Origin of the sequence: Allomuricauda ruestringensis DSM 13258, from assembly GCF_000224085.1 — a bacterium.
Taxonomy (GTDB): domain Bacteria; phylum Bacteroidota; class Bacteroidia; order Flavobacteriales; family Flavobacteriaceae; genus Flagellimonas; species Flagellimonas ruestringensis.
The window spans coordinates 2530172-2645514 of record NC_015945.1; the positions used below are offsets into that span (position 1 = coordinate 2530172).

At 41.5% G+C, this 115343-nt stretch carries 89 protein-coding genes (2 of these 89 running past the window's edge); 47 read left to right on the top strand and 42 right to left on the bottom strand.

The features are described 5' to 3' along the window. The 11 genes from MURRU_RS11395 to MURRU_RS17400 all read left to right on the top strand — a co-directional run. On the top strand, nucleotides 1-841 hold the 3' portion of the coding sequence (locus MURRU_RS11395; RefSeq protein WP_014033619.1) for an MlaD family protein. Its footprint begins 146 nt before the window's first position; 841 of the gene's 987 nt are visible here — the last part of the coding sequence; the start codon falls outside the window, past its left edge; its stop codon occupies nucleotides 839-841. Further along, nucleotides 842-2167 carry a 4Fe-4S dicluster domain-containing protein gene (locus MURRU_RS11400; RefSeq protein ID WP_014033620.1) on the top strand — a complete coding sequence of 442 codons (1326 nt, stop codon included), beginning with the start codon at nucleotides 842-844 and terminating at the stop codon, nucleotides 2165-2167. It begins immediately after the preceding gene. A 10-nt stretch (nucleotides 2168-2177) separates the two neighbouring features. After that, the gene (locus MURRU_RS11405) at nucleotides 2178-2969 is read left to right on the top strand and encodes a (Fe-S)-binding protein (protein ID WP_014033621.1); all 792 of its coding nucleotides are present in this window, start codon (nucleotides 2178-2180) and stop codon (nucleotides 2967-2969) included. 57 nt (nucleotides 2970-3026) lie between these two features. Continuing rightward, a complete protein-coding gene (locus tag MURRU_RS11410) occupies nucleotides 3027-3509 on the top strand; it encodes a hypothetical protein (RefSeq protein WP_014033622.1) in 483 nt (160 codons plus the stop codon). A gap of 199 nt (nucleotides 3510-3708) precedes the next feature. Continuing rightward, complete coding sequence (locus tag MURRU_RS11415) at nucleotides 3709-6621, top strand: glycoside hydrolase family 3 N-terminal domain-containing protein (RefSeq protein ID WP_014033623.1); 2913 nt, start codon at nucleotides 3709-3711, stop codon at nucleotides 6619-6621. Between the two features lie 29 nt (nucleotides 6622-6650). After that, nucleotides 6651-7793 carry an N-acetyl-alpha-D-glucosaminyl L-malate synthase BshA gene (bshA, locus tag MURRU_RS11420; protein WP_014033624.1) on the top strand — a complete coding sequence of 381 codons (1143 nt, stop codon included), beginning with the start codon at nucleotides 6651-6653 and terminating at the stop codon, nucleotides 7791-7793. A gap of 35 nt (nucleotides 7794-7828) precedes the next feature. Next, a complete protein-coding gene (locus MURRU_RS11425) occupies nucleotides 7829-8257 on the top strand; it encodes a hypothetical protein (RefSeq protein WP_187289843.1) in 429 nt (142 codons plus the stop codon). A 116-nt stretch (nucleotides 8258-8373) separates the two neighbouring features. Then, a complete protein-coding gene (locus tag MURRU_RS11430) occupies nucleotides 8374-9555 on the top strand; it encodes an OmpA family protein (protein WP_148261505.1) in 1182 nt (393 codons plus the stop codon). Between the two features lie 63 nt (nucleotides 9556-9618). Then, a complete protein-coding gene (locus MURRU_RS11435; RefSeq protein WP_014033627.1) occupies nucleotides 9619-10065 on the top strand; it encodes an RrF2 family transcriptional regulator in 447 nt (148 codons plus the stop codon). A 262-nt stretch (nucleotides 10066-10327) separates the two neighbouring features. Next, nucleotides 10328-15118 (top strand): PKD domain-containing protein, encoded by a 4791-nt coding sequence (locus MURRU_RS11440; RefSeq protein WP_014033628.1) that lies wholly within the window; start codon nucleotides 10328-10330, stop codon nucleotides 15116-15118. Between the two features lie 15 nt (nucleotides 15119-15133). Further along, on the top strand, nucleotides 15134-16810 hold the full coding sequence (locus tag MURRU_RS17400) for a hypothetical protein (protein WP_014033629.1): 1677 nt from the start codon (nucleotides 15134-15136) through the stop codon (nucleotides 16808-16810). Between the two features lie 220 nt (nucleotides 16811-17030). On the opposite strand, the gene MURRU_RS11450 is transcribed toward MURRU_RS17400, so the two are convergent. The 15 genes from MURRU_RS11450 to MURRU_RS11520 form a co-directional block, all read right to left on the bottom strand. Continuing rightward, nucleotides 17031-17438 carry a c-type cytochrome gene (locus tag MURRU_RS11450; protein ID WP_014033630.1) on the bottom strand — a complete coding sequence of 136 codons (408 nt, stop codon included), beginning with the start codon at nucleotides 17436-17438 and terminating at the stop codon, nucleotides 17031-17033. A gap of 88 nt (nucleotides 17439-17526) precedes the next feature. Beyond that, entirely contained in the window at nucleotides 17527-18396 is an 870-nt protein-coding gene (locus tag MURRU_RS11455; RefSeq protein ID WP_014033631.1) for a DUF5777 family beta-barrel protein, read from the bottom strand. A gap of 2 nt (nucleotides 18397-18398) precedes the next feature. Beyond that, nucleotides 18399-18782 carry a c-type cytochrome gene (locus MURRU_RS11460; protein ID WP_014033632.1) on the bottom strand — a complete coding sequence of 128 codons (384 nt, stop codon included), beginning with the start codon at nucleotides 18780-18782 and terminating at the stop codon, nucleotides 18399-18401. A gap of 196 nt (nucleotides 18783-18978) precedes the next feature. Further along, nucleotides 18979-20130 carry a glycosyltransferase gene (locus MURRU_RS11465; RefSeq protein ID WP_014033633.1) on the bottom strand — a complete coding sequence of 384 codons (1152 nt, stop codon included), beginning with the start codon at nucleotides 20128-20130 and terminating at the stop codon, nucleotides 18979-18981. A 77-nt stretch (nucleotides 20131-20207) separates the two neighbouring features. Next, the gene (locus MURRU_RS11470) at nucleotides 20208-21278 is read right to left on the bottom strand and encodes a sugar-transfer associated ATP-grasp domain-containing protein (RefSeq protein WP_014033634.1); all 1071 of its coding nucleotides are present in this window, start codon (nucleotides 21276-21278) and stop codon (nucleotides 20208-20210) included. Between the two features lie 100 nt (nucleotides 21279-21378). Then, the gene (locus tag MURRU_RS11475; RefSeq protein WP_014033635.1) at nucleotides 21379-22308 is read right to left on the bottom strand and encodes an ATP-grasp fold amidoligase family protein; all 930 of its coding nucleotides are present in this window, start codon (nucleotides 22306-22308) and stop codon (nucleotides 21379-21381) included. A gap of 63 nt (nucleotides 22309-22371) precedes the next feature. Further along, nucleotides 22372-23490: a glycosyltransferase gene (locus tag MURRU_RS11480; protein WP_014033636.1), complete on the bottom strand. Its 1119-nt coding sequence runs from the start codon at nucleotides 23488-23490 to the stop codon at nucleotides 22372-22374. A gap of 95 nt (nucleotides 23491-23585) precedes the next feature. Beyond that, nucleotides 23586-24947, bottom strand: a complete 1362-nt coding sequence (murJ, locus tag MURRU_RS11485) for a murein biosynthesis integral membrane protein MurJ (RefSeq protein WP_014033637.1) — start codon at nucleotides 24945-24947, stop codon at nucleotides 23586-23588. A gap of 8 nt (nucleotides 24948-24955) precedes the next feature. Then, entirely contained in the window at nucleotides 24956-25933 is a 978-nt protein-coding gene (locus MURRU_RS11490) for an O-antigen ligase family protein (protein ID WP_187289845.1), read from the bottom strand. A gap of 212 nt (nucleotides 25934-26145) precedes the next feature. After that, on the bottom strand, nucleotides 26146-27216 hold the full coding sequence (locus tag MURRU_RS11495) for a glycosyltransferase family 4 protein (protein WP_014033639.1): 1071 nt from the start codon (nucleotides 27214-27216) through the stop codon (nucleotides 26146-26148). A 2-nt stretch (nucleotides 27217-27218) separates the two neighbouring features. After that, nucleotides 27219-28166 carry an ATP-grasp fold amidoligase family protein gene (locus MURRU_RS11500; protein ID WP_014033640.1) on the bottom strand — a complete coding sequence of 316 codons (948 nt, stop codon included), beginning with the start codon at nucleotides 28164-28166 and terminating at the stop codon, nucleotides 27219-27221. 126 nt (nucleotides 28167-28292) lie between these two features. Beyond that, nucleotides 28293-30041: a pectate lyase family protein gene (locus MURRU_RS11505; RefSeq protein WP_014033641.1), complete on the bottom strand. Its 1749-nt coding sequence runs from the start codon at nucleotides 30039-30041 to the stop codon at nucleotides 28293-28295. Nucleotides 30042-30949: 908 nt separating this feature from the next. Beyond that, nucleotides 30950-31975 (bottom strand): NAD-dependent epimerase, encoded by a 1026-nt coding sequence (locus MURRU_RS11510; RefSeq protein ID WP_014033642.1) that lies wholly within the window; start codon nucleotides 31973-31975, stop codon nucleotides 30950-30952. Nucleotides 31976-32008: 33 nt separating this feature from the next. Further along, complete coding sequence (locus MURRU_RS11515) at nucleotides 32009-33121, bottom strand: glycosyltransferase family 4 protein (protein ID WP_014033643.1); 1113 nt, start codon at nucleotides 33119-33121, stop codon at nucleotides 32009-32011. Nucleotides 33122-33205: 84 nt separating this feature from the next. Further along, nucleotides 33206-34609: a nucleotide sugar dehydrogenase gene (locus MURRU_RS11520; protein WP_014033644.1), complete on the bottom strand. Its 1404-nt coding sequence runs from the start codon at nucleotides 34607-34609 to the stop codon at nucleotides 33206-33208. A 529-nt stretch (nucleotides 34610-35138) separates the two neighbouring features. On the opposite strand from MURRU_RS11520, the gene MURRU_RS11525 reads away from it, so the two are divergent. The 4 genes from MURRU_RS11525 (at nucleotide 35139) to MURRU_RS11540 (ending at nucleotide 48905) form a co-directional block, all read left to right on the top strand. Continuing rightward, a complete protein-coding gene (locus tag MURRU_RS11525; protein WP_014033645.1) occupies nucleotides 35139-35912 on the top strand; it encodes a polysaccharide biosynthesis/export family protein in 774 nt (257 codons plus the stop codon). 30 nt (nucleotides 35913-35942) lie between these two features. Continuing rightward, nucleotides 35943-38330: a GumC family protein gene (locus tag MURRU_RS11530; protein WP_014033646.1), complete on the top strand. Its 2388-nt coding sequence runs from the start codon at nucleotides 35943-35945 to the stop codon at nucleotides 38328-38330. An 81-nt stretch (nucleotides 38331-38411) separates the two neighbouring features. Continuing rightward, complete coding sequence (locus MURRU_RS11535; protein WP_014033647.1) at nucleotides 38412-39275, top strand: beta-1,6-N-acetylglucosaminyltransferase; 864 nt, start codon at nucleotides 38412-38414, stop codon at nucleotides 39273-39275. A gap of 384 nt (nucleotides 39276-39659) precedes the next feature. After that, nucleotides 39660-48905: a PKD domain-containing protein gene (locus tag MURRU_RS11540; RefSeq protein ID WP_148261506.1), complete on the top strand. Its 9246-nt coding sequence runs from the start codon at nucleotides 39660-39662 to the stop codon at nucleotides 48903-48905. 337 nt (nucleotides 48906-49242) lie between these two features. Here the strand turns inward: MURRU_RS11540 and MURRU_RS11545 are convergent, their stop codons facing one another. Next, entirely contained in the window at nucleotides 49243-50613 is a 1371-nt protein-coding gene (locus MURRU_RS11545) for an exopolysaccharide biosynthesis polyprenyl glycosylphosphotransferase (protein WP_014033649.1), read from the bottom strand. Nucleotides 50614-50813: 200 nt separating this feature from the next. Here MURRU_RS11545 and MURRU_RS11550 point away from each other — a divergent pair, with 200 nt between their 5' ends. Together MURRU_RS11550 and MURRU_RS11555 are read left to right on the top strand one after the other, a co-directional pair. Next, nucleotides 50814-51716, top strand: a complete 903-nt coding sequence (locus MURRU_RS11550) for a hypothetical protein (RefSeq protein WP_014033650.1) — start codon at nucleotides 50814-50816, stop codon at nucleotides 51714-51716. A gap of 453 nt (nucleotides 51717-52169) precedes the next feature. Further along, nucleotides 52170-59468, top strand: coding sequence for a PKD domain-containing protein (locus MURRU_RS11555; protein ID WP_187289846.1), 7299 nt, complete (start codon nucleotides 52170-52172; stop codon nucleotides 59466-59468). Nucleotides 59469-59734: 266 nt separating this feature from the next. Here the strand turns inward: MURRU_RS11555 and MURRU_RS11560 are convergent, their stop codons facing one another. After that, entirely contained in the window at nucleotides 59735-60478 is a 744-nt protein-coding gene (locus MURRU_RS11560) for a tyrosine-protein phosphatase (protein ID WP_014033652.1), read from the bottom strand. 261 nt (nucleotides 60479-60739) lie between these two features. Between MURRU_RS11560 and MURRU_RS11565 the strand changes: the two genes are divergently transcribed. From MURRU_RS11565 to MURRU_RS11595, 6 genes are all read left to right on the top strand, one after another. Beyond that, complete coding sequence (locus MURRU_RS11565; RefSeq protein ID WP_014033653.1) at nucleotides 60740-62011, top strand: sensor histidine kinase; 1272 nt, start codon at nucleotides 60740-60742, stop codon at nucleotides 62009-62011. A gap of 1 nt (nucleotide 62012) precedes the next feature. Beyond that, nucleotides 62013-62705, top strand: coding sequence for a response regulator transcription factor (locus tag MURRU_RS11570; protein ID WP_245545035.1), 693 nt, complete (start codon nucleotides 62013-62015; stop codon nucleotides 62703-62705). A gap of 364 nt (nucleotides 62706-63069) precedes the next feature. Continuing rightward, complete coding sequence (locus tag MURRU_RS11580; protein WP_014033655.1) at nucleotides 63070-63834, top strand: hypothetical protein; 765 nt, start codon at nucleotides 63070-63072, stop codon at nucleotides 63832-63834. An 84-nt stretch (nucleotides 63835-63918) separates the two neighbouring features. Further along, on the top strand, nucleotides 63919-66474 hold the full coding sequence (locus MURRU_RS11585) for a M1 family metallopeptidase (RefSeq protein WP_014033656.1): 2556 nt from the start codon (nucleotides 63919-63921) through the stop codon (nucleotides 66472-66474). Nucleotides 66475-66621: 147 nt separating this feature from the next. Then, entirely contained in the window at nucleotides 66622-67302 is a 681-nt protein-coding gene (locus MURRU_RS11590; protein ID WP_014033657.1) for a DUF6799 domain-containing protein, read from the top strand. Between the two features lie 68 nt (nucleotides 67303-67370). After that, nucleotides 67371-68279: a hypothetical protein gene (locus MURRU_RS11595; RefSeq protein WP_014033658.1), complete on the top strand. Its 909-nt coding sequence runs from the start codon at nucleotides 67371-67373 to the stop codon at nucleotides 68277-68279. 52 nt (nucleotides 68280-68331) lie between these two features. On the opposite strand, the gene MURRU_RS17805 is transcribed toward MURRU_RS11595, so the two are convergent. Further along, complete coding sequence (locus tag MURRU_RS17805) at nucleotides 68332-68625, bottom strand: acetolactate decarboxylase (RefSeq protein ID WP_148261507.1); 294 nt, start codon at nucleotides 68623-68625, stop codon at nucleotides 68332-68334. A gap of 75 nt (nucleotides 68626-68700) precedes the next feature. After that, nucleotides 68701-69075, bottom strand: a complete 375-nt coding sequence (locus MURRU_RS11605; protein ID WP_014033659.1) for a Fur family transcriptional regulator — start codon at nucleotides 69073-69075, stop codon at nucleotides 68701-68703. Between the two features lie 79 nt (nucleotides 69076-69154). Between MURRU_RS11605 and MURRU_RS11610 the strand changes: the two genes are divergently transcribed. Then, on the top strand, nucleotides 69155-70063 hold the full coding sequence (locus MURRU_RS11610; protein ID WP_014033660.1) for an NAD(P)/FAD-dependent oxidoreductase: 909 nt from the start codon (nucleotides 69155-69157) through the stop codon (nucleotides 70061-70063). Nucleotides 70064-70072: 9 nt separating this feature from the next. After that, nucleotides 70073-70459, top strand: coding sequence for a MerC domain-containing protein (locus tag MURRU_RS11615; RefSeq protein WP_014033661.1), 387 nt, complete (start codon nucleotides 70073-70075; stop codon nucleotides 70457-70459). Nucleotides 70460-70562: 103 nt separating this feature from the next. Here MURRU_RS11615 and MURRU_RS11620 read toward each other — a convergent pair whose 3' ends face one another. From MURRU_RS11620 to MURRU_RS11650, 7 genes are all read right to left on the bottom strand, one after another. Beyond that, complete coding sequence (locus MURRU_RS11620; protein ID WP_014033662.1) at nucleotides 70563-71024, bottom strand: hypothetical protein; 462 nt, start codon at nucleotides 71022-71024, stop codon at nucleotides 70563-70565. A 71-nt stretch (nucleotides 71025-71095) separates the two neighbouring features. Then, entirely contained in the window at nucleotides 71096-71572 is a 477-nt protein-coding gene (locus MURRU_RS11625; RefSeq protein ID WP_148261508.1) for a hypothetical protein, read from the bottom strand. A 32-nt stretch (nucleotides 71573-71604) separates the two neighbouring features. Beyond that, nucleotides 71605-72681, bottom strand: coding sequence for a serine protease (locus MURRU_RS11630; protein WP_014033664.1), 1077 nt, complete (start codon nucleotides 72679-72681; stop codon nucleotides 71605-71607). A gap of 17 nt (nucleotides 72682-72698) precedes the next feature. After that, a complete protein-coding gene (locus tag MURRU_RS11635; protein WP_014033665.1) occupies nucleotides 72699-73871 on the bottom strand; it encodes a type III secretion system chaperone family protein in 1173 nt (390 codons plus the stop codon). Nucleotides 73872-74040: 169 nt separating this feature from the next. Continuing rightward, a complete protein-coding gene (locus tag MURRU_RS11640; RefSeq protein WP_014033666.1) occupies nucleotides 74041-75108 on the bottom strand; it encodes an LD-carboxypeptidase in 1068 nt (355 codons plus the stop codon). A 136-nt stretch (nucleotides 75109-75244) separates the two neighbouring features. Next, nucleotides 75245-76564: a carboxypeptidase-like regulatory domain-containing protein gene (locus MURRU_RS11645; RefSeq protein WP_014033667.1), complete on the bottom strand. Its 1320-nt coding sequence runs from the start codon at nucleotides 76562-76564 to the stop codon at nucleotides 75245-75247. Between the two features lie 114 nt (nucleotides 76565-76678). Continuing rightward, entirely contained in the window at nucleotides 76679-79126 is a 2448-nt protein-coding gene (locus MURRU_RS11650) for a M14 family metallopeptidase (RefSeq protein ID WP_014033668.1), read from the bottom strand. Nucleotides 79127-79285: 159 nt separating this feature from the next. Between MURRU_RS11650 and bshC the strand changes: the two genes are divergently transcribed. After that, the gene (bshC, locus tag MURRU_RS11655) at nucleotides 79286-80890 is read left to right on the top strand and encodes a bacillithiol biosynthesis cysteine-adding enzyme BshC (RefSeq protein ID WP_014033669.1); all 1605 of its coding nucleotides are present in this window, start codon (nucleotides 79286-79288) and stop codon (nucleotides 80888-80890) included. A gap of 220 nt (nucleotides 80891-81110) precedes the next feature. Here the strand turns inward: bshC and pgmB are convergent, their stop codons facing one another. Continuing rightward, the gene (gene pgmB, locus MURRU_RS11660; RefSeq protein WP_014033670.1) at nucleotides 81111-81770 is read right to left on the bottom strand and encodes a beta-phosphoglucomutase; all 660 of its coding nucleotides are present in this window, start codon (nucleotides 81768-81770) and stop codon (nucleotides 81111-81113) included. A gap of 207 nt (nucleotides 81771-81977) precedes the next feature. Here pgmB and guaA point away from each other — a divergent pair, with 207 nt between their 5' ends. The 5 genes from guaA to MURRU_RS11685 all read left to right on the top strand — a co-directional run bounded on the left by guaA (nucleotide 81978) and on the right by MURRU_RS11685 (nucleotide 86908). After that, nucleotides 81978-83510, top strand: a complete 1533-nt coding sequence (gene guaA / locus MURRU_RS11665; protein ID WP_014033671.1) for a glutamine-hydrolyzing GMP synthase — start codon at nucleotides 81978-81980, stop codon at nucleotides 83508-83510. Further along, the gene (locus MURRU_RS11670; RefSeq protein ID WP_014033672.1) at nucleotides 83507-85693 is read left to right on the top strand and encodes a LysM peptidoglycan-binding domain-containing protein; all 2187 of its coding nucleotides are present in this window, start codon (nucleotides 83507-83509) and stop codon (nucleotides 85691-85693) included. Before guaA ends, MURRU_RS11670 begins: the two co-directional genes overlap by 4 nt. Further along, nucleotides 85671-86075 carry an OsmC family protein gene (locus tag MURRU_RS11675; RefSeq protein WP_014033673.1) on the top strand — a complete coding sequence of 135 codons (405 nt, stop codon included), beginning with the start codon at nucleotides 85671-85673 and terminating at the stop codon, nucleotides 86073-86075. The genes MURRU_RS11670 and MURRU_RS11675 overlap by 23 nt, the downstream gene beginning before the upstream one ends. Beyond that, on the top strand, nucleotides 86063-86596 hold the full coding sequence (locus MURRU_RS11680; protein WP_014033674.1) for a DUF922 domain-containing protein: 534 nt from the start codon (nucleotides 86063-86065) through the stop codon (nucleotides 86594-86596). Before MURRU_RS11675 ends, MURRU_RS11680 begins: the two co-directional genes overlap by 13 nt. A 117-nt stretch (nucleotides 86597-86713) precedes the next feature. Beyond that, nucleotides 86714-86908 carry a hypothetical protein gene (locus MURRU_RS11685; protein WP_014033675.1) on the top strand — a complete coding sequence of 65 codons (195 nt, stop codon included), beginning with the start codon at nucleotides 86714-86716 and terminating at the stop codon, nucleotides 86906-86908. A 50-nt stretch (nucleotides 86909-86958) separates the two neighbouring features. Here MURRU_RS11685 and MURRU_RS11690 read toward each other — a convergent pair whose 3' ends face one another. Both MURRU_RS11690 and MURRU_RS11695 read right to left on the bottom strand, forming a co-directional pair. Beyond that, nucleotides 86959-87444, bottom strand: a complete 486-nt coding sequence (locus tag MURRU_RS11690; RefSeq protein ID WP_014033676.1) for a hypothetical protein — start codon at nucleotides 87442-87444, stop codon at nucleotides 86959-86961. Continuing rightward, nucleotides 87441-88304 (bottom strand): hydroxypyruvate isomerase family protein, encoded by an 864-nt coding sequence (locus MURRU_RS11695; protein ID WP_014033677.1) that lies wholly within the window; start codon nucleotides 88302-88304, stop codon nucleotides 87441-87443. The genes MURRU_RS11690 and MURRU_RS11695 overlap by 4 nt, the downstream gene beginning before the upstream one ends. A gap of 43 nt (nucleotides 88305-88347) precedes the next feature. Between MURRU_RS11695 and MURRU_RS11700 the strand changes: the two genes are divergently transcribed. The 3 genes from MURRU_RS11700 to yidC all read left to right on the top strand — a co-directional run bounded on the left by MURRU_RS11700 (nucleotide 88348) and on the right by yidC (nucleotide 92209). Then, nucleotides 88348-88590 (top strand): DUF3820 family protein, encoded by a 243-nt coding sequence (locus tag MURRU_RS11700; protein ID WP_014033678.1) that lies wholly within the window; start codon nucleotides 88348-88350, stop codon nucleotides 88588-88590. Between the two features lie 49 nt (nucleotides 88591-88639). After that, nucleotides 88640-90274, top strand: coding sequence for a CTP synthase (locus tag MURRU_RS11705; RefSeq protein WP_014033679.1), 1635 nt, complete (start codon nucleotides 88640-88642; stop codon nucleotides 90272-90274). Between the two features lie 66 nt (nucleotides 90275-90340). After that, complete coding sequence (yidC, locus tag MURRU_RS11710) at nucleotides 90341-92209, top strand: membrane protein insertase YidC (RefSeq protein WP_014033680.1); 1869 nt, start codon at nucleotides 90341-90343, stop codon at nucleotides 92207-92209. A 275-nt stretch (nucleotides 92210-92484) separates the two neighbouring features. Here yidC and MURRU_RS11720 read toward each other — a convergent pair whose 3' ends face one another. Continuing rightward, nucleotides 92485-94353, bottom strand: a complete 1869-nt coding sequence (locus tag MURRU_RS11720) for a fasciclin domain-containing protein (protein ID WP_014033681.1) — start codon at nucleotides 94351-94353, stop codon at nucleotides 92485-92487. A 202-nt stretch (nucleotides 94354-94555) separates the two neighbouring features. Between MURRU_RS11720 and mnmA the strand changes: the two genes are divergently transcribed. The 3 genes from mnmA to MURRU_RS11735 are packed head-to-tail and all read left to right on the top strand — an operon-like array spanning nucleotide 94556 to nucleotide 97265. Beyond that, nucleotides 94556-95746, top strand: a complete 1191-nt coding sequence (gene mnmA / locus MURRU_RS11725) for a tRNA 2-thiouridine(34) synthase MnmA (protein WP_014033682.1) — start codon at nucleotides 94556-94558, stop codon at nucleotides 95744-95746. Nucleotides 95747-95800: 54 nt separating this feature from the next. Then, the gene (locus tag MURRU_RS11730; protein WP_014033683.1) at nucleotides 95801-96742 is read left to right on the top strand and encodes an NAD(P)H-dependent flavin oxidoreductase; all 942 of its coding nucleotides are present in this window, start codon (nucleotides 95801-95803) and stop codon (nucleotides 96740-96742) included. A gap of 49 nt (nucleotides 96743-96791) precedes the next feature. Next, on the top strand, nucleotides 96792-97265 hold the full coding sequence (locus MURRU_RS11735; protein ID WP_014033684.1) for a YfiM family lipoprotein: 474 nt from the start codon (nucleotides 96792-96794) through the stop codon (nucleotides 97263-97265). 47 nt (nucleotides 97266-97312) lie between these two features. Here MURRU_RS11735 and MURRU_RS11740 read toward each other — a convergent pair whose 3' ends face one another. Genes MURRU_RS11740 through MURRU_RS11765 form a run of 6 tightly spaced genes read right to left on the bottom strand, consistent with a single transcriptional unit; the run spans nucleotide 97313 to nucleotide 103407 of the window. Continuing rightward, nucleotides 97313-98644, bottom strand: coding sequence for a DUF58 domain-containing protein (locus MURRU_RS11740; RefSeq protein WP_014033685.1), 1332 nt, complete (start codon nucleotides 98642-98644; stop codon nucleotides 97313-97315). 2 nt (nucleotides 98645-98646) lie between these two features. Continuing rightward, nucleotides 98647-99630, bottom strand: coding sequence for an AAA family ATPase (locus MURRU_RS11745; protein WP_014033686.1), 984 nt, complete (start codon nucleotides 99628-99630; stop codon nucleotides 98647-98649). Further along, nucleotides 99620-100834 carry a DUF4350 domain-containing protein gene (locus MURRU_RS11750; RefSeq protein ID WP_014033687.1) on the bottom strand — a complete coding sequence of 405 codons (1215 nt, stop codon included), beginning with the start codon at nucleotides 100832-100834 and terminating at the stop codon, nucleotides 99620-99622. Before MURRU_RS11750 ends, MURRU_RS11745 begins: the two co-directional genes overlap by 11 nt. Next, nucleotides 100827-101558: a DUF4129 domain-containing protein gene (locus MURRU_RS11755; protein ID WP_014033688.1), complete on the bottom strand. Its 732-nt coding sequence runs from the start codon at nucleotides 101556-101558 to the stop codon at nucleotides 100827-100829. Before MURRU_RS11755 ends, MURRU_RS11750 begins: the two co-directional genes overlap by 8 nt. Beyond that, nucleotides 101559-102452: a hypothetical protein gene (locus tag MURRU_RS11760; protein WP_014033689.1), complete on the bottom strand. Its 894-nt coding sequence runs from the start codon at nucleotides 102450-102452 to the stop codon at nucleotides 101559-101561. Then, nucleotides 102436-103407: a stage II sporulation protein M gene (locus MURRU_RS11765; RefSeq protein ID WP_014033690.1), complete on the bottom strand. Its 972-nt coding sequence runs from the start codon at nucleotides 103405-103407 to the stop codon at nucleotides 102436-102438. Before MURRU_RS11765 ends, MURRU_RS11760 begins: the two co-directional genes overlap by 17 nt. Before the next feature lie 35 nt (nucleotides 103408-103442). Here MURRU_RS11765 and MURRU_RS11770 point away from each other — a divergent pair, with 35 nt between their 5' ends. The 4 genes from MURRU_RS11770 to MURRU_RS11785 all read left to right on the top strand — a co-directional run bounded on the left by MURRU_RS11770 (nucleotide 103443) and on the right by MURRU_RS11785 (nucleotide 106586). After that, nucleotides 103443-104159 carry an RDD family protein gene (locus MURRU_RS11770; RefSeq protein WP_014033691.1) on the top strand — a complete coding sequence of 239 codons (717 nt, stop codon included), beginning with the start codon at nucleotides 103443-103445 and terminating at the stop codon, nucleotides 104157-104159. 2 nt (nucleotides 104160-104161) lie between these two features. After that, nucleotides 104162-104776, top strand: a complete 615-nt coding sequence (locus MURRU_RS11775; RefSeq protein ID WP_014033692.1) for a trimeric intracellular cation channel family protein — start codon at nucleotides 104162-104164, stop codon at nucleotides 104774-104776. Nucleotides 104777-104931: 155 nt separating this feature from the next. Beyond that, nucleotides 104932-106077 carry a hypothetical protein gene (locus MURRU_RS11780; RefSeq protein ID WP_014033693.1) on the top strand — a complete coding sequence of 382 codons (1146 nt, stop codon included), beginning with the start codon at nucleotides 104932-104934 and terminating at the stop codon, nucleotides 106075-106077. Nucleotides 106078-106094: 17 nt separating this feature from the next. Then, nucleotides 106095-106586 carry a hypothetical protein gene (locus tag MURRU_RS11785; protein WP_014033694.1) on the top strand — a complete coding sequence of 164 codons (492 nt, stop codon included), beginning with the start codon at nucleotides 106095-106097 and terminating at the stop codon, nucleotides 106584-106586. Here MURRU_RS11785 and MURRU_RS11790 read toward each other — a convergent pair. Together MURRU_RS11790 and MURRU_RS11795 are read right to left on the bottom strand one after the other, a co-directional pair. Then, nucleotides 106554-107273 (bottom strand): dienelactone hydrolase family protein, encoded by a 720-nt coding sequence (locus tag MURRU_RS11790; protein WP_014033695.1) that lies wholly within the window; start codon nucleotides 107271-107273, stop codon nucleotides 106554-106556. The two genes, MURRU_RS11785 and MURRU_RS11790, sit on opposite strands and share 33 nt — an antisense overlap. A 54-nt stretch (nucleotides 107274-107327) precedes the next feature. Continuing rightward, entirely contained in the window at nucleotides 107328-108044 is a 717-nt protein-coding gene (locus MURRU_RS11795; protein WP_014033696.1) for a peptidylprolyl isomerase, read from the bottom strand. A 4-nt stretch (nucleotides 108045-108048) separates the two neighbouring features. Here MURRU_RS11795 and MURRU_RS11800 point away from each other — a divergent pair, with 4 nt between their 5' ends. Together MURRU_RS11800 and MURRU_RS11805 are read left to right on the top strand one after the other, a co-directional pair. Further along, nucleotides 108049-108687 carry an NUDIX hydrolase gene (locus MURRU_RS11800; RefSeq protein WP_014033697.1) on the top strand — a complete coding sequence of 213 codons (639 nt, stop codon included), beginning with the start codon at nucleotides 108049-108051 and terminating at the stop codon, nucleotides 108685-108687. Between the two features lie 40 nt (nucleotides 108688-108727). Further along, nucleotides 108728-109549, top strand: coding sequence for a lysophospholipid acyltransferase family protein (locus MURRU_RS11805; RefSeq protein WP_014033698.1), 822 nt, complete (start codon nucleotides 108728-108730; stop codon nucleotides 109547-109549). Here MURRU_RS11805 and MURRU_RS11810 read toward each other — a convergent pair. The 3 genes from MURRU_RS11810 to MURRU_RS11820 form a co-directional block, all read right to left on the bottom strand. Beyond that, nucleotides 109546-110190, bottom strand: a complete 645-nt coding sequence (locus MURRU_RS11810; RefSeq protein WP_014033699.1) for a hypothetical protein — start codon at nucleotides 110188-110190, stop codon at nucleotides 109546-109548. The two genes, MURRU_RS11805 and MURRU_RS11810, sit on opposite strands and share 4 nt — an antisense overlap. Nucleotides 110191-110192: 2 nt before the next feature. After that, the gene (locus MURRU_RS11815) at nucleotides 110193-110687 is read right to left on the bottom strand and encodes an RNA polymerase sigma factor (protein ID WP_014033700.1); all 495 of its coding nucleotides are present in this window, start codon (nucleotides 110685-110687) and stop codon (nucleotides 110193-110195) included. A 73-nt stretch (nucleotides 110688-110760) separates the two neighbouring features. Further along, on the bottom strand, nucleotides 110761-112188 hold the full coding sequence (locus tag MURRU_RS11820; protein WP_014033701.1) for an amidohydrolase: 1428 nt from the start codon (nucleotides 112186-112188) through the stop codon (nucleotides 110761-110763). 101 nt (nucleotides 112189-112289) lie between these two features. Here MURRU_RS11820 and MURRU_RS11825 point away from each other — a divergent pair, with 101 nt between their 5' ends. The 3 genes from MURRU_RS11825 to MURRU_RS11835 all read left to right on the top strand — a co-directional run bounded on the left by MURRU_RS11825 (nucleotide 112290) and on the right by MURRU_RS11835 (nucleotide 114207). Then, nucleotides 112290-113597, top strand: a complete 1308-nt coding sequence (locus tag MURRU_RS11825) for an NAD(P)/FAD-dependent oxidoreductase (RefSeq protein WP_041801494.1) — start codon at nucleotides 112290-112292, stop codon at nucleotides 113595-113597. Between the two features lie 95 nt (nucleotides 113598-113692). Beyond that, the gene (locus MURRU_RS11830) at nucleotides 113693-113944 is read left to right on the top strand and encodes a hypothetical protein (protein WP_014033703.1); all 252 of its coding nucleotides are present in this window, start codon (nucleotides 113693-113695) and stop codon (nucleotides 113942-113944) included. 41 nt (nucleotides 113945-113985) lie between these two features. Further along, on the top strand, nucleotides 113986-114207 hold the full coding sequence (locus MURRU_RS11835; RefSeq protein WP_014033704.1) for a hypothetical protein: 222 nt from the start codon (nucleotides 113986-113988) through the stop codon (nucleotides 114205-114207). A gap of 6 nt (nucleotides 114208-114213) precedes the next feature. On the opposite strand, the gene xerD is transcribed toward MURRU_RS11835, so the two are convergent. Next, nucleotides 114214-115110, bottom strand: a complete 897-nt coding sequence (xerD, locus tag MURRU_RS11840) for a site-specific tyrosine recombinase XerD (RefSeq protein WP_041801496.1) — start codon at nucleotides 115108-115110, stop codon at nucleotides 114214-114216. A 228-nt stretch (nucleotides 115111-115338) separates the two neighbouring features. Between xerD and MURRU_RS11845 the strand changes: the two genes are divergently transcribed. Further along, nucleotides 115339-115343 carry the 5' end (the start) of a hypothetical protein gene (locus MURRU_RS11845; protein WP_014033706.1) on the top strand. It continues 520 nt past the right edge of the window, so the window shows 5 of its 525 coding nt (coding positions 1-5); its start codon is at nucleotides 115339-115341; its stop codon lies beyond the right edge, outside the window.

Below are 115343 nucleotides of genomic sequence, written 5' to 3' on the forward strand. Positions count from 1 at the left end.
GCAGCCCGGGACCCAGGTTTCCATTAACGGATACAATGTGGGCAATGTTACCAGTATTAATTTTAAGGACAGTTCCGGTAAATTGTTGGTGACTTTATCGATCAACAATGAATTTGAATTTTCCAAAAACAGTATTGCGGAACTTTTTGATACAGGAATTATCGGGGGAAAAGGCGTTCAAATTGTACCTGTATTCGATAAGGCCCCGTACGCGAAATCGGGCGATACCCTGCAATCAAAGATAAAACCCGGCATCACTGAATTGGTACAGCAAAAATTGACCCCATTGCAGATGAAGGTGGAAGGAGCGGTGTCCAACGCCGATTCCTTATTAATGAATGTGAACCAGATACTGGATGATCCCACCAAAAAACAGCTGCAAGAAACCATAGTCTCATTAAATCAACTGGTAAAATCCTTTAAGGGAAGCGCGGATAATCTGAACACTTTGCTGGACAACAATAAAATGCAGTTGGATAGTTCCTTGAAAAATGTAAGTCATATCACTTCCAATTTTTCAAAACTGTCCGATTCTTTGGTAAACTCCGATCTTGGCGGAACCCTTACCGAGTTCAAGACTACCGTGGAAAAACTCAACGACATATTGGCCAAAATAGAAAGGGGCGAGGGATCTTTGGGCAAATTGCACCAAGACGATGCGCTCTATAACAATTTGGCCGATGCATCAAGGGAGTTGGATCTATTGTTGCAGGATTTTAGGCTAAATCCCAAGCGCTATGTCAATGTTTCCGTATTTGGTAAAAAACAAAAAGAGTACACGCTCCCCGAGAACGATCCCGCAGAACAGCAGGATTCTACGGGACTAAAAGAAAATCAATAAATGGAATATCTGCCCAATATAGTATTCGCCATAGCCCTAATTCTAGGTATTGGGTTCTTTGCCCGCAACGTTAAAAAGTTGTCCAGAAACATCAAACTCGGAAAAGATGTGGATGTGAGCGACAACAAATCCCAACGATGGAAAAATATGGCAAAAATAGCCCTAGGGCAGACCAAAATGGTGGTAAGGCCCATTGCTGGATTAATGCACATCATCGTTTACGTGGGCTTTGTTATCATCAATATCGAGGTGCTGGAGATTATCCTAGATGGGCTTTTAGGGACACACAGGTTGTTTTCCCCACTGGGTTCCTTTTACAATTTTTTAATCGGGTCTTTTGAAATATTGGCCCTATTGGTGATCGTGGCCGTAGTGGTTTTCTGGATCAGAAGGAATATCATCAGAATACAGCGTTTTATAAAACCCGAAATGAAAGGTTGGCCCAAAACCGATGGGAACATGATTCTCTACATCGAGTTTGTATTGATGATCCTGTTCCTTACCATGAACGCTACGGATTTTCAGTTGCAACAGATAGGGGCGGAACACTACGTGCAGGCAGGGTTCTTTCCCGTGAGCCAGTTTATTGTTCCTTTGTTGGAAGGTCTTTCCGAGTCCTCTTTGATTTTTGTGGAACGAACAGCATGGTGGTTGCATATTTTGGGCATATTGGCTTTTTTGAATTATCTCTATTACTCAAAACATTTGCATATCCTTTTGGCCTTCCCGAATACCTATTACGGAAAATTAAAGCCACAGGGACAGTTCAATAATTTGGAATCCGTCACCAAAGAGGTAAAATTGATGATGGATCCCGATGCAGATCCCTATACCGCACCTGCGGAAGATGATGCGGCCGAACCCGAGAAATTCGGAGCCTCCGATGTCATGGACTTGAATTGGGTGCAACTGCTCAACGCCTATACCTGTACCGAATGTGGACGATGTACCTCGGAATGTCCGGCCAATCAGACAGGAAAAAAGCTATCCCCCCGAAAAATTATGATGGATACCCGAGACCGTTTGGAAGAAGTGGGCAATAATATAGATGCAAACCAAGGCCAATTTATTCCCGATGGCAAACAATTGTTGGGAGATTATATCAGTCACGAAGAATTATGGGCATGTACCACTTGCAACGCATGCGTAGAAGCCTGCCCGGTAAGTATAGATCCATTATCCATAATTGTAGAAATGCGCAGGTATTTGGTCATGGAGCAATCGGCCGCACCAACGGAGTTGAACAACATGATGTCCAACATAGAAAACAACGGAGCCCCTTGGCCCTACAATCAAATGGACCGATTAAACTGGGTAAACGAATAAATCTAGTACTATGAGCGAGCAATTGAAGGTTAAGACCATGCAGCAGTTTATGGCAGAAGGCAAACAGCCGGAAATATTGTTTTGGGTAGGTTCTGCAGGTAGTTACGATGATCGTGCCAAAAAGATATCGAGGGCCTTTGTGAAGTTGTTGAACAAGGCCAATGTGGATTTTGCCGTTTTGGGCACCGAGGAAAGTTCCACGGGCGATGTGGCAAAAAGAGCAGGCAACGAATTTTTGTTCCAAATGCAGGCCATGATGAACATAGAATTACTGAATGGCTACGAAATAAAGCGAATAGTAACCTGCGACCCACATTCTTTTAACACCTTAAAAAACGAATACCCAAGTTTAGGCGGTACTTATGATGTTGTTCACCATACACAATATCTTAAAGAACTTATCGATGACGGACGTTTGACCATTTCGGGGGACGGATACAAGGGAAAACGCATTACTTTTCATGATCCCTGTTATTTGGGCAGGGCCAATTCCGTTTTTGATGCACCAAGGGAATTGCTCACCAAGACCAGTGCTGAATTGGTAGAAATGAAACGACACAAGAAAACCGCCCTTTGCTGTGGGGCAGGAGGTGCCCAAATGTTCAAGGAGCCCGAAAAAGGGGATATGGACATTAACGTATTACGTACCAAGGATGCTTTGGAAACCAACCCCAATATTATAGCAACAGCTTGCCCATATTGCAACACCATGATGACGGATGGGATAAAAGCACACGAAAAAGAAGACAGTATCACCGTTTTGGACGTAGCCGAATTACTGGCCAACGCCCAAAATTTGTAAGAATATGATTGTCCCCTTAAGGGACTACAGAAGTGTTCCTCGAAAAAAAACAAAAAAATGCTAGTAGATTTTAATGAATTGCCAGACCACTCCAGAGTTTGGATCTATCAATCCAATAGGAGTTTTACAGAAGAAGAACTGAAAGAATTGGAAGGGAGCTTAACAGCTTTCCTAAAGGAATGGACCGCCCATGGCAGTAATTTACATGCAGGGTTCGAGATAAAGTATAAGCGATTTATCGTAATCGGATTGGACCAGACCAATGTAAGTGCATCAGGTTGCTCCATTGATGCCTCTGTGCACTTTATCCAGAATTTGGAGCAGCAATATAATGTAGAATTGCTGGACAGGATGAACGTATCCTTCAAACAAGGTGAATACATTGCCTACAAGCCGCTAAAAGATTTCAAGAAAATGGCCAAGGCCAAATCGGTTTCCCCGAACACCATTGTTTTCAACAACTTGGTGGCCACAAAACAAGAATATTTAGAAAATTGGGAAGTCCCTGCCAGTGAAAGCTGGCACTCTAGATTTGTATAGGTTTGGTTTTCAAACAACAACAATTCTCGATACCTGCCTTTGCCGACGAACAGGCTATATTGCTTTTCGGGATTTTATTCGAACCGAGAATTACAACAACTAAAGAGCTATACTCTTAAATTATCTTAAATCTTATGCTTTCCTCGATGAAATGCAATATTTTTATTGCCAATAAGTTCAGGTCTTAGACAAGATTTTTATGCGGATAAATTTCCACCTTCCCCTTTTTCTACTGTTATGTTTACAAGCTATCGGGCAGATTAATCCCTTGGCTGCCAAAGACTCCGTGGCCCAAATGGCATGGGTGGAGAACCACTACGCAAACATGGCGCTTGAAGAACGGATAGGACAGTTGTTTATGGTGAGCGTTGCATCAAACCAAAGTAAATCCGCAACGGATAGGGTAAAGAACCTTGTCGAATCCGAAGGTATTGGAGGAGTCATCTTTTTGGTGGGAGGACCTGTCCAACAAGCACAATTGGCCAACGTATACCAGGCAGCATCCAAAGTGCCATTGCTCATTGGTTCCGATGCCGAATGGGGTATGGCCATGCGTTTGGACTCAACCTACGCTTTTCCGTGGAACATGACCCTGGGGGCGATCCAGGATAGTACCATCGTGGAAAAGGTGGGCCATCAAATTGGAAAACACGCCAAACGTCTTGGGGTGCACATTAATTTTGCCCCAGACTTGGATGTGAACAATAATCCGAAAAACCCTATCATAGGTAACCGTTCTTTTGGCGAAGATCCTAAAAATGTGGCAGAAAAAGGAAGGGCCTTTGTTCGGGGCATGGAAAAAGCAGGCGTACTCACCAGCGGTAAGCATTTTCCCGGACATGGCGACACCGCTACCGATTCACACAAATCCTTGCCCATTATCAACTCATCTTTGGAGCGATTGGATTCCATTGAACTGTATCCTTTCAAAGAAGTAATGAAAGCTGGATTGAGCTCTACCATGGTGGCCCATTTGGATGTGCCCAGTTTGGAATCTCGGGAAGGGCACCCATCAACACTTTCCAAAAGTATAGTGACGGGCGTATTGCAAAACCAATTGGGATTTAAAGGTTTGGTCATCACCGATGCCTTGAACATGAAGGCAGTTTCGGACTTTGCCCCCGAAGGAGAGGTGGAATTGGAGGCCTTTTTGGCAGGGAATGATTTATTGTTGATGCCAGAAAACGTGCTCAAAGCCAAAGAAACCTTCATAAAGGCGTATAACGATGGTGTGGTCACGGAGGAAAGATTGGCCAAGTCTGTCAAAAAAATATTGATGGCCAAATACAAGGCTGGTCTGTACAATTATCAGCCTGTAAATTTGGAAAACCTCCTTGAGGATTTGAACGGAATTGAAAACGATGTGGTTTACGAAGAGGCTATGGAAGGTGCCATTACAGTTGCCAAGAACAATTTTTCGTTGATGCCCATCAAAAAACTGGACAATAAAAAAATTGCATACGTGCATTTTGGTGATGCTTCCGGGGCCACTTTTCACGCAGCATTGAACAAATATTACAAAGTAACCCATATCAAGGCCAAGGATATTGCTCAATATAAAAAGGAACTGGTGAAGTATAATTTGGTCATAATCGGTTTCCATAAAGATAATTCGAGTCCTTGGAAAGGCTATAAATTTTCCAAAAACGAACTTTTTTGGCTGGAGGAAATATCCCGTTTGCGGACCAGCAATACCATTTTAGCCCTGTTCGCTAGGCCATACGCCCTGTTGGATGTCCTGAACTTTGATACCGTGGACGGGGTAGTGGTGGGCTATCAGAATAGTAAAATTGCACAGAAAAAGGTGGCCGAAGTTATTTTTGGTGCTATTGGGGCATCAGGAAAGCTGCCCGTATCTGCCCATGATGAGTTTCCGGTTGGTACAGGTGTTGAGGTAAACCCCATACAACGCTTGGGGTATAGCATTCCAGAACGGGTGGGGATGAGTTCGGAGATGCTTGCCGAGGTGGACACGTTGGTTCAGCATGGATTGGATTCCTTGATGTTTCCAGGGGCGCAGGTGCTGATTGCCAGAAGGGGGAAAGTAATCTATAACAAGAATTTTGGGAAGCCCACCTATAACTCCACAAATGAGGTTGCCGAAGAATCCATATACGATCTGGCTTCTTTGACGAAGATTCTCTCCACCTTGCCCATGATCATGAAAATGGAAGAAGAGGGGGAGATTGCCCTGAACGATACATTCGGGGACCTGATTCCCGAATATGCCGATACGGAGTTAAAAGAGGTATCCGTCCTCAAAGCCTTATCCCACTATGGGCGATTGCCTTCCTGGATTGCCTTTTACTTGGATACCTTGAACAAGGACCGAAAACCATCATCGGAATTTTACAGGCAAAACCCATCAGAGGCTTTTCCGTACAAAGTTGCCGAGCATTTGTATTTGACTAGATCTTATAAAGATTCCATCTATAGCAGGATTGGGAGACAAAGCCTTAAATCGAACAGGTACCGGTATAGCGATGTGGGCTATTATGTGTTCAAAGAGTATATTGAGGACACCTACAACAAACCTATCAATGAATTGGTCGATGAGTTTCTGTACAAGCCCATGGGGCTGCAACGAACCACCTTTAATCCCTTAAAAAAATTTTCAAAAGAGGAGATAGTTCCGTCCGAAGAGGACGACTATTACAGATATCAGACGGTGCAGGGCTATGTGCACGATATGGGAGCGGCCATGCTGGGCGGTGTAGGAGGCCATGCAGGACTGTTTAGCACAGCCAATGAGGTAGCGAAGATCATGCAAATGTACTTACAGGGCGGTTACTACGGTGGGGAACGGTTTTTTAATTCGCGTACGGTGAAGCGGTTCAATACCTGCTATTTCTGTAACAAAGATGTAAGGCGGGGCGTTGGTTTTGATAAACCCCAGTTAGAAGAAAAAGGTCCTACCTGTGGTTGTGTGTCCAGACAGAGCTTTGGCCATAGCGGATTTACGGGAACCTATACCTGGGCCGACCCTGAAGAGGAAATTGTCTATGTTTTTCTGTCCAACAGGACCTACCCGTCTGCGACGAATACATTATTGATCAAATCTGGATTGCGGACACGTATTCAGCAGGCCATTTATGATTCCATTATTAATTAGGTAATGAATAATTGCCTTAGATTTGTTGTATGAAAATAGCGATTGTGTGTTACCCAACCTTTGGCGGTAGTGGCGTTGTTGCCACAGAATTGGGTATAGCCCTGGCAGAAAGGGGCCATGAGATACATTTTATCACTTACCGTCAACCCGTGCGTTTGGAGCTTTTGGGAAACAACATTCATTTTCACGAGGTACATGTGCCGGAATATCCATTGTTCCACTACCAACCTTATGAGCTGGCACTTTCCAGTAAGTTGGTGGATACCATCAAGCTTCACGATATTGAACTGCTGCATGTGCATTATGCCATCCCACATGCCTATGCGGGCTATATGGCCAAAAAGATGCTCCAGGAATACGGAATCTTTATTCCGATGATCACCACCTTGCACGGAACCGATATTACCTTGGTGGGCAAACATCCCTTTTATAAACCAGCGGTTACCTTCAGCATCAATAAATCGGATGTGGTGACCTCGGTTTCCGAGGCCTTGAAAAAGGAAACCTTAAAGCTTTTTGATATTGAAAAGGATATTGAGGTAATTCCCAACTTTATTGAAACCACCAAGTACAAGAACAATTATACGGATTGCCAACGTACCATGATGGCAAAGGAAGATGAACGGATCATTACCCACATCAGTAATTTTAGAAAGGTTAAGCGCATCCCCGACGTCATTAAAATATTCCATCGAATCCAAAAAACAATGCCTGCAAAACTTATTATGGTGGGCGAAGGGCCTGAAAAGGAAAGGGCGGAAGATTTATGTGATTCTTTGGGTCTGAAAGACAAAGTGTTGTTCTTGGGCAATAGCAATGAAATTGATCGGATTCTTTGTTTTTCCGATTTGTTCCTGTTGCCTTCGGAAACGGAAAGCTTTGGTTTGGCGGCCTTGGAGGCCATGATCAACAAGGTAGCTGTAATTTCCAGCAACACAGGGGGCATTCCCGAAGTAAATATTGACGGGGTATCCGGTTATTTGGCCGATGTAGGCGATGTGGAGACCATGGCAGCACGGGCCATAGAGATCTTAAAGGATGACGATACTTTGGAAAAGTTCAAGGAAAACGCATTCAATGTGGCATCAAAATTTGATATAGTACATGTACTGCCTTTGTATGAAGACCTTTACGAAAAAGCCTTTAAATCACGCTTTAAAAACACCTTTTAGCCATCAGATATATATTCTTCATAGCATTGATCTGTTTGCTCTCCTGCAAAGCGCAAAAAGAGGGGCGTTCCCCTGTGGGTGAAGAAATAGAAGGCATGGTTTTGATAGACCATCATAATTTTATCAACATAGATGCATTTGAAGCACAGGTGATAAGGGATGCAAAATCGTTGCGAAAATTTTATGTGGAAATAAACAAAACCCGTAAACCTGGCCTTCCTGTTCCTGTTGTAGATTTTTCCCAAGAGTTGGTGATTTTGGTCTGTTTGGGCGAGCAGAAAGGAGATAAGGCCCCCGTATTATCCAAATTGAAGGAGACCGACGAGGAAATTTCGATGGTCCTGGAGCTTGTCGAGGTGGAAAAAGATGGGGACATGACGGTTCAGGCCATTAATTTCCCTTTTTATCTCTACAAAATGCCATTGGTCGATAAAACCATCACTTTCCAAAGGATTGACCATTAGGACTTTTAAAATATATTTTGCTTCTCATCGAAAATAAGCGCACTTTGAAGTGCAAAGTTTCTTTTTTTAAAGGCTTGCTATAGCTTTGATGGCGATAAACCTCAAATCGAGTAAAAATGAATACTTCAAAACCTTTGACCATGCTGGTCGTGGCTCTTTTTTCTTTTGCCTTGACCTATGCCCAAGACGTAGAATTGACCAAAAAGGATAGTATCGTACAAAGCTATTGGCTTGTATCGTTGGGAACCAATGTGGTAGATGACTCCGGAGATGAATTTGGAAAACTTTTTGACTTAAGCGATGCTTGGAACATGGTACCTTACCCCTCTAGGCTTAGTTTTGGCCGTTATTTTAAAAATGGTCTTGGCTTGGAAGCCATAGGTTCTTACAATAAGTATAAGGAAGGAAAAATTGTGGACAACAATATTAATCCAGAAGATGTGGATTATTGGGGGCTTGATTTTAGGGTAAGCTACGATTTGAACATGATTTTGGGGCAGACCGGTTTTTTTGATCCATACGTAGGAATTGGTGCAGGTTATACCGATGCCAATAATCAGGGTAGGGGTACATATAATGCTGTATTGGGTTTTAGGACGTGGCTCTCTGACCATTGGGGCTTGGATTTTAACTCCACAGGTAAATGGGCCATGGATTCAGAAAAGGCTACCAACCACATACAGCACGCCCTTGGAGTGGCCTATAGGTTTAATGTAGAAAAAGGACTTTCCCGCAAAGGGGAGGAGAAATTGGCCTTATTGCAAGAAATGGAAAAAGAGCAGCAAAGGGTTCAGGATTCCATTGCCAAAGCCGAAGAAGAGGCCAGATTGTTGGCCGAACGACTTCAAAAGGAAAAAGAGGCCGCTGAACTTGCTGCGGCGGAAAAGGCAAAAAGGGAAGCAGAAGAAGCCAGGAGAGATGCACTGCAGACCAAGATAAACGATTTGGGGAATGTGTACTTTAAGCTTAACTCTTCGTATTTAACTGCTAAAGACAAAGCGCTGTTGGATCAGTTGGTCGCCATTATGGAAGATGAGCCCAATTTGATCATAAGGGTAACGGCACATACCGATTCCAGAGGAACAGAAAAGTACAATCAATGGCTTTCGGAACGAAGGGCGGAACGAACTGTGGATTATGTGACCTCAAAAGGTATTTCAATGGATAGAATCAGTCACGAAGCCTTTGGCGAAACCCAATTGGTGAATGAATGTGAGGATGGGGTGCGTTGTACTGAGGATAAACATGCTAAGAACCGTAGGTCGGATTTTGAGATAGTTGAATTCCAATTAAATTAAATATCCTTTGTTTTGTTGATGGGGTGTCGATTTCCAGTTATCCTTAATTAATTATATTGTCGTATGCTTACTAATGGTTGTAAATATGCAATAAGGGCTGTAATCTACTTGGTAATGTATGCCGATGTCAACAATAAAATAGGGGCCAAAGTAATTGCAGAAGACCTGCAAGTATCACAACCTTTTTTAGCCAAATTACTTAAGGAGTTGTCCGGTAAGGGGGTAATATTGTCAAACAAAGGCCCTGGCGGAGGATACTTTTTAAGTGAGGAGAATAAAGAAAACACGCTTTGGGATATAATCTCCTGTATATCGGATGGGAATAAATTTGATGAGTGCTTTCTTGGTCTTGTTAAATGTAACAATGATAACCCCTGTCCTTTGCATTATGCCGTTGTTCCTTTTAAAAAGAAAATATTATCGGATTTTCAACAGAAAACCATTCATGCCGTTGTTGAAGAGGTAAAACAAAACGGTACCGCTATTACTTTAAGAAACCTCGATATGTAAGGTAGCCCCAAAAAGAACTCTTTTTTCCACATTAGTTTTTCTACTTGTACAAGATACTTTTGGTCAATAGCATAGCCACATCGTATTGAAACCATTTTTTTATCCAACAAAATAAAATACTAAATAGTCTTTTATCGGTATTTGGACTCAATTTAACGATTATCCCCGCGCTGTTTAATTGATGCTCAAGGGTTGGATTATCTTTGTTAAAAGATATTTAAACGGTTTCTTTTCTTAAAGTGCTAACTCTTTTCTATTGGTTATGAATACTGGTTACCCCAACATTTTTAAAGCCCTTGCCGCTGCTTCTATTTTTATGTTGTCCGTACTTTGTTTTAACAACCTTCATGCACAGATTGATTTTAATAAAAGCGACTTGAACTTTAATGGAAATGAAAGTGTTTCAGGTGTTACTTCTTTAATGTATGGCCCAGACGGCCGACTGTATGTTTTAGAATATTATTGGGGAGGTAGTGCTGCTGGAACCATAAAAATACTAACCGTTCAAAGAAATAGTGCCAGTGATTATGTAGTTACGGATGTCGAAACATTAACAAGCGTTTTGAATATTGTCAATCATAATGATGACGGTACGGTAAACAATTCAGTTAAGCAAAGGGAGGCCACTGGTTTAACAGTTGCCGGTACAGCCGAGACCCCGATAATTTATGTTACTTCCAGTGATTTCCGGATGGGCGCTGGGTATTCTGGGGGTGATATTAATCTTGACACTAACTCTGGTGTTATAACAAGGTTATCGTGGAACGGAAGTTCTTGGGATGTTGTGGACCTTGTCAGAGGGTTGCCAAGATCTGAAGAAAACCATGCCACTAACGGTTTGGAGTTTATAACTATTAATGGAACAGAATACCTTATTGTTGCGCAAGGTGGACATACCAATGCAGGTGCTCCTTCCAATAACTTCACTTTTATCTGCGAGTTTGCCTTGTCGGGAGCAGTTTTAGCTGTTGATCTCGATATGCTCAATGATATGCCAATAAAAATCGATAGCAATGGAAGACAATACATTTATGATTTGCCGACTATGGATGACCCCACACGCTCCAATATGAATGGAATAACCGATCCAGATGCTCCCGGATACAACGGAATTGATATTAATGACCCTTTTGGTGGTAATGACGGATTAAACATGGCAATCGTAGAAGTGGGAGGTCCTGTTCAGATAATGTCGCCAGGGTTTCGTAACCCCTACGATTTGGTCGTTACCGAGAGCAAAGCACTTTACGTTTCCGACAATGGTGCAAACGGAGATTGGGGGGGATTGCCCATTAACGAAGGAGGAGGTTCGGTAATCAATGATTATGACTCTTCGGAACCTGGGAGTACCACATTCGTAGATGGTGAAAAAGTTGATAATGATGATCATTTACAGTTAGTGACCATCAATTTAGATACTTATACTTTTGGTAGTTATTATTCCGGTCACCCAAATCCTATAAGGGCAAACCCCAATGGTGCCGGTCTTTTTACGGCACCGGAACAGTTTGGGACTACAGGGGCGGTATTTAGAACCCAAAAATACGATCCCGATGGTTCAACCCCTGGGTCTACTACTAATCCAAATATAGCACTGCCGGCCAACTGGCCTCCAGTTTCAACCGCCAACAGCATTGAGGGGGATTGGAGAGGCCCTGGGACAGCAAATCCTGATGGTCCCGACGACAATAACATTACCACATGGGATGTAAATACCAATGGATTGGATGAATATACAGCATCCAATTTCAATGGCGCCATGAAAGGCAATTTACTGGCCGGGGATAATCACGGGGTCATCAAAAGGGTAGAATTGAATCCTGATGGGTCCTTGTTGCAGCTTACAGAGCCATTTCTTACAGGTATTGGGGGAGATGCTTTGGGAATTACATGTAATAGTGATACAGATTATTTTCCAGGTACCATTTGGGCGGGAACACTTAATGGCAACATTGTTGTTTTTGAACCCCAAGATTATGGTACTACCTGCATTACCATGGGTTCTCCAGAATTCGATGCTTCTGCTGACTACGATAATGATGGTTATACAAATCAGGATGAAATAGACAATGGAACCGATTATTGCGATGTATTGTCCAAGCCCCAAGACTTTGATGCATCTGTGGGTGGAAACTTGGTTTCGGATTTAAACGACGACGACGATGACGCTGACGGTATTTCCGATGCAAATGATCCATTTCAACTGGGAAATCCCAATTCTTCAGGAAGTGATGCATTTGTATTTCCTGTTTACAATGATTTTTATAATACCCAAGGTTTAGGTGGTATCTCCAACCTAGGCTTAACAGGTTTGATGAACAACGGAGATAATGGTCCAAATTGGTTGGACTGGATAGATAAAACTGATGCGGGCCCCAATCCAAATGATATACTGGACGGGAACACGGGTACTTTGGTACTGCAAATGAATGAAGGAACCGCATTCGGAACGACCAATACCCAGGAAAAAGGATATCAATATGGGATTCAGGTAAATCAAAGTAGTACAATTTTTTCGGTAGTGGGAAAAATGATCGATTTAAATTCTTCTTTGGGCATCTACGGAAATACCAGTGCTATCGGTGGTGAAATTGGCTTTTTTATTGGCGATGGTACCCAAAGCAATTATATTAAAATGGTACTCAAGAGCGATGGGATAACAATATTGCAGGAAGTCGATGATGTACCTGAAGCTCCTATCAACATCCCTATAGCTGTGGAGGACAGACCTAATGCTGATATCAACTTTTATTTTGTTATCGACCCTTCCAGTGGACAAGTAGATCTTGAGTTTGTGGTTGATGGGGGCAACAGGACTCTAGCGACCACTCTAACTGCCAAAGGAAATATCCTTAATGCATTACAAAATTCCAATATGGACTTGGCTGTTGGTTTAATCGGAACATCCAACACACCTGGGGTGGAACTGGAGGGCACATGGGATTTTCTCAATGTATATGAAGAGGGGGGAGGGTATTCCTTGAGAATTAATGCAGGCGGACCACAGCTCGTATATGACGGAAAATTATTTTCTGCAGATCAATTTTATAATAGCGGGTCGGAATATAGTAATTCGAGTGCTCAAGTAGACGAACTTTATCAGACCGAACGATTTGCCAGCCTTAATGCCTTTAATTACAACATATCGTTGGAAAATGGTGAATACACCGTAATTCTTCATTTTGCCGAAATATACTTTGGTGCTACAGGGGGAGATTCTAACGGAGGTATTGGAGATAGAATTTTCAATGTTGAAATAGAGAATGCGTTGGTTTTAGATCACTATGATATTGCGGCAGATGTAGGGTCGGAAATATCTGTTGCCAAACCTTTCGACATTACCGTTGCCGATGGTGAGTTGAATTTGGATTTTCTGGTGCCAGCGGCTGGAGGTGCCAACAAGCCCAAAATTTCCGCAATCGAAATTCTTGGGAGCGCCAGCGTAAACAATCCACCCGTGGCCGTGGCCAGTGCATCTCCCGAAACAGGAAACATTCCTTTGGAAGTTAATTTTATCGGGAGCAATTCCATCGATGATAAACAAGTGGTAGGCTATTTATGGAATTTCCAAGATGGAACACCGTTATCTTCCCAGGCAAATCCTACCCATACTTTTACGGAAGAGGGAATATATGCCGTTGAATTGACTGTTGAGGACGAAGAGGAACTTTTCGATACAACTATAGTGACCATTGAGGTTGTTGACCCACCGAACGAAGCTCCGATTGCAGTTGCAGATGCATCTCCCGTCAGTGGGAATGCTCCCTTGGAAGTTGCTTTTACGGGCAGCAATTCCTCTGATGATAATATTGTCGCTTATTCTTGGAATTTTAAAGATGGTTCCCCTATTTCCACAGCGACCAATCCAGTACATACTTTCATAATACCAAACACATATATTGTTGAGTTGACTGTAGAAGATGCAGAAGGGTTAACGGATACATCCACAGTAACCATAGAGGTGGCCCCACCGACCAATGATCCTCCTACAGCTATAGTTGCCGCTAATCCAGTTCAGGGAGAAGCCCCACTTCTAGTTATTTTTAATGGTAGCGGTTCCAATGATGATACTGGAATAATAGCATATCTCTGGGATTTTAAGGATGGGACAACTTCTACAGAGGTTAATCCTAAAAAAACATTTGAAGAACCTGGAACCTACCATGTAGTACTACAAGTAATCGATGAAGGAGGTTTAACAGACGTAGATGTGATTGCCATTACAGTAAGTATCCCCTCAAATAATCCACCAGTAGCAGTTGCCAATGCTTCGGGGAGTATTGGCACAGTTCCATTAAGTGTTTCTTTTACCGGAGAAAATTCAACCGATGATAAAGGCGTGGTGAGTTATTCTTGGAATTTTAATGATGGTAGTGAAATATCTCCTCTCCAAAATCCAAGTCACACCTTCGAAGTAGCTGGAACCTATGAGGTTGAATTGACAGTTTCTGATCAAGAAGGATTAACCGATACTACTTCTTTATTTATTCTTGTAACCCCGAAGCCCAATGAGCCTCCAGTGGCTGTAATTAAATCAATACCCAATCGGGGAGAGGTTCCCTTGGAAGTTAGTTTTGATGGGACCGGTTCAAACGATGATAAGGAAATAGTAAGGTATCTATGGGATTTTAAGGATGCAAATGTCCAATCAACAGAGGTCGTTACCTCACATACTTTTACCGAGGTTGGAAGCTATGATGTGACCCTTACCGTATTTGATGATGAAAACCTAAACAATACAAAATCCATTTCAATTGTTGTAGTGGAAGAAACTGCCTCAGATGAAATAACCGGAAGAATAATAGTCAACCCGGCAAAGGATATGGCTAGAATTCAAATCGTGGACCATAGCGACTCAAACCGCTCCGTGGTTCGGATTTATTTGCACGATTCAAGCGGTAAGATGTTAGGTTTATATGACCCTGCTGAAATATTTGCCCATGGTATATATGAGATCCCCATTTTAACCTTAAGCGAGGGGGGTGCCTATTTTATTGGTTTTGAAATGGACAACAACGAGAAACTGGTGTTAAAGTTGATTGTTAAGAAATAGAAAAATATCCAAACGATGAAGAAGGATAGTTTTAGTACACAATTTTGCTTGACGCGTGTTCTGCAAGTAAACAAAAAGTTTCAAATAGGGATATGTGTTTTGTTTGTGGCTTTTATAGGATGTACAGACGACCGATTGCCTGAAACCACTGGTTTTGATGTAGATTCTGATGGCGATGGCATTTGGGACGAAGAAGAAATCCAAAACGGTACCGATAAGAACAACCCTTGTGACCCCATTCAGGATTTTGATTATACCGTCTATGATGAGCTGAATTTGATTTGGTCCAATAGTGATTGCGATAATGATGGTATTAGTAATGCCGAGGAACTTGTAAGTGAAACAAATCCTTATATGGATGAGACCCTTGATTCTGACGGAGATGGTATACCGGATTTTGAAGAGTTGAAGAACGGGACAGATCGATATAGTGCATGTGATCCGTTTCAAAATGCCGAATATTCGGGATACTTGGCGGAAAATGCAATATGGTCCTCCTCGGATTGTGATCATGATGGGATTTCCAATGGTAAAGAATTAGCCAATAGTACCAATCCTTATTTAGATGAGATCGGAGGAATCGATACCGACGGAGATGGGATCAAGGACGAGAGGGAGGTATTGGATGGCACCAATTTAAACGATCCTTGTGACCCTATTCATAGTGATGGTTATACCGGGTACGACTCGGATAACGAAATATGGGTTAATAGCGACTGCGATGATGATGGGATAAACAACGGGGATGAATTGTCGCAGGCCACAGACCCTTATTTGGACAATAGGGTTTATGCGGTACCGGAATTTCTCTCTACTTTATCCGGATTACAGATTTTTCAAGGACCCCTTTCAAATTTGGAACCGGTTGAAACCTCTTACGAGTATAACTTAAGTACAACTGTTTTTACCGATTACTCTTATCAGCTCAGAACCATTTCCGTACCAAAATCGAAACAAATGGTATATAATGGTTCAGGATTACTTCAGTTTCCCGATAACACCGTCCTTTCCATGACATTCTTTTACCCAAATGATGAACGGAATCCATCGCTTGGAAAGAAAATAATAGAAACAAGAGTACTCATCAAAACCAATGGAATTTGGAGCGCAGGTAATTACATTTGGAACAATGCACAAACCGAAGCTTATCTTGATGAAGGAACACATACCGTTCCAGTGGCTTGGGTAGATAAACAGGGTAACAATAGAACCGTTAATTACAAGGTTCCCCCGACCAACCTGTGTATTCAATGCCATGGCAACAATAGTGTACTTCGCCCCATTGGAATTAAGACAAGGGCTTTGAATTTTGAACATAATGGCATAAATCAAATAGCGTATTTTGTGGGCGAAGGACTTCTTTATGGAGCCCCAGATATCTCTCAAATTGAAGTTTTACCGGATTGGACCGACACATCAATATTTTTAGAGGATAGGGCCAGGGCCTATCTGGATGTGAACTGTGCACATTGCCATCAACCTGGTGGTTCGTATACCGTTAATTATGGCGGAGAATTTGATTTTAGTTACGAGACTTCGTTTCAAAACAGTAAAATCAATGACGTGAAAACGGCCATCATTACGCGTATGAACACCCAAATACCTGGTTATTTTATGCCTCTATTGGGCACAACGGTGATTCATACAGAAGGTGTAGAACTTATAGAAGCCTATATAGATACCCTTGATTGATGATTAATGGGAAAGCCTTAACCGATAGAAATTCATGCATTAAAATAGATTGCCTAAAACGCCGATTTCGTTAACCTGAACTTACCAGCCTGCCGGACGCGCAGGATTCAGGTTCTCATAACAATTTGTTTATTAGAATAACGCATTACAATACTTTTTTTAGACTGCCCCTTTTTATTTGAAAAGTTTAGGGGATGATTGAGGAATTATGGATTAAACATCACAGGTTTTTTACATATTTGACCAGCATCCAAAAATCTTCATCGCTTTGTATTACTTTCTCAAAACTGGGCATATCCTTTCTCCCTTTCGATATTTTGTAATAAATACTGCCATCGGTTTGGTCTTTAAAGGAAGCAGCGGTAAAATCTGCCACAGGGGTATTCAATAGCTTTCCAGCAGACCCGTCTCCCTGTCCTTTTTTACCATGGCACATTTTGCAATATTTGGAGTAGACCATACGTCCAATGCTATCCTCATCCTCATAATCGGCAAAAGGGTTTTTCATATTTTGGTACTCTTCTGGAACTATCCACGTTTCTTGTTGCTCAAAACCAGTAGTTTTCATCGATAGTATGGCTAATCCTCCTATAAGAATTGGGATAACTAAAAAGGCTCTTTTTTTCATGGGGTTGTGTTTATTTTCTAAGATCTAAGAAGTTTTAAAAACAACTATCGGCTCAGAATGTATGGATTTTAAATCCATAGAGGTTTATTTATAGCCGATAGGCTCTGGTAATATTGAATCCAAAAAGAATGTCTCCATTAAAAAAATTATTTTGGTTGAACATAGTATCCTGTTGCGGCACAATTCCACTGTAATTGCCTATAAATATTTGAAATGCATGACCGGCGGTTGAGAACTCGACACCAATGGCAAGTCCTGGTTCAGGGTCGGTATTGAACTCTACACTATTCAAATGATGGGTAAACGGCAGGTTGGCATCAATTAAAATAGAAGTTTGCAGGCTTATTTTATACCTGCCACCAATTCCAACTGCAATTTTATCATTCCTGTTTTTTATATCCACCAAGTTATAATGCGAAACACTTGGGGCCAACTGAAGTGATAAGTTTGGACCAAACCGTTTAGTGATTATGAGCTGATTAAAAAATGAAAATCTATCTTGATCGCTGGTAAAATTTTCCTTGGGCCTGGCGTCAACAGTAAAATTTCCATAATAAGAAACACTTACGGGTATACTATTGGATCGGGTTTGTTTAAAAATGCCGGCTTTAAGACTAAAATCTTGCAGACGGTTAAATCTTGTTGTTCCAAAGCCAATGGTAAATCTATCGCTCACTGCAAATGTGGCACCCAGTCTAATGTTTGATGGGGCCCAAATACCGAACAAATCATTTCCCCCGGTATTGATAAGCCCAAAACGGTGCTTAATTTGAATCTCCAATGTTTTTTTGGGGAAAAGAACATTCGAGGGGTTGTTGATAATAAATGAGCTTTCAAATGCTGAACGTGCTGGTCTTTCGGCAAGGGAATCCCTTTTTGTGATTTGGGAGATGATCGATTGTGACATAAAAAGCACAAACAACGGGACCATACTATATTTTAAACTTATTGTTCCCATATTTAATTGTTTAATGCTCCTTGCTCTATCCAATTTTTAATTAATGTTATCTGGGAATCCGGCAGACTTCCAGTTGGTGGCATAACACTGGGGTTGCCAATAAGCCTTTGGTATAGTAAACTTCCGTCCAGGTCGTTGGCAATAATATAATTTTCGTTTATGAGGGTTGGATAAGAGTTTCCTTCACTCAAATCGGGATTTGGAACCAGGGCAGGATGGCAAACGGTACAGTTTGCATCAAATATAGGCTGGACATCTGCTGCAAATGAGACTTCTGTTTTAGAGAGCACTTCTTCCTCAGGGTGGTCGTAATAACAACTTTGAAAAGAAATGAATAGCAGAAGGACCGTTAACCTTTGAATGGGACTTCTATATTTTTTTATCATCAACTAATGTATGTATCTGGTTATGCACACAAAGCCATGGTAATGACTCGGGCAATTACGCTGCGACCTCATGAAAACCCAATAATATCCGAAGATTAAAGTTGATGTTATTTTAACTTTTATTTTATGATTTTTATCATTTTTTAAACCAAAGATGGTTCAGTCAGGTACTTCCAAAGAAGTGGGCGGAAGGAGGTTAACTTAGTAGAATGTTTTTATAGGCCTCCAATATAGGTTCTCGCCTAAAATCTTGAATACGTTGTAAAAGCTTGGGCTTACATGCCTTCAAAAATTCGGGATGTTGCAACACATAATCCAAGGCCTTTTGCATGCAGGCTACATTGTTTACCGGAGTTAGAATACCGTAGTCGGTAAACATTATATCATCGGTTTTGGCCTGTTTCAGCTCCATCATTTCGTCGGGACCCGATTTGCAATTGGTACTCACAATGGGCAAGCCACAACACATGGCTTCCATAAGCACGTTGGGGAATCCTTCGTTTAAAGAACCGAACAAAAAGAAATCGGCAGCCTTTAAATATTGGAACGGATTGCTTTCAAAGCCCATCAAAAACACTTGTTCTTCCAAGCCAAGGTGTTTGATCTTGGACTCCAGTTGCAATCTAAGTTCACCTTCGCCAAAAATGTAGAGGCGTAGGTTTTTGAAAGGGACTACGGCCTCCAACAAAAAACCGTGGTTTTTTTCAGGAACCAATCGGCCTATACTAACGGTGTTGACATAATTTGCATCGAAAAAACCTTCCAATTTTTCAATTTTGTTGATTTTGTCAATATCGATGGGGTTGTATATGGTTTGGGTCCGTTCTTTGGAAACACCAAAATTATCGACCAAATCCTGGGCACTGGCCTTGGCATTGCTTACTACCAAATCTGCTTTACGGTATAGGCGTTTCACCAAAAAATTATTGATCCGTGCTTGAAGGTCGTTCCCGCCGTATTGCATGCTCGGAAAGTTGCGCTCACTGATCATGAGCTTGTAGGGATGTCCAGTGAACCACCGCGCCATAATATTCACATAGCAGGGGCGTGTTAAAAGGCTGAAGGAATGGGTAATGTTTTCCCTTTTTAAAAAACGGGCATATTTATACGCCAACCAAGGCAGTTTCAATAATTTTAGAATACCGGATTCGTTTTTTTGTGATTTGGCCAAATAATGAATGGGAACTTCTTCGGGAACAGGGTAAGCCAGTTCTTCCTCGGTTAGTACCAAAACCACGGAGAGCCCTTTTTTTACCAAATAGGGGAGCAGGTAGGAAGTTACGCGTTCGGCACCGCCACCGGCCAAGGAGTTGATGAAGATTGCTATTTTTTTTGGAGATTTTTCCATTCAGAATTTTAGGGGTAGTACCGAACTATTTTACCTATTAGGTGAAAATTATTTTTTTATTTCTATAAACTTTAATTTTATTTCTTGGATAGCTTGAGTATTTCATCAAAATAGTCACCAAAAAGAGGCCCATTGGTGATTTGGTGACCATTGATACCTTGTCCAAAGGTATTGTATTCAATGATTTTTACTTCAGAATTTTCATTCACCATAATATCCCATGATACTATTTTAAAGTAGGGTAGTTTTGTGTGCAGACTTTTAACTGTTTCAATAATTTTATTGTACTCAGGAATTGTAAAACCTTCAAAAACAATCTCGGTTTCGCTTTGGATTGATTTTTTGCCATATTTATCTATCCCAAATCTTTTAAGGTCACCATTTTCGTTGATTCCACAGACGACTCCTCCCAAAGTAAAATTATCTGTAAAGACCCCTGTCTTACCAATGCGAATTATTCCTGAAAGAATTACCGTTTCAAAGGGACGCAAGTAGGACAGAATTCGTATGGTATTTATAGAAGTTGGGTTTAACTCGGCCAATTTGGGCGACTGTTTTAGTACTTCCTGAATGGTGAAATCATTAGAATACTCTAAGAAAATGGAATTAACAAGTTCCCCCCTGTCTTTTGAGATACTCAAATCTATTTTTTTCACACCGTCACCGCCATAAGTTGCCATTGAAGGTTTGATTACAAATTCATCAAGTTGTGCGCAATATTTCATGGCGTTTTCTTTCGATGCGGGCTCACCATTGATATAATAAAAGCCATTACAATTTTTAACCCATGTTTTTGGAGTTATTTCCGGTTTTAAGAATTTTTCTATTGAGTTTTTGTCCTCCCAAGCCCGATATAGGCCAGTTTTATTCAAAGCAGGCTCTATATAGCAGTAAAAGAGTGATTCAGGAATGAAATCTATACATGTTTTGGAGTACAGATTGCCAAAAAATCTATGCCATTTAACAGAAATATTCTTAAAGCCATATTGTGCGTACCTGGTTTTAATTTCTTTTTTGGTTTTATTATCCAAATATGGTGGTTTGGTATCTCTAATAAGCTTAAGGATTTTCTTGTTATAACCATATTGGAGCCGTTTAACCCTCAAATAGGAATTGAATTTATGATAAAACCTTTCAGTGAAATTCATGGATATGATTTAAGTGAAAATTGAAATGTTATTAGGGTTGGTTACAAATAAAATGAGGGTTTACGAAATATAATAGTTTATAAGGTACTTTCTATTCTAATTATTTTTCTTTTTTAAAAGCATCTTTAATATTTAACATATTACCAAGCATATAATCGTAAGATTCTGGGATAAATTTACCGAAACCAGAATCTGAATGAAAGGTCAGTTCGCCAAAGAAAATGGAATCGTCTATGCTATAGAAGTCCACTCTAACATAGGTAAAATCTTTGGCTATTTTTTCTGCCAGTTCCTTCATTTTGGAATAATTGGAAGGTTTGGGAACCTCATCTCCGTTTTCATAGATCCATTTACAGGGAATTTTTTTCCAATCCACATCATACAAGTTTCTTTTATGTTCCGTATGTCTGTCCAGATCTACTTGGGTAAATACTAACTTTCCGTTAAAACAATGTAGTTTGTAATCGTCAGGAATGTTGCCTTTGGTATCGGTCAGCAACTTTTCCACCACTATCCTTGGTTCTATATCTTTATATTGCCATTCTCGGGTACTGTAATAATGATTTTCCCGTAAAAGTTTTGCCAAAACCTTTCTTTTTGCTTTCCAATCTATGTTGCTTTTATCCTTAACGATGATGCCTCCAGAACTATTGTGGTTTGTTTTGATGATTACGGGGTAATCTGGAAGGTTTTCAGCTGTAATGTCCTTGGGATTCTTGGTATGTAAAACTAGGGGGATCAGATAGGCTTCGCCAATGGTGTCTTTTATGTACTCCCGTACTTTATATTTATCTGCGGCAATGGGCAATAAAGGATGACGCTCGTAAATTTTAAGAAAATTGATTTTTTCATTTAGTGTAAGTGGGTTTTCCAAATCCAGTTCACGCCCCATGCTGGAACGGAATTTACGCTTGACCAATGTTTTGTCGGGGATTAATTGCAAGACATATTCATATAATAAAAAGAAGGGGTGCAATATAAAATAGCCAAGACTGGTGTTGAGGTATAAATGTCGGATTTTTTGTTTCATAAACCTTGGTTTTAGCTGGTTGGTATAATGTGTGCCGAATGGGTTGATAGGTTACTTCTTATTTTACTTTTTCTTGCTTGTAATTGATTTAAAGAAATTTTCGTAATCCGAAATAATCTTTTGCGAACCGAATTTTTTTACGACATGACTTGATACCTGACTGGGGGGGGAATTTTCAAGTTGCTTGATCAAAAGATTAAGTTTTTCAACAAAATCGGTATCATTCTTTACCAAATACCCATTTTCACCATTAATAATAATTTCATTCATCCCACCAGGAGCTTCATATACTATGGCGGGAGTGCCTATCCCTAAACTTTCAATCAAAGCGTTGGGAAAACCTTCAAAAAAAGAGCCCTGTAAATAAATATGGCTGTTGGCCATATGTTGGTACACTTCTTTGCTAATGGGAATATGCTTAATTTTATCCATGATATTGTAGGAGTTGGCTACCTTAAAAATACGTTCCTTTTCGGCTCCATCACCAATAATTGTATAAGTAAAGGGAACCTTTAGTTTAGATAGCCCTTTGATGATTCTTTCATACCCCTTTTGTTTGCTCAATCTTCCAACCGTTATTAACTGTAATGATGTATTATCGGGATTGCTTTCTTTTGTTTTGATTTCCTCTGAAACTGGGTTATTGATGGTTATGATATTCTTGTTAGCATATTTTTCCATCTGAATCATGTCTTTTTTCATATCCTCTGACTGGCAGATAAAATAGTTGATACGATTGTGTGCTAAATCTGATATTTTGGAATCAAGAAAGCTAAAAACCCCTTTGTTTTTAGTGTTACTTTTATTCCGCTTTTTAAACGAATCCCTAACACTTAGAACAATTGTTTCTCGTGCTACACATATTGTACGAGGATAAAAATAAGCTACTAGGCCGACAATGTAATTAACATGGGTAAGTGAGCTGAAAGCAATGTGAGGCTTGTGCTTGAAAAATAATTTTAGTATATCGAAAAAGGCGTTTTTCGCATTTGGATGGTTGAGATAAACTACTTCTACTCCTTCTGTAGGATATATGGTATCCTCTTTAAAGCCAATAACAACTAGTTTGACATCGAATTTTTTTTGATTCAAGTTTTTGGCAATAAAGAGCATAACCCTTTCTGCTCCACCCGCGATTAGACTCGGAATAAATATTAGGATTTTTAGTTTTTTACTACTCATGTGTTAGTTGAGGTATATGTTTTTAACGGACTTATCACTATTGTATTATTGATTTTATGTTTTTCTTGTTTAGGAAAGCTGTCTAATAGGTGTTATTATATAGATGCTGTTTGATTATTATGTATTTTTCTGATGTACAGATAAATAATTAAGGCATTTACAAAATAAACTATGGATGTGGCCAAAGCGATTCCCTTAACTCCCATTAGTTTTAAGAATATGTAATTCAATACAATGTTTAAAATCAAGTTTACCACTGAAGACAATACCAAAAAATTATTTTTGTTTATTGCGTTCAAATATTTGTTCATCACAATGGCAGAAATATAGAAGGGTATTTGAATCAAATACATTTGCTGTATGATATAAACTTGATCCGTATCCGAACTGGTAAATGTGCCGCGTTCAAAAAATAGGGTGATGATAAGTTTTGATAATAAAATGAGTAGGATGGCTAAAATACTTCCAAGGCCCAATCCAGAAGCTAATATTTTATTAAGGTAATTAAAAAGTGTTTTGCTTCCATCCAGTGCTTTTTTTGAAAAATAGGGGAGCAGTGTACTACCTACAGGAATACTGATAAGTCCTAGCACCACTACAGGAACTTTACTCCCATAGTTAAGGGAAGCAATGGCACCTACCGCTAACTGAGCAGAAAAATATTGGTCAACCATTGGATTCATTCCGTGTATCAAACTGGATGATATTTTTGCAGGAAATTGTTTTATAAGAATTTGAATATTATGGCTTTTAAAATTTGGTTTGTCAATACATATCACTTTCTTTTTGGTTCCAATGACTATTAAATATATAAGGCTTAATACACTACCAACCAACATACCTATGGCAAGCGTTTTTTCTTGTAAATTTTGATGGAAAAATGCTAGAAAGATAATGGTTGTCAAGGGAACAAATAGGCCTTTTAAGGAAGAATACAGAAATTCATCGTTTACCATTAATAGGCCAGATATTAAAGACGATACCCCCCAAAATAGCATACAGGGCAACACAATCCACAATTGAGTTTTAATCAGTTCGTAATAATGTGGTTCATGACCAGGAAATAACACTTCCAAATAAACATCAATACCTAAATAAGTTATTCCCATCATGATTAGGGCCAAAGCCAGCGTAATGATGAAGCTTGAACCCTGAAAAGCCCCTATACTTTGCTGTTGATGGCTTTTTTCTGCAACATAATTGGGTATAAATACTGAACTATAGGAACCTATAAATACGTTTTGTACAAAAGAAGGAACCAAAACAGCAATCAAATACGTATCCAAAAGCTCAGAAATACCAAAGGTGTCAGCAATCAATATTTCCTTAAAAAAGGCAATACCTTTGACCAGTAGCGATACTACCGCTACGGTCAACATGTTGGAAAATAGTTGGCCTTGAAATTTTTTCCAAATCTTTTTAATTAGGGAGCGCCAATTTTTATCCTCTTTCTGCATTTACCCCACTATGTTTTTTCGATTTCGGAAGCCATTGTACCTTGATTGACAATTGAGTAGTGTTCAAAAGATTTGAAGCTGGATGACTCTTTTAATTGAATCGCTATCCACAAGAGGATAAAAATGGCATATTCGTTGGTCATAAAATTATGGTTGGTCATAAAAAAGAGGGCCAAACCACTAAGCATTAATAGGCCATGTGGTTTTTCCTGAAATTGATGATATCCCCTCAAAAACAATTTGAAAAGAAAGGCAAGAAAAATTAATAAAGGAATTATACCGCTTTCGCCCCAAATCAATAAATAGGTGTTATGCACACCCCATTTTGTTGGAACAATACCATAACCATAAAAAGAATGGTATCCATTACCGAAAATTGGATTTTCAAACAACACATCGTAATAGCGTGCCCAGGTTTCGGTTCTGGAGTCTTCATTCAATGCTTGGACATCATTTTGTTGAGAACCACTGATCAATGCTCCAATCTGTTCCAAGCGTTCGTTTTTAACCGGCAAAAACTCGTTAAAGGTTACAAGCAAAATCAGCACTCCAAATCCAATGAGCAACATCTTGGCGTTTTTTATACTCAAACGAATTGACATCAGATTCAGCAAAAGCCAAGTGACCATAAAGGTGCGGGATAGGGTTATCAGTCCTAATCCTGTAAACGAAAGCTTGCCAAAAAGCCTTAAGGGTTTAATAATGGAAAAACTTAGAGCAAAACCCATTAAACAGACCAAGCCTCCATTATTCGCATCTAAATAAAAACCACTATAACGACCATAATCGGCCAGAGGGTTTTGGAAAAGAAAGATATTCCCCAAAATGGACAAGGCCCCAATCAAAAGAAAAAACCAAAGTTCCTTTTGAGTTGTATTTTTTACCACTTCATACCCACCCCAAATTATGATAATGTATTTGATGACCCTTACAAAGAAGAAATGAATATCGGCAATATATACTTGGCTGACTAGGATACCAATCATATAATATAGTATTCCGAATACAAGCATTTCATAGCAATTCCCAGTCTTTTTGTTCAGAATAACATATACTAAAATTAATCCATAGGAGGCGTAGCTTAATAAAGAGGATAAAGTATCATTAATATAGACTAATGTAAACCCAGGAAAGTTCCATAGAATCAGGGCTAAAATAACATAGCGTAGTATGGGGAAAACCTCAGGTTTAGATTCCATTAATCTGTACTTAGTTCTTTGAATAAAGCTTCCCACTTTCTAATAATCTCTGATAAAGTGAACTTTTGCATACTTTGGGGAGCTTTAGTAGCTAAAGCCATCCGTAGCTTGTCATCTTCTAACAAAAGCCTCAGATTATCTTGCATCGATTCTGCATTTTGGTTTTCCACAAGTATTCCATTTACTTGATTTTCAATCAATTCACTTGGCCCGGATACACAATCGTAAGCAATACAGGCCATGCCATTGCTAAGTGCTTCCATCAATCCCATAGGGAGCCCTTCAAATCTTGAAGGGAGCGCAAAGATTTGAGTATCCTGCATAATTTCAAAGACATTAGGACAAAACCCAGCAAATTCCACATTTTCTTCAATGCCTAAGTCTTCGGTGATTCCTTTAAGGTGAGCAAAGCCAGTTTCACCTCCTCCTAAAATCTTTAGTGTCCAATCACTGTTTTCTTTGAGAATGGGTGCAATTACAGGTAAAAAAGAATCAAATCCTTTTTGGTGATAGCGATCTAAAGATCCGACCAATAAAATTGTTTTATTTCTTTCAAGCAAAGGTTTAGAATAACTGGGTACCGAAATTGGATTGGGCATAACTTTAACCCGCGCCCCCATGTTGGTATAATAATCTACGTCATAGGAAGTCAAAACAGTAATAAAATCAGCAAATCTATAGAAGTACTTTCGAATGAATAAAGTCTTTTTGTTCTTCTTTTTAAATGAATGATTGATATGTTCCGAAACGATTACATTGATTTTAAGCAAGAGCCCAACAACTATGGCAATTAGACCATTTGTGGGCATAAAAGAAATCAAAATATCAGGTTTTGGTTCTTGTTTTTTGTAAAAACGGAACAGATTATAAATGGATCTTAGTTTATGGTTTTTAATGGAACCTTGATGCAGTTTTATTCGTTTTACCTTATTTGAAACCACATATTTATCATCATCATTAAAAGTTATCAATCTTATTTCATGATTTTCTGCAAGTGCATCTGCTATGGTTACCATAACTCTTTCGGCACCACCGCCTTTTAAACTATCGATACTAAAGTCTATTCTCATCTTTAGGATATAATTAATCTACTACCCAACTTTACATCCCATTCAAAAGGATATATAGGCTTGCTTCCTGAATGATGGTATAGCGTTAATTCACCAAAATAAAGATTATTGTCAATAACGTACCAATCCACCCTTAAGTATTTAAATTGTTGTGATAAGCTTTCGGATAACATAATCATTTTATCCAAGCACTTTGGTTTATCGACGTTTGTTTTACTTGGTTTAATAAATTCCCCATTTGGAAGTCTGCCTCCCCATTCGTAAGGCTCTCGATTCCAGTCCCTATCATACCAATTACAGAATTGATTGCTGGTTCCTCTATCAATATCAACATTAATCATCTGTACTTTACCATTAAAACAATGTACTTTATAATCATAAGGAACATTGCCATTTCGGTCACTTAATAACTTTTCTACAATTACTAGAGGCTCGATATCTTTGTAAACCATTTCACGACCCATCCAATAATAGTTTTCAGCTAAATTTGCTTTTAACTGATTTTGAATGGATTTCCAGTCAATTTCTTCCTTTTTATTCTTAATGACAATTCCTCCAGAACTATTATGATTGGTTTTAATAATAACTGGATAATCTGGTATGTTTTCTGGGATTATATTATTTGGATCATTGGTCATATAGGCGAGAGGTACCAAATATTCTTCCCCGATTTTATTTTTAATATATTCTCTAACACGGTATTTATCCGCAAGTTTACTGCCTATTGGATTCTCATAGTTTAATTTTAACCAATTAATTTTTTCATTTAAAGTTTTGGGTTCATTGAGATTTAGCTTGTAACCAAAATTATCTTTAAATCTTCTTAATATAAATTTTTCATTTGACAGGTATTTTTTGAGCAAGAAAAATTGGTAGGTTAAAACAATAGGCCTAAGAACTAAAAACCCAGTTCTATTTTTGTTATATAAATCTTTTAAAAAACCTTTCATTCCTAAATTTTAATGGAAAAGTATAAATGAATGGATTGACCGCACAAAAAAAGCTGTTCAAAGGAACAGCTTAATCGATAATGAACATATTTCTTTTTTGAATGAAGAAATAGCTAATTAAATTTTTTAATTCATGGTCAATGAAAATACAAATTCTTCAATGTTGGTATAACCATTTCCATCCTCGTCATCGGAGGGTTTAGCCGTTAAATTGCCAAAAGTATGAATTTCCCAAACGTCTGCCATACCATCATTATCGGTATCATAAGTTGCTGCACGCGCAGTGGAAGTTATATTTGGAAATCCGCCAATGGTATTAATGTCTGTAATGCCTTGAATTCCATTTTCATCCGTCCAATTACCAATCAATCTTGCATCAACTACATCAGGAAAAATGACACTAGGGCCAACGTTGTTTAAAACAGCATCAACAACCTCCGAACTCGGTAATGGAGTGTATGGGCTTGATATGCGTCTAGATGATTGATTTGCAGATTCCCAGTTGCTATTCATCATACCATGCGTATTAGTCCCCAATTGTATATTGTCAGTTTGATACATGTAGCCCTCATCTGCCAATCCATCCGGATTCTCGTAACTGTTTAATTGGTATACATGATCAGCTTGCCCTGGTGGGTAATCAGAATCAGCTTTAAAAACATTACCTATACTTTCAACAGTAGCTGGGCCAAAACTTGTTGTCATAGCTCTGTTATAATTATAAAGAACATTATTCACAAACTCAAAATCAGTTTCATCCCCATAAGTATGTTCAGGAACTCTATTGCCATTATTGGCCCAATAATTTTGAATCATTGAAAAATTATGAACATTTCTGCCAATCAACGCTGCATAATGGTTTCCATCGATGTTTTCTGCTATTATTGAATTCTGAAGGGTTATATTTTGAGTTGGAGAATTTGATGATCCTCCAGAATCTCCGGTTATAGAGAAGTTTTCATCATTTCCCCAAGTTAAGCTTACATGGTCAACTACTACATTTTCAACCGTTGAGTTAGATGTATGGTTAGTAATGCCTATTGGATCGGATTCACTCTCACCCGCTATTCTAATCCTTAAATATCTAATGATAACTTCTGATGTCATTACCCTGATTCCATTTCCCTTTATAGTTATGCCTGGATACGGTGCGGTTTGCCCAAGTATGGTAATGTTTGGATTCCTTATACTTCGCTGTGAAGTCCATTCTATTTCACCTCCAACATCAAACACCACAATTCTTGGCCCACTGGCATACATAGCCTCTACCAAACTTCCTGGTCCATCTTCATTTAAATTGGTTACATGGATAATACGTCCACCTCTACCGCCTACGGCATTTTGGCCAAAACCTTTGGCGCCGGGGAACGCTTTTAACGCTCCCATGTCCGCGCTACCATATTGGGTGTTTACGACCACGGTGGCCTTTTTTTCATATTTGTTTTGACTACCTTTTCCTCGTACCTCCACGGTATAGGTAAATTCGTCGCTTACCATACCATTGTTGCCGGCCTTGTTGGCAGATTCCGGTTTTGGTGAATAGGTTATGGTATTATCCTCGTTGAGGCTTATATCGCCTTCCAAGGCATCGGATACTGCCACAATTTGAAAGCTTTCCAATTCTTGGGAAGGAATACTGTCATTTTTCAATACATCCAAGATAGCCGATTCCACAGCTCCGGAAATGGTGAATTCATCATTGTTTACACTAAAGGATACTGGGTTTATGAGTTCGCCATCCTCAGTTGTTTCTTCTTCAATTTGGTTTTGAATCGTTTCATCGAACAAATCACTATCCTTACTACATGAAGAAAGCGTCAGGGAAATAAAAAGCAATAAAAGACTCACGTACGAAATGGTTTTGTGGGATGCCATTTAGAATAAAGAGGTTAAGTGGTTAAAAACTATATTTCCGACTTGGGAAACAAATCTAATTTAATTGTATGTTTTATCGACGTAAAACTATTTTTTTTCGATGAAATGCACTTTCTAATCCATTGATTCTCTGTGGTGCTATATTTTTTCGATGAAAATCGGTTTAAATCGGACAAACTACATTCTCGACATGACTGATACGGAGTGTACCCTTGTTTGGATGTGCAACCCATGAATTATCGATGAAATACCCCTTTTTTTAACATTGAGGCGTTTTTTTTAACAAGGCTAAAGAGGGCTCGTCCATTGGAATAATGCCGATAAACTGCCTTAGAGAAGTAATCGGAAAGCTTAAACTAAAAAAAAATTAAAGGAGGAAAACCAATAATTTGGGGAGACTACTATAAATTTTACGGTTATTCTGTCGGGAGGAGCTACGAGAAGCCTTATGGCAATGAGATACCTCTTCGTGCCTCATTCGGAATGACAAGTAACAAAAAGGTTCTCGATACAATCTTTCTTCATTTTCACTCATAAAGATTACTCGAAATGACGCCTAGAATTAAGTTCTATGTTCAAAACGCACAATGGGTATTTAAGAGTATTGTGTCATTTCGAACGCAGTGAGAAATCTCATTGCAAATTCAAAATTATGAGATCCCTCTTCGTGGCTCATTAGGAAGTATGACGCGTAAACCCCTGCCTGTTATTCTGAAGGAGCATGGCGACTGAAGAATCTCTTTTATAAGAACAAGTTCAAGCTCAAGAACAAGTACAAGCTGAAATACTAGACTATAGATTCTTCACTTCGTTCAGAATGACAAAAAAGATGGTTCTTGAAGGTTCCGTGCAATTTGTGTCAATTATAGCCAATCGTCATTCGGCATGACTTTTTTTAGACCTCTGGTTTATTCATAAAAATCATTATACCAGTCCACAAATTCCTTTACTCCCTTTTCAATGGGCGTATCGGGCTTGTAGTCGTAGTCTCTTATCAGGTCGTTCACGTCTGCCCAAGTACTTTCTACATCACCAGGTTGAATGGGCATTAAATTACGTTTGGCGGGTGTGTCCAAAGAGGACTCAATGGCATCAATAAAATCCGTAAGCTTAACCTGTTTGTTGTTGCCAATATTATAAATCTTATAAAGTTCGTCCTTTCGTTTGCTTTCTGCTACAGGCGTTTCAATAATTTTGGACATTCCTCCGACAATATCGTCCACATAGGTAAAGTCTCTGGCCATATTGCCATAGTTGAACACATTAATGGGCTTGCCCTTTTTTATGGCATCCACAAAGAGGAACAGGGCCATGTCCGGTCTGCCCCAAGGGCCATAAACGGTAAAGAACCGAAGCCCGGTAGTGGGCAGCTGGTACAAGTGGCTATAGGTGTGTGCCATAAGCTCATTGCTCTTTTTGGTGGCAGCATAAATACTAATGGGCCTATCCACGGTGTCTTCCGTAGAAAAGGGAATTTTTTCGTTCAATCCGTAAACGCTGGAGCTACTGGCATACACCAAGTGCTTAACGTTGCCATGTCGGCAGCATTCCAATAAATTGGCGAAACCCACCACATTGCTTTGAATGTATGCATCGGGATTTTCCAAACTATAACGTACTCCGGCCTGGGCCCCCAGATTACAGACTACATCGAAAGTGTTTTCTTGAAATAGCCGATCCAAACCTTGGCGGTCGGCGAGATCGAGTTTTATGAACTTCATTTGCTCGCCATGCAATGTGCTTGAGGATATTTGTCCGTCCACTTCTGCTTTAGCTCTTGGAATGCCCAGTTGCTGTATACGGGCATATTTTAACCCAACATCATAATAATCGTTGATATTGTCCAAACCAATTACGGTATGTCCGTTTTTGATCAGAAGCTCACAAAGGTGGTATCCTATAAATCCTGCTGCCCCAGTTACTAAGATGTTCATTGGTTATTTTTTATAAATTCTTATTGCTATATATTATTTCGCTGAGCTTTTCTTTAAAATATCCTCGATATATTTTTCGGTCGAGGCTGCCATTTGGTGTGTTGAGAAGGTTTCCAAAAAGGTTTTTCTTGAATTCTCGCCCAACTCCACCATCAGTTCCTTATCCCGTATCAAATTGGAGAGCTTTTCTGCCAAATGGTTGGGATTTTCTTTTGGAATTAAATATCCATTGTAACCGTCCCTCACCATTTCATGAACCCCGCCCACATCAGAAGCTACTATGGGAACTCCTACGGACATGGCCTCACATATAGAAAGGGGGAGCCCCTCAAATCTGGAGGTAAGCACAAAAATATCCGACTTGTTCAAAAATGAGGGAATATCGTTGCTTTCGCCATGAAAGGTAATCAAATGATCGATCTTCATTTTCTTGGACAGATCCACAAATTCTTGGTGTAAATCCCCATGGCCCACCAAATCCACTTGGATAGGTGCATCTTTTAAGGATTGTAAGGCCTTGAACAGGGTCATGTGATCCTTTTGATACGAAAAACGGGCCGTCATCAATATGGTAATCGGGTCTTCTTTTGCTTCTTTCCGTTCTTCTTTTAAAAAGTCCGGACTTCCGTTATAAATTACGCGCATTCTGGATTCGGGGACTATGCTGTGCTTTGAGGCCAAATTGAAATCAAATGCTGAAACGGTGATCAAATGGTCGGTAAACCTGCCCATCACTTTTTCAATGGCCATGTACACATATCGCTTAAGCCCTTTTACCCCGGGCGTGAACGACCAACCATGGACTGTGAAAATGTTGGGCACTCCTATTTTATGACAAGCAAGTCGGCATAAAATTCCTGCTTTGGACGAATGCGAGATTACAATATCCGGTGCTTCCTGTTTCAATAATTCGCAGATGGTCTTGTAGCATTTAAAGTCGTTTATGGGCGAAATTTCCCTTTTAAGACTTGGTATGCAGGTAACCTTTACGTTAAGTGCTTCAAGCCGTTTGGTCAAAGTGCCCTCTTGTCCGACCATTACCTGAACCTCATGACCGCTTTTGACCATGGCTTCCGTGTTATTGAAAAGCACCATTTGAGCTCCACCAATTGGTTCGCTAAGTGTAATAACCTGGATTATCTTCATTTGCCCAAAAGGTGTGTTTTTCTGTATAATATGCTTGTGGCCATATGGTACGTATATCACATAACTGGATGCTAAACCCTATGGTTAGCTTCCGTTTTGCCCGATTTTGTAGAATTTAAAGCCCAGAGCCTCCATTTTTTTGTGGTCCAAAATTCTACGTCCATCAAAAACAAAGGCTGGCTTAAGCATAAGATCGTGTATGGCTTGCCAATCATACTCCTTAAATTCATCCCATTCGGTTAACACGGCAATGGCATGGGCATCTTTTGCAGCTTCGATGGGATCGTTTACAACGGTCACCAATTTTTCGATTTCTTCCCTTGATTTATTACCAAGGTATTCCAGATCGGCATAAATGGTTTCTTTGGACACCTTTGGATCGTACACCACAATATTTGCGTTTTCTTCCAATAGCGCATCTGCTACATAAATGGCAGCGGATTCGCGGGTATCGTTGGTGTCCTTTTTAAAGGCCCAACCATAGAAAGCTATTTTTTTGCCGGAAACCGTATTGTAAAGCGTGGCAATAATATTGTCCGCAAAACGTCTTTTTTGGTAATCGTTCATTATGATTACCTGTTCCCAATAATCGGCAACTTCTTGCAATCCAAAGCTTTTGGCAATGTAAACCAAGTTCAAGATATCTTTTTGAAAACAAGACCCTCCAAAACCAACGGAGGAATTCAAAAACCGAGATCCAATTCTGGAGTCGTATCCAATTGCCTTGGATACTTCGGCAACATTGGCATCTGTTCTTTCACAAAGTGCCGAAATTGAATTGATGGAAGAGACCCGTTGCGCCAAAAAAGCATTGGCTACAAGTTTGGAGAGCTCAGAAGACCAAACATTGGTCTGTAAAATACGTTCTTTGGGCAGCCAGTGCTCGTACACCCAGCTTAAGGCATCCTTTGCTTCTTGTCCAGATGGGGTATCCGCACCACCTATCAATATACGGTCTGCATCGAGCAAGTCATCAATAGCGGTCCCTTCTGCGAGGAATTCGGGGTTGGACAGGATTTCAAAATTCACATTGTTGCCCGTATTCTCCAAAATACTTTTCAGCGCTTCGGCTGTCCGAACAGGAAGTGTGGATTTTTCAACCACAATTTTATCGTTAACGGCCACTTTTGCTATGTTTCGGGCACATAGTTCAATATATTTTAGGTCAGCCGCTTGGCCTTTGCCCTTACCGTATGTTTTTGTTGGTGTGTTCACGGAAATGAAGATCATATCGGCCTCATCTATAGCGCGGTCCACCTCGGTCGAGAAGAACAGGTTTTTCCCTCTGGCCTTTCCTACAACTTCTTTTAAGCCAGGTTCGTAAATGGGAAGTTTATCCAAATCTTCATGGTTCCAAAGATCTATTCTTTTTTGGTTTATATCGACTACATTTACCGTTATTTCAGGACATTTAGAGGCAATTACAGACATAGTGGGGCCTCCAACATAACCGGCTCCAATACAGCAAATATTCTTGATTTTTTTCATGCTTAATTTTTGTTGAATTCAAAGATGGTAAAAAAATTATAAGACTTGTACTTGATTTTAGACCAAGTCACTTTTTTTTGGATGAAAGGGAATAATAGTGATTGCATTTAATCGGTCATTTATTTTTGGTATGATTATTTATTGCGCAAGGGAAAATTCTGTCAGACGATAAAATGGAATCACAAAGATAAAAAGGTAAATTAGTTCGGTTGAACGATTTTTCATAAGCTTAAACGAAATAAAAAGAGGTTTGTGGAAGACTGATATACTTTTAGTCGCGATTTTATGTTTTATTAAAACTCAAACTATCCTTTAATATTATGTCAATACATAAATAGATGTTTTGTTCAAACAAAAGTAAATATTTATTAAATAATGGTTTTGCCAAGAGCGGCTTAAATACGGGTGCATTATCCGCTGTTGATGGCCGTACCCCTAATTTGTGTGAAAATAGGTTTCTTTGGCAACCAAAGTTATTCTATATTTCGCTTTAAATCGATTTAAGTTCATCTAACCAAAATATTCAACAATGAAATTTCAACCTCGTAACATAGTACTTTTTTTAATTGCCATAATTTTTCTAGGATCCTGCGCATCTAAAGAGGATGTGGTTTATTTCCAAAATGCAGCCTTATCCGGTTTGGAGACACAGGTAAAGGAAAGCACATCCACTACTCGGTTCAAAGTCGATGATTTGATCAGTATTTATGTTTCCACCCTTGATCCAGAAGCCAGTGCCCCATTCAACCTTTTTAGGGGAACACAGGAAGGAGGCATTAGGCCAGAGCAGGTAGATTATTTAGTGGACAAAGAGGGCGAGATAGATTTTCCGGTCGTTGGTAAAGTCAAAGTAGTTGGACTTACCCCCGAAGAGTTACGGGTTAAACTGACCGAGCATTTATCGGATTATCTAAAAGACCCCATTATCAATATTAGATTAAAAAACTTTACCGTCACAGTTCTTGGAGAGGTGAAACGCCCCGGTACATACGTGGTCAATGGGGAGCAAATTACAATTTTCGAAGCCCTGGGGTTGGCCGGAGATATGACCATTAAAGGCATGCGAAAGAATGTTTTGGTGGTTAGGGAGTTCGACGGAACAAAAGTGTATTACCGGATTGACCTGACCAACAACAGTGCTGCGGAATCCCCTGTGTACTATCTAACACAAAACGATGTTGTTTATGTTGAACCGAACAAATCGGCCATAACCTCTTCCACTTTGGATAACAGGGCCAGTATCACGGTATCCATTGTAACGGCTTTGATTACATCCGCAGTTATTTTAATTTCAAGAAATTAATCTACACCAAAAAAATTTCCACTCATATATATGGAAAATCCCAATTTGAACGCTAAAATGCAAAGAAATAATTTGAAGGGAGAGCTGGAGAAATACCTGAAGCACAAGCATTGGTTTGTGCTGTCGGCAATAGTCGCAGTTTCCATTGCATACCTTTATGTAAGGTATGCCACGCCGAAATACCAAGCCAATGCCACCATCCAGATTGTAGAGGAAAAAAGTGCTCCTTCGGAACTCAGTCTTTTCAGTGATTTGAACTTGTTACCTGGGGGATCAAAAAAGGTCGAGGATGAAATTGAGGTGATGCGTTCCCGAACCAATGTAAGACAGGCAGTCATAAACCTGGGGCTCGATAAAAAAGTGATGCATGTAGGCCGGGTAAAAAATTCCGAAATTTATGGTGATGTCCCGGTGAAAATTACCATAGATTCCATAAAAAGGGATGTGCAATTCAGTTGTTATATCATTCCAAAGTCCCAAACCAACTTTTTGTACTGGACAGAAGAGAACGAAGAACAGCAAAATAGAACTTTTGGTGAGGAGATCACTACTAATCGAGGTAAAATAACAATCCTTCCAGAAGAAAGCAAAAAATTGAAACCTTATATTGGGGAAACATTAAAAATAGTGCTTTCCCCTGTGAGCGATGTTACCTTAAGCTACCAAAAAGCGCTTGGGGCCGCTATTGCCGACGAATATTCCTCAATAATAAATTTGACCATCCAAGATGCCGTACAGGAAAAGGCCATGGATTTTTTGAACGAGTTGATACATATCTACAACCTCAACGGAAAAAATGACAAAAAAGCCATTGCCGACCGAACTGCTGAATTTATAGATGACAGAATTGCGGATATTTACAGCGACTTATCAGAGGCAGACCAAAGTGCACAAGATTTTAAATCGGACAGGGGGCTCACGGATATCCAATCACAATCCAATATCAATTTGAACGTAAGTGCGGCAAATCAGCAAGAATTGCAGGATGCACAGATCCAATTACAGATAGCCAACAGCGTGAGTGATGAACTTGAGAGTCAAGCGGGGTACGGCATTCTTCCTTCCAATATTGGGTTGGCAGATGCTTCGATCACCAGCACAACTGCAAGGTACAACCAACTGGTTTTGGAACGTGAGCGCCTATTGAAGAGCTCCAATGAAAAAAACCCTGTTATCGTTAACATAGACGAACAGTTGGAGAACCTAAAAAAGAGCATGCAATCCAGTTTGAACAGTATGACCAATAATTTGAATTTAAGGGTGAACAACCTTAGTTCACAGTTGGCCACCATCAATTCAAAAATATATTCTGCTCCAAGGAACGAAAGAGCATTGCGAGAGATTACCCGGAAGCAGCAAACGGTAGAGGGCCTGTACTTGTATTTATTGCAAAAAAGAGAAGAAGCCCAAATTGCATACGCTTCGGCATCACCCAACTCTAAAGTTGTGGATACGGCTTTCCCTGCAAGTAAGTTTCCGGTAGCACCTAAAAAAAGTATTATATACCTAGCGTCATTTTTATTGGGAATTTTAATTCCTGCCGGAATTGTTTACGGCTTGGATGTAATAGATGACAAGATCCACAGTGCCCATGCATTGGAAAAATTGGTTGTAGGGGCCGGGGTGCCCGTTATCGGCGAATTGCCCCGATTAAAGAATAAATCCATAAAAACTGTAGCAAAGGACGATCGTTCTGTGCTATCGGAGGCCTTACGAATTATCAGGACCAATATGGATTATTTGCTCAAAACGGAACTAAAGGGCGGCAATGCCAGAAAAAACATAATTTATGTCAGTTCCAGCCTTCCAACAGAAGGAAAAACCTTTTTCTCCACCAACCTTGCCTTGATTTTATCCAGCACGGGCAAAAAAGTCTTATTGGTCGGGGCAGATATTCGAAACCCGAAGTTTTATATGTTTTTTAACGATGGAAAGGAGCATGTTAAAAATAAGAGGTCAAGCTTTAAGAGGAATGCTGGGTTGACGGATTATTTGTTTGATGACTCCCTTGTTTTGAAGGATATAACCAATAGTACCGAGGTAAACGAGAACAAAATAGATGTTATCCATTCGGGTAAAACATTTCCAAATCCTTCCGAATTACTTATGAATAATCGATTTGGACACCTTATGGACACAGTTTCCCAAGTTTATGATTATGTTATAGTCGATACCGCACCAATGATGCCGGTTACGGATACACTTCTTATAAGTGAATACGCCGACCTTTTGGTTTATGTAACTAGAGCGGGCCAATCGAGTATAGGCGACGTAGAGTTCCCACTAAAGCTCAGAAAAGAAGGAAAATTAAATAACCTGGCCTTTGTGGTGAATGGTGTAAAAGCATCAGAACTAGGCTATGGTGGAAAATATGGATACGGTTATGGCGCCCAAAGTAAAAAGTGGTGGAAATTTTAGTCATTCCCATCAAAACAATAAAAAATATAAAAAACAAGTCTGCCAATTGGGCAACCAAAATTAAAATCACCTTCGTTTACAATGGAAAATAGGAAACATGCATACCTTGTCATGGCCCATAACGAACCCGAATTGCTATGCAAACTGTTAGGTTGTTTGGATGATGAGCGTAATGACATTTATCTTCATTTGGACCAAAAATTTGATGCCATATCCGAGAATGACCTAAAAGATCAATGTAAATCTTCCAATGTTTTTTTTATCGAAAGAAAACCGATTTATTGGTCTGGCTATAGTCAAATAGATTGCGAATTGAGATTGTTGAAGGCGGCCATCCAAAAAAATTATGCCTATTATCACTTGATTTCCGGTGTGGACCTACCTATTAAAAGTCAGGATTATATTCATGATTTTTTTGAAAAACACGATGGCCAACAGTTTTTGTCCGTTACCAAGGTAAAGAACTGGAAAATAGCCAGCCGCTATAAATACTATCACTTTATCAATATTAACAAAAGGTTGCCCAGAAAGTGGTCCAGATCGCTTCGTTATCCATTTGCATTCCTGCAAACTTGTTTGTTTATCAACAGGTTCAGGAACAGTAGCTTAAAGGATTTTTATTGGGGCCAGGCTTGGTTCAGCATTACAAACGATTTTGCAAAATACGTCGTGGGCAAAGAAAGATTCATTGCGGAGAACTTTGACAACGGTTTTTTTAACGATGAGGTATTTATGCAAACCCTTTTGATGAACTCCGAATTTAAGGACAGCCACTCCTCATCTATGAGCTATGCACGATTGATTGATTGGGATAGGGGGAAACCCTACACATGGACTATTGATGAGTTTGATGAGCTTGTGGCTTCAACAGCATTGTTCAGTCGAAAATTTTCAATGAACAAAGATCCAGAGGTGATTGAAAAAATACTGGAAAAGATTCAATAAAGCCTTGTTTTGGAGGTTTAACGATGTATTGCCTTTCCTTGAAAAGTAGGGTGAAATTTTCAAGATAACTTGCTTAAATAAGCTTGGGGTATTTGCATCCCGAGCTAATTTACTGTGCTCGAAAACCAATCTGAATAGGCTTGTTTTCAAAAGTTTATCCACCGTTTTTTACTTTTTTAAATTGGACAAACTGCACATTTCCTCTGTTTATTTTTTCTCCAAAAAAAAGCAAAGCCCCACCCAATACAGATACATGGTCATTTAACGATAAAGCATTTGGTTTAATCGAATAAAAACGCTCTTATTAATGGGAGGGGGGCTATTCTATTATTTTTGAGTGTTAGAAAGAATTCTGGCCAAATTGCTATGAACTATATCAATACCATGAAAAAAAATTACTTTTCTTATGCACTTAGGGTATCTTTTATAACCCTACTCTTTTTATTTAATCCATTCAATTCCGAAGTTAATGCCCAAATCAATTTTACAGAGGGTAGTGAGTTGAATTTTAACGGGGATGATGTTTCTTCTGGCTTTACTTCGCTGATGTTTGGACCGGATGGGAGGTTATATGCTGCTAAAAGGTCTGGAACTATAAAAGTGTACACGGTTCAAAGAAATGGCCCGACCGATTACGAAGTCATTGGGGTAGAATCTTTGTCTGGCGTTACAAATATTGTCAACCATGATGATGACGGTGGGCTGTGCAGTGGTGGTGTAGATTGTTCCAAAAGGCAAACCACAGGATTGACAGTAGGGGGCACCGCCTCAAACCCAATCATTTATGTGTCTTCCAGTGATCATCGCATAGGATCAGGAGAAAATGGAGGTAACGGAGACGTTAATTTAGATACCAATTCTGGTATTATTACTAGATTTACTTGGAACGGTACTTCATGGGATGTGGTGGATTTGGTAAGGGGATTGCCCCGTAGCGAAGAGAACCATGCCACCAATGGTTTGGAGTTGGCTACAATTGATGGTACAGAGTATTTAATAGTAGCTCAGGGAGGCCACACTAACGGAGGTGGGCCATCTACTAATTTTGTACATACTTGTGAATATGCCCTTTCTGGAGCTGTTTTAGCTGTGGACTTGGATGCAATTGATGCATTGCCCATACAGACCGATGGCAACAACCGCGATTATATTTATGATCTTCCAACTTTGGACGACCCAACGCGCGCGAATGTTAACGGAATTACTGATCCTGATGCCCCAGGGTATGATGGAGTTGATGTTAATGACCCATGGGGTGGAAACGATGGGTTGAATCAGGCAATGATAGTTCCAGATGGTCCCGTTCAAATTCTTGCTCCAGGCTTTAGAAATGCTTATGATATTGTAGTAACCGAAAGTGGTGCCTTATACGCTACAGACAATGGACCCAATGACGGTTGGGGAGGGTTTCCTGTAAATGAAGGCACGGTAAACGTAACCAATGCGTATGATGCAAATGAACCGGGCAGTCAATCGGCTTCAGGAGGGGAACTAATAAACAATAAGGATCACTTGGAGTTGATCACCACAAATCTTCAAACGTATACCTTTGGAAGTTTTTATGGGGGGCATCCTAATCCGACAAGGGCAAACCCCAATGGGGCAGGATTGTATACTGCGCCAAACCAAAATGGTACTGATGGTGCTGTATTTCGTACTTCAACTTATGATCCGGATACTTCAACACCAGGTTCCACAGCAAACCCTAGTATTGCATTGCCAGCTAACTGGCCTCCGGTACAAACTTCAAATACTGTAGAGGGTGATTGGAGAGATCCCGAAAACCCAAACCCAGATGGTCCCGATGATGCGCCCATTGTAATTTGGGGAACAAATACGAACGGTATCGATGAATATACCGCAAGTAATTTTGGTGGTGCCATGCAAGGCGATTTAATTGCTGGAGTTAACACAGGAGTTCTACGGAGAGTGGAATTAAAAGAAGATGGTACTTTGGAGAATTTTTTTCCTAATCAGTTTTCTGGTATTGGGGGAAATGCGCTAGGGGTTACTTGTAATAGTGATTTCGATATATTTCCAGGAACTGTTTGGGCTGCTACATTGAACGGAAAGATAGTGGTTTTTGAACCACAGGATTTTATTGAATGTGATAATCCTGCAGGTGACCCATTGGCAGATTTTGACAATGATGGCTATACCAACCAAGACGAACTGGACAATGGAACCGATCCCTGTAACGGAGGTTCGCAACCTGCGGATTTTGATAAGGCGGCAGGTGCACCATACGTGTCTGACCTTAATGATGACGATGACGATAATGATGGTATTTTGGATCAAAATGACCCTTTTCAACTAGGTGACCCAACTGTTGGTGGCAGTGATGCATTTGAACTTCCTATTTACAATGGATTATTTAATGATCAACAAGGTTTGGGGGGGATCTTTGGTTTGGGAATGACCGGACTAATGAACAATGGAGACCCAAATCCCAACTATTTAAATTGGTTGGACAGAAGGGATGACCCCAACGATCCCAATTCCAATGATGTATTGGGAGGAGCTCCAGGCCTTATGACATCCCACATGACTTCAGGTACCGCTAACGGAAGCACCAACACACAGGAAAAAGGGTATCAATATGGGGTACAGGTAGATCAATCCACAGGGGTGTTCACCGTAATAGGAAACTTGATAAATTTGGTAGGCCCATTGCGTATTTATGGAAATACCGCTGCAGTTGGAGGTGAATTGGGCCATTTTATTGGCGATGGCACCCAAAGTAACTTTATTAAAATGGTGGTTACCGAAACGGGCATCACAGCGCTTCAGGAAATCAACGATGTGCCACAGACACCGATCAACATCCCAATAGCTGAAGTAAATAGACCTAGCAGTGAAATTGTATTCTATTTTATGGTGGATCCTTCCAACGGGGAGGTGACCTTGCAATTCGAATTTGATGGAGGGGGTAGAATAACTGCTGGAACATTAACAGCCCAAGGCAGTATTCTTGATGCCATCCAGCAATCCAATCAAGATTTGGCCGTTGGTTTTATTGGAACCTCCAATACCGAGGGGGTGGAATTGGAAGGTACCTGGGATTTTCTAAATGTGGTGGGGCAAGAACCTACGGTATCTCAAGAGATTCCAGACATCACCAAGATTGTTGACTCTGCTGATGAAATTGTTGATTTGAATAACTTTTTTGCAGATGACTTTGGAGATGCTAACCTTACCTACGCTGTGATTAATAACTCTGATCCTAACATAGGAACTGCAATGAATGGAAACGAGTTGACACTTTCTTTCCCTTCCATCACTGCTATTTCTGACATTACCGTTCGAGCAACTGATGACGATGGGTTTTTTATTGAGGATACTTTTAACGTAACCGTTAGCGATGCTCCGGTAGTTTTATATCGTGTAAATGCAGGAGGTCCCGAACTGGCGGCCATTGATGGAGGAATGGTTTGGGGAGCGGACGAACCGGGAAATAACTCACCATATCTTTTAGAAGCGGGTACAAATCAGGCGTTTGTATCATCAGTTATGCCAGTAGATGGTTCGGTAAACCAAGCAACCACACCATTGGAAATATACGCTACTGAAAGATTTGACGCTACAGGTGGTATGCCCAATTTAACCTATGCCTTTCCTGTGGCAGAACCGGGTAATTATGAAATCCGACTTTATATGGGCAATAGTTACAACCTTTCTTCAGAACCTGGAGAACGTGTTTTTGACGTTGGGTTGGAAGGCACTATTTTACCGCTCTTGAATGATATTGATCTTTCCGCAACTTATGGCCATCAAACAGGGACCGTTGTTACCCACACTTTAAAAGTAATCGACGGAACGCTGAACATAAGTTTCTTCCATGGCGTGGCAGAAAACCCTTTGATCAATGCCATAGAAATTTTGGATGCTTTCGACAATGACACGCCCATCTACGTACATCCTATTGCCGATCAAATTGGTAATGTTGGGGAACAGTTAAATGGTGGTCTTGGTGTATCAGCTTATGGAGGTGACGGAAATTTACAATATTCCGCTACAGGATTGCCTCCAGGACTTGTTATTGAACCGACCAATGGACAAATTGGTGGAACAATAGACGAAACCGCTGCTTCGGGAAGCCCTTACAGCGTTACCATAACGGTTGATGACAGTGATGGTTTGACAAGTGATACCGTTTCCGTCGACTTTTCTTGGACCGTAACAGAAACATTCGCTGTTCGGATCAACGCAGGAGGGAACCAAGTAAGCCCTACGGACATTGGTCCAAAATGGGAAGATAATGCCACCAATGGAGAACAAATTGGGGGGAATTATGTGGTCAACACAGGAAACACAAGCGATTTTGTGGGTACGACCTATGCCAATAGGGACAGTTCTATACCAGCTTATCTGGACAATGGAACCTTTGCCGAAATTTTTGAAGAAGACCGTTATGACCCATCCAGTGCCCCTGAAATGGAATATACCGTAGTACTGGATAATGGAGACTATATGGTGAACCTGTATGTTGCCAATGCTTATAATGGCGCTAGTGAGGTAGGCGACCGTATATTCGATATCCTTATTGAAGGAGCACTTGTGGAAGATGATTTTGATGTGATCGATCGTTTCGGTCATCAGGTAGGGGGTATGTTAACCTATCCGGTTGAAGTAACCGATGGTGAATTGAACATTTTGTTCAATCATGGCGCTATAGAAAATCCTCTAGTTAATGCCATAGAAATATTTAAGGTAGATGCTAACAACCCGACCCTTACATTGGCCAATATTTCGGATCAAACCAACGAAATCATTAATAGTGTAAACATAACGGCATCGGCAACGGGAGGAGACCCTGGCGAGGATGTTACCTATTATATGTCCGGTCACCCAGATGGAGTTTCCATTAACCCTTCAACAGGTGAGATTTCAGGAACCATAACAGTGGCCGCAGCTAATGGAGGGCCCAATAACGATGGTGTTCATACCGTTGTGGTAACGGCGATGAAACCTTTATCTGCACCATCAAGCCAAGTGTTTACGTGGACGATAGATTCACAATACCTGTGGAACGATAAAAATGAGAACGAAAACTATATAGCACGACACGAAACATCATTTGTACAGGCTGGGGATAAATTTTATCTCATGGGAGGGCGCGAGTTTGCTCAGACCATAGATATTTATGATTATACCAGTAATACATGGACTTCGTTAGCGGATTCGGCTCCCTTTGAATTCAATCACTTTCAAGCAACAGAATACAAAGGCTTAATTTGGGTAATTGGGGCGTTCAAAACAAATAACTTTCCAAACGAAGTTCCAGCAGACTACATATGGATGTTTGATCCTGTAAGCCAAGAATGGATACAAGGACCGGAAATTCCAGAAAGCAGAAGACGTGGGTCTACGGGATTGGTAGTATACAATGACAAATTTTATATTGTTGGAGGTAACACGGACGGTCACGCAGGAGGTTATGTAGCATGGTTTGATGAATATGATCCGGCAACGGGTACTTGGACATCTTTGGCAGATGCCCCCGAAGCTAGAGACCACTTTGCAGCTGTTCTGATAGGAAACAAATTGTATGTGGCTGCCGGTAGGCAATCAGGTGGGGTGAGCGCTTGGAAACCAACCATACCACAAGTGGATGTTTACGATTTTGTAGCAGGAACATGGAGTACGCTACCCAGCGGACAAGATATTCCAACACCAAGGGGAGGTGCGTCAGCTGTAAATTTCAACAATAAATTGGTTGTTATTGGTGGAGAAGTTCAAGATGAAGTAGTATATGGTGTTGAAACCGATGATGCATTGAAAATAACAGAGGAGTACGATCCCGTTTCGCAATCTTGGAAACGACTACCCGATATGAATTATGAGAGACATGGAACACAGGCCATAGTTTCCGGTCCAGGGGTACATATTTTGGCCGGAGCTCCAAGTAGGGGCGGGGGAAACCAAAAAAACATGGAATATTTGGGACAGGACAGCCCTGTTGGAACACCGAGCGTGGCCAGTACCCTATCAGTTCCAAGTACTGTGGTTATTGTAGATGGCGAGACCGTGGACATCGACCTTTCTTTAATTGATGGTAACGTAGGTTTATTTGTAAAGTCGATGGATATTTCCGGGGCCAATGCAGATGATTTTAGCATTGACGCCGGGCAACTGGAGAACATGCTAATGAATCCAAATGAAACCCGAACCCTAAGTGTAACTTTATCGGGAACAGGCGCTGATAGGACCGCAATTTTGACCATTAACTATGGTAATTCAGACACGGCAAGTATAGCGTTGACAAACAATCCCAATGCAACCTTTAGTGTGACCAACCCGGGAGATCAATATAATTATGAGGGGGATGATGTTTCGCTTCAGGTCGAGGCCACCAGTCCCAATGTAACTTCGTATAGTGCTATTGGATTACCACCAAACTTGACCATTAATGAAAATACCGGGGTTATTTCCGGTACCATTGATGATGGGTTTATAAGTGGGGGAAGTAATGTCTTCCAAGAAGATAATGGGCTTTTGATTATTGAGGCAGAAACGGATTTTGATGATACCTCGGGAGGTTTTGATATTTTGACTGAATCTGAAACCACTTATTTGGTAACAACTACCAATCATATTGGCAACACTAATGGACAAACTGTTTCGTATGAATTCCAAATTGATAATCCAGGAGTTTACCGTTTTCATATGAAATCGGATTTTAGTGGAACAGACCCTACGGAAGAAAACGATATTTGGTTTAAAATCGATAATACTACTGATGTCCATTTTTTCACAGTGCAAGGCGGTGATTTGACCAGTACCTCAGAGTTTGAAAATATTATTGGTGGCGGTGGTTCCAGTAAAACCATATATTATCCGGGCGGAAACTCGGAAGGTAGACCAGATTTTGGAAGTTTAAATCCTGGAGTCAACGGTTTTTTCAAGCTATGGAGAACAGGTCCCGAAAGTAATAAGTGGGATGGGCAAACAATTGATAACAATGGTTTTCCTGTGTATGCATATTTTCCAAGTGCAGGGATATATACAATTCAAGCCTCAGAGCGTTCTGCGGGACATAAGTTGGATAGATTTGCATTGGCACATATTGATTTGGTCAGTACAGGAGAGCCCATTGCTACTTTAGATGGCCCCGAATCCCAACAAGGAGATGATATCTATGGTGATGGGGCTGCTGTTGATAGCCCATACAGTGTATCGGTAACAGTTACCGATAATGGCGACCCGGCAGGTAATGAAACCATCGATTTCCTATGGTACATTGGTGCATCCGGAGATTTAATAGCGGTTCCGCAGGCTGATGTTACTACGGGTGTTGTTCCTTTAACAGTAAACTTTACCGGAAGCAATTCTTTGGATAATGTAGGAGTGACCAGTTACCTTTGGAGTTTTAACGACGGCACCGGAGCTACATCTATAGCGCCCGACCCTTCCTATGAGTTCACGGAGATAGGAACCTATACTGTGGATTTAACAGTTGAAGATGCAGATGGGGGTACAGATACAAAAAGTATCACCATTGAGGTTACGGGCACAGGAATACCACCTACAGCAGTCGCATCTGCTAATGTTGTAGATGGTGAAGCGCCTTTGGAAGTAATTTTTACGGGAAGCGCATCAACCGATGATTTAGGAGTGATTGAAAGTTATTCATGGGATTTTGGTGATGGCGGCACTTCTACAGAGGCCGATCCTACGTATTCATATTTAAACCCAGGCATATATACTACGGTACTTACCGTTACCGATATTGAAGGACTTGCTGATACAGCTGAGGTTGACATTACGGTAAACCAGCCCAATGATGCTCCTATAGCAGAAGCTTTGGCCTCTCAAGAATCTGGAACGGCGCCCTTGCAAGTTGATTTTACAGGAAGCGGTTCTTCAGATGATGTGGGTATAATTACCTACGCTTGGGACTTTGGCGATGGAGGTATATCAACAGAACAAAATCCAACGTATACCTTTAACACAACAGGGGTTTATGATGTGGTGTTGACCGTAACCGACGGGGGCGGTTTAACAGGAACCGATACCCTTACCATTACGGTAACAAATCAAAATCCTGTGGCCGTTGTGGTAGCTACTCCCGACGCTGGTGAAGCACCATTGGAAGTATCCTTCACAGGAAGTGGGTCTACCGATAATATTGCAATTGACACCTATACATGGGACTTTGGAGATGGCTCAAACTCAACTGATGCGGACCCAATACATACATATACAGACCCGGGCAACTATACTGCTGAGCTTACGGTAACAGATAATGAAGGAGCTACGGCTACTGCATCTGTACTTATACAAGTAACGCAAGTTGGAGGCAATGAAGCCCCAGAGGCGGTGGCAACCGCAAATCCAACCGAGGGTGAAGCGCCACTCCCTGTTACATTTAACGCAGGAGGATCAAGCGACGATGTTGGTATTGATACCTATTTCTGGGAATTCAGTGACGGCAGAACGTCGGATCAAATGAATCCAACACTGACATTCGAAAATGCAGGGACTTACGATGCCACCTTGACCGTGACCGATGAAGCTGGATTGTCGGATTCAACGACCATACAGATCGTGGTAACACAAGCACCTGAGGCAGTGATCTCCGCAACACCGGATAGCGGTAATGCACCGCTGGAAGTGAGCTTTATGGGAGGCAACTCTCTAGACGATGTTGGAGTTGAAAGCTATGCGTGGGATTTTGGCGATGGGAATTCATCAACAGAAATCAATCCGATACATACATACAACACACCGGACACATATACAGCAACATTGACAGTGACCGATGGTGAAGGGTTGACAGACACGGCAACTGTGAACATAGTTGTTACCGAAGAAGGCGGAAACCAAGCACCTGAGGCAGTTGCTTCCGCCAACCCAACACAGGGACAAGCACCATTGGCGGTTATTTTTAATGGTGAGGCATCAACAGACGATGCTGGCATCGATACCTATTTCTGGGAATTTAGTGACGGCAGAACGTCAAATCAAATGAATCCAATGCTGACATTCGAAAATGCAGGGACCTACGATGCCACCTTGACCGTGACCGATGAAGCTGGATTGTCGGATTCTGTAACCATACAGATCGTGGTTGCCGAACCTGGCAGCAACGAAGCACCGGTAGCGGTTGTGTCGCCTGAATCGGAAAGTGGAGAGGCCCCCTTAGAAGTTAGCTTTATAGGAAGCAATTCAACCGATGATGTTGAGATAGTCAGTTATGCTTGGGACTTTGGTGACGGTAACAGTTCTACGGATGCCGATCCAATCCATACTTACAACGAGGTTGGCAACTATACAGCCCAACTAACAGTAACTGATGGAGAAGGATTGACGGATACAGCTACCGTTGACATCGAAGTTGTTGAAGATTCTGAGACCACCGCTAGCGTAGCTCCGAATCCAGTTCCGATTAATGAAGATTATGCAAGTATTCAATTAAGCCAGCTTCCACACGACGACGTAGTGGTGACCAGTATTCATTTGCACGATTCCATGGGTAGGCTTATCGCATCGTTTGACCCAATGCAGGTTTATAATGGTGAGGGTGCATATAGGATTCCGATAGATACCCTCCGTAGCGGACTTTATTATGCTACCCTTGAATTGAGTGACGGCGACCCGATAGGAATTAAGTTCTTGGTTTCCAATTAAAGTAATACGAACTAAAAGATAATAAGTAGGCCTCGGTTTCGAGGCCTTTTTTATTGAACAAACAATCAGCTAACCACCATTCATTCCAATTGGGGCAAGGAACCAAATATTGAGCCTTCTGGAGAAAGTCTTGATTTTCCCCATTAAACTGAAGGTGTTTTTAGTACAGCAAACGGCTGATAGTTTTTAAGGCTGTAAATTTGTTGACCTGACTGTATTTGTAATCATCTAAGGCACTTAAAATGGCAATTTATCTTAATTCACACCCAAGCTTATATTAATCGTAAGAATGATTTGTATTTTAATCCAAGCACTTTGGAAAGTTGACCATGCTGCTTTATACGCCCCTCGAAAACAAAATGGTCGAAAGCGTCTTAAAAATGATGCGTAAATCAAGAACTACGGATTTATTCTTAATGTAATAAAGGTCGTACTCCAATTTTCTAATGGAGTCCTCCAGATTTTCACCATATTTATATTTAACCTGTGCCCAACCGGAGATGCCTGGTTTTACAAGGTGTCTTACGTTATAAAAAGGAGTGACCTTGTTTAATTTGTCCACAAACACTTTTCTTTCGGGTCTGGGCCCAATAAAAGACATGTCCCCACGGATAATGGACCAGACCTGTGGCAGTTCGTCCACCCTAAATTTTCGCAAAACCTTTCCAAATTTGGTAACCCTAGCATCGTTTTTGGTGGCCATTTTAGCCCCTTTTTTCTCCGCATCGACAACCATGGACCTAAACTTAAAAACTTTGTATTCCTTTCCATGTTTGCCCACCCTCAATTGGGTGTAAAAGAGTGGTCCGGGATTGAAAAAAATATTCAATAGAAATACAAATGGTATGGAAAGTAAGAAAGCGATTCCCGAAACCAAGGTTAGGAAGAAATTGAACGCAAAGTTGGCAATGCCCTGTAAATAATGAATTTTATTATTGCTCAATTGCAGAATTTCGTAAAGGCTATCATTGTGGGAATCTATGGGAAGTGCCTCATAGGTACTTTCATAGAACGAAGTATAGGTGAGTACTTCTTTTCCCGACAACAATGAATTTACCAGCATATTTTCCATTTGTTTGGAAAAATGGTTGTAACTCCTTGTATTGATAATGCACGAATCTATACTTTTTTCAATAAGCTTGTTTTCACTGATGGGATCGCTGTCCTCGGAATTTAAATAAGTGGAAACAACTTTATAGTAGGTTTCGTTATCATCTCCGTTGATATAGTCAAGGTTTTTTTCCAAACTATCCTTGGTCGTTTCATCGTAGATGTAGAGGACCCGTTTGGTCGTAGGGACAAATTTGAAAATATAATTGAAGAGCAAACGCCATAACGATAACTGGATAGGGCAGAAAATTATGAATACCAATAAATATAATTGCCAATACGCAAAAGCAAAGAAAAATGTGGTAACCCCCACTATGGAAATAGTGAACAAAAAAGTGATGGTGAATATCCTTATAATGGAATAGGTGATGGATTTGGGAACCTTCTCCAGGTTGTAAGTTTCAAAAATATATGCCAAAACAAAGTAAATGGCCACCCCAATGGCAACAATCGTTATTTGATAAAAAAGGGGGTCTTCATTCTGGTAATCAACGGCCCTTAAAACAAAGTTTCTTAGAGAGATCCCGATCAATGTCAAATCACCTAAAAACAGAATAGATTTTCTTTCTAAGGTATTCAGTAGAGGTTTTGTACTCATAATTTTCTATATGCTATTAGAGCTCAATTCAAATGTACGCCTAAGCACCAAGGGATAAAAATCCTATTTAACAAACGTTCATTTTTCAAGATTCATATACGAACACCCGATTTTTTTGAAGTTGGACGAAAAGAAATCCGAGAGTTCCCCTTCAGGATTTTTTAGTCTTAAATTTGATTAAAACCATCATTCATTTTGTTATGACCAAGAACAATCTTCGCATCAATAAAATGTTCCCCGTACGATTAGTTTTTCTAATTGATATATTACTGACCAGTATATCTTTTGTGCTATCGTACTTTCTGTGCTCCCTTATCCTTCCTGATATTTGGAATCATGGAATGTTGATCCAATTGCCAATTATTGTAGCGCTTACGTCTTTTATTTTTCTTTTTATAGGTATTTACAAAGGATATGTGAAATATAATACTGTACGTGAAGTATATAGCATTTTCAATGCCATTTGTCTAGCCAATATTTTAACAATAGTCCTAGTGGTCGTAAATGGCAAGCTGTTTATGGAAAAGGATTTAATGGTACCGCTATCAATTATTATTGTTCACAGTATATTGAGCTTTAGTGCCCTTGCAATCTCTAGGTATCTTTATAAATTCTTTACCCTAAAAATTTCAAAACAAGTTCAAAATTCTTCTATACTGATCTACAACAATGCCTTGGAAGTTAAAAAACTAAAATCCATGATTTCCCTGCTCGAAGAAAGAAACGGAGGGAACGACCAATTTTTGGTATTGAACAGCGAACATTTTGTAAAACGGTTTAGTGATAAATATATTACTAAAATTGATTCCTGGTATATACATGAAGATTTACTCAGGAACAACAATGATGAATATATGGAGTTTATTGACAAAATTCTAAATAAGAGCGAAACCGTTTATTTGGTCAATCTGATTACCAAGGATTTGGATTCGTCACAATATGGGTTAACATTGATCGACTTAAACAAAAATGGAGTCCTTGCCAATAAGAAACTTAGAAGTGGTGAAAATAAAGTCCTTGACGACCAAAAAGTAAGTGTCAATGAAAACCTGACCATTCCCATTGGCAACAATTCAAACTTCCTGAATCAGCAATCCGTTTAAGTACATTTAACCTAGGCCCAATAAAGTCCGTAATTGGTGGCATTTAATTAATGTCTATTGATATAGGTAACAGCAGAGGCTAGGTCCAATCTCAATTTTCTATTTATCATGTCGTCGTGTTCAAGAAATATCTTGCCGTGATGTGCACTTCATTCTGCTGATCAAAAATTAAGAAGCATTTCATGTAAAGGACTATACTTTATTTTACAGGGGCACAGGTTAACAAGAATAATATTACAAAACATAAGACATTGATTGTCAGATGTATGAATCAAAACGGCGTTTGTCGATCTTAATGGTAGTTGGTCTAATTGCCATTTCCGCTTTATGAGGGTTCAAGCTTGTGATTTATCTTCGTATGGTTCCCCAAACAATAACACAGGATGAAAATGAAAATCAGTACGTTTGGGGATTGTTTCCCCTCCCTTTACGTTTATCAAACCAACAAATAAAATGAAAGAACACTACTCCACAGTGCAGAGGTGCGCGGGCTGCCTTTGTATCCTTTTCCTTATTTTTTATAGTTCCTCGATTTCAGCTCAAGTAAGTTTTTCCCAAACATTGCTAAAGTACAATGGCAATGAGGATTTGAGTGGTGGGGTTACGGGTATGATGTACGGTCCCGATAATCGATTGTATGTTACCTCCCTCAAGGGAATGGTAAACATATTTACCATAGAACGGAACTTGACAAACGATTATGAAGTGCTTGATGTGGAGGTTTTGGATGATATCCAAGGTATCGTTAACCATGATGATGATGGATCGCCCTGTAATGGAAGTTATTCCCAATGCCATACACGCGAGACCATAGGAATCGTATTGAGCGGTTCGGCCGAGAACCCGGTTTTCTATGTCTCCTCTAGCGATGTTAGAATAGGCGCAGGTTCCGGGGGCGGTAACGGTGATGTAGGTCTGGACACCAATTCAGGGGTCATTACCAGGTTCAGCTGGACAGGGAGTTCATGGGACGTGGTGGATATTGTACGTGGTTTGCCAAGATCTGAAGAAAACCATGCTACAAATGGTTTGGATTTGGTAACGATAGGAGGTAAGGAATATTTATTGGTGACCCAAGGAGGACATACCAATGGGGGTGGCCCCTCGGTTAATTTTGTATTTTCCACAGAATACGCACTTGCAGCCGCTATTTTGGCCATTGATCTTGATGCTATCAACAGTATGCCCGTACAATTGGACAATGGACGCCAATATATTTACGACCTGCCAACGCTTGATGATCCTACACGTGCCAATGTCAATGGTATAACCGATCCAGATTTACCCGGTTACGATGGCGTGGACATCAATGATCCCTGGGGAGGTAACGATGGCCTGAACCAGGCAAAAGTGATACCCAACGGTCCCGTTCAAATTCTATCACCGGGTTACAGGAATGCCTATGATTTGGTAGTCACCAAGTCGGGCGCACTTTATGTGACCGACAATGGTGCCAACGGCGGTTGGGGCGGTTTTCCCGTAAACGAAGGAACTGCCAATGTCAACAACGACTATGACCCAAACGAGCCCGGAAGCCAATCCTATTCCGGCGGTGAGCACATAAACAATAAGGATCATCTACAATTGGTGACAACAGATTTGTCCACCTATACATTCTGGGAATATTATGGTGGCCATCCCAACCCTGTGCGAGCAAATCCTGCGGGTGCTGGTCTGTATACTGCTCCAGGCGATGGAAACGTAGGAGCTGTTTTTAGAACCCAGATATTTGATCCAAGTTCTCCAGGCGCCGGATACACAAGTGACCCCAGTATCGCACTCCCTGTAGATTGGCCACCTGTTCCCGTGGAATTGGCCAACGTGGTGGAAGGAGACTGGCGTGGTCCGGACGAGGACAATCCCGATGGACCATTAGATGGTGAAATTGCCGTATGGAGCACCAACACAAATGGAATCGCCGAATACAGGGCCTCCAATTTCAATGGGGCCATGCAAGGAGATTTGCTCGCAACGGCAAGCAGCGGAAATATAAGAAGGGTACAGTTGACCTCCGATGGGCAATTGGAAAGTTTGAACCAAAGCTTTTTGTCGGGAACAAAAGGCTATGTTTTGGCCATTGCAACTACCGACGATGATGAAATTTTTCCCGGAACCATTTGGACAGGCGATCTAAGCGGTAACATTCAGGTGTTTGAACCCTTGGATTTTGTGGAATGTATATTGCCTGGAAATCCCGGGTATGACCCATTGGCCGACAATGATTTTGACGGCTATACCAATCAGGATGAAATCGATAACGGTACCGATATCTGTAACGGGGGATCACAACCTTCGGACTTCGATAGTCTGCAAGGGGGTACATTGGTTTCCGATTTGAACGACCCCGATGACGATTTTGATGGTATTCCCGATGTGGATGACCCCTTCCAGTTGGGGGACCCTACTACAAACGGAAGCGATGCCTTTACTTTGCCCGTTGCCAATGATTTCTTTAACTATCAGCAAGGGTTGGGCGGTTATCTTGGTTTGGGGCTCACAGGATTCATGAACAATGGAACTGGAAACGGGAATTGGCTCAATTTTACCGATAGGAGGGACGACCCCAACGACCCCAATCCAAACGACGTAATGGGGGGCGCCCCGGGAATAGTAACCATGCACATGACGTCAGGAACTGCACTGGGGACTACCAATACCCAAGAAAAGGGGCTACAATATGGTGCCCAAGTCGATGTTTCCGCAGGGGTATTCCGTGTTACAGGAGGTATGGTTGGACTTACAGGTGAATCGCGTTTGTATGGCAATACGGCAGCAATCAATGGCGAACTCGGATTTTTTATAGGGGACGGAACACAATCCAATTACATCAAATTTGTAGTCAATACCAATGGCCTTTTGGTACAACAGGAAATAAACGATGAGGCCAATTTGCCGATTACCGTATCTATTCCGGAGCCTAATCGCCCTGAAACCGGAATTTTGTTCCATTTTGTGGTAAACCCTTCAACGGGAGAAGTGACTTTTGAATATCAAATTGATGGTGCGGCCCCTGTTGAGATAGGTCGTCTTACAGCTGAGGGAAGCATCTTGGAGGCCATTCAAAGCCAAGGAACAGATTTGGCCCTTGGACTTATAGGTACTTCCAATACCGAAGGAGTTGAGTTGGAGGGTAGCTGGGATTTTTTGAATATTACCGGAAGCTCACCTACCGTGGTGCAAGGCATAGCTGATATGGAACGTATCGTAGGCTCTTCCGATGAAACCATTGATTTGGATACCGTTTTTGATGATAATCTAGGCGTGGAAAATTTAAGCTACTCTGTTGAGAATAACACCAATCCCAACATTGGTGCAATCATATCAGACAATATGTTGACCATAACCTTACCAGCAACACCTGCGGAAAGCACAATCACCATAAGGGCGACTGATAGTGAGTCATTGTTTGTAGAAATGTCCTTTGCGGTAAGTGTAATCGAGGACAATATTATACTATACCGTATCAATGCGGGTGGTCCAGAAATAGCTTCTATTGACAATGATCTGGTCTGGAGTGCGGATCAGTCAAGCAATAATTCTCCATTTTTGGTAGAGCCGGGAACCAATACCACCTATGCAGGAACCATAACTAACTTGGACCCAAGTATTGATACCAATACCACACCTTTGGGCATATTCGATACCGAACGTTTCGATGAAGCGAGCGGTGCCCCAAACATGATCTACTCCTTTCCCGTTTCCAAAAACGGCAATTATGAGATACACCTTTACATGGGCAATGGCTACTCGGGTACATCGCAACCCGGTGAACGCATTTTTGATGCACTTATAGAAGGAATTGACTTGCCTCTTTTAACGGATATTGATCTTTCGGAAAAATTCGGACATGCATCGGGTGGTGTGATAAGTCATATCGTCAAAGTATCCGACGGGGCAATCGATATCGAATTTTTGCACGGAGCTATCCAAAACCCTTTGGTCAATGGTATTGAGATTTTGGATGTTTCCGATAGTAGCACACCCATTTACGTATTTGATATCACAAATCAAATCAGCAGCCCCGGCGAACAGCTCAATGGAAGCTTGATCGTTGATGCCAATGGAGGTGATGGCAATCTGACCTACGCGGCCGAAGGGCTCCCACCAGGGCTCTTTATTGAACCAACCAATGGTCAAATAGGGGGAACCATCGAGGCAAATGCGGCGGGGGGAAGTCCCTATACCGTTATTATAACCGTTGACGATAGTGATGGGACAACGGAGGATACAACAATGGTCAGTTTTCAATGGACCATTGATGGCGATTACTTCTGGACGGACAAGAATGAAAATCTAAATTATACGGCCAGACACGAAAATTCCTTTGTGCAAGCCGGGGATAAATTCTACCTCATGGGAGGTCGGGAAAACGCACAGACTATTGATATTTATGATTACGGAACGGATACTTGGACTTCATTGTCCAATTCGGCCCCATTTGAGTTCAATCATTTCCAGGCCACAGAATACAAAGGCCTAATTTGGATCATTGGCTCCTTTAAAACAAATGCATTTCCCAATGAAATCCCAGCAGAATTTATCTGGATGTTCGACCCAGCTAGCCAAGAATGGATACAGGGACCCGAAATCCCAACCAATAGACGTCGTGGATCATCCGGTTTGGTGGTCTATCAAGACAAGTTTTATGTGGTTGCAGGGAATACCGACGGACATGACGGGGGCTATGTGCCTTGGTTTGACGTATACGACCCCTCAACAGGGACTTGGACTGCCTTAACGGATGCTCCAAGGGCAAGGGACCATTTTTCAGCAGTAATTATTGGTGACAAGTTGTATGTGGCGGGAGGAAGGCTTTCCGGTGGTGCCGGAGGGGTTTGGGCCCCCACTATCGCGGAGGTCGATGTTTATGATTTTACAACGGGAAGCTGGAGTACTTTGCCCAGCGGACAAAATATTCCAACGCCAAGGGGAGGTGCCGCGACGGTCAATTTCAACAATAAGTTAGTAGTTATCGGAGGTGAGGTAGAGGATGAAGAGATATATGGCGTATTGACGGATGATGCCCTGAAAATCACGGAAGAGTATGACCCTCTATCAGGTACTTGGAAGCGATTGCCAGATATGAATTACGAGAGGCACGGTACACAGGCCATTGTCTCGGGTCCAGGAATCCATATTTTGGCAGGAGCCCCGAACAGGGGGGGCGGCAACCAAAAGAACATGGAGTTTTTGGGCGTGGATGCCCCGGAAGGAACGGCAAGCCAGGCGAGCACATTACAGTTTCCCGAAAGTGTTGCTTTTGAGGACGACCAAACTCTTGAAATAGACTTGTCCGTGATGGACGGAAACGTGGGGATGTTTATTAGGTCTATGGAGATTTCGGGTACTAATGCTTCAGATTTCAGTATAGACTCTGGCGAGCTTGTCAATGCCCTTCTTAATCCCGGTCAAACCCATACCATAACCGTATCGTTAAATGGTGCCGGAGCAGGTAAAACCGCAACTTTAACTATTGACTATGGTAATTCAAGTGCGGCCAGTATAGCACTTACAGGAACCGACGTAGATAGTGAAGGCGTGGTGGGCCTTACCTTGGTGGACGCCTCGACGGACACGGATTTGTTCAACTTGGTGGATGGCCAGCAAATCGACCTGGGGCCATCCGGCGGACAGGCCCTCAATATCAGGGCGAACACACTTGGTGGACCGGGCAGCGTGCTTTTCGAACTGATGGGCCCTGTTTCGGCCACCCAACGTGAGGGCGTGGCCCCTTACGCGTTGTTCGGTGACCTATCGGGCAATTACAACGGGAGGGACCTTCCGTTGGGGAACTATACCCTTACGGCCACGGCCTATAACGGCAGTGGTTCGAGCAGCGGTGTCATGGGCCAACCACTGAGCGTGAACTTTTCTTTGGTGACCGGGGCGGATGGGACACCCGTTGCGATGGCAACCGCTGATGTGGAGACCGGAGAGGCTCCATTGACCGTAAATTTCACGGGAAGCAATTCCACGGACGATGTAGGCATAATCTCCTACGAGTGGGACTTCGGGGACGGCAGTGCGCTGTCCAACGAGGCGGACCCTGTCCACACCTATACGGTCGCGGGCAGTTATGATGCGGTACTGACGGTGACCGATGGCGATGGGCAGACGGACACGGACACCATAACCATAATCGCAAATACGGTGCAGAGCGATTCCCCTATTTCTTTTGCCGAAGCTGACCAAGTAAACGGGGACGCTCCCTTGGAAATACAGTTTACTGGAAGCAATTCCACGGACGATGTAGGCATAATCTCCTACGAGTGGGACTTCGGGGACGGCAGTTCGCTGTCCAACGAGGCAGACCCTGTCCACACCTATACGGCAGCGGGCAGTTATGATGCGGTACTGACGGTGACCGATGGCGATGGGCAGACAGATACCGATTTCGTTGCCATAAACGTATCAGGACCCATTACCGAGGGCGTGGTGAGCCTAACCTTGGTGGATGCCTCCGCGGATACCGACCTGTTCAACTTGGTGGATGGCCAGCAAATCGACCTGGGGCCATCCGGCGGACAGGCCCTCAACATTCGTGCGAACACACTCGGTGGACCGGGCAGCGTGCTTTTCGAACTGATGGGCCCTGTTTCGGCCACCCAACGTGAGGGCGTGGCCCCTTACGCGTTGTTTGGCGACCAATCGGGCAATTACAACGAGAGAGACCTTCCGTTGGGGAACTACACCCTTACGGCCACAGCCTACAATGGGAGCGGTTCGAGCAGCGGTATCATGGGCCAGCCACTGACCGTGAATTTTTCTTTGGTAACCGGTACGGGCGGGTTGCCCGTGGCTATGGCAACCGCCGATGTGGAGACCGGAGAGGCTCCATTGACCGTAAATTTCACGGGAAGCGATTCCACGGACGATGTAGGCATAATCTCCTACGGGTGGGACTTCGGGGACGGCAGTGCGCTTTCCAACGAGGCGGACCCCGTCCACACCTATACGGCAGCGGGCAGTTATGATGCCATGCTGACGGTGACCGATGGCGATGGCCAGACGGATACGGACACCGTTACCATAAACGTATCAGGGCCCATTACCGAGGGCGTGGTGAGCCTCACCTTGGTAGACGCCTCCTCTGATACAGACCTGTTCGATTTGGTTGACGGCCAGCAGATCGACCTGGGGCCATCCGGCGGACAGTCCCTCAACATTCGTGCGAACACGCTTGGGGTGGCGGGCAGTGTACTTTTCGAACTGACCGGTCCTGTTTCGGCTACGCAACGGGAGGGCGTAGCACCCTACGCATTGTTTGGCGACCTATCGGGCAATTACAACGAGAGAGACCTTCCGTTGGGGAACTATACCCTTACGGCCACGGCCTACAATGGCAGTGGTTCGAGCAGCGGTATTATGGGCCAACCCTTGATGATTGATTTTTCCATAGTTTCCGGTTTAACGGGCAAAGCAAGTTCTTCCAATATGGATAATGCACTCGTGGAATCTGAACCACAATTCAAAGTAGAAAGTAAAGATGTTCCTTTTGAAATCATCATGTTCCCAAACCCTGGGGCAACAGAGGTCACAATATCGACCAACTCACTTAACTCAGACCTGAAAGGGGTTAGGATATTTGATGCTACCGGACAATTGGTGAGGTCTTTCAACCCTTCAGAATATAGAGATGGCAGGAATGATTATAAACTACCTGTCAATAGTTTGCAGGCAGGGGTGTATCATCTTGGTATCTTGACTTATGATGGCGGGACATATTTCAAACAATTGATCATAAGAAAATAAACAGTATCGTACCTAACTGGAAACTTATTTAATCAGTAAACAAGCTTAGTTCCAACCCTTTTTCCTATGAAATAGTTTTTCTGGTGGAAAAAGGGTTGGATTTTTGAAACCAAATGATAACAATTTATGCTGATTCCCTGTGGGTGGATGCCCGATGGCCCTAATCCAGTCAATATACAGTATCCTTATTGTGAAGGGTAAATAACTATAAAGAAAATAAGGTTAAGCCTTATAAAAATAACCAAGACCCACGGAACATTTCATAATTAGTAGAAAGACTGAATCGTATTTTCTATAACAGGAAGTAATTCGTTCAACACTTTTCTGGAAAGTTTGATCTCTTTCAACAGTGAAAGCTGTCTACTGTTGTGAATATCCGTTCCAACAAAATCAATAAGGCTATCACTGAGCAATTTTTCAGCCATTTTTTGTACCCCTGTACCATAAGCTTCTGAGCCGAGTGAAAGCAGGTTGAGCTGGAATAAGATTCCATTCGATTTCATGGATGGATATTTCCCATACTTCTGGTGGAAATACATATATCGCTCAGGGTGGGCCAAAATTGGAAAATATTGGTATTTTGCAATTTTTTCAACAGCAATATCAAAATTATAGGAAGGTTGCAGGTAGGACATTTCTATCAGCAAATACTGTTTGCTTAAGGGCATCACCTGTTGATTTTCCAGAATACTTTCAAAATTATCATCGATCATGTGTTCGGCAGCACAATCGATATTGATGTTGGACAACCCCTTGTTGCCTAATTCCATTGAAAGTTGATGGTAAGCCTTTTTAATGGTTTCAGGGGTATTATCATAAAAATTGTGCATGATATGGGGGGTGCAAATAAAATGGGTGATACCAAAGCCCGATAGGCCATTGATCAAATCCATGGAATCATCCACCGTCTTTGCCCCATCATCTATACCCGGGAGTATATGGTTGTGAATATCTACCAACCCATGCAAATGGTCTGCTAAGAATTCTTTCTTTTGAAAAAAACTGAACATGATTACAATTTGGACTGCTAAGATAATGGATATGTTGCCTTAATGTCAAAATAGGGGAGGGCAATGGGCATAAAAACAAAAACCGACCTTTTTAAAGGTCGGCTTGATAGATTCGCTACTATTTTTATCTAACTAAACTCAGCGCTAAGATAAGTCTTGTTCCGATGCTCAGGGATTAACAAAAGATCAAAAAGGTTAATGAAAGATTAATAGGATTAACCATTGGGTAATTAGCTGGTTATTTTTTGTTTATTTAGCAGTATGCTGACCAAGAGAAACCTGTATGTCCTTGTTTTTGTGATTGCCGTAATCGGCCTTTTGGTGGTGCAATACCAATATTTGCGAGTGGGACTCGGCTTGGCAAGAGCTCAATTTTCGGATAAAATAGATAAGGCAAGACAGAACATCAATAGTGAATTGTCCGAGGTAAATTCCTTAACCTACACCCTTGGCAATGCCATAAGAAAGGACACCACTGAAGTAAGGATAGGGTTGGACAGCCTTGAAAAGGCATCCCAATACTATTTAAATGATTATATATCTTATCAGTTGAGCGTTTCCGGAATTGATGCGCCTTTTTCCTATACCTTGTACTCCCGAGATTCCATAACGTATTTAAGCTCTGTTAGGTCGCACCTCAAGGCCGAGGACAAATTAACTTACCCTATTGAAATTGAGGGGTATTTGCCAGAACTTTTAAAAAAAGAGATTATTCTGGAAATTGGTTTTGAAGATTTGAACAAGTACTTCTTGGGGCAAATACGTGGGTTGATCATTCCAGGGCTATTATTTCTTTTCATGATTGTCATTGTCGTTGTGTGGGTACTCCGATCATTTTATTTGCAGCGAAGCATCAATACAACTACGAACGATTTCATCAATAACCTGACACATGAACTAAAAACCCCGGTTTTTTCCATAGGATTGGCCACTAAGATTTTGGAAGAAGATGTTCCGGATAACAAAAAAGCTGTGGTGGAACTCATTCGCACCGAGTCGGATAGATTAAAAAAACATATCGAGAAGGTTTTGGAACTGGCCAGTATGGAATCAGGAAAAAAACTGTTGCGGTTTCAAGAATTCGATTTTAGACCGGATTTAAAGCGAATATGTGAAGGTTTTGCCTTACTTGCGCAACATGACATTACATTCGAGTACGAACTTGGAGAGGGACCCTATAACATTCGGGCTGAAAAGTTTCATTTGGAAAACGTAATCGGTAATTTATTGGAGAATGCACGGAAGTATTCGGACAATCCCAAGGTAACACTGACCGCCCAAACCCAAAAAGGACACCTGCTGGTTCATATTTCGGATAACGGCCAGGGTATTGCCAAGGAAGACATCAAAAAAATTTTTAGCAAATATTATAGGGTGAAGAACGGGGATGTGCACAAGGTAAAAGGCTATGGTCTTGGATTGTATTATGTGCAAAAGATCATAAAAATGCACCGTGGCAGAATTTCGGTGAAAAGTGAATTGGGAGAAGGAACTACTTTTATGCTATCCCTTAAATTAACCAAAAATGGATAAAATGTATAAATTGATTTTGGTAGAAGACGATAATTCCCTGGGGTATTTGCTCTCGGAATATTTGGGAATGAAAGGATTTAACGTCACTTGGGCCAAAGACGCTTCGGAGGCCATGCTCAAAACAAAAACCAATGTGTTCGACTTGGCCATTTTGGATGTAATGCTTCCTGACATGGACGGATTTGAACTATCCCAGAAAATAAAGGCGATCAATGCAGAGCTACCATTTATCTTTTTAACGGCCCGTTCGCTCAAAATAGATGTTTTAAAAGGGTTTTCTTTAGGTGCGGTCGACTATTTAAAGAAGCCGATTGACGAAGAGGAGCTGGTAGTCCGTATCAATGCATTATTGTCCAGATTGGTCAGCGATGCGGGGCATGAAGATCAGGTATCGCAGTACGAAATTGGAGACTATGTGCTCAACATGGACAATTTTGAACTCAACTATAAAGGAAAACCGATAAAATTGACGGGTAAAGAGTTTGACCTATTGGCCTTGCTGGCCAAAAACAAAAATCAATTGTGCACCCACAAGGAAATATTGACCACGGTCTGGGACAAAAACGACTATTTCAACAAGAAAAGCCTCAATGTTTTTATATCACATTTACGAAAGCATCTAGGCCAAGACCCCAAACTGAGTATAGTAAACGTGAGCCGTCGCGGGTTTATGCTTAGGGTAGAGGAGACTTAAACCAAATGTTCTGGCTTGGTTTTTGATACACTTTCATAAAATCTGGTTACCGTTTGTTTATATGTTTAAGTTTTTTAAAAATAGTTCCCCCAAGCACTCTTTGCATCAATTGGACCATCTTTATGGCCAAACGATATGTAAATGTCCGTTGCAAGAGCAAATATCCTATTGTCAAAGACTCATCGAAAGTTCCAAGTATCATCTGGAGCAATCGTGCCCTAAAAAGGATTCCGATTATTTTAAGAACTTGATCGAAGCTGCGGATAAAGAACTTCAACGATTGAACTCCCAAAGAAAATCCTGATGGATTTGAGGTGAAACACTGTAAAAAGCAGTAAATTTAGGATTGAAAAAAAAATCAGCAATGAAAAAATCGATCCTTGTTATAGCCCTACTGTCAATTTGTATCAACGCGTTTGCCACAGAAACCAAACTTATGGTCCGGGCAAAAGCAAAGGACGCCAAGTTCGTGGGAAGTTCCATAGGTGGGGCGCATGTTATTGTGCGCAATACCCAGAACGGCGAAATTTTAGCGGAAGGAAACACGGTTGGTGGTACCGGGAACACAAATCTTATCATGAAAAGTCCCCATGAGCGCTACATGCAGCTTAGTGATGACAAGACTGCTGGTTTTTTGGCCGTTGTGGATATTGACGAACCTACTTTTGTTCGTGTGGAGGTGCTTTCTCCGGTCAACAAAAAAAATGCACAGATACATGTAAGTACCGAGCTTTGGCTAATACCCGGAAAGGATATTTTAGGCGATGGTGTAGTATTGGAGATCCCGGGCTTTGTGATCGATATATTGGAACCCAGCACGCATCAATATATTTCTTTGGAATCGATTCCCGCATCTGGTATAAAGATTACGGCCAACATTGTGATGATGTGCGGCTGCCCAATTGAAAAAGAAGGTATTTGGGATTCCAATCTTATGGAGGTCAAGGCCATTGTACAAAAAGATGGAGCATCTTTTGGCGAAACAGTATTGAACAATCCGAGCCAAAACACCTTTGAAGGAACCCTGGACGTAAAGGAGGCAGGATATTACCAAATTACGGTGTATGCCTATAATCCCAGAACAGGAAATACGGGGGTTGATACGATAAATTTTGTGGTACGGGGATAAAACCCATCTAATACAGGCACCAAAACAATTTTCATTGATTGGGTTGTATAAAATTGGTACCTTATACCTTCCAACCAGTCCATTATGAAAAAGAACATTGCGTTCTCCATTTGTTTATTAGTACTCAACGCAGCCTGCGATACCGCCCCAAAGGTTGACTTATTGGAGGAAGGTATTCCCTTAAAAATGGCAACATATAGAAAAGAGCAGGTGTCCGATGTGGTATACACCCTATCTTTCGATATTCCATCCGAAAAGCAGGATCCGATTCCTTCCAGGTTAAAGTTGGATTTGGAAATCAACGACCTTTCCCACCCCCTATACCTCGATTTTAATGCAGCCGGTTCCTTGCTAAAAAGCATCGGTGTCAATGGTGAAGCGCAGGAAATCAACCATCAAAAAGAACACATCATTGTTTCTGAGAATCTTAAGAAAGGCCCAAATACCATCGAAATTGTTTTTAATGCAGGCGAATTGTCCTTAAACCGTAATGAGGACTTTCTGTACACGCTTCTTGTTCCTGACCGGGCCAGTACCTTATTCCCTTGTTTTGACCAGCCCAACATCAAAGCACGCTATATTTTGGATGTTACTGCTCCAGACGGATGGAAAGTATTGTGTGGCGCACCTTTGTTGAAAAGTACCAAGAAAGGAGACAAGGTACACTATAGCTTTGATGAGAGCGACTCCATGAGCACATATTTGTTCTCCATGGTCGCCGGAAAGTTCGAGTCCGTGACAGAGAACCCGGGGGTGTTTGATATGACACTTTTATACCGAGAAACAGACTCAGTTAAGATAGAGCATAGTATTCCGATCATTTTTGATTTGCATCAACGATCCATAGATTTTTTGAAGGATTATACACGTTATGAGTTTCCTTTTCAAAAGTTGGATTATGTGGCCATCCCTGGGTTTCAGTACGGTGGAATGGAACATGTGGGAGCTGTTCAATATCGGCAATCCTCCATTTTTTTGGATGAGAGCGCCACGGAGCGCCGCAGAATGGCAAGTGCCAAATTGATTGCCCATGAAACCTCCCATATGTGGTTTGGGGACATGGTGACGATGGATTGGTTCAATGATGTTTGGATGAAGGAAGTGTTTGCCAATTTTATGGCCGATAAAATCATAAACCCCACTTTTCCCGATATCAATCATAACCTACAATTCATGATTTCCCATTACCGGGGTGCCTACGGAGAGGATAGAACCCGTGGCACCAATCCCATTCGTCAACAACTGGATAACTTAAAGCATGCTGGTAGTCTGTACGGAGGAATCATTTATAACAAGGCCCCCATTATGATGCGCCAATTGGAAGCGACCATAGGGGAGAAGGCCTTTCGCGATGGCGTACGGGAATATATTTCAACCTATGCCTTCAACAATGCCACTTGGAATGACTTGGTAGAAATTTTGGACGAACTTACTCCCAAAGATTTAAAACAGTGGAGCGAGGTATGGGTAAACCAATCCGGTAGGCCTGTTTTAACGGAAAAAATCAATTATGAAGAAGGAAAAATTACAAATTTTACCATTTCCCAACATGCGGAAGATGGGAGCGATAAGCTATGGCCGCAGTCTTTTGAGGTAACCTTGGTATATCCGGAAGCCACCCGTATTATCCCTGTTACGATTTCTGGAAGTAGTGTGGAAGTAAAGTTGGCCATAGGATTGCCAAAACCCCAGGCTATCATTTATAATTCCAATGCTTTTGGATATGGCGTTTTTCCTTTGGATGCTTCGGATTTGACCATCATCCCACAATTGAAGGACGAAGTAGCTCGCGCTTATGCCTATGTAAACACATACGAGAACGCATTGTCCGGGAACATATCTCCTCTCGAAGCCTTTGACCTATATATGGAAGGTGTTCTCAATGAAAGCAACGAGTTTGTACACGGAATGGCATGCGGACAGGCAAGCGCTATATTTTGGAGTTTTTTGGACGGAGAACAGCGAACAAAAAAACAACCTTTGGTGGAGGAACTGCTCTGGAAGGAACTTCTTGATGATGGGCACAAACCCAATATTAAAAAGAACCTATTTGGACTTTGGAAGGGATTGGCCTATTCGGACAATGCCAAAGAGAGGCTTTACCAAATTTGGAACAAAGACCTTGAGATTCCCGATTTAAAGTTAAATCAAGATGATTATACCGACATGGCCATGTCCCTTGCCCTTTACGGGCACGAAAAAGCAGCAACCATATTGGAAGAGGCCAGGGCGCAGTTAAAAAATCCGGATAAAGTGAAACGCTTTGAGTTTTTATTGCCAGCTCTTTCATCGGACGTTACGGTGAGGGATGCTTTTTTTGAGTCGCTCAAAGAAGTCCAAAATCGTGAAAAGGAATCTTGGGTGGGCACGGCATGTGGTTTTATACATCATCCGCTACGTCAAAAAACGGCGATCAAACATTTGCCCTTGGCTTTGGAACTACTCGAAGAAATACAAAAAACAGGGGATATTTTCTTTCCCAAACGATGGCTTACATCCACTGTGGGACAATACCAAACCAATAAGGCCTATGAGATGGTCGAAACGTATTTATCACAACATCCTGATATGGAGCCATCGTTAAAGGGCAAGCTTTTGCAGGCTTCGGATGATCTGTATCGTTTTGTAAATCAGGAGTAAAGGCAATTTTTCTTCGTATTATGTGACTTTAGTTACAAGGAAATCACTCTAAATAGTTGTTTTTCAATGTCTTGATGACGAGGATCATTGTATTCTTATAGCAGTGGCCATACTTTAGTTCCAATAAATTTTATAAATACGAGTACCATGAAAAAGATTTTAATGTTGGTGTTCGTTGTTCTTGGAACAATGACACTGATGGCACAGGACAGGGATAGGGACAGAGTCCAAGATTCCGATCAAGATCGAGACCGTTTAATGCTGATCGATGGCGATGTACTTCAAATTCGAGATCGAGACCAGATGCGTTTGCAAGACCCCATTACGTTGAACGATGGAACGGTTGTTAATCCAAATGGAATCTATTTTACCCGAGATCGAGACAGACTTAGGTTAAAAGATGGTGAATGTTTGGATAGTGATGGAATTAAATATCGCAATGAGTATCAGTATCGTTACAAAGTAATGCAAGCTGATAAAGGACTTACCGATGCACAGATTCAACAACGCAACCAAAACAGGTATCAATTGATGCTGATTGACGGAGATGTATATCAAATCAGAACACAGTCGCAAAATAGATTACAACAGCGACTTGAACTTGCAGATGGGACCACGGTTAATCCAGACGGTACCTACATGAATCAAAATCGTCAGCAATTGAGGCTTCAAGACGGTGAATGTTTGAATTTGAATGGTGAAAAGTTCACAAACATGTACAAGCATCGTAAAATGATGGTAAACAAGAATATGAAGTCCATCAAAAACATGAAGTCTAAAAAGTCCATGAACAAATCAGCCCTTAAGAAAAAAGGGGGCGTCATGTGATGATACTGGATATAGGGTTTGATCAATAGTATATGGTCGGGCCCTTGTTCTTTCTTAATTGATTTATCATGAAACGGTATGTACTCTTAAGTGTAATCTTGTGTTTAGGTGCCATAATGGGTGCATTTGGACAAAAGACCAATAAGGAAAAGGCCAATAGGGAAGATTCTTATGTTTTGATGGATGTAAGTTATATGAACGATGCGGTATTTATGGGTAGGCGAGATTCCATAACCGCTCCGTACCTATTGCCATCCATTGGATATTATGACAAATCGGGACTGTTTGTTGATGCCACTGTATCCTATCTTACAAGTTCAGACGAGCAACGCGTGGACCTTTTTTATTTAACCGGAGGGTATTTGTTTGATTCCAATAATTGGAGCGGAGGTGTTTCCGGAACGGCTTATTTTTACAATGAAGATAGTTATAATGTACAATCCGAGGTGGTCGCGGATATTACGGGATTGATCAGTTACGATTTTAAATTGCTGGAACTATCGCTCTACGCCAGTTCATATTTTAATAAGAATAGCTCACCCGATATTTTTTTAGGTTTTATGGCCGATCATACCTTTAGGGCATTTGACGATCATTTATTGTTTGCCCCCCGATTTTCGGTATTTGCAGGATCCCAATACTTTTATGAAGAATACTACACTACCAGTCGATTGGGCAATAGAAAAAGCAGTGGTGGACAGGGCAGTGGTCCAGGGGGTTCTGTTGGCCCGGGAACCGAAATTACGACCGTGCAAATTGCAGAGGCATCTGAATTCAATGTACTCAATATGGAACTAGGCTTTCCTTTCCAATATCATTTCGACCAATTTATTTTGTCGTTTACACCTAGTTGGGCATTTCCCCAGACTCCTGCAACCCTCACAACAGATACGGGTACATTTGAAGAGGATTTGGAGAATGTATTTTATTGGTCCGTGGGCTTAAGCTACTGGTTCAATACAAATAAGAAGAAATAAGGTTTCTATTTTCTTTTGGGCAAATACAGTTCATAGGTTTCGGTCTCTGTGGTTATCCTATCCAAGTGCTCATAAAGGATTTATACTTCATTAAAAAATGAATGTAGACAAAACCATCTGTATGTGTAAAAATTCCTTGGTGATGCTCGGAATAAAACCCAATGAATTCCCCTTTGATATTTTCAAATGAAAACTTTTGTGATTTTACACCCTCACGGTAACCTTTCACTTCGGGCAAACGAAGGGTAACAATATGGGAAAGAATAAGACATACGATGTTATCATTAAAGGGCAAACTTTTGCAGGCTTCGGATGATTTGTATCGTGTTGGGATAGAGCGAGCCAATCTTCATGGATTTGATGGATGTTTATTTTAATTATGGAATAGATTTTAGTATTCCACATACTCCTAGATGCAGCACTATGAACAATCCACACAAGTACCCGTTAAAACACAGTTGACACTTTCTACTTTATAACCCATAGGCAATGAAAAATCAACTTTTTCTTCTAAACAAACTATAGTTTGGCAACTGGTACAACGAAAGTGGAAGTGGCTATCTGCTAAGGTCTTCCCATCACAGTCCATGCAGATTGCAAAATACTGCTTACCGTTCTCTGCTACAATATTGTGAACCAGACCATCTTCACAAAACCGGTTTAAGATTCTGTATATGGTTGCCCTGTTGATATCTATATCGATCTTGTCCTCAATTGCATCATGGCTCATGGCCTTGCCACTCCGAGATAATAAATCCAAGATCGCTTGTTTTGTTGGTGTGCTTCTTCTTTTCATAAATTATTAATGCGACATTGTTGCAATAATATAAATTATTCATAAGTTTGACAAATATTATAGCCTTACAAGTCACAATATGGGAAAGAATAAAATATACGATGTTATCATTATAGGAGGGAGTTATGCAGGGCTTTCGGCAGCTATGGCCCTCGGAAGGTCGTTAAGACAAACCTTGGTCATTGATGGGGGCGAGCCATGTAATAGGCAAACCCCGCACTCCCAAAATTTTTTGACGCAAGATGGAAAACCTCCCAAGGAGATTGCCGACCTCGCAACAAAGCAGGTTCAGGACTATGAAAGTGTTGTCTTTTTTAAAGGCTTCGCATTCAAAGTAAATACCTCTACAAGTGGTTTTCTTGTTCGTACAGATACAGGGGATGTTTTTGAGGGAAAGAAATTGATTATGGCCACGGGCATCAAGGATTTGATGCCTCAAATTCCAGGTTTTCGGGAATGTTGGGGGATTTCCGTGATACACTGTCCCTATTGCCATGGGTATGAATACCGCGGAAAAAAAACAGGGATATGGGCGCCGGCAGCAAAAGCATTTCATTTGGCTCCGTTGTTGCTCAACCTTACCGACGATCTTACCCTACTAGGCCAAGAAGTGTCAAATTTTACCGAAGAAGAGGTGAAAACACTCCAAAAACACGGTGTTAAAATGGTAAACCATAATGTTATGGCCATTGAACATAACAATGGATACCTCCATAAAGTGGTCCTTGATAATGGGGATAAAATTTCCTTTTCGGCCGTTTATGCAGGTGTTCCATTTGAACAAAGTTCGGATATTCCCGAAACGCTGGGCTGCGAACTTACGGAACATGGGTTTATCAAAACCGACCATTTTCAGAAGACCACTGTGCCTGGAGTGTTTGCTTGCGGGGATAACAGTATCCGTATGCGATCAGTTGCCCAGGCTGTGGCATCAGGTAACTTGGCAGGTGCCATGGCCAATATGGAACTTTCAAAAGAATCTTTTTAAACAAATTCAATGAAGATAAAAAGTCCAACTTTTGATATCATAGCCCTTTTTAGTTCCCTTATATGCGCCGTTCATTGTGCGGCTGCACCCATTGTGCTATCATTCTCATCCTTATCCAGTCTACATTTTTTACACAGTCCACTTATTGAATGGTTGTTTATCGGGCTTGGTGTTGTATTTGTATTTGTTACCCTTTGGCCAAGTTATAAAAAAGTACACCATAACGCTAGAACTTTGCTTATTGCCGCCCTTGGTTTTGGTATAATTGCACTGGGCAGATTAGATTTCAGTGAAACTTGGGAAGTCATAAATACGGTGTTTGGAGCCATCATGGTCTCTGTGGCCCATTTTATAAACTGGAGGCTGTTGCGTTTTAGGGGAGGACATAAACATTAAAGTGCCCGGGGGACAGACTTGATTATAATTTTAGCATCGATTTAACCATGTTTTGATGGGGAGAATGTGCAAAAATATAAGAAACAGCACCTTGTAGTATTTTCTATGTACACAGTTTATGGGAAAGCCCTTCATTGGTCTTGCAAATATTGTCCCATATTTTTCTAAACTTTATTTCGTCTGGAACATAGAAAATCAATTCTTTTTTGTTTTTCCTCAACAATATGGCATTTCGTTTCTTTTCCCATGGAAAATAGCTTTCATGATCTGTGATGTAATCTAACCTGGTGATTTTGGCAATTGCTATTGTTCTTCTCCCAATGGGAAATATCAGTACTTTCTTTTTAATCACCAGTTTGCCACAATCGATAATGATTTGATAGCGGCCCAATAGCATCCATATAGCACCAATACCAAACCACAGCCACAGAATCAAAAGCAAGAACAAGGTGATGTTAAACCCTTCGTAAAGGATTTTTTCAGCCATAAGTAAAGCCATGGCCAGTAAAAATAAGCGAACAAGTGTTGATATCAGGTTAAAATAACTTCGGTATTCCAATCTCATACACAAATCTTCACATTTTTAGGTTCATTATGTAGATGTGATGTTGCTTTGTTATTCAAAATAGGTATCATTTAAAATGGAGGTGTTTCCCAAGTACATGTTGTACAGTTCAGTAAGCTATCTGGTATGGGTTTGTCCATATAAATCTTGTTGAACGTTGGTTTGTCGATACTGTACTTGACCAAGAATTTTTTCCCGACAAGGGTTTTCATTTTCAAATAGTGGTTCTCTCGGAATTTATAACCAAGGTTGTACTTTCCTTTATATTGTTCTTTTTTTACATTGAAATTGTACACTAGCCAACGCGACTCAGTCCCAACAATCCTATATTCAACTATTTTTGCAATGGTATACTTTGTATTGGTTCCTTGTACGAATTTTTTCTTCTGATAGTTTAAAAGAAGCAGGTAGGCTATTACGGTAAGGATACTGACCATTGGGAGAATAGTATAAATCAATTTGCTCAATTTCATGTGGTTTATAACCTTAAATGGATTCAGCACAATTTTAAGTTCCCCTCTCTCGCTGCCGTACAAATGTATCGCCAAGTAGCAGCGAGATTGAGAAAATGAGCTCGGCTTTATTTACTCTCCTTAGATTCCATGGCCATTTCGCATCCATAATTGTCTGCAAAGAAATTGTCCAGTTCATCGGCTTTTAGGGCCAATTGTTTTACATTCTCCTTGATGGTTTCCTTATAATCTGTGAAAATATCTGAGATATGTGTTCGGTATGAAATAAAAATTTTGTTTTCATGTATGCCCAAATAATAAGGGGCCACCCTATTGCCCAATAGGTAGGGCAGTAAATCGTTGAGGTTCTGTTTGGGCAACTTGTTCAGTGGGGAAGTAACTATCAAATAATCCTTATTTAAAACAAAAATCCGGATGAGGGCACTCCCTTGGTGAAACTCCCAGAAATCCCTTCCGGCCCTTCCCAAAATGGGGTCTATGCCAAGTTCCGAGATAGCGCTTTCAGCAAATTGGGCAAAATCGCTTTTTTTGGATTCCTCCCAAGCAGCGGAGTTGATGGTATTGCCGCAGTTTGAGCAGAACTCGGTGACTTCTTCAATATAGGTGTCGCAAGAGTTGCACTTAATCCTAAAAGAAGTTCCTTCTGCATTGGCAAAATCCTTCATTTCCTTGATCAAGTCGGAATGTTTAATACCAAAACCTACGTTGTCCGCATTGTTCAGCTTGGAAGTGGTAACACCAACGAGTACACCAGCTTCGTTGAGGATTGGCCCTCCGGAGTTGCCAGGATTGACTGCAGCATCCGTTTGAATGTAGCTTCGGTTTCCCACAGGCTGGCTTATCGATGAGATGATACCCTCTGTTATGGTAAAGGGCATACCAAAAGGATAACCGTTTATAAATACCTTTTGGGTATTGGTGAGCATGATTTCTTCTTGGAGCGAAACACCATGTTCTTTGTAGTCCATTTCCTCTGGATGAAGAAAAGCAAGGTCTGCCTCGGGATTGGCCATGATTACTTTTGCCACATACCTGTCTTTTTTGTGATTTTCTACGGCTACCATTTTTTCACCTTGTACCACATGATAATTGGTGATGATATAACTGTGTCCGTTTATAATGAATCCGCTTCCTGTTCCCGAAGCTGTTATGACTTTAAATACTGATTTATGAATATTTTCCATGGGTATTTTATTAGTGGTTATCCAAACAATTTTGAGAAGAATCCCTTTTTGGAGCTGTTGTGCGATGCTGTTCCTACCGTGCCGTCCAAGAAACTGTGATATGTCTCCAATAACATCGGCGCCGCCTCATCAAGACTTTTTCCCGAAACCTGTTCAAGTACGTTGTAGATGGCATTTTTGTGGTGTTCTTCTACATTAAAGCAGTAGATGATATACAAAAAGGAGTATTGCAGATAGTAGCAGAGCATTAAGTCATCATTCTTTTGGACATAACTGTTCAGATTCTTCTCAAGACTTTTGGCATGCTGCTGCAAAATAGAGGAAGAACTTCTCGACTTTATGGAAATCAATGCCTCGGCATGATAAATGTTGTCCAAATATTCCTCTTTGGTCATTTCGCATAGTTTTTGCATAAAACCAAAGGATTTATCAACCCTTTGCTGAAATCCTAAGTTTCCATTCATAAGGGTGTTTACGTAGAATTCGAGCAGTGTCCTGAGACTGCCATGTACACAGGGAATGTTCACAATCTTTAGTATTGATATCAACGAAATGTCCCACTGAAAATCGTTCCATCGCTTTTCTTGAAAAAGGGCGCTGTAATTTTTGTAGTCATCCAGGATATTCTCAATTTGAAGCCAAACCTGTTCCTTTTCTTCTGAAATCAATGGGGTTACTTTAGGCTCTTGGTAGAATTCAGCGTTATATTTTTCTATGAACTCATCGTCGTAATTGTCTGCACTTATGCAAATTTCCCTCAGCAAATAATAGATTTTGTAGGGTTGGCAAAGCTCTATCGGAGTTTTGTACTCGAACCAGAGCGTATCGTTGTGCAAAATAATCTGTGTCAGTTTCAAAGGATGAAAATTGACTTCGGCGACCTTTCTGTACAGGGCAACTTTGTTGGTATTCTCCGTTATTTTAAGAAAAGGTGCCTTAACGGAAAAAGTATCATCCGTTATAGTAATGTGGATTTCCGTGGAGCCTTGACTTTGGACGATCTCAATGTCCTTGTCAGTGTCCTTGCCCTTTAGCAATGCTGGATTGATATAATTAATGGTCTCGACCAATGCCTTTTTGTAGTCTTTGGCATCATGTGCCTGTGTGGCCGTTTCCCAGTACGATACATCAATAAATGGCTCACCCTTACTTTTAATAGGTCTTTGGAACCTAGGAAGTACGTGTTTCATAGATTTATAGGTTAAGAATTATAAAATCAGATTCGGATGAGGTTGAACCGCTGTTTTTGAAGAGGTTGTTGAAAACAGCAATGCTAATATCGTCTTTTTTTAATTAGTACCTATTCTAATTAAAAAAATATAAGCGATGGTAAGCAATGGATTGTGGCTTGGGAGTTGGTTAACTCACCGCAGGCTCCATTAATCGTAGTTGTTTTTTATAGGCATTAAAGTAGGCCTCAATGCCTATGGGAAGGGTTGAATTTTGCGGTATGTGCCCAAAGCTCATACCGTAAGCGGCGGGAATGCCCAATGGGGAAACCCTGTCCATTATTACTTCCCTTAAGGTGAAATTTTCGGTTGTACGTTTACGGTCGCACCCTTTGCAAACACCAAAAATGATTCCCTTGGCCTTGGTAAAGCTTTCAACATCGGCAAGTTGTGTGAGCATGCGATCTATACGATAAGGGGCTTCCTCCACATCTTCCAATAGTACCAATTTGTCCGTAAAGTCTATTTCATAAGGAGTTCCTATCATGGCGGCCACCAAGGTTAAACTACCTCCTACAAGTTCGCCCTGACCAACACCGGCGGTAATCGTATATCGGTAATATTCGCTGTTGCGGTATTGTTTTGGGTCTTTTAATATGGCATTTTTGATGGGCAGTGTTTGCTGTGGTTCCATCAACACTTTTTTGAAGTAAACCTGACTATACTCATCATCGAGTGTTTTTCCGACAGGTCCGTGAAAACCAATAAGACCGGTTTTTTTATAAATGGTATTGATCAATGCGGTGATGTCGCTAAAACCGATCAACGCCTTTGGATTGTTTGTGATGCAATCATAATCCAATAGGTCAAGGATACGGGTGCATCCATACCCGCCACGGGCACAGAGAATGGCATCAATGTCCGGGTTGGCAAACATTTCGTTCACATCTTTTGCGCGTTCTTCATCGGTATTGCTGAAATAACCGTAATTACCTTTTATGCGGTCGGTGTGATAGGTCTTGAAACCCATTTTTTGCAGCGTGTCCAAAGCCAGAAAGAGTGCTTCCTTTTCTATGGCAAATCCAGGTGCGACAAGGCCAATGGTATCCCCAAGTTTTAATTTTTTGGGTTTAGTTTTGGGCTTGGGGTCGGGGAAATATTGATTGCCCCAAGTGGTTTGGTGTAAAAGGGTTGCAGCTCCCAGAGCTGTTGCCGATTTTAAAAAACTTCTTCTTTTGGACATTATTGAATCCCTCATTGAGGGTTTGATTCCCCGACGTTCACGTCGAAATGAATTAATTTTTTCGTTTGAATACCTCGTGGGCTTGCCTCGAAGTAGTTAATTTATCAATACAAAATATAAAAATGCACAAAATTTAGAAGAACAGCATCAACTAATCACTGTTTCTTTCGTCTCTTCGTAATTGTCTTTGGATTTTTCTAATGGCCGATTCGATGGATTTTTCGGGTTCTATGATATTGTATTCGCCCCAAAAATCAGGATCTGAGAAACCAGACGCCTCATCACTTAGAATAATGGATTTTTTGATTCTTTGGCGATATTTTGGTCTTTCGGTCTTGCTTACTCTTTCCCAATCGGTGATTGCCATTTCAGCCGTCATACTGTACTGTGAATTAAACCATTTATCGGCCCAGTCCACTTTAAATTCCATAAATACACTGCTATAGCCGTAATGCCATTTCCCATCTTTTTCTCGGTAATCAACACGGTAGGACACCTCTGTGGGCCACACATCCACTTTTGCGGGCTTTCTGCGCACAAAAAGTTCCGCGGCTTTGTCCCTATCTGTAATGTTCAAGGAAAAAATGGCACCTGTTAAGATTTTATTCTCGACATCGATGTACAGTTCTCCGCGATATAACGGCTCCAAAATACCTTCATGCTGATTAAATTTGATGACGTAGATCAACCGGTCATTGGTCATTGTGGAACGATCAAAGATGAATTTGTAGTTGGATAACGACTCTTCCGAGAATATATATTCCGGATATTTCATCATATCTACATACAAAGTGTTGTAAGGCCCCCCCTGAAGCTTTAGAGCCACGGTGTCCAATTTGCTGTAATCGGTGCTTTTTCTCGCCTTGTAAAGCTCAACGGCATCATCCCGGGTGGAACTGTAAGGTGTTTTGTATATATTGACCACCGCTTCGGCCAAGGAAACATTTCTTCTTCGTCTTTTTATGGTTTCTCTATAGAAGGCCGTCATTAAAGCGGGATCTTCAAAATAATTCTCATCCCTGTTCTTTAGGGTCTCCTTAACCAAAGCCAATGCATCTTTTGGTGCATTCACATTGATTTCCGAAAGCCTTGTAACGGATACCTCTAGGGATATTTCGTTTTTTTCGCGCTCAAGGCTGGCAATGGGAACCTTTTTGGTTTTGTAGCCCAAAAATGAAACCACCACATTTTTGTCGATATATGCTTTGGGCACTTTTAAAAGAAAGTTTCCTTCTGTATTGGTAATGGTGCTAATGTTGGTACCTTCCACAGTGAGTGTGGCAAAAACCAAAGATTTATTGCTCGATGCTTCTTTGACCTCCCCACTGTACTCATTAAAATCGACCTCTACACCGTCTTGTTGGAAAGCAAAGGCCTCTCCTGGGCCTAGCAGTGCCATAGCGCATATTGCCGATAGCAATAATGCATTGTGCTTTAGGTTTAAAATCAATGATGGGATTCTCAGCGGCATATCGGCAATTTTTCTTTGTTACTTTTATTAAATATACAAAATTTTGGACACAAGTTTCCGTATCGCTTTAGTTAAAAAACCGAATAATCTACTTAAAATCAGTTTAGAAGAACTTTAGTCCACCATAAAGAGCGCATTGGCAAAAAACAGCTTGCCGTTTTCCCAAAATCCTCGGAACAAGGGGTTGTCCACCAAATAAATTACTTGGCCGCGACCAAGGTTTTCCACTCCGAATATTAAAGATTCAGAAATCTTTTTCTGTGCCTCTGTACCTGCAAAACCAGAAAAGGGTTTGGTGTTTTGTTCTAGGTACACCGCATTTCCGTTGTCCAGGTACTCGTAAGCATTACTTCCGAGTTTTAAAGAGAAATAATTGGAACCATAGCCGTAGGCCAACGGATTGGAGTTATCCACTTTGGTTTTAAAGATTGCGCCGGTAATCGCTCCCTTAATTCGTTCCCGCTCCCAATCTTTATAGGGTTGGGGTGTGTTTTCGGTGGAATCTTTTTTCACTTTCTTTTTCTTGATTCCAAAGCCTTTTTTACCATCAAGGGCATTAATGGAACCGCCCATGGCAATAATTTTCCCACCTTGCCTTACCCAATCTTTTAGCTCGGATAGCTGGTCTTCGTCAAAATGACTTCCATATCGTCCATCGGGCAAAACCAAAATGTTGTACTCGTTCAAGTCCACTCGGTTTGCATATTCATCATCAATAACGGTAATCGGGTAATGCAATTGTTGCTCAAAAAAGTGCCAAATTTCCCCAAAGCGAAGCGTTGAGGTAGGGCCACCGGACAATACGGCAATCTTGGGTTTGGTTATCATTTGAATGGAAGAAGAACCAAAATCTTTTCCTGAATCCACAAAACCTGTACTTGTGGAAGTAATCTCTTTTTCAAATTTAGAAGCAATGGTTTGCAGGGTTTGGATAAAACCTTCCTTGTTTTCGTTATCACCTTTGGTGATGATCAAGGTACCACGATTAAAGGATTTACCTTCGATACTAAAAGGGTGGTCCGCTTTACGAACCCGTATACCTTTGTTCAAGAGAGCTGCTAAAAAGCGCGCATCATGCATGCTGTTCCAATCGGTCAGGTAGGCATAACTTCCACTATTGATGTTGGAAGAAGCCAATGTTTCCTGTATATTTTGATCGGAAACCGAAGACGTGGAGGCAACGGCATCCAATCCATAGGCGTAGGGCAGCGACCAAGCCGTAATATCGTACGTCAGTGAATCCGAAAGTTTGGCATTGGGTTCGAACAATACTTTTACCAAGGTGCCTTTGGGCTGGTCGGTAGAGACCACCATACCATTTTTGTTGATGGACAGGCTGCCGTTGTTTCCAGTGCCATAACTATGTCCTTTGTAAGAACCACTTGTAAGGTCACCATATTCAATGCTGTGTTTTTTCAAAAGGGATTTAAGGGCATTTAATTTATCCTTGTCACCTTTTAGCACATAGCTTTGGTATTTAAACTCCTTATTTTGATGGAATTTCCTGAATTCCTCATTTAATTTCTCTGCGTTTTGGGATGATACCTCCACGGTGGAAAGCCCAGTGGTAAAGTGATGGGCAATACGGTCTTTTAGGGTAAGTGTGTCACCGATAGCAGTAATAATCCCAAGCCCAGCTCTGCCACTTCCACCTTGTTCGTAGGTCATTCCAACAGAGCCGTTGTAGATGGGGTAGGTGTCACCATAGCTGGGGTACAATAGGTCAAAAACTTCTTTGGTGAAGTAAAACCAACCATTGGCATCAAAATATTTTGCATGGTTTCTGCCCAAGGTCACCTGAAAATCACGTTGGAAATCGGTAATCACTTCGTGATAGGGTTCGGCAGCAGGCGCAAAATAGTATGGGTTGTTTACGCCTTGCTCATGGAAATCCACATGGATGTGGGGCAGCCATTGGTTGAACATTTTTAACCGTTGTTGGCTCTCTACCTGTGTTAGCCATGCCCAGTCGCGGTTCAAATCGAACATATAGTGGTTGCTACGTCCGCTCCACCAACCTTCATGGTGTTCCTTGCTGTTCGAATCTACTTGATAAGGGGTATTCTTATATTGATTGTACCAATTGCTGTACCTGTCGCGCCCATCAGGATTAATACACGGATCCATGATTACCACCGTGTTTTCTAAATAAGAACTCTTTTTGGTCAAAAGTTCATATATGGTCTTCATCGAAGCTTCGGTACTTACGCTTTCATTGCCATGTACGTTATAACTCAACCAAACAATTGCCTTGGAAGCATTTCCCGTTCCTTCGGTATCTTTTAGGTGCTCTTGCCTAATGTTTTCCAAATTTGTAAGGTTTTCTGCTGAGGACACGTATGCCAAAATCAAAGGCCTGCGTTCATTGGTCTTTCCATAAACGGTAAGTTGTACCCTGTCCGGGGCAGATTCTGCCAAATACTCGTAATAATCCACCACTTCGTGATGGCGGGTAAACTGAGTTCCGAGTTCGTATCCCAAAAATTCGGAAGGGGATTTTAGTTGTTGTGCCGAAACGGAAATTGATCCTAAAAGGATGAGGGAAAATAAAAATCTGGTCATGCTTGGGTTAATTGGTTCTACCAAATCTACTAATAAATTGAGGCAGAAACCTAATTTTATTGGGGCCGACCCGCTAAAATTGCATAAAATTCAATTAACGTATTTTTGGGACGAGAAAAAAAGAAGAGACTTATCTTTGAAAACCTCATTGCAGTTTTAATGGAAGTAGAATGTATACCCTTTAAGGAGACCGGTTATTTTTCCCAATTAATTTGTGATTATCTCGATCAGAAAAAAGATTTATCCCCCTTTTTTAACAGATACCCTTTGCCCGAAAACTTTGAAGACCAAATCACGGAAAAGGCCGCTAACTATCCAAAAGCACATCGAAAAGTCTTGGTCAATGCTTTAAAGCAGCAATACCAAGGTGTTGAGATTTCCAAGGCAACCCAAAAAAATATGGATACTTTGTCCAAAGAAACAACATTTACGGTGGTAACAGGGCATCAGTTGAATTTGTTTACAGGCCCGCTATACTTCCTTTATAAAATTGTTTCCACCATCAATTTGACCAAACAACTCAATGAGAAGCATCCAAAAAACCATTTTGTACCGGTGTATTGGATGGCTACGGAGGATCATGATTTTGAGGAAATCAATTATTTTAACCTACACGGTAAAAAGGTGCTTTGGAACAAAAAGGCATCTGGAGCGGTAGGTAGGTTATCTACCGAGGGCCTGGAAGATGTATTCGAGATATTCTCCGCAGAACTAGGCAACCTCGGGTTGACGGATAATTTGAAAGAGCTGTTCAAAAAGGCATATTTGGAGCATCCCAACCTTGCTGAGGCCACTCGATACTTGGCCAATGCTTTGTTTGGTAATGAAGGATTGGTGATTGTGGACGGTGATGATAAAAGTCTGAAGGAATTACTCATTCCCTACGCCAAAAAGGACATATTGGAGCATACGCCTTATGGGAAAATATCCGAGACGATTGAATCATTGCAAGGTGTTTCCTCTGATTATAATATTCAAGTAAACCCTAGAGAAATCAATTATTTCTATTTAAAAGAGGGTTTTCGGGAGCGAATCATCTTGAAAAAGGGAAAATATCATGTAATCAACACCCATATCGATTTTACCAAGGAAGAACTTTTAAAGGAACTTGACGAGCATCCCGAACGGTTTTCGCCCAATGTGGTGGCGCGCCCACTATACCAGGAGGTGATTTTACCTAACCTTTGCTATATTGGTGGGGGAGGAGAACTGGCCTATTGGCTGGAGCTCAAATCCTATTTTGATGAAGTGGGAGTAACTTTTCCTATGTTGATGCTTCGAAATTCAGCTTTGCTGATAACGGAAAAGCAATTCGAAAAAGTAGAAAAAATGGGATTAAAGGTTTCCCATTTATTCATGAAACAACATTCGCTCATCAATAAAAAGATACGGGATATCTCCAATATTGATATTGATTTTTCGCCACAGAAACAGTTGTTGGAAGAGCAGTTCCAGCACATGTACGAACTGGCCGAACAAACCGACAAAAGCTTTTTGGGAGCGGTAAAGGCACAGGAGGTAAAACAGAAAAAAGGTTTGGATGCCCTTGAAAAACGTTTGTTAAGGGCACAGAAAAGAAAACTCAAAGATCATGTGGTGCGCTTAACGGACTTACAGAATGAGTTGTTTCCCAACCAATCATTACAAGAAAGACAGCTCAACTTTTCAGAAATATACCTGGAAATGGGAGAGGATCTGATTCCTTTATTATTGGATGCCCTAGATCCGTTTTCCAAAGGGTTTACTGTTTTAAGGCGCAATTGATCGCTGCCTGATTTCATTCAATACATTGATCTTTTTCAAAAAAGATTGCAACCAAAGTAGGGTATTTACACTTAGGGTTGTTTCATAATTGTAAATAGCTATGAAAATTTAAATTTTGAGTTGGTTAACTCATATGTTTAGGTTGGTTTTGATTTTATTTTATTGAAAAGCCCCGGAGTGGTTCCCGGGGCTTTTTGCTTTTTATGGCTTAAAAATGGATTTAGAACAAATCCTTGAAATGTGACTTTACTTCGAACAACGTAGCCTCCTTCATGGTATTGAACCTAATATCGGCATGTCCTACGCGCTCTTCGGGACCAATGCCCACACTGTGGAATTTTCCGGCTTTGGCAGCATCTATCCCTTTTTCGGCATCCTCAAAAACAATACAATTTTCTGGACGCAGCCCTAATTTTTCCGAAGCATAAAGGAAAATATCCGGGGCAGGTTTGCTTTTGGCAACGCTATTGCCATCACCGATTACATCAAAAAAATGAGTGGCCTTGAGCTGTTTCAACACTTTTGGGGCATTTTTACTGGCACTTCCAAGGGCAACGCTAAAGCCCTCGGACCTTAAATGTGTTAAAAGTTCCCTGGCGCCCGGCAAATAATCCTCTTGGGTCATGCTACCCAAACTTTCAACATAGATATCGTTTTTTTTTGTGGCAAGTTCAAGAATGGTCGCATCGTCCAAGCTAACACCGTTATGGTCCATAATCACTTTTATGGAATCCATTCTGGAAATTCCCCGCAGTTTTTCATTAAGGGCACGATCAAATTGCCAACCCATATCGGCCGACAATTTTTTCCAAGCAGCGTAATGCAGTTCAGCAGTATCTGTGATTACGCCATCCAAATCAAAAATAAATCCCTTGATCATGGTCCGTGTTATTTTAAGGGCAAAGAAATAATGAAATCAGTTAAGAAAAAAACTATATAAGATTGTGCTTTTTTCAAAAGAAAGTGTAAGGCGACATTGGAAAGATTGACTTGTTAATAACCCGTTGGAACAACTTCATGGAAAAAGTTGTCTTAAATATCCTTTAAAAGATACTTTTGCAACTAAAGCAAATTGCTATTTTTGCCCATGCATAACAACGTACTTATCCTAGACTTTGGTTCCCAGTACACACAACTGATCGCAAGACGCGTTAGGGAACTCAACATTTACTCAGAAATTAAACCCTACAATAAACTGCCCGAGGATTTATCGGATTACAAGGCGGTTATCCTTTCTGGTTCACCATCTTCGGTGCGCTCGGAGCATGCCCCGCACCCCGATTTGTCCGAAATAAAAGGTAAGAAACCTTTATTGGGAATCTGCTACGGCGCACAATATTTGTCCCATTTTCATGGTGGGAACGTGGCACCATCAGCCACCCGTGAATATGGTAGGGCCAATCTGTCCTATGTAAATTCAGAAGACGATTTTTTACAAGATATCGGTGAAGGAAGCCAAGTGTGGATGAGCCATAGCGATACCATTAAGGAGCTTCCAGAAGGGGCCATTCGTTTGGCCAGTACCCACGATGTGGAAAACGCAGCTTACAAGATTGATGGTGAAATGACTTATGGAATTCAGTTTCACCCAGAAGTGTACCATACCACCGATGGTAAAAAGCTCTTGGAAAACTTTTTGGTGAACATTGCCGGGCTGCAACAAAATTGGACCCCGGATGCTTTTGTGGAAACAACGGTAGAGGAACTAAAAAAAGAGATCGGCGACGAAAAAGTGATTTTGGGACTGTCCGGGGGAGTTGATTCCAGTGTGGCCGCCATGTTGTTGCACAAAGCGATTGGCGATCATTTGTACTGTATTTTCGTGAACAACGGTCTTTTGCGCAAAAACGAGTTCGAAAGTGTTTTGGACCAATATAAGCACATGGGATTAAATGTTAAGGGCGTTGATGCTTCGGCACGCTTTTTGGGTGCCTTGAAAGGAGAATCGGATCCTGAAGGAAAAAGAAAAATCATCGGCAGGGTCTTTATTGAGGTTTTTGATGATGAGTCCCACAAAGTAGAAAATGCAAAATGGTTGGCGCAAGGAACCATTTATCCGGATAGGATTGAATCGGTTTCGGCCAGCGGTGGACCATCAGCGGTAATTAAAAGTCACCATAATGTGGGCGGATTACCAGACTACATGAAATTGAAAGTGGTGGAGCCCTTGAAAATGTTGTTCAAGGATGAGGTGCGAAGAGTAGGGGCAAGTATGGATATGCCAGCGGAGATTTTAGGAAGGCACCCATTTCCGGGCCCTGGTTTGGGAATCCGTATCTTGGGAGACATTACCCCGGAAAAGGTGGCTATTTTACAAGAAGTGGACGCCATTTTTGTTGATGGACTCAAAAAATGGGGACTTTATGACAAGGTTTGGCAGGCCGGAGCCATGCTTTTGCCCGTAGATAGTGTAGGGGTTATGGGAGATGAGCGCACCTACGAAAAATGTGTGGCGCTCAGAGCTGTTGAAAGCACCGATGGAATGACGGCCGATTGGGTAAATTTACCCTACGAATTCCTACAAAAGACCTCTAATGATATAATAAACAAGGTTAAGGGCGTTAATAGAGTGGTGTACGACATTAGCTCAAAACCACCGGCAACTATAGAATGGGAATGAAAAAACAAATTTTACAACTGGTTTTTACCATGGTCTTTTTGTTGGCCATGGTGCCAGTATCCGCACAAAACTATGCAACACATGCTGTAAAAGAAGGAGAAACGCTCAAGAGCATTTCGCAAAAATACAGGGTGACGCCCTACAGCATATTACAGGCCAACAAGGAAATCAAAAGCGATTCCGATGTAAAGGAAAACACAATTCTTATAATTCCCTTGAACGGAAAACCTGCTGAAAACAAAACGGAGACAAAAGAAGAAGAACAAGAGGAAGAAAAGGTAAAACCAATTCGTTTTATCCGACACCGGGTAAGAAGAAAGGAAACTCTTTTTGGACTAACGCAGAAATACAACATTACCGAGGATCAACTAAAGCGTTACAATACCAAATTGTATTCAGAAACCCTAGGTCGTAGAATGATTCTTCAAATCCCAGTATTTCCTGAGGTGGATCCCGATGAAGAAAAGGAGTTGGATTTTGAAACCTATACCGTTCAGCCCAAAGAAACCCGATGGAGCATTGCCCACAAATATGGAATAAGTGTGGATAGCCTATTGGTGTTGAACCCGGAATTGGACAAGAACACCAATTATTTGGCAGCGGGCCAGGAATTAAAATTACCTAGGCCCAAAGGCGATAGCCTTAAGGAGCAAAAGGTGGAATTGTTCACTTCCTATACCGTACCGCCAAAAATGACCCTTTACAGTTTGGGAAGGGAGTATGGTGTTCCAACGGATTCCATAGTAAGGTTGAACCCTGAGATTGTGAAAGAGGGCGGTCTTAAAGTGGGGATGGTGGTACGACTTCCTAAAAAGAAGAACAAAGAGGGTGAGGTAAATACCGACAACTTTATTTTTTATGAAGTAAAGCCCAAGCAGAATATTTTTAGGATTACCCAAAACCTGAAAATCACTAGGGATGAGCTGTTCCGTTTGAATCCGGCCTTGGAAAATGGGCTAAAAGCCGGGATGGTTTTAAAATTGCCCAAAGAAAAGGCAGAAGAATTGGAAGTGAAAAATGCCTTGGTTTTGGATAAGATCAATTTGGTGGACAGTATTAATGTGGAAAACAAGCCCAAATTGGTTTTTATGCTTCCTTTCCGATTGGACAAGGTAAATGTGGCCGATACTGAAAAGGCCGAAGCACTGATCAAAAACCGTAGGGACATCGCCTTGAGCCTTGGGTTTTATACAGGGGCTATGGTGGCTTTGGATTCCATTAAAAAGTTAGGGGTTTCGGTGGATGTCAAGACCTACGATACCCAACTGGACCAAGTCAAGGTCAAAGAAATCCTTTTTAGGGAAAACCTAACCGGGGTAGACGCCATTATAGGCCCATTGGCGGCCGGACCCTTGGACGAAGCAGCTGTTCAAGCTTCAGCAAAAAACATTCCGGTGATCGCTCCAATTGCTTCAGACAGTAAATTGAGCCACGGCAATGTATTCTACTCTATACCAAGGGATGTTGTACTACGGGATAAAATGCTGTCCCACATGGAAAAAATCCATAAGAACGAAAACATAATAATCATTGCAGATTCGACCCATCAAGTAGCACATGATTCCATTTTGAGCAAATTCCCAGCAGCACAAATCGCAAAGGTAATCGACAACAAATCATTGCATTTGGATGAATTTTTGGTCAAACTATCCGAAGACAAGGAAAATTGGGTGTTTCTGGAAACAGATCAGCCCAATATGGTGGCCAGCGTCACTTCTATTTTGAACTCGGCCAATACCTCTTCCGTGGGAGCATCAGAAGAGACCAAGAAAATCAAGGTACGTATGTTTACCACCAGTTATAACGATGCTTTTGATGATGAGGCGGTGTCCAGGACACATCTTTCCAATCTTAAGTTTACCTATCCATCGTTCTACCGGGTGTCTGGGAATGATGCCTTTACCAGGGCATACATGAAAAAGTACAATGGAAACTTACCGGATAGATATGCTGTTCGCGGTTTTGATGTAACTATGGACATACTGCTGAAGCTCGCGTACAAGAAGAACCTTTTCGAAACTTCAAAGTATATCGGTTTAACAGAATATGCAGGAAATGGATTTGATTATTTCAACGATTGGACCTCTGGCTATTTTAACCGTGCCTGCTATATTATGCAGTATGATGACCTTACATTAAAAGAAGTTGAGCCCAAGAAAAATGACGTCAAAAGTAACCTATAACGGAAACCTGCGTACCACCTGTGTGCACATACGTTCCGGAAACCAGTTTATTACAGATGCCCCGGTTGATAATAACGGAAAGGGCGAGGCCTTTTCACCAACCGACACGGTAGCGACCGGCTTGGCCAATTGTATGATGACCATGATGGGAATAAAGGCCCGTGATATGGATGTGGATTTAACAGGGTCCACTGCCGAGGTAACCAAGCGCATGGCGGCCAACCCGAGAAGAATCTCAAAAATCGAAGTAAAATTCGAGTTGCCGTCATCGGTGTCCGAAAAACACAGGAAAATTTTGGTACATACTGCCAATACCTGCCCGGTGCACTATAGCCTGCACCCCGATATTGAAAAAGTAATCGACTTTAATTGGGTAAAATAATTTCCATAGGATGTATTTTTCTACTTGGTTTTTTGGGATTTGCACAAGAAATCGAGGAGGGAGTCCCTTGGAATGAAAACATACGGCTTGCTTGGGCCGATTTTAAGGGGAAAGTGCCACCAGCGGAGGAATCTGCGGCAACCACTGCAAGCGGGATCAGCTATACCTATTCGGCCAATCTGTTGCACCACGAGGTTAAGCTGGATTTTGAGGTAAACGCTTATTTCTACCCCAACGAGTCTTGGTACCGACCCGAATTGTGCAACGAAAACACATTGGCCCACGAACAGCTCCATTTTGATATTACCGAGGTATTCGCCCGTAAGATGCGTGAAAAATTGCGTAGGACTTCTTTTTCCGATGATGTTAAGGCTGAGGTCAGGAAAATTTATTCCGATATTTTAAGGGAGCTGCAAACCTACCAAGAGCGATACGATTGGGAAACCAACTTTTCCAGAAACCGTGAAAAGCAGTTGGAATGGAACCAAAAGATAGCCGAAGCCTTAAAGGTTTGGCAATGATTCCTGCCAAAAATCGACCAATTTTTTCGATTTCTTGATTGGGTACGATATATAGGGCTAACTATCTGGAAACTATTTGAGAACTTCATCCCAAAGTAATTTCAAAAAAAAACAGGTTTGATTTCTTTGGAACAACAGAACGAGTTATCACAATTAATTTCAGACACTTACGGCACCTCCGAAGCCTTCACCCAACATTTGGAGCTATGCTTGGAAATGTTGTTCTATCTGGAAGAAGACACCTTTTCCCGAGTAGAGATACAGGAAGTAGCAACGGCACTTAGGAGAGTGGTCAGAGTTTTGAGGGGGTAGATAATAAATTTTAAAGCTTTCAGAACCTTCGACTTCAACTGGACGTTTTTTCAGACTAAGGATAGTTTGTTGTTTAATTCATTCCAAAATTCGTCGTGAAGCGCCTTATTCCCTTTCTTCAATTCAAATATTAGTTGAGAAACATTGAAATATTCCGCATCTACTAGCCATTTAGCACCATTATTGTAAACGGTTACGTTCCTTGATATATTTATATATGGTTTTCTCTCATAACAATTAAATAAAACCTCTTTGATAACATTGTATTGAGATTCAAAGAATGGTTTTATATGGTTAAATAACTTTTTTTCTCCTTCTTTAGTAAATGCAATTTGTAAAAAACTATGGAAATCTCTCTTATGGATTGAATCCTTGCTCTTTTTAGAGAATAAGGGTCTTAAGTTATTGCTCTTACTAATCGATAGAAGGTGTTCGGCTATATCATTATCAATATTGTTGAATTCAATTTCCTCAATAAGGCAGTTGGCATAATACTTCTTTGAAGACTCATTCAAATAAATTCTATGTGTGGTCATATATCACACCGCATAAAGCCATCTTTTAAAGCCTCTATCTTATTATCCCAAGTAGGAATAAATTCTTGGGCCACGTATCCCGTAAACCCAGTATCGTGAATCGCTTTAATAATGGCAGGGTAGTACAATTCTTGGGTTTCATCAATTTCGTGCCTGCCCGGAACACCGGCCGTGTGGTAGTGCCCAAAATAAGGATGGTAGTTTTGAATGCTTCGGATAATGTCGCCTTCTTGGATCTGCATGTGGTAGATATCATAAAGCAATTTAAAATTATCACTTCCCAAATGCTTGCAAAGTTCAACCCCCCATAAAGAGTTATCGCACATGTAATCTGGATGGTTTACTTGGTTAAAAAGCTCCATTTGAATCACCACACCATGTTCTTCGGCCAAAGGCATAATTTGTGAAAGACCATCTACGCAGTTTTGAAGTCCCACATAATCGTCCATTCCATTGCGGTTGCCACTAAAACAGATAAGGTTGGTGTAACCCGCCCCGGCCACTTTCGGAATCATTTCCGTGTAGTTTTTGATTAGCTGCTCGTGGTATTTTGGGTTGTTCCAACCCTCGGCCAAACCAATTTCCGCACCATTGCACATGGAACAATGTATGTCGTACTTCTTCAATATGGGCCATCTATCGGGACCTACGAGATCAATGGCCTTAACACCCAGTTCATTCAGGGTCTTTAAAAAATCCTCTAGGGGAATATCGTTAAAACACCACTCGCATACGCTATGGTTAATGTTATGTTTTAGTTTGAATTCTTTGGTTTGCCCTTGGCTGGCGGCCATGGCAGAGGCTGAGGCCAGACCTGCAGACCCAACGGCAGCAGTGGCTATAAAATTTCTACGTTTCATTTTTCGGATTTGTTCTGGGAAAGATAGTATTTTCGACCTAGATATGGAAATACGTCCCGATTCAAAACAGCTTTTGGAACTGGTCCATTACAGAATGCCCTTTGGTAAATTCAAAGGGCGTTATCTTGTGGATTTGCCTTTGCCATATTTGGTCTGGTTCCGCCAAAAAGGCTTTCCCAAGGGAAAACTGGGAGACTACTTAAATACGATGCTCACCATTAAGGACAACAACTTGGAACCCATCATTAGAAAGCTGCAAAAAGATTTTCCTCGCCAATCTACCTGATTTTTGCCCAGCAATTAGTAATTTTACGCCCCGTAATAGAATGATTAATATGTCAGATACCAAGTACATTTTCGTTACGGGAGGCGTTACCTCTTCGTTGGGTAAGGGAATTATCGCCGCATCCTTGGCTAAACTACTGCAAGCCAGGGGATACCGAACCACCATACAAAAACTAGACCCATACATAAATGTAGATCCGGGAACACTGAATCCTTATGAGCATGGCGAATGTTATGTGACCGATGATGGTGCGGAAACCGACTTGGACCTTGGCCATTACGAACGCTTTTTGAACGTACGCACTTCCCAAGCCAATAATGTAACTACGGGCAGGATTTACCAAAGTGTTATTGAAAAAGAGCGAAGAGGTGAATTTTTGGGCAAAACAGTACAAGTAGTGCCCCACATTACCAACGAAATTAAGGAGCGCATCCAAATTTTGGGCAAAAGCGGGGATTACGATATTGTTATTACCGAAATCGGAGGTACGGTAGGGGATATCGAATCATTGCCATATATTGAATCTGTTCGGCAGTTGCTTTGGGAATTGGGCGAGCATAACGGTATCGTAATCCATTTAACCTTAGTGCCGTTTTTATCTGCAGCAGGGGAGTTAAAGACAAAGCCGACGCAGCACTCTGTCAAAACCTTGATGGAGAGCGGAATAAAAGCGGATATTTTGGTGTGCCGTACCGAGCATCAGATTTCGGAGGACATCAAAGAAAAATTGGCACTTTTCTGCAACGTAAGAAAAGAAGCAGTGATCCAATCCATAGATGCATCCACTATTTACGATGTTCCTTTGTTAATGCAAGAAGAAGGTCTGGATACGGTTACCTTGGAAAAATTGGATCTTCCTAACAATACCGAACCCAACCTAGATCAGTGGAAGGAGTTTTTACAACGTCATAAAAACCCAAAACATAAGGTAACCATCGGATTGATCGGGAAATACGTTGAACTTCCCGATTCGTACAAATCCATACAAGAGGCTTTTATCCATGCTGGTGCGGCCAATGAGGTAGATGTTGAAGTAAGATCGGTGCATTCCGAACATCTATCAGCAAAAAACATTGACAAAAAGATGATGGGCTTGGACGGTATTTTAGTTGCCCCAGGCTTTGGTGAACGTGGTATAGAGGGTAAAGTGATGGCTGTTCGTTACGCCCGTGAGAACAACATCCCTTTCTTGGGAATCTGTCTGGGCATGCAAATGGCAGTTATTGAGTTTGCCAGAACGGTACTGGGTCTGGAAAATGCCAATTCCACCGAAATGGACAGTGAAACCCCGGACCCCGTAATTAGTTTAATGGAAGAACAAAAATCCATTACCGATATGGGAGGAACCATGCGGTTGGGCAGTTGGGACTGTCACCTAAAAGAGGGCAGTTTGGTGGAGAAGGTATACGGTTCTTCCGATATTGAAGAGCGCCACAGGCACCGCTACGAATTCAACAATAAGTACAAGGAGCAAATGGAGGAAGCTGGATTGGTGGCTTCTGGGTTTAACCCAAGAACAGGCTTGGTGGAAGTGGTGGAAATTCCTTCGCATCCATGGTTTGTTGGTGTGCAGTACCACCCAGAGTACAAAAGCACGGTTGCGAGTCCGCATCCGTTATTTGTGGGGTTTGTAAAAGCGGTATTGACCCAAAAGCAGAAACAAAACAATGCCAGTTTGGCATAAAATGGGGTTTTGGGCATATATTTGCCACCTGAAATACCAATAAAATATTTCTACTAAATAATATTCATGGAAGAAAAGAAGCTGGATATTAAGTCCATTATTGGATTTGTACTGATTTTTGGGATACTCATTTTTATGTTTTATCAAAATCAGCCTACGCCAGAAGAGTTAGAGGCACAAAAAGCGGAGCAAGCGCAGATAGAGGCAGAGGAAGCCAAGTCAGAGGAGGCGGTCAAAACTGCACCCGTACAGGAAACACCGACCATCAATTTAAATGATTCCACAGCGGTGGCCGAGTACAAAAATACCGTGGGTGCTTTTGGATTTACACAAACGACTGATGGAACCACCATTCTGGAAAACGAAGTACTTCAACTGAAAGTAGCCAATAAAGGAGGACAGATCGTTGAGGCCAAAATGAAGAATTTTGTCACCTATGATTCCGTTCCCGTATATTTGGTAAAAGATGGCAATGCCAACTTTGCACTGAATTTTACCACATCGGACAATCGCGTTCTCAGTACGGCCGATTTGTATTTTGAACCGTCACTTACCCAAAGCGGGGACAACCATGTGCTTTCCATGAAGGCCAAAGTGGCCAACAATCAATTTTTGGAGTACCGCTACGAAATGAAGCCGGATGAATATTTGGTGGATTTTACCGTGCGTTCCCAAGGTTTGAGCGGAGTTTTCAACACCAGTAAGCCCGTTACTTTGGAGTGGGACCTTAAAGGTATTCGCCACAACAAAAGCGTGCAGTATGAAAATAGATATACCCGTCTAACGTATAATCATGATGATGGAAGTATCAGTAAACTTTCGGAGAGCAGCGATTTTGATGAGGAAACCGAAGTGGATGTAAAGTGGCTGTCGTACCGTCAACACTTTTTTAGTTCCATTTTGGCTACAGACAATCATTTTAAGACTGCTGATCTGACATCTACAAACTTGGTCGAGGAAGAGAGCAAAGAACTTCAATTTACGAAAGCATATACCACACGGGCCCCTTTGGAGCTGCAAGGAGGTGAACTCTCGCAGAATATGTACTGGTATTACGGGCCCACCGATGTAAAGGTATTGGATGATTATAAGGATTTGGGTCTTGCCGATTCCATTCCGTTTGGATGGGGAATCTTTGGTTGGATCAACCGTTACGTATTTACGCCCTTCTATACCTTTTTAAGCTCGTTCTTGCCCTATGGGATTGCCATTGTGATCATGACGATTTTGGTTCGACTGGCACTTTCGCCCGTCACTTATAAATCCTATTTGTCGCAGGCCAAGATGAAGGTGTTAAAGCCGGAGATTTCGGAAATCAGCGAAAAGTACAAGGACAATGCCATGAAAAAGCAACAGGAGACCATGAAGGTTTACAATAAGGCAGGGGTAAGCCCCATGAGCGGTTGTGTGCCCGCCTTGTTGCAGTTGCCCATTTTCTACTCCCTGTTCATGTTTTTCCCGACTTCCTTTGCGCTGCGCCAAAAACCATTTTTATGGGCAGAGGATTTATCATCTTACGACACTATTTTTGAGTTGCCGTTCACTATACCCTTTTACGGTGACCACGTATCCTTGTTCCCGATTTTGGCATCCGTGGCCATATTCTTCTATATGCAGATGACAACGGGACAGAGCATGCAGATGCAACAGCAACCGGGAATGCCAAACATGAAATTTATCATGTACCTATCGCCCGTTATGATGTTGTTCTTCTTTAACAACTACGCAAGTGGGTTGAGTTTGTACTATTTTGTCTCCAACTTGATTACCATCTTTATTATGCTGGCGATTAAGAATTACATTCTGGACGAGGATAAAATCCATGCCCAAATACAGGAGAATAAGAAAAAGCCTAAAAAGGAAAACAAGTTCCAGCGTAAAATGCGCGAGATGATGGAACAGGCCGAAGAGCAAAAGAAATCAGGAAAAAGATAATCTCGAGTCAGTATACTTTTGGTTCAAATAAAAAACTCCCTCAAGATTTTTCTTGGGGGAGTTTCCATTTATAGGTATAGTTTGGAAAGATTTGGGACTCCAAAGATGCGACATCACGCCTATCCAAAAAATTAAAAGTTGTAAAACCGTTGGTTTTTGTGGGTAAATAATCCCTTGTTGATGTGTCATCGATGAACGGTAAATTTTGCGCAATAAAAAACCCCCTCAATTTGTTTTGAGGGGGCATTTTGCACTATCCATCAATCAAAAATCGTTTAGTTTGAAGTGTCCGGGATGAGTACAGTATCCACTACGTGGATGACACCATTGATTGCTTGTACATCCACGGCATCAATACCAATGCCCATGTTTCCTGCACCGTCGGTAATATCTGCAATGTTATCCCCAGTTCCTGGTAGGTTGATGGTAATCATATCGCCTTCCAAAGTAGTAGCGGTGGCTCCATCGCTCAAATCACCGGCACGTACATTGGCACCTGCCACAACGTGGTGTTGCAATATTGGGATTAGGTCAGCTTCGGCCGGAATACTGGCCAAGGCATCAAATGAAGCGTTGGTAGGGGCAAACACGGTGAATGGATCGCTCCCGGCACCGTCTTGGGCAGATAATACGCTTACAAAATCCGTACTTGGGGTCAACTCTGTCAATGCTGTGACCAAAGTGGAGAAGTTCGGATCGGCAGCGGCAAAAGTTACCACTGTTGGCAGGTCGATAACAGCATCCACGGTATGGATTACGCCGTTGCTTGCTACAATATCCGCCATTGCCACACTACTTGTACCATTTAAGGTTACACCATCGTCGGTATTAATGTATAAACTTAAATTCTCGTCAGCAGCATACTCAGCAACCGTGTTCACATAAGAATTTGTCAAATCCCCAGAGAACGCAGCAGCTCCCACAATCACGTGATTGGCCAAAATAACATTTAAATCATTGGAATTTGGATTGGTAAATGCACTAAAGGCATCGTTGCCAGGAGCAAATACAGTGAACGTTTCTTCTTCGTTGGATAGTAAATCGGTGAAAGTTGTATTCCCGCCTTCGGTCAAAGCAACTACCAAAGTGGAAAGTCCTGGGTTGGCAACCACGTGGTCCACAATATTTGGAATATCTATTACGGCATCAACTACATGAACAATACCGTTGATCGCTTTTACATCCGCAGCTACTACGGAGGCAACACCATTGAAGGTAACACCATCAGAGGTATCGAAGAACAAGCTTACATTTTGCTCACCAGCTCCAGTAGCCAAAGTACTTGTATAACCGGAACCGAGTCCTGTTAAGTCTGTTGAAGTAACCTCCCCACTAATTACGTGGTTGAGCAATACATTGGTCAATACGTCAACAGGAACGTCCTCTAGGGCTGCACCATCAAGAAAAGTTTCAAATGCTTCATCGGTTGGCGCCAATACGGTGAAAGGTCCATTTCCGCGCAATACCGTGGGAAGGTCTCCATCGGCTGCGATAAGGGCAGCAACCAAATTCTCTAGGTTTTCGTTGCCAATGGCCAAATCGGTAATGGGCATTAGGATAATGTCGGCCAGTTCATCCAAAATGGCCTGGGGCAATAAAACCTTATCTACAATATGTACAACGCCATTGGAAACTTCAATATCTGCGGTAGTCACCTCAGCGGCAACATCGGTTGCATCTTGAATAAACACGCCACCTTCGGTGGTTACTTGCAAGGAGGAACCCTGTAAGGTTGTTAGGCTCATACCGTCGCTTAAATCGGTTGAAAGTGCAGCATCGCCCACCACGTGATAAGTTAAAATCACAGCTAGCAAATCTTGCAATTGTTCGGAACTAAAATCATCCAAAGAATCAAAACCGTCCAGTTGTGCAAGCAAGTCTGTAAATGCTTGATTGGTTGGGGCAAAAACCGTAAATGGTCCTTCACCACTTAAAGCAGCAACCAAGTCGTTATTGGCACTCTCATCCGCTTTTTGAAGGGCGGCAACCAAAGTGCTAAGTTCGGCGGTTGCCTGTGCGGCTTCAACAATATTATCTCCTTCCTGTTCGGGAGGCATAGGTCCATTGTCATCATCGGAACACGATGTGAATCCAATGAATACTAGTAAAAGGGTCAATCGGGTTAAATGTTTTAAAGCTTTCATGTTGTTTTAGATGTTTGTTTAACAATGTGAAAATATAATTAAACAAAATAACAACAATAATGTTTAACATTTTAGGTTAAAACTTTAACAAAATTAAAATTCCAAGGATGTGTTGGTTATAATTTCACAACTGTTGCTTTAGGATATATTTACCATTATTAATTAACGTCAATTCGTATTTTTGTAGCCTTAAATCATTGCAATGAAAAAGGTTGTTGTTGGACTTTCTGGGGGAGTGGATTCAAGTGTAGCTGCCTATTTGCTCAAAGAGCAGGGGTATGACGTAATAGGGCTGTTTATGAAGAACTGGCATGACGATTCCGTGACCATTTCGGAGGAATGCCCTTGGTTGGAGGACAGTAACGATGCATTGATCGTGGCCGAAAAACTGGGAATCCCTTTCCAAACCGTTGATTTGAGTGCGGAGTACAAGGAGCGCATTGTGGATTATATGTTCAATGAGTACGAAAGAGGAAGAACCCCAAATCCAGATGTGCTTTGCAATCGGGAGATAAAATTTGATGTGTTTATGAAAATCGCCCTGCAACTGGGGGCTGATTACGTAGCAACGGGACATTATTGCAGAAAAGGAACCATCCAAAATGATGATGGTACGGAAACCTACCAGTTATTGTCCGGTAAAGACCTGAACAAAGACCAATCCTATTTTCTTTGTCAATTGTCGCAAGAACAATTGTCCAAGACCTTGTTCCCAATTGGTGAATTGTTGAAGCCTGAGGTTCGAAAAATAGCAGCAGACAATAATTTGATTACGGCCGATAAAAAGGACTCTCAAGGATTATGTTTTATCGGAAAAGTACATCTGCCCGAGTTTTTGCAACAAAAATTAAAGCCCAAAAAAGGGGTAATCGTGGAAGTGCCGAATGATGCCGCACAATTTTCGATCACTGTTCCAGCATTTCAGAATGAGCGGGAAAAATTGGTTTTCCAAGCCGAAAAGCCTGTGTATTCCGAAACAGACGGGAAAGTGGTCGGGGAGCACCAAGGCGCGCATTATTTTACCATTGGGCAGCGAAAAGGCCTCAATGTGGGCGGAACCAAGGAACCTTTGTTCGTAATCGATACCGATGTGGAGAAGAACATCATCTATACCGGTCAGGGGAAAACGCATCCGGGGCTCTTAAGAAATACGCTGTTCATAAAGGAGGATGAACTCCATTGGGTACGCCCGGATTTGGCTTTGCAGGAGGATGAAACCATGGAAGTTATGGCGAGAATTCGATATCGACAGCCATTGCAAGCGGCAACACTCTACAAAGTAGGGAACGGTTTGTACATGGATTTCAAAGAAAAACAGTCCGCCATTACCGAAGGGCAGTTTGCCGCATGGTATAGCAATGATGAGTTGATCGGGTCAGGAGTGATTTCTTAACCGGAATCCTTATTTATTTTGTTTATTTTGGTGGAAATCTGAATCCAAACTTTCATGCAAAATAAAATCACACAACTTTTTGGAATAGAATACCCTATCATCCAAGCGGGAATGGTCTGGGCCAGCGGTTGGCGTTTGGCCTCTGCGGTTTCCAATGCAGGTGGATTGGGATTACTTGGGGCGGGAAGTATGTATCCCGAGGTGTTGGAGGAGCACATCATAAAATGTAAAAAAGCAACCGATAGGCCTTTTGGGGTCAATGTTCCCATGTTGTATCCCGACATTGAAAAGTTGATGGACATAATTGTTGGCCAAGAGGTGAAAATTGTATTTACTTCTGCGGGAAATCCGAAAACCTGGACCAAATTTCTTCAAGAGAAAGGAATTACCGTGGTTCATGTGGTGAGCAGTGTAAAGTTTGCATTGAAAGCCCAAGAAGCCGGAGTGGATGCCATAGTGGCTGAGGGTTTTGAAGCTGGTGGACATAACGGAAGGGATGAGACCACGACCATGGTATTGATACCTTCTGTAAAAGAGAAAATACAAATACCCTTAATTGCCGCTGGAGGTATTGCCACGGGCAGGGCTATGTTGGCAGCTATGGTTTTGGGTGCTGATGGCGTTCAAGTAGGGAGTAGGTTTGTAGCCTCCCCTGAAGCATCGTCCCACGAACTCTTTAAAAAGAGGGTGGTTGATGCACAAGAGGGTGATACCCAATTGACCTTGAAGGAATTGGCACCTGTAAGATTGCTCAAAAACAAATTTTTTAAAGATGTACAGGAAGCCTATGCCAAAGGTGCTTCCATAGAAGATTTAAAAATCTTATTGGGAAGGGCCCGGGCCAAACGCGGCATGTTTGAAGGGGATATGGAAGAAGGGGAACTGGAAATAGGCCAAGTTTCCGGCTTGATCCATAACATAACACCTGCAGCGGAAATAGTTAAAGAATTAATGGCTGAGTTCAATCAGGCAAAAGCGGAAATTCAGCACTATTAAAGCATTACGCTATAAGTTTAGGAAACTTTTAATACTTTTACCCTGCGCAATGAGAACACTAATCCCCACACTACTCTTCTTTGTGCTCGCCTCGCATTGCCATGGGCAAGTGGAGCGGGACAAAGCACTCCATTTTTTGGGAGGTAATCTCTTTGGCCTTGCTGGGGCCGGAATTGCCAAGCAAGCCACTGATGGTAATCGAATATGGACTTTTGTAGGTTCGGTAGCGGGGAGTACCCTTATCGGTCTGGCCAAAGAAACCGTGGATGCAGGGCAGCGACCAAATGGTTGGGACAACGATGATCTCGCCGCAACCATTTTAGGGGGCGTTACCGTGGGCGTTACCATAGACCTTTTCTCTAAAAAAGATGATAGAAGGCACTTGCGCGGTCGTTACTCTAACCTAAATTTGAAGAAGCGAGAACAGTTTCTTCACCCAAAATCGGAATTTGTTGTATTGGATGGCAAACTCCCGTCATTGAATACATTGGGGCTTTCCAATCGGGAGTTTAGTGTTGAATAATTTTACGGATACTTGTTGTCACATCGAGCACCCGCCTGTACGGTCGCTTAAATAATCCCCCTAGCTTTTATTTCTAGGTATTTATTGATGGTGTTGACGGTCAATTCCTCGGGTTTGGTCAAAATGGTCTGGATGCCATATTTCTGAAGTTCTTTTTGCATCAGCCGTTTTTCCATAGAGAACTTTTCCGCAATGGTTTTATGGTAGATTGCCTGTAAATCTTCTGCATCTTCTGCAACAAGGGATTCCAGCTCCGTATTTTCAAAGAAAATAACTACCAGTACATGTTTTTTGGCCATGGCCAGTATAAAGGGCAATTGACGTTTTAAGCCGGATATGTGCTCAAAATTAGTGTAGAGCAATAATAGACTTCGTTGGTTGACCTTTCGTTTTACCTGGGCGTACAATAAGCCAAAATCTGAATCGGAAAAAGCAGTGGAAATATTGTACAGATTTTCCATGATAGTATTTAGGTGCGTGATTTTCTGCACGGCGGGAACAAAGGTTTCAATTTTTTTGGAGAATGTGAGCAATCCTGTTTTATCGTTTCGTTTTAGGGCAACATTGGAAAAGGCCAAGGCCGAATTGATAGCATAATCCAATAGGCTCAAGCCATTAAAGGGCATTTTCATGACCCTTCCCGTATCAATTATGGAATAAATGGGCTGTGACCTTTCATCTTGGTATTGGTTTACCATTAATTGGTTCTTTTTTGCCGTGGCTTTCCAATTTATGGTTCGCACATCGTCCCCTTTAATGTATTCTTTGATCTGTTCAAACTCTTGGGTATGTCCAATGCGTCTTATTTTCTTCAGTCCAAATTCCGTCAAACGATTGCTTGTGGCCAAAAAATCGTATTGCTGCATTTGTATGATGGAAGGATAAACCGGCACCATTTGGTCCTTTTGGAACACAAATTTCCTTTTGATGATGCGTAGGGGAGAGGATGCAAATACAATTAGGTTGCCGAAAACATATTCGCCACGTTCCACAGGACGTACTGAGTATTCGAAAAAATGTGGTTGGCCTCTTAGTAATTGAGTTTTATGTTCAAAATCCCTTTTTTGGAACTGAACCGGTAATTCATCGATTATGGAAACGGCTGTTCTGAAAGGGTATTTGGAGCTTAGATGTACCGATAGTATATTTTGATCGCTGTTCGATAATTTTTGGGGCAGGTTCCGCTGGGCTTTGATGGCCTTGGAGGTCGAGAACAATAAATAGAGGTCGAACACAAGGAGTACCATCAAAAGAAACACCAACAACCAAGCTATAGGGTATAGGAGCGGTACCCAATAAGAAATTACAAAACATGCGGAAAGCACGGCGATGTACCTAAAAAAAGTGTTGTGGATGTATAGCGACCGAATGAATGCCATGCTTATCGAGGGATTTCAACAGACTCCATGATCATGGAAACTACATTTTCGGTGGTCATGCCTTCCATTTCCCTTTCCGGGGTTAAAATTACGCGATGGTTTAGCACGGGAACCAAGGCTTTTTTTACGTCTTCGGGAATCACAAAATCCCGTCCGGAAATGGCTGCAAATGCTTTGGCCGAGGTCAAGGTGGCAATGGAAGCCCTTGGTGAAGCGCCCAGATACAAATGTGGATGGTTTCTGGTTTGTATTATAATGTTGGCGATGTAATCCAATATTTTTTGCTCCACGACCACTTCGTGAATGTTCTTTTTGAATTCCAACAGTTTTTTAGGGGTAAGTACTGCCTTAATTTGGTCTTGTGGTTTTTCGCCCTTGCGTTCGTGGTGGTTTTGTAAAATCACAACTTCTTCTTCAACGGACGGATAATCCACTTTGATCTTAAAAAGGAACCGATCCAGTTGTGCTTCGGGCAGGGCATAGGTTCCTTCTTGCTCTATGGGATTTTGGGTGGCCAATACCATAAATGGTTGCCCCATTTTGTAGGTAGTGCCGTCCACGGTGGCCTGCCGTTCTTCCATCGTCTCAAAAAGAGCCGCTTGTGTTTTGGCCGGGGCACGGTTTATCTCATCGATCAAAATAATATTGGAGAAGATAGGGCCTTTTTTAAACTCAAACTCCGTGGTTTTGGTATTAAAAACGGAAGTTCCCAAAATGTCACTTGGCATCAAATCGGGCGTAAACTGAATTCGGCTGAACTCTGTTTTGAGCGTTTTTGCGAAGAGCTTGGCGGTCACGGTCTTCGCAATGCCGGGAACACCCTCGATCAGCGCATGTCCATCGGCCAAAATGGAAATGATCAGAAGTTCTATAAAATCCTTTTGGCCCACGATAATGGTGGATAATTCTTTTTTTATTTGTTTTACGGTTTCCCTCAATTCTTCCAAGGGAACTCTATTGTCAAAGTTCAAGTCGTTATTTTCCATCAACGTTTGCTTTAAATGCTTCTATTTTTTGATTCAGGTTTTTCAATTCAATTTCGGTTACATACTGTTTGGTCCTCAGTTTTGAAATCATGCCTATCAAGGCTTTTACATCTTCCAAATCGGTATTGCTCCGCATGGCCAGGTTCCGCAAGAATGTTTCATCCTCCAAATTTTGGGTGGAAACATGCAATTTGGTACGGAGGTATTCCAAAAAGTAATCAATTTTATGTTTTGTTATCAGGTGCAGTTCCCCTTTTTCAAAGTACATATCAGCTATGGTCCGCGTAAAGGCCAAGGTCTGGTTTTTTAACGGGGGTACAATGGGAATAGCACGTTGTTTCCGCTTACCTTCAAAAATAATGTAGATGAGCGCACCGATAAGGACAAGGTAATAGGCCCATTTAAATTCTTTGGTGTTCAAAAAGAGGTACATGGGCGAAGTGTAAAAGGATTTTCCCGATTTGTGGAAGTTGTCCATGTAGATTTGTCCTTTACTGTCCAGGTAAGATAATAGTCCCGCAGTATATGCTTGATTATTATCCTTTAGGATAAAGTAGTTGGTGAATGCTTTTGGAAAACTGGTCAAAACAATCGTTCCCTTGCCAAAAGGTTGTTTTATGGTGTTTATATGTTTGGTGATGGTGTCCGTACTATCCGCTTGGGCATACACTTGACCAAGAACCGTTGTTCGTAAAGTGTCTATTTGATCAAAACCGGGGGTGTAATAATCCTTGCCAAATGTTGCCGGTTTGTTCTTGAATTTTGGATTTACGAGCTCATAATAAAAAAGAGGTTCCAGACCGTTGTTATAAACGCTCCCTTGTTCCAAATGTAAGGTGTCCAGTAATTTTTTTTCAAAAGACCTTGAAGCTACAAATAGCATATTTCCTTGTTCCACCCATTCCAATAGGGAGTTTAATTCGGCCTCTTCAAAAGAGACGGATTCATTCACAAAAAAGTACGTGCCTTTTATGGAGTCGGTACGGGTTAGGAATTCGAAAGGCGGTTTATGGATTTGTTGTATTGCATCTGGAAAGTGCTTTTCCATCAAATCGTTCAATACAAGGGTGCCGTAAGGTATTTTATGATGGGAAACATAAGATGGGAACCAGTTGATTTTTTTTGGTTTGTTGTATTCCATCAAAAATATGGCCCCAAGGGTCAGTACACCGATCGCTATGTAAACCCAACCCTTTTTAAACATCTGTAATTGCGTTTTTTAAGGAATTAAATATAACTTCTGCTTTTTGGTAACGTTCGTGGTCAATATCAAATTCCCCATACCAAACGTAGTCGTAGAGCAAGGTAGCTTTCCCAAAAGCATTTTTCAGGGTGCTTTCGGAGAGTTCCGTTATGTAATCATCATTTGTTTTTTGCTGTTGCCAGTCTATCAGTTCCCGTTCCGATAATAATTGTAAGATGTAGAGGTAATAGTACCGAATGGCGAGCCTATAGTTTTTATCCGCTAGGGCATTTTTGACCAATTGTTGTATGTCCTCGTTTTTAATGATGTGTTCCTCCTCCGATAGGGACACCACATTCGGATTTTTCTTGTTTTTGCCAATCCCGTACATATTGGAGTTGACAAAGAAGCGAATTACCAGATATAAGAATAAGACAAGGAGCAAATAGGGGAGGATCTCCAAAAAAACGGCCAAATAACCTTCGGCGTTTCCCACGCCAAAAATCCATTCAAAAAAGCGACGTAAAATAGTATAGAACCAATTGGTGACGTCGGTCCACCAACTGCTTTCGGTCTTTACTTCCTCATAATTGAACGCACTATCGTTCTTATAAGTTTCGAGGTCTTCTTTACTGAATTCAATAGGTTCAATGTCCGATTCATCATATTTGACAATGGAATCATTTTGGGCAAAAAGTATTGTCCAAGATAAAAGTAAGTATGATAAGATCAGTTTTTTGAGCATCTATTCCTCTGAAGGTTTCCCAAGGCTTTCAATACGTTCAAAAGTACCTGTAAAATTTTTCTTTTCGTTGAGGTTGAAAAATATCAAGGATGTGGACACTAAAAAAATAATGTTCATCAGGAACCTGACCAAGGTGCTCAATATATTTAGCAAAAGATATATGGGGTCGTTAAAAACATTAAAATTCTCCGCATCCATTTCGCCGGAAAACACGCCCATTTTAATCCACGTGTAGATAATGGTTGGCAAACTAAAGGCATAGGTGGCAATGGCAACAATAATGTAAACTACAAAAAGGGTCACAAAGGTCATCCACCAATTTTCTTTGATCAAGGTAAAACTATACTGGTAGGATTCCATGGCGTCTTTTTTAAGGAATACCAAAATGGCAAACGAAACGGATAAGGGTACGGCAAGGTAAATCCCGGGAATTAAACAAAATATTGCGCCTATCATTACGGACAAACCGACCAAAATTCCCAAACCGATCAGAGACCAAAAAGAACCATATACGCCTTGACGGATTTCATCATAATTTACGGCTCCTTTGTTGTTGATATATGATTTTATGTAGTGCAACACGGTTCCCTGCGCCAGAACATAGGCCGCGATAGAACTTAGTATCAAGGCCAATATGGCAAAAACCATAATAAATGGTGAATATGTTTGGGTAGCCGTTGGATTGCCGATGGCACTCAGATTAAAAATATCCCCAATGGTAAACATATAAAACCCCATGGAAATCAGCATGATCACAATGTAGGGGCCTACAATTTTTAAAATGGTGCTAAAAAAAGGTTTAAACTCATTTCTGATAAAGCCAAAGGAATCGGAAAGTATCTCTCCCAATTCCCGTTGTTTTTTAAATTCGATGTAGTTATTGGATGTCTGCATGAGCGGTTTTTCTGTGGATTTGGTATGGATAAATGATGTAGTAAAAAATTATTAAGGACAACGATCCCAGTATGATGAAAATTGCCAACCCATCCGGCATTTCGGTGTGTCTGGTGACGAAGCCTTCCAAAAAACCCGCAATAATAAAAAAAGGAACTGTGCTTACCATTATTTTTAGCCCGTTTTTAACCCCTCGTTTAAAAGATTCCAGTCGAGTATAAGTGCCCGGAAAAAGTAAGCCATTGGCCAAGACCAGTCCGGCGCATCCTGCAATAATTATTACGGATATTTCAATGGTTCCATGGATCCATATGGTTCGGGCCGATTCCCACAATAGTCCTTTTTCATAAAAAAAGTATTGGAAACTCCCCAGCATAATTCCGTTCTGTAGTAAAATGTATAGCGTACCGACCCCTAAAAAAATACCAAATGCAAATGCGTAAATGGCCACTTTAATATTGTTGATGGTAATGCCCAAAAACATATTGAACGCCCCTTGTTCTTTGTAAACCGCCATAGGGTCGCCTTTTTCAATATTTTCTAGTGTCATATTCACATATCCATTGCCTAGTATGGATCGCACAAAATCACCCTCGTTGGCAGAGGAGAATGCGCCAATGGTCACAAAAAAGGCAAATACCAAGAAAGAAATCAATAATTCCCTGTGGTGGGCTATGAACATGGTCGGAAATTCTGTTTTCCAAAAATGGACAATACGATTTCGGGATTCCCGTTTGGTCTTATATATTTTTTGATGGGCTTGGGAGGCAAGGGTGTTCAGGTAAACCTGTGTGTTGCTCCCAGGGTAAAAGGTCTTGGCGTAACTCAGGTGATCGGTGATCTCAATGTAAAGATCCGAAAGCTCATCGGGGTGAAGTTGCCCTTTATTGAGCAAGGCATTTTCAAAAGCGGCCCATTTATCCTTATTTTGCCTAACAAAAGCGGCTTCGCGCATTAAATTTGATGGTTTGTAAGTAAAGAAACTAAAATATGGAACAATTTCAAATAGAAACGGCCCAAAATATAACCATCAGCCAAAACACATCCCACCTTGGTGAGCGCATGCTGGCTTATATTATTGATAGTTTCATCATTTTGGTATACACCATTTTAGTTATTGTTTTTTTGATTTCCATTGAGGTTGATATGGACGACCAATGGGTTTTTTATTTGATACTTACCTTGCCCGCTTTTTTTTATTATCTGCTTTTTGAAACCTTGATGGATGGCAAGACCATTGGAAAGGGGGCCATGAATTTACGAGTAGTAAAATTGGATGGTTCCAAACCTAATTTTGGAAATTATTTTGTGCGATGGGCCCTTCGAATTATCGATGTGGGCCTTACCTCCGGAGGTGCTGCCGTGTTGACCATTCTAATTAGGGGAAAGGGACAGCGAATCGGTGATATTGCTGCAGGAACCACGGTGATAAGTGAAAAGAAGCGAGTATCGTTGTCCGATACTTTGTTAAGGGAACTGCCGGAGGATTACAAGCCCACATTTCCGCAGGTAACTGTTTTTAAAGACCAGGAAATGCAAACCATCAAAGAGTTGTACGATAAGGCCAAAATAAATGGCAATCACAATATTATAGTATCGTTGGATAAACGCATCAAAGAAGTATTGGGGGTGCAGACAGTTCTGCAGCCCATCGAATTTGTAGATGTTGTCATCAAGGATTACAACTACTATACACAAAAAATGTAGTCATGCTATATCAAACTATAGATATATTGGGAACTGTGGCCTTTGCCATTTCCGGGGTTTTGGTCGCTATGGAAAAGCGTCTGGATTTATTTGGTGTGCTTATCATTGCATTTGTCACCGCGATTGGTGGCGGGACATTGAGGGATTTGATGATTGGCAACACCCCCGTGGGCTGGATGCAAGACCTTACCTATGTGACCACTATTTTTATTACGGTAGTATTTGCCATCATATTTGTGAACAAGCTCAAATACCTCAGAAAATCGTTGTTTCTGTTCGATACTATCGGTATTGGACTTTATACGATGGTTGGGGTGGAAAAAGGTTTGGAAGCGCAACTGTTGCCCATTATGTGCGTGTTTTTGGGCACAATGACGGCCTGTTTTGGTGGTGTGATACGAGATATGCTTTGCAACGAAATCCCAATTATTTTCCGAAGAAAGGAAATTTACGCGACCACTTGTATTTTGGGAGGTGCCAGTTATTTTCTCTTTATGCAATTTCCCATAAAAGATAGCTACGCCTACGTGGCAGCTATTTTGGTCGTTATCTCATTAAGGTTGATTGCGGTTAAGTTTGATGTTCGCTTGCCCAACATTTATAAAAAGGAAGCCTAAGAAATCCTTTCCTAACTTTTTTCAATATTGGTTAATTATTGCTTAGTACAATTAACTTTTTGTTAATCAATTTTACTTTTCGTTAGTCCTGTCTCCTTAAGTATACCGCTACATTGGCTCCCAAGTAACATAAATAACCAATCAGTAGTACAGGTATGAGAACATCGCAATCATTGATCATTACATTTTTAGGGTTGATTTCACTTCTTGGAATCAATCAGGCTAGTGCCCAAGGGTGCGTTGCTATCCGACATTTTTCCTCCTGTGTAGGGAACACTTTGGAGAATAATTTATTGGGTCCAGGCGACATTCAAATTGGGAGCAATTACAGATATTTCAAATCCTTCCGCCATTTTAGGGGAACCGAAGAGGAACCGGACAGGGTTTCCAATGAGACCGAAGTTATCAACCATTCCCATTCTTGGGATTTCTTCTTGACCTATGGAATATCCAACAGATGGTACGCCAGTATTACCATCCCCACCGTTATAAATACACGTTCCTCATTGTACGAACATGGGCGCGATGAGCGTAACACCACTTTTTCCCGTGGCTTGGCCGATATTCGGGTAGGTGTTGGCTATTGGCTGTTCGATCTCGAAAAACACCAAAACGGCAATTTAGCATTGGGCTTGGGCCTTAAACTACCAACGGGAAGCTACAATGCCTCCGATATTTTTTACAATGTTGGGCCAGAGGGAAGCCCACAGGTAAGACCCGTGGATCAAAGTATTCAGCCTGGGGATGGCGGATTTGGAATAACCTTGGATTTTCAGTTTTACCAAAAGATTGCCGAACGATTTTTTGCCTATGGCGGTGGTTTTTATTTGATCAATCCGAGGGAAACCAACGGTACACGGACATTTAGGGAAACTTTAAGCCCAATTTTGGAAAATGAAGCCATTATGGCCGTTCCAGACCAGTTTTCACTCCGCGCCGGGCTAAGCCATAGTTTAAGCAATACCATTTCTGCCTCATTGGGAGCACGGTACGAAGGTGTGCCCGTAAAGGATCTTATTGGTGGTAACGAAGGTTTTAGAAGACCCGGGAATGTACTCTCCATTGACCCTGGAATCGCTTTTATGAAAGATAATTTCTCCTTGAACCTGAATGTGCCGTTTGCAGTGAGAAGGGAACGTCCGCAAAGTGTTACTGATTTGGAAACACAACAGATGACAGGAGAGCCTAGAGAGGGGGATGCCGCTTTTGCAGATTATTTGATCAATGTAGGGGTCTCGTACCGATTTGCACGCAGTAAGGTAAAGGTTGACCCGGAACTAATGAATGAATTCAATAATTAAACCTCTTTAATCCACCTATGCGAAAATCCATTAAAGAAAATTTGCTGGCCATTTCCATTGGCTTGGTATATTTTTGGTTTGGGGCATTAAAACTTGTCCCAAACCTTAGTCCAGCTGAAGATTTGGCAAAAAACACCATTCATCGGCTCACTTTTGGGTTGATACCTGATGAGGTTTCCATAATCCTACTTGCCTTTTGGGAAGTAGGATTGGGCTTTTTGTTTGTGTTCAGGTTTTTTAGAAGACAAGCTGTAATAATGGCTTTGATCCACATGGTATGCACCTTTACACCGCTATTCTTTTTTCCGGGCGATGTTTTTGGAGAAGAACCACTATCCTTGACCTTTGTTGGGCAATACATTATGAAAAACCTCATAATTATTGCAGTCCTTGTTTCCATTTATGAAAGAAAAAAGGTTTCCGAAAAGTCTGGAGAACCAATAAGGAACCAAAAATACAGTTTGTCGAACCGTATATTAATCGGCAAAAACCTCTTCAAAAAAGTGTGACATACGCTGCCAAGACCGATCACTGGCCAAAGGATTGTACATCATGCCATCATCGGGTGCATTGGCATTGGGGTTGGTAAAAGCATGTCCTGTATGACCAAAAACATCCATTTCCCAAACTGCATTGCGTTCGGTGAGTTCGTAACCCAAGGAAACGATATCTTTGGGAAATGCCAGCGGATCTTCCCAACCGTGAAGCACCAATACTTTTGCCTTGATGTCCCCTTCGTGGTCCAGATCGGGCGGGTCAAAGATGCCATGGAAATACACCACTCCTTTGATGTCGATGCCGGAACGCGCCAAATCCAAAGCGCATTTTCCACCAAAACAAAATCCTATGATTCCGACCTTTTCGGTGTTGGCCAAATCATGTTCTTTTATTTTGTCGAGTGCTAAAAGTATCCGATCGAGCAGTTCTTGGCGGTCGGCCAATAATTCGTTCATCAATGCTTCGGCCTCGGTCGCATTCTTGGCTCTCTTTCCTTTGCCGTACACATCAATGGCAAATGCCAAGTAACCTTGTTTGGCAAGTTCGGTGGCTTTGTCCGCTTCAAAGTCTGATTGCCCTGCCCATGTGTGGGAGACCAAAACCACAGGGCGTTTGCCCTTAATGCTATCATCGTAGGCAACCACTCCTTGGTAAGATTGTCCACTGGCTGCATAAGTAAAATTGTTAGTCTGTATCATACTGGGTTTAGTTTTGTATTGAGGGCCGTTAAATTATAGTATTTTTTGATCGGGTTACAACACCTCGGCCTTGAGAATGTATATGTTTTGCCATGGCCAATCCCCATCGCCCACAGGTACGTTATTTATGGCATCCACCACATCCATTCCTTCAATCACTCGCCCAAAAGGAGTGTAAGAGCCATCAAGGTGATAGGAGCCTGGATTGGTAACTACAATAAAGAATTCGTACGGTGAGGCCAATTTATGGGGGTTGTCCCTTTCGCTGCTGGGCATGGAAATGGTTTCACGGTGGTGCTTATGGCCTTTTTTGGCATCAGGTGGTAGCAGGTATCTTCCTATTCTGCTCCGTTTTCGGGCTGTCTTCCTGTCATCGGAGTTGCCCCCTTGAATAATAAAATCCTTCACAACCCTGTGGAACTGAGTGCTGTCAAAATACTTCTGTCGGGCCAAATAAATAAAATTGGCTTTGTGGTAAGGTACGTCATCATACAACTGTACGGTAAAACTGCCCATGGTAGTGGTGATTTTTACCTTATCTTTCTTTAAGTTTTTTTCGTAATCGAAAAAGAAGTCGATGGCATTCTCCTCGGTAAGTTTAAAGGGCTCTTCCTCTTCTTCTTCCGTGGCGGTAGCATCTATTTGGATTTGGGGAACAGTGTCCGTTTTTGCAATATTTTCCTCAACTTTGTCCTTATCCTTCTTTGGGGATTCCCCGCAGGAAACGAACAAAAAAAATAATATACTTGTAGTTAAAGCCGATTGTCTCAACAGTATGGATTTTAATAAATTTTGTCAACTTGCTCTAAAATTAAAAAATCTCCCACTTCCTGGGGAAGATTCCCATCATAAAATGTCCCCTGAGCTTCGTATTCAATGGTTGAAGGAGAACAGACAAGATATAAACCCCAAGCGGGCAGGGGTCATGGCGCTATTCTATCCAGATTTGGAACAAGAGACCCGTTTACTTTTGATCCTGCGGAAAGTATATCAGGGCGTGCATTCCAACCAAATCGGGTTCCCCGGTGGAAAGGTGGAAAAGATGGACAGGGATCTATTGCAAACTGCCTTAAGGGAAACCCATGAGGAAGTTGGCGTACCACCTACCGAGGTTGAAGTGATCAAAGAACTCAGTGAAGTGTATATTCCGCCCAGTAATTTTTTGGTAAGACCCTATATCGGGATCTATCCGAATCCGCGACCGTTTATCAAAGAAGAAAGCGAAGTGGAAAGCCTGGTGGAGGTGTATCTCAGGGATTTTTTGGATGATTCCAACCATATTGAAGAAATTTTGAGCACTTCTTACGCAAAAAACATAAATGTACCGGCCTTTAAATTAAACGGTTACACGGTTTGGGGAGCTACCGCCATGATGATGAGCGAGATCAAGGAGCTTTTACGACAGGTGCTTTGATGCTATTTTGTAAATTTGCAGTCAACAATCAACGCTATACATGGGTCTGTTTAAGAAAAATCCTTTTGGACATATTTTATTTTTTAAACGATGGCTGATCCGTATCGCCGGTATGATGACACACCAGCGTTACAAAGGATTTAATACTCTCGAGATCGAAGGATCGCAGATTATCCGTGATTTACCGGAAAACAATGTTCTTTTTGTGAGCAATCACCAGACCTATTTTGCCGATGTGGTGGCTATGTTCCATGTTTTTAATGCCAGTTTGAGCGGGAGGGAGGACAATATTAAAAATTTGGGCTATCTCTGGAACCCTAAATTGAATATTTACTACGTGGCGGCCAAGGAGACCATGAAAAAGAGTCTATTGACCAAAATTTTGGCCTATGCCGGTTCCATAAGTATAGAGCGAACCTGGAGGGCGGGTGGTCAAAATGTGAACCGACAGGTGAAGTTCAGTGATATTTCCAATATTGGAAAGGCGCTAAATGATGGCTGGGTGATCACGTTTCCGCAAGGTACCACAACGCCATGGAAGCCATTGCGAAAAGGCACCGCGCACATCATCAAAAAATATAAACCTGTTGTGGTTCCCGTGGTTATTGATGGATTCCGACGTTCTTTTGACAAAAAAGGACTTCGTGTAAAGAAAAAAGGAATCTTGCAATCCATGCAAATCAAGGAGCCATTGGATATTGATTACGACCACGAGTCCATTGATGCCATATTGGAAAAATTGGAGTACGCCATTGAGCAACACCCATCTTTCCTAAAGGTAATTCCTCAGAAGGAGCTTCTTGCCTACGAGGAAGAAAACCAAAAAAGACGCTACAGTTATAAAGGCAAGTTGGACGGCTAGACCTCTAACCTTTTAAGGTCGTTGTAGTTTTTTCTAAGTCTTTTTAGTAAAATTCCATAAAGGAGTTTGTAGAACAGCCATATTAAAAATAGGATAGCGGCTATAAATACTACGGATATCCCAATCACCATGGCCCAAAATGTTATGCTGTCCCCGTCTTTGGATGCAGCTTCAACAATTTTCTGTCCCTCGGGACCATAAAGGAGTGCCCCGTACATGTTTATGATCAAATAGGTAGTAAAGATGATAAGATTGAACCACACATATTGTGTTACGGTTCGTTTTACCTTTAATATGGTTCTCATCAAATTCTTGGAGGAATCCGTGAATGAGATTTTCTTGTAATTAATGTAAAACTTATAGATAAAGTAAAGGATAATGGCGTAGTTGATGATGTTGAGAGCCATGACAACCTTATAAATATGCATGTCCTTTAGCTCCTGCATGGTTTCGGGACCGCTAAAAATAATATTGATACCCGCCCAGAATACAAATTCTATGATGCTGATATAAAAAATCCACTTAACTATGGATGATGACTTTTTCTTGGTCATCGGATAGATTTGCTCATAGGACAGCTTGGGAAGGTCTGCTTCCCGTTTTTGCCAATCTTTTTTCAAGAGCTCCAGTTCATCCAGCATAATCAAGGATTTAATATGGTTCTTAATTTATTTTTTACCCTGCTCATCTTCACTCTCGCATTTACTTCTGTAATACCCAAAGTTTCGGCTATCTCGGTATAATCCTTGTCTTCCAGATAGAGGAATACCAAGGCTTTGTCAATATCACCAAGCTGTTTTATGGCGTCGTACATCAGTTTTAACTGTCGTTCTTCCGTATCATCATAATCAGTGGCCTTGATTTTATAGAGGACCGACTCAAAATCCTGAGTCTTTACCCTTTTTTTTGATTTTCGGTACAAGGTGATGGCCGTATTCAAGGCAACCCGGTACATCCATGTACTAAACTTGGCATCTCCCCGAAACTTTGGATATGCTTTCCACAATTGAATAGTGATTTCTTGGAACAGATCGTTGTGGGAATCTTTGTCGTTGGTATACAGGCTACATACCTTATGGACAATATTTTGATTGTCCTCAAGTTCCGTCACAAAACGATGTTCCAGTTCTTTGTTCACTAAACGGTTGGTAAAGTTGCTTTAATTATAAGTATGCAGAAAGCAACTTTTGTTACAGTGTTTGATGAAAAATCTATTTACGATAGTCCAGTGCAGGAGGTCTGTTGCCCAACATGGGAATATATTTGAAGTCTTTTCCTCTTCTTTCCTCCAATTCCTTTTTGGCGGCTTCAACCGTTTTTGGATTTTCAAAAATATCCATTGCAGTAAGTGCTATGGTTTGGGCGGCTACCATCATTCCTTTGGAGCCGATACTCATACCACCGGCAGCTACGGCTTGCCAACTGTGTGCAGGTGTTCCGGGTACCCAAGTCGCCGTTCCCAAGCCAGCTGTTGGTACGGTAAAACTAACGTCTCCCACATCGGTAGAACCAAATGCATTGGCTGTTTCTTTGTAAGGTTGAATTTTTTCGGCTGAGGAAATGTCCGGCGCACCTTTGCCCAAAGTTTTGGATATTTTTTCGGCAAAGACCTTTTCCTCTTCATTGTAAGTAACCCCACCTACTTTTACCAAGTTGTCGTACATTATTTTTTGCACGGTCAGGTTGGGCAGGAGTTCGTGGGTGCCACCGATCATTTCATACTCCATGGTAGTTCCTGTTCCCATGGCAGCACCTTCTGCTGCTTTTACGATCCTATCAAAAATATCCACGACCACATCCCGGGTGTTGTGTCTTGCATAATAATAAACTTCAGCAAAGTCGGGAACAACATTTGGCGCTTTACCTCCATCGGTGATTACGTAGTGAATTCTTGCATCTTCGGGGACATGTTCGCGCATCATGTTTACCATGGCGTTCATGGCCTCTACGCCATCCAAGGCCGAACGTCCCATTTGTGGTGCGGCCGCGGCGTGCGCAGAAACCCCATGGAACCTGAATTTGGCAGATTTGTTGGCCAATGCAGCACCGGCACTGGCAGCATTTGCCGAACTTGGGTGCCAATGCAGAGCTACGTCCACATCATCAAACACGCCTTCGCGAACCATATAAACTTTACCGGAACCACCTTCTTCGGCCGGGCATCCGTAAAAGCGAATGGTTCCTTTAATATTGTTGGTATCCATCCAGTCCTTTACCGAAATGGCTGCGGCGGTGGATGCTGTTCCAAACAAGTGGTGCCCACAGGCATGTCCAGCAGCTTTACCAGCGGATTTTTTCTCTGGTACCGCCTCTTGGGATAAACCAGGTAAAGCATCGTATTCTCCCAAAATACCAATTACAGGATATCCCGATCCATATTCTGCTTTAAAGGCGGTTGGGATACCAGCAATCCCTGTTTCGATGGAAAACCCGGCATCGGAAAGGGTTTTTTGTAAAAGGGCGGAACTTTGCTCTTCCAAATATCCCATTTCAGCTAAGTTCCATATTTCATGGGCAATTTCGATGTATTTTTCAGATTTGGACTCTAAAGCCTTGATTACATCGTTTTTCTTTTTTTGGGCATGAATACCCATGGTGCACAAAAGTAGCAATGCACCTAACGGGAGAAATTTTTTCATGGGTCGAAGTTTTTTTGAGTTAGATGCTAAAGATACAAAAAAACCAACCCTGAGATGACCTGCTCAAGCAGGGAATACTTAAATTTGTCGGTATGTCGAGCATGAACATTCCTCAATCCAGCTATCCAAGAGTCGTAATTATAGGCGGCGGTTTTGGAGGCATTGCATTAGCTAAAAAATTAAGTAAAAAAGAAGCCCAAGTGGTCTTGTTGGATAAACACAATTACCACAATTTTCAACCCCTGCTGTATCAAGTATCCACGGGAGGATTGGAGCCGGATTCCATAGCATACCCCATTAGAAAAGTGTTGCAGGGCTATCCCAATTTCTTTTTTAGATTGGCACAGGTGAAGGAAGTTAAAACGGATACCAAACGAATCAAGACCAATATCGGGGAGATTTTTTATGATTATCTGGTGGTTGCTACCGGTTCGGAAACCAACTTTTTTGGCAATAAAAATATTAAGGCCAAGGGTATGGCCATGAAAACGATTCCGCAATCCTTGAATTTACGAAGCTTGATCCTGGAGAATTTTGAGCAGGCACTTTTAACGGATGATCTCCATGAGCGCGATGCATTGATGAACTTCGTTATAGTGGGCGGTGGCCCCACAGGGGTTGAACTTGCCGGTGCCTTGGCCGAGATTAAAAAAGGAATACTGCCCAAGGATTATCCCGATTTGGATACCCGTAGGGCACAAATAAACTTGGTGCAAGGCGGCGATAGGATTTTACCGGCAATGAGCGAAAAAGCATCTGAGAAAGCAGAAAAGTTTTTGGAAGAGCTTGGGGTAAATGTTTGGAAAAACATCCGTGTAACCGATTACGATGGCAAAAAGGTAACCACAAACACCAAAACAATTTTTGAGGCAGAAACCTTGGTGTGGGCTGCAGGAGTTAAAGCAGTGGGGCTAAAAGGTTTGGATGTCAGGGAACTTCTTAGCAGGGACAATCGTTTAAAGGTAAACGAGTTTCATCAAATTGTGGGACTGGAAGATGTTTTTGCCATTGGGGATGTGGCCCAAATGGTGACCGAAGAGTTCCCCCATGGACACCCTATGATGGCTCAACCTGCCATACAACAAGGGAGAAACTTAGGGGACAACTTGGTCCTGTTGATGGATGGTAAACCGATGAAACCTTTTGTTTATAAAGATAAAGGCAGCATGGCAACCGTAGGAAGGAACAAAGCAGTGGTAGATTTGCCAAAATTCAGGTTTCAAGGCGTGTTTGCTTGGTTTGTTTGGATGTTTGTGCATTTGTATTTCCTGATCGGTTTTAGAAATAGGGTAGTGGTCTTTATCAATTGGGTGTACAATTATATCCGCTTTGATCGTGAGGCACGTTTGATCATCCGACCTTTTAAAAAGCAGAATAAGGTAGAAAAGAATACCCTGATGCAGGACTGATTTAGTTTGCTGAATTTCAAATGTCAAGGTTAAAATTTAGCTAATAACCATGGTGGGTTGTTCAAGCTTTGATAAATTGTAGTAAAACACTTACCATGTACAAGCTGGCCTCTTTTCTCACGTTAACCCGTATATTGTTGTTAGGTCTGACGATTCACGCCCAAAGTAGTGCTGTTATTACCAAAACCGCGGAGTCTCCAATCTATATTGAGGGTTTTAATTATCCAAAATTTGATGAATTGTCCCATTTTGCCTGGTTCAGTATCAATTTTGAAGCTTTGGAGGGTACGAAATTCAAGTTATTGGCGAACATTATCGACGCTACCACGCTGACAGGTTCAGTGTAGGTGTACAGCTAAACCAAAGGATCGGTAAAAAACTTTACCTGTTGGGAGGATATCAAAAAGAATGGGATTTGTACAATCGTGGCAGGGGATATCCAAACCCCGACCCGCGTCAAGAAATTTTTCTCGGCATGGAACACCAAGTTCGCGAAAATATGCTTTTGGATGTACAGATGGTTCGCCCAATAGATGAATCCAATTTTTACAGCCTAGGGCTAGAGGGAGTGGGCACTCGACTTGAGATGGGAACCCGAATAAAATTTTGAGATTTTTTATCTTCTCGGGTGAAATTCCTTAAGTACTTTGGTCAAGTGGGTACGGTTCACATGCATGTACACCTCGGTAGTGGTAATGCTCTCATGCCCCAACATTTGTTGTATAGCTCTTAGGTCGGCACCATTTTCCAAAAGATGGGTAGCAAAGGAGTGTCTAAACGTGTGCGGACTTATATTTTTATCCAGCCCAATTTTTTCTGCAAGCCTTTTAACAATGGTGAAGATCATGGCCCGGGTCAATTGTTTGCCTCTACGGTTTAAAAAAACAAAATCCTCGTGTTCTTTTTTTATGGTCAAATGCACCCGAACCTCTTTCCAATAAATGTTGATGTATTTTTGGTTCACATCACTGATCGGGACAAAACGTTGTTTGTTTCCTTTCCCCGTTACTTTTATAAAGTCCTCATCAAAATACAGGTCGGATAGTTTTAGGTTGATCAGTTCCGATACCCGAAGACCACAGCCATATAAGGTTTCCAAAATTGCCCTATTGCGTTCTCCTTCAGGTTTGGATAGATCGATGGCGGCAATCAAATTGTTTATTTCCTCCTCGGAAAGGGTGTCGGGCAACTTTCTTCCAATTTTTGGGGTTTCGATAAGATCCATAGGATTATCCTCCCTGTAATCCTCAAAAACCAAATAGGTAAAAAATCCTTTTAAACCCGAAATGATCCTTGCCTGTGTTCTAGGGCTCACTATTTTGGCAATATCATAAATAAACTGTTGAACCGTTTCTCGAGGAATCACAACTGGTTTTTCATCAATTGAATTATCCTCAAGAAAATGAACGAGTTTTTGAAGGTCCATAGCATAATTTGAAATGGAATTTTGGGAAAGACCTCGCTCTATTTTCAAATAATTTTGGTAGTCTTTTAGTGCTTGCTGCCAGTTCATATCATCAAATATAGTGACATTCCATTTTCGGTATTGATTAAAAGTATGCATTGGTCAACTCAAATTGCCCTTTGGTCAATTGGGGGGATTAAAAAACCACAAGTTTCAATACTTTCCGAATAGAAATTGAATGGATAAATAATGGAAAATGCTCGTTTTGTAGGAAAATTATATCAAAAGGCACTTTTTTACCGATGAAGACGTTCTGTTGTTAATAAAATTTTAACAATGAA

Excerpts from the sequence above, each read along its gene's own strand:
- MURRU_RS11400 (WP_014033620.1), top strand. The coding sequence starts at position 842 with ATGGAATATCTGCCCAATATAGTATTCGCCATAGCCCTAATTCTAGGT.
- MURRU_RS11405 (WP_014033621.1), top strand. The coding sequence starts at position 2,178 with ATGAGCGAGCAATTGAAGGTTAAGACCATGCAGCAGTTTATGGCAGAA.
- MURRU_RS11410 (WP_014033622.1), top strand. The coding sequence starts at position 3,027 with ATGCTAGTAGATTTTAATGAATTGCCAGACCACTCCAGAGTTTGGATC.
- MURRU_RS11415 (WP_014033623.1), top strand. The coding sequence starts at position 3,709 with ATGCGGATAAATTTCCACCTTCCCCTTTTTCTACTGTTATGTTTACAA.
- bshA (WP_014033624.1), top strand. The coding sequence starts at position 6,651 with ATGAAAATAGCGATTGTGTGTTACCCAACCTTTGGCGGTAGTGGCGTT.
- MURRU_RS11430 (WP_148261505.1), top strand. The coding sequence starts at position 8,374 with ATGAATACTTCAAAACCTTTGACCATGCTGGTCGTGGCTCTTTTTTCT.
- MURRU_RS11435 (WP_014033627.1), top strand. The coding sequence starts at position 9,619 with ATGCTTACTAATGGTTGTAAATATGCAATAAGGGCTGTAATCTACTTG.
- MURRU_RS11440 (WP_014033628.1), top strand. The coding sequence starts at position 10,328 with ATGAATACTGGTTACCCCAACATTTTTAAAGCCCTTGCCGCTGCTTCT.
- MURRU_RS17400 (WP_014033629.1), top strand. The coding sequence starts at position 15,134 with ATGAAGAAGGATAGTTTTAGTACACAATTTTGCTTGACGCGTGTTCTG.
- MURRU_RS11450 (WP_014033630.1), bottom strand. The coding sequence starts at position 17,438 with ATGAAAAAAAGAGCCTTTTTAGTTATCCCAATTCTTATAGGAGGATTA.
- MURRU_RS11455 (WP_014033631.1), bottom strand. The coding sequence starts at position 18,396 with ATGGGAACAATAAGTTTAAAATATAGTATGGTCCCGTTGTTTGTGCTT.
- MURRU_RS11460 (WP_014033632.1), bottom strand. The coding sequence starts at position 18,782 with ATGATAAAAAAATATAGAAGTCCCATTCAAAGGTTAACGGTCCTTCTG.
- MURRU_RS11465 (WP_014033633.1), bottom strand. The coding sequence starts at position 20,130 with ATGGAAAAATCTCCAAAAAAAATAGCAATCTTCATCAACTCCTTGGCC.
- MURRU_RS11470 (WP_014033634.1), bottom strand. The coding sequence starts at position 21,278 with ATGAATTTCACTGAAAGGTTTTATCATAAATTCAATTCCTATTTGAGG.
- MURRU_RS11475 (WP_014033635.1), bottom strand. The coding sequence starts at position 22,308 with ATGAAACAAAAAATCCGACATTTATACCTCAACACCAGTCTTGGCTAT.
- MURRU_RS11480 (WP_014033636.1), bottom strand. The coding sequence starts at position 23,490 with ATGAGTAGTAAAAAACTAAAAATCCTAATATTTATTCCGAGTCTAATC.
- murJ (WP_014033637.1), bottom strand. The coding sequence starts at position 24,947 with ATGCAGAAAGAGGATAAAAATTGGCGCTCCCTAATTAAAAAGATTTGG.
- MURRU_RS11490 (WP_187289845.1), bottom strand. The coding sequence starts at position 25,933 with ATGATTGGTATCCTAGTCAGCCAAGTATATATTGCCGATATTCATTTC.
- MURRU_RS11495 (WP_014033639.1), bottom strand. The coding sequence starts at position 27,216 with ATGAGAATAGACTTTAGTATCGATAGTTTAAAAGGCGGTGGTGCCGAA.
- MURRU_RS11500 (WP_014033640.1), bottom strand. The coding sequence starts at position 28,166 with ATGAAAGGTTTTTTAAAAGATTTATATAACAAAAATAGAACTGGGTTT.
- MURRU_RS11505 (WP_014033641.1), bottom strand. The coding sequence starts at position 30,041 with ATGGCATCCCACAAAACCATTTCGTACGTGAGTCTTTTATTGCTTTTT.
- MURRU_RS11510 (WP_014033642.1), bottom strand. The coding sequence starts at position 31,975 with ATGAACATCTTAGTAACTGGGGCAGCAGGATTTATAGGATACCACCTT.
- MURRU_RS11515 (WP_014033643.1), bottom strand. The coding sequence starts at position 33,121 with ATGAAGATAATCCAGGTTATTACACTTAGCGAACCAATTGGTGGAGCT.
- MURRU_RS11520 (WP_014033644.1), bottom strand. The coding sequence starts at position 34,609 with ATGAAAAAAATCAAGAATATTTGCTGTATTGGAGCCGGTTATGTTGGA.
- MURRU_RS11525 (WP_014033645.1), top strand. The coding sequence starts at position 35,139 with ATGAAATTTCAACCTCGTAACATAGTACTTTTTTTAATTGCCATAATT.
- MURRU_RS11530 (WP_014033646.1), top strand. The coding sequence starts at position 35,943 with ATGGAAAATCCCAATTTGAACGCTAAAATGCAAAGAAATAATTTGAAG.
- MURRU_RS11535 (WP_014033647.1), top strand. The coding sequence starts at position 38,412 with ATGGAAAATAGGAAACATGCATACCTTGTCATGGCCCATAACGAACCC.
- MURRU_RS11540 (WP_148261506.1), top strand. The coding sequence starts at position 39,660 with ATGAAAAAAAATTACTTTTCTTATGCACTTAGGGTATCTTTTATAACC.
- MURRU_RS11545 (WP_014033649.1), bottom strand. The coding sequence starts at position 50,613 with ATGAGTACAAAACCTCTACTGAATACCTTAGAAAGAAAATCTATTCTG.
- MURRU_RS11550 (WP_014033650.1), top strand. The coding sequence starts at position 50,814 with ATGACCAAGAACAATCTTCGCATCAATAAAATGTTCCCCGTACGATTA.
- MURRU_RS11555 (WP_187289846.1), top strand. The coding sequence starts at position 52,170 with ATGAAAGAACACTACTCCACAGTGCAGAGGTGCGCGGGCTGCCTTTGT.
- MURRU_RS11560 (WP_014033652.1), bottom strand. The coding sequence starts at position 60,478 with ATGTTCAGTTTTTTTCAAAAGAAAGAATTCTTAGCAGACCATTTGCAT.
- MURRU_RS11565 (WP_014033653.1), top strand. The coding sequence starts at position 60,740 with ATGCTGACCAAGAGAAACCTGTATGTCCTTGTTTTTGTGATTGCCGTA.
- MURRU_RS11570 (WP_245545035.1), top strand. The coding sequence starts at position 62,013 with ATGTATAAATTGATTTTGGTAGAAGACGATAATTCCCTGGGGTATTTG.
- MURRU_RS11580 (WP_014033655.1), top strand. The coding sequence starts at position 63,070 with ATGAAAAAATCGATCCTTGTTATAGCCCTACTGTCAATTTGTATCAAC.
- MURRU_RS11585 (WP_014033656.1), top strand. The coding sequence starts at position 63,919 with ATGAAAAAGAACATTGCGTTCTCCATTTGTTTATTAGTACTCAACGCA.
- MURRU_RS11590 (WP_014033657.1), top strand. The coding sequence starts at position 66,622 with ATGAAAAAGATTTTAATGTTGGTGTTCGTTGTTCTTGGAACAATGACA.
- MURRU_RS11595 (WP_014033658.1), top strand. The coding sequence starts at position 67,371 with ATGAAACGGTATGTACTCTTAAGTGTAATCTTGTGTTTAGGTGCCATA.
- MURRU_RS11605 (WP_014033659.1), bottom strand. The coding sequence starts at position 69,075 with ATGAAAAGAAGAAGCACACCAACAAAACAAGCGATCTTGGATTTATTA.
- MURRU_RS11610 (WP_014033660.1), top strand. The coding sequence starts at position 69,155 with ATGGGAAAGAATAAAATATACGATGTTATCATTATAGGAGGGAGTTAT.
- MURRU_RS11615 (WP_014033661.1), top strand. The coding sequence starts at position 70,073 with ATGAAGATAAAAAGTCCAACTTTTGATATCATAGCCCTTTTTAGTTCC.
- MURRU_RS11620 (WP_014033662.1), bottom strand. The coding sequence starts at position 71,024 with ATGAGATTGGAATACCGAAGTTATTTTAACCTGATATCAACACTTGTT.
- MURRU_RS11630 (WP_014033664.1), bottom strand. The coding sequence starts at position 72,681 with ATGGAAAATATTCATAAATCAGTATTTAAAGTCATAACAGCTTCGGGA.
- MURRU_RS11635 (WP_014033665.1), bottom strand. The coding sequence starts at position 73,871 with ATGAAACACGTACTTCCTAGGTTCCAAAGACCTATTAAAAGTAAGGGT.
- MURRU_RS11640 (WP_014033666.1), bottom strand. The coding sequence starts at position 75,108 with ATGAGGGATTCAATAATGTCCAAAAGAAGAAGTTTTTTAAAATCGGCA.
- MURRU_RS11645 (WP_014033667.1), bottom strand. The coding sequence starts at position 76,564 with ATGCCGCTGAGAATCCCATCATTGATTTTAAACCTAAAGCACAATGCA.
- MURRU_RS11650 (WP_014033668.1), bottom strand. The coding sequence starts at position 79,126 with ATGACCAGATTTTTATTTTCCCTCATCCTTTTAGGATCAATTTCCGTT.
- bshC (WP_014033669.1), top strand. The coding sequence starts at position 79,286 with ATGGAAGTAGAATGTATACCCTTTAAGGAGACCGGTTATTTTTCCCAA.
- pgmB (WP_014033670.1), bottom strand. The coding sequence starts at position 81,770 with ATGATCAAGGGATTTATTTTTGATTTGGATGGCGTAATCACAGATACT.
- guaA (WP_014033671.1), top strand. The coding sequence starts at position 81,978 with ATGCATAACAACGTACTTATCCTAGACTTTGGTTCCCAGTACACACAA.
- MURRU_RS11670 (WP_014033672.1), top strand. The coding sequence starts at position 83,507 with ATGAAAAAACAAATTTTACAACTGGTTTTTACCATGGTCTTTTTGTTG.
- MURRU_RS11675 (WP_014033673.1), top strand. The coding sequence starts at position 85,671 with ATGACGTCAAAAGTAACCTATAACGGAAACCTGCGTACCACCTGTGTG.
- MURRU_RS11690 (WP_014033676.1), bottom strand. The coding sequence starts at position 87,444 with ATGACCACACATAGAATTTATTTGAATGAGTCTTCAAAGAAGTATTAT.
- MURRU_RS11695 (WP_014033677.1), bottom strand. The coding sequence starts at position 88,304 with ATGAAACGTAGAAATTTTATAGCCACTGCTGCCGTTGGGTCTGCAGGT.
- MURRU_RS11700 (WP_014033678.1), top strand. The coding sequence starts at position 88,348 with ATGGAAATACGTCCCGATTCAAAACAGCTTTTGGAACTGGTCCATTAC.
- MURRU_RS11705 (WP_014033679.1), top strand. The coding sequence starts at position 88,640 with ATGTCAGATACCAAGTACATTTTCGTTACGGGAGGCGTTACCTCTTCG.
- yidC (WP_014033680.1), top strand. The coding sequence starts at position 90,341 with ATGGAAGAAAAGAAGCTGGATATTAAGTCCATTATTGGATTTGTACTG.
- MURRU_RS11720 (WP_014033681.1), bottom strand. The coding sequence starts at position 94,353 with ATGAAAGCTTTAAAACATTTAACCCGATTGACCCTTTTACTAGTATTC.
- mnmA (WP_014033682.1), top strand. The coding sequence starts at position 94,556 with ATGAAAAAGGTTGTTGTTGGACTTTCTGGGGGAGTGGATTCAAGTGTA.
- MURRU_RS11730 (WP_014033683.1), top strand. The coding sequence starts at position 95,801 with ATGCAAAATAAAATCACACAACTTTTTGGAATAGAATACCCTATCATC.
- MURRU_RS11735 (WP_014033684.1), top strand. The coding sequence starts at position 96,792 with ATGAGAACACTAATCCCCACACTACTCTTCTTTGTGCTCGCCTCGCAT.
- MURRU_RS11740 (WP_014033685.1), bottom strand. The coding sequence starts at position 98,644 with ATGGCATTCATTCGGTCGCTATACATCCACAACACTTTTTTTAGGTAC.
- MURRU_RS11745 (WP_014033686.1), bottom strand. The coding sequence starts at position 99,630 with ATGGAAAATAACGACTTGAACTTTGACAATAGAGTTCCCTTGGAAGAA.
- MURRU_RS11750 (WP_014033687.1), bottom strand. The coding sequence starts at position 100,834 with ATGTTTAAAAAGGGTTGGGTTTACATAGCGATCGGTGTACTGACCCTT.
- MURRU_RS11755 (WP_014033688.1), bottom strand. The coding sequence starts at position 101,558 with ATGCTCAAAAAACTGATCTTATCATACTTACTTTTATCTTGGACAATA.
- MURRU_RS11760 (WP_014033689.1), bottom strand. The coding sequence starts at position 102,452 with ATGCAGACATCCAATAACTACATCGAATTTAAAAAACAACGGGAATTG.
- MURRU_RS11765 (WP_014033690.1), bottom strand. The coding sequence starts at position 103,407 with ATGCGCGAAGCCGCTTTTGTTAGGCAAAATAAGGATAAATGGGCCGCT.
- MURRU_RS11770 (WP_014033691.1), top strand. The coding sequence starts at position 103,443 with ATGGAACAATTTCAAATAGAAACGGCCCAAAATATAACCATCAGCCAA.
- MURRU_RS11775 (WP_014033692.1), top strand. The coding sequence starts at position 104,162 with ATGCTATATCAAACTATAGATATATTGGGAACTGTGGCCTTTGCCATT.
- MURRU_RS11780 (WP_014033693.1), top strand. The coding sequence starts at position 104,932 with ATGAGAACATCGCAATCATTGATCATTACATTTTTAGGGTTGATTTCA.
- MURRU_RS11785 (WP_014033694.1), top strand. The coding sequence starts at position 106,095 with ATGCGAAAATCCATTAAAGAAAATTTGCTGGCCATTTCCATTGGCTTG.
- MURRU_RS11790 (WP_014033695.1), bottom strand. The coding sequence starts at position 107,273 with ATGATACAGACTAACAATTTTACTTATGCAGCCAGTGGACAATCTTAC.
- MURRU_RS11800 (WP_014033697.1), top strand. The coding sequence starts at position 108,049 with ATGGATTTTAATAAATTTTGTCAACTTGCTCTAAAATTAAAAAATCTC.
- MURRU_RS11805 (WP_014033698.1), top strand. The coding sequence starts at position 108,728 with ATGGGTCTGTTTAAGAAAAATCCTTTTGGACATATTTTATTTTTTAAA.
- MURRU_RS11810 (WP_014033699.1), bottom strand. The coding sequence starts at position 110,190 with ATGCTGGATGAACTGGAGCTCTTGAAAAAAGATTGGCAAAAACGGGAA.
- MURRU_RS11820 (WP_014033701.1), bottom strand. The coding sequence starts at position 112,188 with ATGAAAAAATTTCTCCCGTTAGGTGCATTGCTACTTTTGTGCACCATG.
- MURRU_RS11825 (WP_041801494.1), top strand. The coding sequence starts at position 112,290 with ATGAACATTCCTCAATCCAGCTATCCAAGAGTCGTAATTATAGGCGGC.
- MURRU_RS11830 (WP_014033703.1), top strand. The coding sequence starts at position 113,693 with ATGTACAAGCTGGCCTCTTTTCTCACGTTAACCCGTATATTGTTGTTA.
- xerD (WP_041801496.1), bottom strand. The coding sequence starts at position 115,110 with ATGAACTGGCAGCAAGCACTAAAAGACTACCAAAATTATTTGAAAATA.